The organism is Nocardioides psychrotolerans (genome assembly GCF_943371775.1).
GTDB lineage: Bacteria > Actinomycetota > Actinomycetes > Propionibacteriales > Nocardioidaceae > Nocardioides > Nocardioides psychrotolerans_A.
Genome location: NZ_CALRWD010000004.1, coordinates 1 through 92,663 on the forward strand (window position 1 = coordinate 1; position 92,663 = coordinate 92,663).

A 92,663-nucleotide genomic window follows, 5' to 3' on the forward strand; every position below is an offset into this window, starting at 1 on the left:
CAACAAGGTCGACCGGCCCGACGCGCGCATCGAGGAGGTCGTGGACGAGACCTACGAGCTCTTCATGGACCTGCTCGACGAGTCGCACAGCCAGGACGCGCTCGACTTCCCGGTCGTCTACGCCTCCGGCAAGGCCGGCATCGCCGCCATCGAGCAGCCTGCCAACGGCACGCTGCCCGACGCCAAGGACCTCGAGCCGCTCTTCAAGACGATCATCGACACGATCCCTGCCCCGAAGTACACCGAGGGCGCGCCGCTCCAGGCCCACGTCACCAACCTCGACGCCTCGCCGTTCCTCGGTCGCCTCGCGCTGGTCCGCATCCACGAGGGTCACCTCAAGAAGGGCCAGAACGTCGCCTGGATGCGCCGCAACGGTGACGTCAAGACCGTCAAGATCACCGAGCTCCTCGTCACCGAGGGCCTCGAGCGCAAGCCCGGCCCCGAGGCCGGCCCCGGCGACATCGTCGCCATCGCCGGCATCCCGGAGATCACCATCGGCGAGACGCTGGCCGACCCGGAGAACCCGATCGCGCTGCCGCTCATCCACGTCGACGAGCCGGCCATCTCCATGACCATCGGCACCAACACCTCGCCGCTGGTGGGTCGCACCAAGGGCGGCAAGGTCACGGCCCGTCTGGTCAAGGACCGCCTCGACCAGGAGCTCATCGGCAACGTCTCGCTCAAGATCCTCCCGACCGAGCGTCCCGACGCCTGGGAGGTCCAGGGCCGTGGCGAGCTGGCGCTGGCGATCCTCGTCGAGCAGATGCGTCGCGAGGGCTACGAGCTCACCGTCGGCAAGCCGCAGGTGGTCACCAAGGACGTCGACGGCAAGGTCCACGAGCCCGTCGAGCGCCTGACGATCGACGCCCCCGAGGAATACCTAGGCACGATCACCGAGCTCCTCGCCACCCGCAAGGGCCGCATGGAGTCGATGACCAACCACGGCACCGGCTGGGTGCGCATGGAGTTCCTCGTGCCCGCGCGCGGCCTGATCGGCTTCCGCACCGAGTTCCTCACCGACACCCGCGGCACCGGCATCGCGCACCACATCTTCGAGAAGTACGAGCCGTGGGCCGGCGAGATCCGCTCGCGCAACAACGGCTCGCTCGTCGCCGACCGCAAGGGTGCCGCCACCGCCTACGCCATGACCTCGCTCCAGGAGCGCGGCGTGATGTTCCTCGAGCCCACCACCGAGGTCTACGAGGGCATGATCGTCGGCGAGAACTCCCGCTCCGACGACATGGACGTCAACATCACCAAGGAGAAGCAGCAGACCAACATCCGGTCCGCCACCTCCGACAACTTCGAGAAGCTGATCCCGGCCAAGAAGCTGTCCCTCGAGCAGAGCCTGGAGTTCTGCCGCGAGGACGAGTGCGTCGAGGTCACGCCCGACTCGGTCCGCATCCGCAAGGTGATCCTCGACGCCAACGAGCGCGCCAAGATCGCCTCGCGCGCCCGCAAGGGCAGCAAGTAGTCCTCACGCAGGGGCGTCTCCAGCTCCTCACGTTGGTCCTGCTGACCACCGTCACGGCGGTGGTCAGCAGTCTCGGCGCACCCATCGTCCCGGCGATCGCGCGGCACTACGACCTCGCGGTCACCGACGCCCAGTGGGCGCTCAGCGCCACGATGCTCGCCGGCGCGGTCACCACGCCGATCCTGGGTCGTCTGGGCAGCGGCCGGCTGCGGCGTCCGGTCATCCTGGCCGGGCTGTCCCTGGTCCTCGCCGGCTCCGTCCTCGCGGCCGTGCCGTGGGGTTTCGCCGCCCTTGTCACCGGGCGGTCCCTGCAGGGCGTCGGGCTCGCGCTCGTGCCGCTCGCGCTGGCCGTCGCGCGCGACGTCGTACGACGGGAGCGACGGTCGTCGGCCATCGCGCTGCTGTCGGTGAGCACCGTCGCAGGCGCGGGGCTGGGCTATCCCGTGACGGCGCTGGTCGCCGAGGTCGGCGGCCTGCCGGCGGCGTACGGCCTGGGTGCCGTGCTCACCGCGGCCACCCTCGCGATGGCCTGGCGCTTCGTGCCGGCCAGCGACGGCCAGCCGCCCGCCCGCGTCGACTGGCTCGGAGCACTCCTGCTCTCGGCCGGGATGGTCGGCGTCCTGCTCGCCGTCACCCGCGGCGCCACGTGGGGCTGGCTGTCGCTGCTCACCGGGGGTCTCGGCACCGCCGGCTTCCTGCTGCTGGCCACCTGGGTGGCGTGGACGCTGCGCAGCCCGCACCCGCTCGTCGACCTGCGCCTGGCCGTGCGGCCCGGACTGTTCGTGCCCAACCTGACCGCGCTGATGGCCGGGATCGGGATGTACGGCCTGCTGACCCTCGTCGTCGTCCTCGTCCAGAGCGACGGCGGCTGGGGGCTCGACCAGCCCGTCACCGTGGCCGGGCTGATGCTGGTGCCCTACTCCCTCGCGAGCATCCTCGGCAGCCGGCTCGCCCGCGTCGTCGCCGCGCGCCTCGGGACGGCGGCGCTGCTCCCGGTCGGGTGCCTGCTGTTCTTCGGCGCCTCCGCGACCCTGGCCTTCGAGCACGACCACCTCTGGCAGGCGGCGGCCTGCATGGGCATCGGCGGTCTCGGCAGCGGGCTGACCTTCTCCTCGCTCGCGGTGCTGATGGTCCCCCACGTCCCTCGCTCCGAGACCGGCAGCGCACTCGCCTTCAACCAGGTGCTGCGCTACCTCGGCTTCGCGGCCGGCGCGTCACTGAGCGTGACGCTGATGGGCGTCTTCGGCGGCGGTGCTGCCGGCTTCCGGGCCAGCCTGCTGATCCTGTCGTCGACGTCGGTCGTCGCCGCTGCGGTCGCCTACGGGGTCGGTCGGCGCGAGGCCGCAGCGGGCGGCCACGCCGCGGAGTGACGAACATCCCACGCTAGAAACAGTTGCCATCGGCAACTATCCGCCTAGGATCACCCGGTGACCACGCTTTCCACGTCCGCGCAGACCTCGCCACCCGACGAGCCGGACCGCTCGCACCGCGCGGGCGTGTCGATCGTCGTGCTCTGCTTCGGCGGCCTGATCGCGTCCCTGACGCAGACGCTGGTCATCCCGCTCCAGGGCAGCCTGCCCGTGCTGCTCGACACGACCTCGGCCAACGCCTCGTGGGTCGTGACCTCGACACTGCTCGGTGGCGCGGTGGCGATGCCGATCGCCGGCAGCCTGGGTGACCTCTTCGGCAAGCAGCGGGTGCTGCTGGTCAGCTCGATGGTCCTGGTGCTCGGCTCCGTGATCTGCGCGCTCTCCGACACGCTCCTGCCGATGCTCGCCGGGCGCACCCTCCAGGGCCTGTCGATGGGGTTCATCCCGGTCGGCATCAGCCTGCTGCGCGAGATCACCAGGCCCGCCCAGACCGGCACCGCGATCGCGGCGATGAGCGGCACCCTCGGGGTCGGCGGCGCCATCGGCCTGCCGCTGGCGGCGTACGTCGCCGACGCCTTCGACTGGCACGTCCTCTTCTGGCTCTCCGGCGTGCTCGCCGCCCTCGTGGCGATCGCGGTCGCCGTGGTCGTGCCCCACGTGCCGTCCGTCAAGGGCGGTCGTCTCGACGTCGTCGGCGCGCTCGGCCTCGCCGCCGGTCTCGTGATCACGCTCGTCGGCATCACCAAGGGCGGCGACTGGGGCTGGGGCACCGCCCGCCCGTGGCTGTGCCTGGTGACCGGCGCGGTCGTGCTCGTCGCGTGGGGGCTCTACGAGCTGCGCCACCCCGCACCGCTGGCCGACCTGCGCGTCACGGCCCGCCGCCCGGTGCTGCTGACCAACCTCGCCGCCATCGCCATCGGCTTCGGGATGTTGGCCCAGGCCATCGTCGTGCCGCAGCTGCTGCAGCTGCCCGAGGAGACCGGCTACGGCCTCGGCCAGACGCTCCTCGCCGCCGGGCTCTGGATGGCACCCGGCGGCCTGGTGATGATGGCCTTCGCCCCGGTCTCGAGCCGCCTGATGACCGCCTTCGGGGCGCGCATCACCCTGGCCATCGGCGCGACGGTGCTCGGCCTGGGCTACCTCGTCGGCGTGTTCTTCATGGATGCCTCCTGGCAGCTGCTGGTCGTCACCTGCATCAGCTCGGCCGGCGTCGGCATCGGCTATGCCGCGATGCCCGCGCTGATCATGAGCTCGGTCCCGCTCTCCGAGGCCGGCGCTGCCGTGGGCTTCAACGCGCTGATGCGCTCGATCGGCACGACGACGTCCGCGGCCGTCATGGCCGGCGTGCTCGCCGCCTCGACCACCGACTTCGCCGGCTTCCCGCTGCCCTCCGAGGGTGCGTTCCGCGCCTGCTTCCTGATCGGCACCGGCGCCGCGCTCGTCGGGGTCGTCCTCACGCTGCTGATCCCGAAGCAGGTGCGCAAGGAGGCCTAGTCGCGCCGCAGCAGCGTGACGACCTCGTAGTGCCGCGTGTGGGGGAACATGTCGAGCAGCCGCGCCTCCACCGGCCGCCACGACGGCATCGCGGCCAGGTCGACGGCCAGGGACGCGGCGTTGCAGCTGGAGTAGACGACCGCCCGCGCCGACGAGGCCTCGAGGCGCCCGGCCAGCTCGGGACCGAGCCCGCGCCGCGGCGGGTTGACCACGACCAGGTCGGCGTCGACCGGCCAGGCGGTCGCGTCGCCGGCGACGAAGTCGGCAGCCAGCCTCGCCTCCCGCGCCGTCGACGCGGCACCGGCCACGGCCTCGGCGCTCGCCTCGACACCGACCACGTGCCGCCCGGGCGCCGCGAGGTGGAGCGCGAAGCCGCCGACGCCGCAGTAGAGGTCGAGCACCGACGCAGGCCCCAGGTCGGACGCCCAGGCAGCGGCCTGGCGGTAGAGCGCGGCCGCCAGCGCCGTGTTGGTCTGGAAGAAGCTGCGCGGCGGCAGGTGGAGGACGAGGTCGTTGACCCGCATCGGCAGCGTCGACCGCTCGGTCAGCACCTCCTCGTGCTCCCCCTCGAGCACCGCCTTGTGCTCGGGCTGCAGGTTGACCGACACCACCGCGACCTCCGGCGCCGCCGCCAGCAGACCGGGCAGGTGCTTGCGGATCCGCAGCACCGACTCCGAGGTCCGCAGCACGAAGCGCACCAGGAACTCCCCGTCCGGCGACTCCGTGACCAGCAGGTGCTTGAGCTCGCCGCGTCGCGTCGCCACGTCGTACGGCGTCAGGCCGGCCGTGCCCACGAAGTCGGCGAGCAGCGGCAGCAACCTGTGCACCGCCGGCGAGTAGAGCGGGCACGCGCGCAGGTCGACGCCCGAGCCGAGCGGGTCGAGGATCCCCAGCGTGGGCTGGGCTGTCGTGCCGGCGACGACCATCTTGGCCTTGTTGCGGAAGCCCGCCTCGGGGCTCGTGACGGTCGGCAGCCAGGTCAGCCCGTCGGCCTGCTCGCCCAGGGACGACAGCCGCGCGCGGCACTCGTCCTCCTTGGCGCGCACCTGCACGTCGTACGCCGTGTCGAGCTGGCTGCACGAGCGGCACCGGCCGGCGTCGAAGTAGGAGCACTGCACGGGGGCAAGGCTACGGTCGGGCGACTACGTTGGCCGCATGGACGTCACGTTCCCCGGCGCCTCCGGCGACACCCTCCACGGCACCATCGACCTGCCCGCGGGCGAGGTGCGGGCGACCGCGCTCTTCGCCCACTGCTTCACCTGCAGCCGGGAGTCGCACGCGGCGGCCCGGATCTCCAGCGCGCTGGCCGAGCGCGGCATCGCGGTGCTGCGCTTCGACTTCACCGGCCTCGGTGCTTCCGAGGGTGACTTCGCGGAGACCAGCTTCACCAGCAACCTCGCCGACCTCGAGGCCGCGGCCGCCTGCCTCGGCGAGCACCACGGCGGGCCGGACCTGCTCGTCGGGCACTCGCTGGGCGGCGCGGCGGTCCTCGCCGCCGCCGAGCGCCTGCCAGGCGTGAAGGCGGTGGCGGTCGTCGGCGCACCGTCGAGCCCGAGCCACGTCGAGCACCTCCTGGAGCCTGCGACCGACGCCGACGACGGGCACCTCGAGGTGGCGATCGGGGGCCGCACGCTCCACGTCGGTCGCGACCTGGCCGACGACCTGGCCGACCAGCCGCAGCAGGAGCGGATCGCCTCGCTCCGGCGTCCGCTGCTGATCCTGCACGCCCCCCTCGACGAGGTCGTCGGGGTCGACGAGGCGCGCCGGATCTTCGACGCCGCGCGGCACCCCAAGTCCTTCGTCGCGCTCGACGGCGCCGACCACCTGCTGAGCCGTCGCGCCGACTCCGACTATGCGGCGACCGTGATCGCCGCCTGGGCGTCGCGCTACCTCCCCGAGGCCGAGGCTGAGGTCGAGCCCGAGGCCGAGGCCGAGGCGGGGTCTCCGAGCAGCCCCGAGGTCGGCGTCCGCGTCAGCGAGGTCTCCCCCGACGGCTTCGCCCACGACGTGCACGCCGGGCGGCACCACTGGCGCCTCGACGAGCCGGCCTCGGTGGGCGGGGAGGACTCGGGCCCCAACCCCTACGACACGCTGCTCTCGGCCCTGGGCGCCTGCACGTCGATGACGATGCGGATGTATGCCCGGCGCAAGGGCTGGGACTACGGCGCCACCACGGTCACGCTGACCCACGAGCGCATCCACGCCCGCGACTGCGAGGAGTGCGAGACCGAGACCGGCCAGCTCGACCACCTGCACCGCGAGATCGAGCTCGACCCGGCCCTGACCGAGGAGCAGCGCACGGCACTGCTCGCCATCGCCGACAAGTGCCCGGTCCACCGCACCCTGACCCACGAGGTCCGCATCACCACCGCGCTCGCAGACGCGGGAGCGCCGGCCTCGTGATCGCCGCCCTCCTCACCGGCGCCCTGGCGGGCGTCGCCATCGGCTTCGTGCTCCAGCGCGGGCAGCTGTGCTTCCACTCGGCGATCCGCGACTCGCTGGACCGTCGCTTCCTGCTCGCGCGCGGCTGGGCGCTGGGTGTGGCGATCGGGGCGGTCGGGCTGGCCGTGCTCCTCCTGGTGCCGGGGACCGACGACCTCAACCGGGGCCTGGCGTTCCGACCGGTCGCCAACATCGGCGGCGGCCTGCTGATCGGGATCGGCATGGTGGTGGCACGGTCGTGCGTCTCCGGCCTGTTCTACAAGCTCGGGTCCGGGATGCTCGGCGCGCTCGTGGGCCTCGGCGGCTGGGCGGTGGGAGAGCTGGCCGCACGCGACCTGACGATCCCCGGCCCCACGCTGCTGTCCGGCGGCGAGGAGGCGACCCTGCCCGGGATCCTCGGGCTGCCGCGCCTGCTGGTGGCCGCCGCCGTGCTGCTGGTCGTCGCGTTCGTGCTGCTGCGCCGACCGCACCGCGACGACCGGCCGGCCGGGGCGTGGGGCTGGCAGCGGATCGGCCTGGGCCTGGGCGCGGCCCTGACGCTGGCCTGGGCGCTCGCGACGCTCGGCGGCTCGTCGTACGGCCCGAGCTCGGTCGGTGCCGTGGCCAGCCTGGCCGACGGGAGCCCGCGCTGGTGGCTCGTCGCGTTCCTGCTCGGCATCGTCGCCGGCGGCACCCTGGGATCGACCACGGGCGACCCCCGCTCCGGCGGTCGCTTCCACGTGCGCGGGGAGCAGCGGGTGCGCTACTTCCAGCTCGCGGCCGGCGGCGTGCTCCTCGGAGCGGGTGGGTGGATCGCCGGGGGCTGCAACCTGGGGCACGGCCTGTCGGGGGTAGCCCAGCTCAACGTGTCGTCCTACGTCGTGGTGGCGGCCATGGTCGTCGGCGTCGCCGTGGCCGCGGCGGTCTCCCGTCGACTGGAGCTCACGCCAGCGCCAGGAACAGCTTCTCCATCTTCTTGACGTCGACGGAGTCGATGCCGTCGCCCTCCTCCAGGCAGGTCTGCAGGCCGGTGGCGACGATCGCGTAACCGGCGCGCGAGAGTGCCTTGTTGACGGCGGCCAGCTGGGTCAGGACGTCCTCGCAGGAGGAGCCCTCCTCCATCATCCGGATCACGCTGGCCAGGTGACCGTTGGCGCGCTTCATCCGGGTGATGATCGGCTTGATGTCGGTGGGCTCGAGCTCCATCAGGCACCCACCGCTGCCAGGGCCACGAGGAGGCGGGTCCGGGCGTCCTCGGAGACGGCACGCAGCGCGTCGCTGGGCGCCTCGACGAAGGACGTCATCATGGCCGGGTCGAAGGCCTCGACGACGGTCGTCGTCTCCCCCACCGAGCGGACCACGACGTTGCAGGGCAGCAGGGCCGCGATCGACGGCTCCGCCTGGAGCGCCTGGTGCGCCAGCTGCGGCCGGCAGGCACCCAGGATGACCTGGGGCGGGACGTCGACGTCCAGCTTGGCCTTGAGCGTGGCGCGCAGGTCGATCTCGGTCAGCACGCCGAAGCCTGCCTCCGCGAGCTGCTCGCGCACGGCAGTCACCGTCTCCTCATAGGGGCGCTCCGTGGTGATCGAGAGCGTGTAGTCCGCCATCTCCGTGCCTTTCGTCGGGGTTTCGTGTCCTCAACTGTACAACCCCCCAGGGGGTTCTGCTAACGTCAACGACATAACCCCCCTAGGGGTTCCCCGAACACCCGGCCCGCAGCGGCCAGGAAGGACACCGACAGATGCGTGAGATGGACATCGACCAGGTCGCCTCGGCCCTGGAGACAGGTGCGTGCGTCGTCGACGTGCGCGAGACCGGCGAGTACGCCGCAGGCCACGTCCCGGGCGCCGTCAACATCCCCATGGGACACCTCACCCGCCGGGCGACCGAGCTCGACCGCAACGCCCCCGTGCTCCTCATCTGCGCGTCGGGCAACCGCAGCGCCGCGATGGTCGACCTCCTGGTCGCCCAGGGCTTCGACGCCGTCAACGTGCTCGGCGGCACCGGCGCCTGGATCCGATCGGGTCGTCCGGTCGAGACCGGCGTCTCGACGGGAGCCGGCCGATGAGCGCGCTGAGCATCGTCCCGATCGAGACCCCGACCCTCGGCGACCGCAGCTACCTCGTGCACGACGGCGAGGTCGCCTTCGTCGTCGATCCCCAGCGCGACATCGACCGGGTGCTGGCGCTCCTGGACGAGCATGGTGTCCGCCTCACCCACGTCCTCGAGACCCACATCCACAACGACTACGTGACCGGCGGCTTCGCCCTGGCCGCCGCCACCAGCGCGGCGTACGTCGTCAACGGTGCCGACGAGGTCTCCTTCGACCGCACTCCCGTCGACGACGGCGACGTGCTCGAAGTCGGCACGCGGATGCGGGTCACGGCCCTCGCGACGCCCGGCCACACGTTCACCCACCTGTCCTACGCCCTGCGCGACACGGCGAACGGCACCGACGTGGGTGTCTTCTCCGGCGGCTCCCTGCTCTTCGGCGCCACCGGGCGTCCCGACCTGCTCGGCCCCGACCACACCGACGCCCTGGTGCGCCACCAGCACGCCTCGGCGCACCGGTTGGCCGACCTCCTGCCCGACTCGGCCGAGGTGTTCCCGACGCACGGCTTCGGCTCGTTCTGCTCGGCGACCCAGTCCGACGCGACCTCCTCGACGATCGGTCAGGAGCGGGACACCAACCCGGTGCTGACCCAGGACGAGGAGGCCTACGTCCGTGAGCTGCTCGCCGGGCTCGGCGCCTGGCCGGCCTACTACGCGCACATGGCTCCCGCCAACGCCGCCGGGCCCTCCGCGCCCGACCTGAGCACGCCGGCCCTGGCCGACGCCGTGGAGCTGCGCCGTCGCATCGAGGCCGGGGAGTGGGTCGTCGACCTGCGCAACCGCACGGCCTTCGCGGCCGGCCACGCCCCCGGCACGCTCAACTTCGGGCTCGACGGCGGCTTCGCGACGTACGTCGGCTGGCTGATCCCCTGGGGCACCCCCCTGACCCTGCTCGGCGAGACGGCCGAGCACGTCGCCGAGGCGCAGCGCGAGCTCGTCCGCATCGGCATCGACCGACCTGCCGCCCACGCGACCGGCACGCCGGCCGACTGGACGGCCCCGGGGCACGACGTGGCGAGCTTCGCCACCGCCACCTTCGCCGACCTCGCCCAGGTCCGCCACCACCGGCCGGTCGTGGTCCTCGACGTCCGCCGCACCGAGGAGCACGAGGAGGCCGCCATCCAGGGCGCCGTCAACATCCCGCTCCACGAGCTGTGGAGCCGGGTCGACGAGGTGCCGTCGGGCGAGGTCTGGGTCCACTGCGCCGGTGGCTACCGTGCGTCGGTCGCCGCGTCCATGCTCGACGCGCACGGCCGCTCGCTGGTCGCGATCGACGACACCTTCGACAACGCCGAGACCGTCGGCCTGCACCTCGTGAGGCCGGCGGCGTGACCCTCGTCCTCGCGGTCGTCGCCGGCGCGCTCATCGGGCTCAGCCTGGGCGCGCTCGGTGGCGGCGGCTCGATCCTGGCGGTCCCGGTGCTGGTCTACCTGCTGGACCAGTCCCCCGCCCAGGCGACGACCGGCTCCTTGGTCGTCGTCGGCACGACCGCGCTGATCGGCGCGATCGCCGCCCGGCGGTCGGGCAACGTGCTGCTCGCGCGGGGCGTCGCCTTCGGGATCGTCGCGATCGGCGGTGCCGTCCTGGGCGCCAAGGCGTCCGCCCACGTCGACGAGGACGTCCTGCTCGCCGCGTTCGCCGCCCTCATGCTGCTGGTCGGCGCCCTCATGGCCTGGCGACTGCTGCGTCACGGCAACGCCGCCGCCGGGCCGACGCATGTCGCGCGCCCGACGCTGGACGACCCGATCATCTCCTTCAGCCCGACCTTCGCCTGCGCCTGCCCGCGGGCCCTCAAGGTCCTGGTCACCGCCACGGCGGTCGGCCTGCTCACCGGCTTCCTGGGCGTCGGCGGCGGGTTCCTCGTCGTGCCCGCGCTCCTCGTCGCCATCGCCCTCCCCCTGCCGTACGCCGCCGGCACGTCGCTCGTGGTCATCACGATCACCAGCGCCGCCGCTCTCGCGACCCGCGCCGGCGTCGGCTCGGCGCCCGACTGGGGCGTCGTGCTGGTCCTGACGCTCGCCTCGGCGCTGGCCGCGGTGGCCGGCGCCCGCATCGCCGACCGCGCCGACACCCGACGCCTGTCCGGCGCGTTCACCGTCCTGGTCCTCACCGTCGCCGGCTACACCGCCAGCCAGGCCCTGCCCGCCCTCTCCTGACCCCGCTCACCCCTCACCCTCACCGAACGGACATCCAGATGAGCACCACCACAGCCAGCCGCTCCAGCGGACCGACCGGCTCGACGCCGGACTTCACCCCGGGCTTCGTGCCCGGCCCCCTCGGACGCCTCGGCGTCTGGGTGACCAACCACGCCAAGCTCGTCACCGGCGTGTGGGTGCTGCTGATCGTCGGCCTGGGCGCCTTCGCGCCGCAGGTCGAGCACAACCTGTCCGGCGCGGGCTGGCAGGCCGACGGCTCGGAGTCCGTCGCCGCGCGCGAGCTGGCCCAGGAGAGCTTCGGCGGCAACGCCTCCTCGGCCATCCAGGTCGTCGTGCACTCCACCGACGGCCCCGTGACCGAGGGACCCGGCGCCGAGGTCCTCGCCCAGGTGACCCGGATGCTCGAGGCCGAGCCCCGCATCGCGGACGTCATCCAGCCGATGCCCGGCGCGACCATCAGCCAGGACGGCAGCACCGCGATCATCCTGGCGGGCGCCGGGGCCGACACCAACGAGATGGTGCGCGTCGCCACCGACCTCAAGGGTGAGCTTCAGGACCTGTCCGTGGAGGGCATCCAGGTCAACCCGACCGGCTCCTCGCTGCTCTGGTCGGACTTCAACGAGGCCAACCTCGAGGCGATGCTGAAGTCCGAGATGGTCTCCTGGCCCGTCACCATGGCGATCCTGGTGCTCGCCTTCGGCGCCCTCGTCGCCGCCGGCCTCCCCCTGATCCTGACCCTCGCGGGACTGGTCGCCTCGGCCGGCTCGCTGGTGCTCATCAACGAGCTCGTCCCCGTCTCCATCTGGGCGATGAACTTCGCGATGATGTTCGCCCTCGCGCTCGGCATCGACTACGCGCTGTTCCTCGTCGTCCGCTACCGCGCCTCCCGGATGGGCTCGGGCAACTCAGCCCGCCAGGCCGTGGCCGAGACCATGGACACCGCCGGCAAGGCCGTGCTGCTCTCCGGTGCCACCGTGCTGATCTCGCTGTCGGCCGTGATGCTGGTGCCGTCGCCGTCCTTCCGCTCGATGGCCGGCGGGATCATGCTGTCGGTCGTCTTCGTCCTGGCTGCCACGCTCACCCTGCTGCCGCTCGTGCTCTTCAAGCTCGACCACAAGATCAACAAGCTGTCGCTGCCCTGGGTCAAGACCGGGGAGCACCGCTCCCCGAAATTCGCCGCGTGGGGCGAGCGGCTCTGGAAGCGCCCCGTCGTCTGGGGCCTGGGCTCGCTCATCGTCCTGCTCGCCCTGGCTGCGCCGATCATCGGCCTCAAGACCGCCATGCCCTCGATCAAGGTCCTGCCCGAGGACGCCAGCGCCCGGATCGGCTACGACCTGGTCCAGGAGTCCTTCGGTGAGGGTGCGCCCGGCACGCTCCAGATCGTGATGAAGGCGTCCGACGCCGACGCCGCGAGCGCCGTGCTCTCCTCCGACTCCGGCATCGCCGGCGCCATGCCCGGGATGCCGGCGGCTGACGACAGCGGGCTGGTCCTCATCCAGGCCGTCCCGACCGTCGACCCGTCCGACCCGGCCCTCGGCGACACCGTCGACCGGCTGCGCGCCGACCTGCCCTCGAGCGCGCTCGTCGGTGGGGCCGCGGTGGAGAACCTCGACCTCAAGACCCAGCTCGACGACTCCACACCGTTGGTGATCGGGGTCGTGCTGGTGCTCGGCTTCCTGCTGCTGCTCGTCGCACTGCAGGCTCCGCTGATCTCGCTGCTCGGCACGCTTGCCAGCCTGCTCTCGACCGCCGCCGCCTTCGGGGTCGCCCGCCTGGTCTTCCAGGAGGGCTACGGCTCCGACTTCTTCGGCTTCGAGAGCCAGGGCTTCCTCGACGCGTGGGCACCGGTGTTCTTCTTCGCGATGATCTTCGCGATCGCCATGGACTACACGGTGTTCCTGCTGGCCTCGGCCAAGGAGCACTACGAGCACTCCGGCGACCCCAAGGACGCGATGGTCGGCTCACTGGCCCACTCCGGACGCGTCATCTTCGCGGCCGGCGCCGTCATGGTCGCGGTGTTCTTCACCTTTGCGCTCTCCGGCCCGCTGCCGCCCAAGGAGATGGGCATCGTGCTCGGCGTCGCCGTCCTGCTCGACGCCTTCCTGGTCCGGCTGGTGCTGCTGCCCGTCATGCTGCGCCTCACCGGCAGGGCCGCCTGGTGGTCCCCCGCCTGGCTGCGCAAGGTGCTGCCCACCATCACCTTCTCCCACGGCTGACCTCACCCACCTACTGTCACCTCACCCGAACAGATCGGAGCACCACCATGTGTCGAGCAGTCACCTGCAAGAAGTGCGGCAAGACCACCTGGTCCGGCTGCGGCCAGCACGTCGACCAGGTCCTGGCCCGGGTCCCGCGCGCCGACCGCTGCGCCGGCCACCCGCGCGAGGAAGGCTCCGGCTTCCTCAGCCGCTTCTTCGGAGGCAGGGCATGAATCTCGACCGCGCCGTCCTCCTCCTCGCCGGCACCATGACCCTGCTCAGCGCCGTGCTGGCCAGCCTGGTCTCACCCTGGTGGTTGCTGCTGACCGCCTTCGTCGGGCTCAACCTGCTGCAGTCGAGCATCACCGGCTTCTGCCCCGCCGCGGTCGTCTTCCGACGCCTCGGCCTCAGCAGCGGCTGCGCGTTCCGGTGACGGACCGCGGTGGCGGCGACGCCCGGCACTGGGACACCGTCTTCGCCACCCGGTCCGCCGACGAGGTCTCGTGGTTCGAGGCCAACCACGCGCACTCGGTCTCGCTGCTGCGCGAGCAGCCGGGCTCGGTGATCGACGTCGGCGCCGGTGCGGGCACGCTCGTCGACGAGCTCCTCGCCGACGGCCGGACCGACGTCACCCTGCTCGACATCTCCCACGAGGCCCTGGCCCTCACCCGGGAGCGACTCGGGACCGGCGAGCAGCGGGTGGGCTACGTCGTCAGCGACCTGCTCGCCTGGGAGCCGTCGCGCACCTTCGACGCCTGGCACGACCGGGCCGTGTTCCACTTCCTCACCGACCCGGCCGACCAGGCGTCGTACGTCGACCTGGCCGCCAGCGCTGTCTCCCCCGGCGGCCTGATGGTCCTGGCCGCCTTCGGCCCCGACGGCCCCACGGCCTGCTCGGGCCTGCCGACGGCCCGCCACTCCGCGGCCGGGCTCGGCGCGCTCTTCGCGCCGGCCTTCACCGTCACCGGTGCGCAGACGCGGGTGCACCGCACTCCCGGTGGCGCCGACCAGCAGTTCACGTGGGTCGTCATGCGGCTCGGCGCCTGACCCCTCCCGCCGCCACCAGACTTTGCCTTGGCGGACGTGACCGCGAGTCGTCCGAGGCGTTGAGGTAACAGAGGCACCGGTCCCTGGACCCCTGCCACAAGCGTCGACACCACTGCGGCTCGGGGGACCGCGGAGGTGTCGACGCCGGCGCGTCGGGCTCCTAGCGTCGCGGGAGCACCAGCACGAGACCCCTCGGGGCGGCGAGGTCGCCGCTCATCCGGCCGCCGACGGCGTCGACGACAGTCCCGGCCCGCTCGAGCGGACCTGTCTCGTGCGTGCGGGCCACCGCGTTCTCGACCGTGACCGTGACCCGCACGTGGCGGTCGGAGCCGTCGACGACCAGACCGACCCGGCTGCCCTGGCGCGAGAGGACCTCGAGCAGCATCTCCTCGAGGATCTGCTCCAGCGGGCCGGGCGTGACCTCGACACCGGCGTCGCCGAGCAGCTCCACCTGGAGGGCGACGTCAGCCAGCGACAGCGTGTTGGCCCAGCGCTGGGCCAGCGCCGGCACGACCAGGGACAACGGAAGCTGCGCCGCCGCCACGACCGGGTGGCGCCGGGTCTCCTCGAGCACGGCACCGACGGCACGGTCGAGGCTCTCGACCTGCCGCGAGGCCAGCTCGGCGGCAGCGACCAGGTCCGCGGGGGCGTCGTCGCGGTCGGTCAGGTCGTGCAGGGCGAGGCTCAGGCTGGTCAGCGGAGTGCGCAGCTCGTGCGAGGCGCGCAGGACCAGGTCGCGCTCGCGGCGCAACGAGTCGCGCAGCTGCTCGGCACCACCCTCCAACGCGACGGCGATGGCCCGGGCCTCGGCGATCCGACTGCGCGGCAACCGGAGGTCGAACCGGCCGCGGGCCAGGGCGTTGGCTGCACCTGCGAGCTCGACGAAGGGCTGGGCCAGGCGGAGGGCCACCAAGGCCCCTGCCAGCACCGCGAAGGTGATCAACGCCAGGCCCAGTGCCAGCAGTGAGGGCAAGGCGGCGGAGACGGCCTCGTCGACCTCGGTCCTGGGGGCACTGACGACGACGGTCACCTCGCCCATCGTGGCGGATGCGGAGACCGCGTCGTCCGCAGCCGCGGTCTCCCACTGGTGCCCTTCGGCCCGTGAGGTGTCACGGTCCCCCACGGTGACCACGACCTGCCGGTCGGGCTGCGCGAAGGGGGCGAGCCCCTCCGGCGACGGGGCGTCGGCGCCGGGCTCGAGCCCCTGCCCCAGCAGCGTGGCGAGCACCAGGGCCTCGCGCTGCACCTCGCGCCCGACCTGGTCCTCGGAGAGGTCGGTGATGCTGACGACGCGGAAGGCCACGAACGCGGCGACCAGCAGCGTGGCGAGGAGACCGAAGGCGAGAGTCAGCCGCAGGCGCACGGCGACCCACCTGGGGGCGGGACGCTAGGCACCGGCGGTGCCGTCCTCGAGCCGGAAGCCGACGCCGCGGACGGTGACGACTTCGACGGTGGAGCCGGCCTCGTCGAGCTTGGCGCGGAGCCGGCCCATGGTCACGTCGAGGGTCTTGGTCGAGCCGAACCAGTTCTCGTCCCACACCTCCGACATCAGCCGCTCGCGCGTGACCACGGCGCCGCGGTCGGCGTCGAGGAGTGCGACCACGTCGAACTCCTTCGTCGTCAGCGTCAGCTCCTGGGGGCCGACGAAGACACGTCGGGCGGCGGTGTTGACCCGCAGCGAGCCGGAGACGTCCGGGGCCTCGACCGGTGCGGCCGGCTGGGCCTCGGCCGGCTCGGAGACCGGGGCGAGGGTGTCGTCGGCAACACCGCGCATCCGCTCGGCACGCCGGGCCAGCGCGCGGACCCGCGCCTGCATCTCCGCGATCGGGAAGGGCTTGGGGAGGTAGTCGTCGGCCCCGTAGTCCAGCCCGACCACCCGGTCGAGCTCGTCGGAGCGGGCGGTGAGGATCATGATGCCGCCGTCGTACCCGTCGTCGCGGGCCTGCTGGCACACGTCGAGACCGTCCATGTCGGGCAGACCCAGGTCCAGCAGCACCACGTGGGGGTTGTCGCGGATCGCGTCGAGGCCCTTCTGCCCCGTGTCGGCCCAGGTGACGTCGTAGCCCTGTCGCTCGAGCATCCGCTGGAGCGTGAGAGCGATGTCGACGTCGTCTTCCACGATCAGCACGGTGGTCACCTCGGGAAGCCTAGGGCCGACCTGGCGCACGGGATGTTCACAGGTCCCTGTCGGTGGCACCGGTCTCGGTGACCGTCGCGGTCGAGCAGGCGAAGCCGGCGGCGTTCTTGACGGTGGCAGAAGGCGTCCACCGCATCGCGCCCGTGGTCGACGAGTTCCGCAGGTCCACGGAGGAGACCGTCCCGAGGACCACCGTGATGATCGTCGTGGTCTGGCCGCCCGAGGTGCCGTTGGTGGCGGTCATGGTGGCCGGGATCGCCACGGACCTGTTGGCCCTGACGTAGTTCTGGGCGAAGAGCACGGTGCCGAGCGGGACGGTGAAGGTGGCCCGGTCCGTGGCGGTGGCGGCGGCCACGGCCTTGTCCGTGACGTTCATGGTGAGGGGGGTGCTGGCCCCGGTCCACCCGGCCTTGAGGGTGGACAGGTCGACGGCGCCCAGGTAGGTGAAGGTCAGCACGTCGCCGGCACCGGCCGTGCCCGACGTGCCGCCGTTGGAGGCCTGGATGTCGAGGGCACGCAGCGGGTTGTTGTCGATGGTCACGGTCACGACGGGCGAGGTCGCGGTGAGACCCCCGGTGTAGGTCAGGATCCCGCGCAGCTCCCAGGTCCCGGAGGTGAGCGCGGACGTCGCCCAGTCGCAGGTGTACGGCGCGGAGGCGTCGGTGCAGATGGTGGCGAAGGCGCCACCGGCCAGCCGGCCCTCGATCCGCACCGAGGTGGCGCTGGTGCCCAGCGGCGTGGCGACGTCGGTGGTGATCGTCTTGGTGCCGGTCACCCGGTCCCCGGTCACGGGCGAGGTGATGGTGATCGAGGCAACGCCGTTGTTGACCGTGCGGGTGATGATCGCGTCGGCCGACAGGTTGCCCGCGACGTCCGTGGCGATGGCGCGCAGCTCGTAGCTGCCCAGGTTGACCAGGGTGGTGGTGTTGAGCGCGCAGCGGTAGGGGTCGGCGCTGACGGTGCAGAGGGCGGTCCAGCTCGCGGTCCCCTGCAGGCGGTAGGACAGGTCGACCTTGGCGATGCCGGAGTCGTCGTCGAGCGGCGTGGCGACGACCTGGACGGTGCCGCTCATCGGCGCCGGCGCGGTCAGGGTGACGGTGGGGGCGAGGTTGTCGACGGTGACGTCGGCCTGCTCGTCGGTGACGGTGGTCGCGGAGGCGCCCGAGCCCACCGTGCTCAGCACCCGGACGTCGTAGAGGTCGGCCAAGGTGCCGGTGGCCCACGAGCAGGTCGGGGTGGTGCCGCTGACGGCCGAGCACCCGGAGACGGTGGTCCAGCCGGCGGCGCCCGACAGGCGGATCTGGAAGGCGCTGGACACGGTGCGCCCGGCTGCTCCGGTGACCGTGGCGCTCAGCGGGACGGTGCCGCGCACGACGTCGGCGATGGTCGTCAGGGCCACGGCAGCCGGGTTGGCGACCTTGGTCGCGACCACGACGGAGGTGGTGCTCGAGCCGACCTTGTCGGTGGCGATCGCGCGCAGCTGGTAGTCGCCGTCGGCGACGGTCGCGGTGTCCCAGCTGCAGGAGTACGGCGACGTGGTGTCCGTGCACAGGGTCGTCCAGGTGGTCGAGCCGGTGGCGGCGTACTGGAGGACGACCTGGGCGACGCCGCTGCCGGTGTCGCTGGCGGTGGCGCTGATCGCGACGACGCCGTTGATCGTGGCGGCCGGGGTGGAGACGGCGACCCTCGGCGGGTAGTAGTCGTCGGCGGCGCGGACGGTGGAGGCGGTGTCCGACGCCGCGGTGAAGCTCGCCCCGGAGAACCAGGTGGTCCCGGCGGTCACCAGCAGCGCGATCAGCACGACCAGCAGTCGGCGCGAGGGGCGGCCGATCATGCTGAGCCGCTGAGGGGCGCGGTGCTGGGACATCGGAAGCTCGTTTCCTGGGGGAGGGAGTGCTCAAAGTCTGTCGGACGGGGGGTCTCGCGGACCCCACACGCAGGTCACCGCCGCACCAAGAATCGGCAACGGCGGTGGACGCGAGGTGGGTGGGACCTGTCAGACGAGGGCGAGCGAGCGGGGTGCGCCGGGCGCCGGCGCGGCGATCTCGTCCTGCTCGTCGTCGCGGCGGGACGGTCGCACTGCCCGGGCCAGCTCGGCGAGGCTCCACAGCGCGATCAGGGCGGCCGGGATGCCGATGACGGCCATCCGGGTCCCGCGGTCGGCCAGGGCCATGAAGGCGAAGCCGACGTAGGGGACGTGGGCGACGGCGCGGGGCTGGGTCTCGGCGGTGAGCTGGAAGGTCCAGGGGTCGACACCGGGGTTGGCGTCGCCCTGGGTGCGGTAGAAGTCGCCGTCGATGTCGACGATGCGGTGCGTGACCAGGGTGGTGATGCCGGACTCGGCGGGCGGGACGTAGGTGATGACGTCGCCGACCTTCAGCTCCGAGGTCGGGACGACCTCCTCGAACACGACGGACCCGAGGTCGTAGGTGCCCTCCATCGAGCCGCCCATGATCACGTAGCGCTGGAAGCCCATGAGGCTGGGCAGCAGGAAGGCGATGGCGGCCAGGAAGGCGAGGCCCAGGCCGAGGTTGACCACGAGGCCGCGGAGGCGTGAGCCCCGGGTGCGCGACTTGTGGGACGCGGTGGGAGTGGTGCTGATGATCGTCATCTCGCCTGGCCTCTCGAGCTGGTGCTGTGCGGATCTGGTGGTGCTGCGGTGGAGGGTGTCGGCCCGCCCGGTGCCGGGGCGGGCCGACCCTCCTCAGGGATCGTGCGGTGCTGCGGTCGTGCTGGAGATCAGTTGCCGACGAGCGGCAGCGAGCTCACGAAGGAGAACGGGCCGCCGTCCTCCTGGGTCGAGACCCACTGGAAGCTCGCGGAGGCGGCCTTGCCCTCGTTGGTGTTGTCGGTGGCCTCGTTGAGGGTCACGGTGAAGACGACGGTGGCGGTGCCGCCGACCGGGAGGGCGCCGAGGTTGAGCTTCGCCCCGTCGACGAGGCCACCGAAGGTGCCGTTGTAGAGCTCGGTGGCGCCCTGGGTGAGCTTCAGCTTCAGGTCGCTGCCGATGAAGTTGTTCGTGGCGCCGGTCTCAGCGAGGGTCAGCGTCGAGGGCAGGGTGCCGGTGTTGGTGATGGTCACCGAGCCGGTGATGACGTCGTCGTCCTTGATGTTGGCGATCGTCAGGTTGCTGACGTCGTTGGCGTGGGTGACCGAGCCGGAGGTCACGGCGGTGGTCGAGGCGGTCGTCGAGGTGAAGCTCGCGCCGGAGCCGACGGCGACGGAGCCGGCGACGACCAGGGTGGCGAGCGGGACGAGGACCTTGCGGCGGATGGCAGCCATGTTGTTGCTCCTGGGGAGGTGGTGGACCCGCTCGGTGCGGATCCGGTTGATGAGTTGAACTCTGGTCGACCGGGGGCCACGCCCAGGTCTCGTCAACCCCACCCCCACACCACGTCTTGGCAACATCCGCCGCCGGGTGCCGCTCTCCCCCACAGAAATGCAACATCGCGCCGACTCGACGATGCCGAGTCGGCGCGATGTTGCAGAGCGGTGTCCTAGCGAGCGAGCAGCTGGCGCGCCATCACGACGCGCTGCACCTGGTTGGTGCCTTCGTAGATCTGGGTGATCTTGGCGTCGCGCATCATCCGCTCGACGGGGAAGTCGGTGGTGTAGCCGGCACCACCGAGCAGCTGCACGGCGTCGGTGGTCACCTGCATCGCGACGTCGGAGGCATAGCACTTGGCCGCGGCGCCGAAGAAGGGCAGATCGGCGTCACCCCGCTCCGACTTGGCCGCCGCGACGTAGACCATCTGGCGCGCGGCCTCGAGGGTCATCGCCATGTCGGCGAGCATGAACTGGATGCCCTGGAAGTCGGCGATCCGCTTGCCGAACTGCTGGCGCTCCTTGACGTAGCCGAGCGCGAAGTCGAGCGCGCCCTGGGCGATGCCGACGGCCTGCGCACCGATGGTGACGCGGGTGTGGTCGAGCGTCCTCAGCGCCAACGCCAGGCCCGTGCCCGGCTCGCCGATCATCCGGTCGCCCGGGATGCGCACGTTGTCGAAGAGCAGCTCACGCGTCGGCGAGCCCTTGATGCCGAGCTTGCGCTCCTTCTCACCGAAGGTGAAGCCCTCGTCGGACTTCTCGACGATGAAGGCGCTGATGCCCTTGCCGCGGCCGGCCTCGGGGTCCGTGACCGCGAGGACGGTGTAGAACTCCGAGAAGCCGGCATTGGTGATCCACGACTTCTGTCCCGAGAGGATGAAGTCGTCGCCGTCGGCCTTGGCGCGCGTCTTCATCGCCGCGGTGTCACTGCCGGCGTCGCGCTCGGACAGGCCGTAGGAGAACCCGGCCGCACCACTGGCCAGCGCGGGCAGGTAGCGGCGCTTGAGGTCGTCGGAGCCACCGAGGATCAGCGGCAGCGAGCCGAGCTTGTTGACGGCCGGAATCAGCGAGGACGACGCGCACGCGCGGGCGACCTCCTCGATCACGATGCAGGTGGCGAGCGCGTCGGCGCCGACGCCGTCGTAGTCCTCCGGCACGTGCGGGGCGTGGAAGTCCGAGGCCACGAGAGCGTCGTACGCCGCCTGCGGGAACTCGCTGGTGGCGTCGACCTCCGCGGCGTAGGGCGCGATCTTGTTGTCGGCCACGGCGCGCACGGCGTCGCGCAGGGCCTCGTGGTCCTCGCTGGTGCGGAACAGGTCGAAGTCGGCGTTGCTCATCGGGCTCATCTCTCCTGGGAAGGGGTGGTTACTTGTCGTAGGTGTAGAAGCCGCGGCCGGCCTTGCGGCCCAGCAGGCCGGCGTCGACCATGCGGTTGAGCAGCGGCGGGGCGGCGTAGAGCGGCTCCTTGAACTCCTCGTAGAGCGACTCGGCCACGGCCTTGGTCGTGTCGAGGCCGATCAGGTCGGCGAGCGCCAGCGGCCCTTGCGGGTGGGCGGCGCCGAGGACCAGGCCGCGGTCGATGTCGGCGGCGGTGGCGAAGCCCGACTCGAGCATCCGGATGGCGGAGAGCACGAAGGGGATCAGCAGCGCGTTGACGACGAAGCCGGCGCGGTCCTGGCAGTCGATGGCCTGCTTGCCGAGCGCGCCCTCGACGAACTCACGCGCGCGGTCGGTGGTCTCCTCCGCGGTCAGCAGGCTGGGCACGAGCTCCACGAGCTGGAGCACGGGCACGGGGTTGAAGAAGTGGATGCCGATGACGTGCTGCGGACGGTTGGTCACCACGCCGAGCTTCATGATCGGGATCGAGGAGGTGTTGGAGGCCAGGATCGCCTCGGGCGAGGTGACGATCTCGTCGAGACGGCGGAAGAGCGCGACCTTGGCGTCCTCGTCCTCGACGATCGCCTCGATCACGAGGTCGCGGTCGGCGAGCTCCTCGAGCGCGGTGACGACGCGGATCCGCGCGAGCACGTCGGCGGCGGAGTCGATCTTGCCCTTGGCCTCCGCGCGCTGCAGCGAGGTCGTGAGGCGCTTGCGCCCGGCCTCGGCCGCGGCGTCGCTCGACTCGGCGACGACGACGTCCAGCCCGGCCCGGGCGCACACCTCGGCGATGCCGGCACCCATCAGGCCGCAGCCCACCACTCCCACGTTGCGCATGTCCTGCTCCCTCACGATGCTCGCTCCCCGATACTGGATACCTACCTTATGGTACTCAGTACCATTGTGGTTGTCTTCCCCCGGGAGGTGGACATGGAGACCAGGGCGACACCAGGAGCCGAGAGGGGCTCGAGCCGCGAGCGGATGATCCGCGCGGCCTACGAGCTCTTCGAGCAGCGCGGCTTCGAGAGGACGACCGTCGACGACATCGCGGCCCGTGCGGGCGTGGGGCGCACGACGTTCTTCCGCGCCTTCGCGACCAAGGAGGACGTGATCTTCCCCGACCACGACTCGCTGGTCGCCTCCGTGCGCGAGCGCCTCGCCGCCGCCACCCCCTCGGCCGCGCTGGTCGCGGTGACCGAGGCGGCCCGGCTCGTGCTGGCGCACTACCTCGCGGAGGGCGACCTGGCCCGCGCGCGCTACCGGCTGACCAGCAACGTCCCGGCGCTGCGGGCGCGCGAGATCAGCGGCCAGCGGCAGTACCAACGCACGTTCCTCACCTTCATCCGCACCTGGATGGGCGACGAGCCGGGCACTCCCCTGCGCGCCGAGCTGATGGCCGACGCGGTCGTCACGGCCCACAACCACGTGCTGCGCCAGTGGCTCCGAGGCCGTACGACGACCCCCGAGGCCGACTTCGACGCCGCCATGGCCGCGGTGGTCGAGCTCTTCGCGCCCCGATCCCCCGCCGCCACGTCGGGCACCGAGGGGGCCGGTGGCACCCAGGTCGTGCTCCTGCGCACGCAGCGCGACCTGGACGACGTACTCCCTGAACTGAAACGTGTTCTAGAACAGGGCTGACGCGAGGCTCCCCAAGCAATACGGTCGGATGCGTGCTCCTCGACCTCCAGCTCGACGCCCGTCCCGACCGTGCCGCCGACCGTGCCCGGGAGCTGACCGGCACCGGGATCGCCGGCCTCTTCACCTTTGAGGGTCCGCACGATGTCTTCCTGCCGCTGGCCACCGCTGCCGGCGCGGTCGAGACCGACCTGATGACCAACGTAGCGATCGCGATGCCGCGCAGCCCGATGCACCTGGCCAACGCCGCCTACGACCTGCAGCTGCTCAGCAAGGGTCGCTTCCGCCTCGGGCTCGGGAGCCAGATCAAGCCGCACATCGAGAAGAGGTACGGCGCCACGTGGAGCCCGCCCGCGGCCCGGATGCGCGAGATCGTGCTGGCGGTCAAGGCGATCCTGACCTCGTGGCAGGACGGGACACGGCTCGACTTCCGCGGCGAGCACACCCAGCACACGCTGATGCCGCCGACGTTCGTGCCCGGCCCCAACCCCTACGGCCTGCCCCCGGTGCTGCTCGGCGCGCTCGGCCCGGTGATGACCCGCACGGCCGCCGAGGTCGCCGACGGTCTGCTGGTCATGCCGTTCCACTCCCACCGGCACTTCCTCGAGCGCACGCTCCCCGCTGTCGACGAGGGCCTCACCCGCGCCGGCCGCTCCCGCGACGACTTCTCGATCTTCCCGCAGGCGATCCTCGCCATGGGCCGCACTCCGGAGGAGAAGGCCACCGCCGACGCCGCGGCCCGCGGGCTGCTGGCGTTCTACGGCTCCACGCCGGCCTACGTCCCCGTCCTGGAGGTCGAGGGCTGGGCCGAGGTGCAGCCCGAGCTCAACGCGCTGTCCAAGGTCGGCGACATCGCCGCGATGATGGCGCTGGTGACGGACGAGATGCTCTCCACGCTCGCTGTGCGCGGCACGCCGGAGGAGTGCGCCGCCGAGATCCAGCGACGCTTCGGCGACCACGCCGAGCGGGTGTGCGCCTACTTCCCCGGCTACGAGCCCGCGCTCGCCCAGATCGCGGACCTCGCGACCACCCTGGCGTGAGCGCGGCCCGCATCGGTTAGGTTCCTCCCGTGACCACCTCCCAGCCGTCCTACGAGCAGGTCGCCGCACTCCCGGCGTACTGCCAGCAGTCCATCCCCGTCGCCTTCGAGGACTTCAACGGGCACCTCAACGTCCGTCACTACCTCGGCATCGCCAGCGAGGGCCTCGACGAGTCGCTGATCGAGGTCGGCATCCCGATGAACTGGCCCGCCGCGGGCGGCCAGGCGGTCTTCTCCGCCGAGCACCACCTGACCTACCTCTCCGAGCTGCGCACCGGCGACAAGATCTCCGTGCGCGTGCGCTTCGTCGGCCGCAGCGCCCGCGCCGCGCACGTGGTCGTCTACCTGCTCGACGACTCCCACGAGTCGGTCAGCTATGTGATGGAGGAGATCTTCCTCCACATGGACATGGACACCCGCAAGACCTCCGACTGGCCCGACGACGTCGCCGGCGCCATGGACAAGCGCATCGCCGAGGAGAAGGAGCTCGGCTGGGCTCCCGAGCTCTCCGGCTCCGTCGCCCTGCGCTGACGCAGCACGTCGGTCGAGCAGCGACGAGCGCCAGCGAGGAGCGCCCGTCGAGACCACGTCCCCTCGCCGGTCGAGCCCGACGAGCCGCTAGGCGAGGAGGCGTCGAGACCCGGCGACCCGCGCTACGGCCTCCGCCGCAGCGCATAGGCGGCGACCCCACCGCCGAGCGCGCCGAACAGGTGCCCCTGCCACGAGATCCCGGGCTGTCCGGGCAGGACCCCGACGAGCACCCCGCCGTAGACCACGACCAGCACCAGCCCGAGCACGATCTCGCGCGCACGGCCGGTGAAGAACCCGCGCACCATCAGGTAGACCAGCCACCCGAAGACCAGCACGGACGCCCCGAGGTGCACCGTGTCGGCCGGCGCCACCAGCCACACCCCGACACCGCCGACCATCCAGATGATCGCGGTCGCGACCAGGCCGCGCCGGATCCCGGACGCCAGCACGAGGAAGAGCAGCACCAGCGTCGGCACGGTGTTGGCCGACAGGTGCGCCCAGCCGCCGTGCAGCACCGGCGCGAACACGATGCCGAGGAGCCCCTCGCTCTCGCGCGGCTGCACGCCGTACTGGTCCAGGCGGTTGCCCACCACCGTGTCCACGACCTCGATCGCCCAGAGCAGCGCCACGAAGGCCGCAGCCTGCGCGGCGGCCTGGGTCCAGGTCGAGCGGCGGTCGTCGCGCAGTGTGCTCATGCGATCAACGATGCCACCCGCTCCACCTGGGCCACGTCGGAGCCGGTCGGGATCAGGTGCACCTCGTCGGCGCCGGCGTCCTCGAAGCGCTTCAGCACCTCGGCGAGCTCATCGGGCGTCCCAGCGAATCCCGTCGTGGGCGCCATCGCGTCGACGAACTCGGCGGGGATCCAGTTCATGTAGTGACGCAGGTGCCGGTGGATCTGCGCCCGCGCCGACCCGTCGCCGTCGTCGAGGGCGAACCAGAAGGACGTGGTCAGCCGCGGCGCGCCCCGCCCGGCCTCCTCCCAAGAAGAACGCGCCAGCGAGAACAACCCCGCGGTAGCGTCGACATCCAGGTCCAACGTGACCCCGGCCAGCCCGTCCGCCCAGGCAGCGGCACTGCGGATCGTCTTGGGACCCATCGTGCCGACCAGCAACGACGGCCCACCGGGCTGCGCCGGCGGCGGCCCGACGGGCAGCGTCGCGCCGGTGACGTCCTCGCCGGCCCAGACCCGCTTCATCACCGCCACCCGCGACGCCATCCCCGCCATCGTCTGCTCCGACAGAGGAGCACCCGCCGCGCGGTAGTCCTCCTCGCGCCCACCCACCCCGAAGCCGACCGTCAGCCGCCCACTGCTGAGCTGGTCACCGGTCGCGAGCGCCTTGGCCAGCATCACCGGGTCGTGCAGCTGCGGCACGATCACCGTGGTCACGATCCGCACCTGCTGCGTCCAGGCGGCGACGGCCCCGAGCAGCGTCAGCGTCTCGGGGTTGTCGAAGGCCATCCGCTCGCCGAAGCACAGCGACGCGAACGGCCCCTCGTCGATCGCCCTGGCCCAGGCCTCGAGCGTGGCCGCACCGTCCGTCCAGAGGTCCGGCTCCATGACCGGCAGCGTCATCCCCACGTGCATGGCGACACTGTGGCAGACGCCACGGACAGGACTGCGGAGTCTCAGACCTCGTCACCCAGGACCTCCCGAGCCCACAACACGTTCTGGCTGTCGGGACCATAGTGAGCGCTCATCCGGTTGACCGTCTCGGCTCGGAACCGCTCCGCCTGCCTGGTGAAGTCGGGCGTCGCGATCGCGAAAGCAGCATGCGAGAGGGAGAACGGCAACATGCCAGGAAAGGTTGCCTCAACATCGTTGAAGACCAGTGGGCGCCGCAACTCCCAGAAGCTCCGACTCGGGTCCCCCGCGAATGTCCTGGCCTGGGCTTGAAGCATCTGGGCCCCCACGGTCTTGACGTGGGTCGAGCCAATCAGAGCCGCGCGGGCCTCAGCGAGACGGGTCGCCATCTCTAGCACCTCGTCGGGCTGCTTGATGGGCTTCCCGCGGTAGAGCGCCGTCAGGCACGCGCGAACCCTGATGGCCATTGCCACCCAGGTGTGCGCGCTGCTCTCGGTCACGGCCTCCACCCGGTGGTCCCACTCCACGGTGGCCCGGTCGTACGACTCCAGCATGTGAGCGTCGCGCACAGCCTCAGACAACCGGGGGTTCTCCGCCGCGGCCCGGTAGGCCACCGCGAGGTTTGCCCTCGCCATCGCCGCTCCGTAGGGATCTCCGTCGGCCTCACGGACATCGATGAGGGCCTGGTAGCGATCCACCCAGTCGTCGTCTCCCGCCTGACGGGCGTAGCGCGTGGCCTGCGTGCTGATGTCGCGGGCTGTGCGGGTGCCAGGGACCTGTTCCAGGCTCTCGGCTGCCAGGGCAGCGAGCGATCGGGCGGTCTCAGCCACAGGTGTGGAGCGCGCCTGAGCGATGATGCGGCTCTTGGCGGCCTCGAGGCGAAGCCTGCGCAGCTGGCGTAGAAGCTCGTCGTCGTAGGCGTCGGGCGTGCGGTTCTTCTCGAGCGCCCTGATGTCTCGTGCGGCGGCTCGCTCCAGCGCTTGGAAGGAGACTGGATTCGGTTCGTGGTTCTCGACCAGGCGCTGGACCTCGAGTCGAGCGAACGACTCTGCGGAGCGCTGAGCGGCCAACAGCTGCGCCCGCCGCGTGACCTTCTGGTCCTCAGTGGTCACGTCGCACGTCCCGAGGTGCCGTCGAGCTCCAAGGCTGCGAGCTTCAAGGTGTCCAGAAGCGCAGGGTCGATGCCCTCGGACGTGCCACGAAGCAGCATGTACTCACAAATGGCCTGCGCAAGCTCATCGGAGCGACGCTTGCCGTCCCGGTCCTGCTGGAACTGATCGATCAGCGGCACCCGCACCTGATCAAGTCCGAGGGTTGGAGTGGCAGCCTTGCCCCTGTCCACCACGACCCCCACAGCCTGACGAGCCAGCGTGGCCACCGACTCGGGGTCTCCACCCAGAGTGCGAGCCGCTCTGTAGAAGACCGGAGGCATCGCCACCTCACCCATCACAGCCAGGGCGGGAACGCGGATGGCCCATGCGGATGTCACTCGGATCAGCGACTCGGCCCGGCGAACCGGGTCGAACCGGCTTCCCGTCGTCGCGACGTTCCAACCTCGCAACCAGGGCGTGATGGTGAACTCCTTGGCCTCCAGAACACACCGGCCGACGCCCTGGAAGTCCGCGGGCGGCGTCTCGCCATCGCGGTACATCAGCGACACCAGGGCAGGTCGCTTGCCTTGCCCGAACGTGTCACTGAACGTGCCGCTGCCGATCCCGGCCCGCTCCACCAGCTCCCGCCGGCTCGGGAGCGACCGGGATGGAGCGGCTCCTTCGGGCACCTCCCACGTCGTCAGCGCCCAGTAACAGTCGAGGCGGGTGCCTTGCGCACGGACATCGAGGGGATCGGACGAGGGCTGCGCCTCGCGCTCCTCGCCCGTGATCGCCTCGGCGAAGGTCAGGTTGGCCATGGTCACAGAATCGCATATGCGGTAATCGCGGACACCCGCGTTCGCGTTCTACCCAACATCTCGAACGAGGCTTGATAAACGCGCCAGAATCTGGGACAAACCCCCGCGGAATAGAAGAAGACAATGAGTCAAAAGGGGCGAAGTTCGCGAATTCATCAACTTTACGAACAGCCTTTCTGAATCACCGAGCTCCGGTCCACGATAACGCCGTGGCTGAGAAGAAATCTCATAGCTACCACGTTGATCGCGAAGATCCGAGGCACCGCCTCCGATCCCCTGCCAGGCTCGGGCCGGGTTCCTTTGTCGCACTGCTCAGAAGGAAACGCCAATGAACGCATTCACTCAGGACCGCACCCGCGGACTGTCACTCCTCAAGCGCCTCCCGATCCTCATGACGGGCTTGGTCCTCTCCGGTCTCTTGGTCGGGACCACCTCCGGGCTCATCGTCGACGGGCTCGAGCCCCAGGCGGGGCACTCCAGCGGGACCGGGAGCGTCAAGGTCGCTGAGGTCGAGCCGGAGCTCGAGGTCACGGAGCAGGGCACGTTGCGTGACCTCGTGACCCCCGAGTTCCGCGACGACTACGACGCTTACATGGCCGACCAGAGCAACCGCAAGCGCTTCGTGATGGCCCTCCAACAGGGTCTCGACGTGGTTTCCGGCAGCTCCACCGAGTCAGGAGTCCAGGACGTCCTCGCCTACGGGTTTGACAGGGATCACGTCTGGATCACCGCGTCCTACGCCGATCTCAGCCGAGGTCTCGTCTGGGGTGCGGTGGCGTGGTGCAAGCGCTATGTGCCCGCATGGGCCTGCAACGCGGCAGGGAACTGGATGAACAGCATGGCCCGGGGCTATGCCCCGCTGTCCAACCACGGCGTCTGGGGCGCCATCTACTGGAACCGCTACACCGGCGGGCGCTGGTAGCCGCGAGAGAACGCCCCGTCTATAACGGCGACCTTTCCAGCAACAACAGCTGAGGACCTTTCCACTCACAGGAGGAAGAAAGATCCCCGCCGGTCGCGATGACCGGCGGGGATTTTCCCTTCTCACACCAGAGTGCCGCGTCCGTCGATCACGCGTCGTCAGCCACGAGCGCGGGCGCGACGCGTCGCAGCTCAGGGATCAGCGCGACCAGCCCGAGCACCGGCAGCAGCGCCAGCACCCCGAGGGCTGCGGGGATCCCGATGACGTCACCGAGCCCGCCGACCACGGCGGAGCCGACGGAGCCACCGACGAGGAAGAGCAGGGTGGCGACACCGAGGGCGACCCCTCGTACGTCGGCCTCGACCGACTGGCCCACCGACGCCATCAGCGCCGGCTGGCCGAGCCCGAAGGCGACCGTGCAGAGCGCCACGGCGATCACGACGGCGACCGGCGATATCTGCGACGTCGCGACCGCGGCCAGGACGAGGGCACCGGAGGCGATCACGCCCGACACGGCCAGCGACGCGGCCGGCCCGATCCGGGCGAGCAGCGCCCCGGCGGTCTTCGGCATCGCGATGGCCAGCCCGGCGCTGGGCAGCAGGAGCAGCCCCACCTGCCAGGGCTCCCACCCGTCACCGACCAGCACCGCCGGCACGGCGATCAGCAGGGCAAACCAGGCCGCCGGCACGGCCGCGGCAGCGACTGCGCTGCGCACGACGGTGCCGTTGCGGATGACCGAGAGCGGCAGGAAGCCGTGCGGCTTGCGGCGCACGCGCATCGTCACGGCCGGCACGCCGAGCACGATCAGCAGCACGCCGATGCCGGCGATCAGCACACCGGTGGCCGGCGACTGCACCAGCAGCACCAGCCCGGCAGCAGTCGCCGCGACGAGCACCGCCCCGAGGATGTCGAGGTGCGCCCCGCTGCCCTCACCGGTCAGCGCGCGCCACAGGAAGGGGATCACGAGCACGCCGAGGATCGGCAGCGCCATCACGGCCCGCCACCCGAAGGCGTGCTCCACGAGGCCACCGACGAGCGGGCCCAGGCAGCTGACCGCCGCAGCCATCCCCGCGAGGCGACCGAGCGCGATGCCCCGCACCTCGCCGTCGTAGCGCGCACTGACGATGGCCACCCCGAGCGTCGGCACCGCCGCCGCCCCGGCCCCCTGGAAGAGTCGTGCGACCAGCAGCACGCCGAACGACGGCGCGAACGCCGCCATCAGTGCCCCGGCCGTCATCAGCCCGATGCCCACCAGGAGCGGGATCTTCACGCCCACCAGGTCCGACACCCGGCCGTAGACGGCCGTCGTGACCGCGAGCATCAGCGTGTAGAGGCTGATCGTCCACGTCGCGTCCCCGACCCCGACGCCGAGGTCCTGCCCCAGCAAGGGCAACGCGATCGCCGCCGACGACGACCCCATCCCCGCCAACCCGAAGAGCGCTCCGAGCAGCAGGGACACACGGCGCGAGTCGTCAGTGGTCACGAAGAGGCTGAACACCCAGAGCCGCGCCACCATTCCCTGCACGGTGGTTGAGGTGCGAGCGAAGCGAGCCTCGAAACCACTACCTCCCCTTGAACGCCGGCTTCTCCTTCGCCAGGAACGCCCGGACCCCCTCAGCGAAGTCCTCGCCCGTGTAGACCTCCCGCAGCACCTCGGCATCACCGGCAGGACTCACCTCGAGCCGCCGAGCCCGGTCCAGCAGCTGGTGCTTGGTGGCGCGGATCGTGACGGGCGACAGCGCCAGCACCCCGTCCACCAACGCCGAGACCTCGGCCGACAGCGCCTCCACGTCCGGCACGACCGACATCACCGCGCCGACCGCATAGGCCCGCTCGGCGTCCACGAGCCGCGACGCCAGCAGCATCTCCCGCGTCAACGACTCCCCGAAGACCGACGAGCAGCGATAGACCAGCGACCCCGCGAGGGCGTTGCCCAGCGTCCGCGCGATCGGGTAGCCGAACCGGCTTCCCGCCGTCGCCACCCGCAGGTCGCAGTGCGTCGCGACCGCCAGTCCCCCACCGACGCACACCCCCGACACCGCGGCGATCGTCACCTGCGGCAGCGCGAAGAGCATCTCGAGCAGCTCACGGATCCAGTCCTCGTAGGCCACCGCGTCCTGCGACAGGAAGTCCGAGATCTCGTTGCCGGCGGCAAACGCCCGACCGCCCTCCCCGCGCAGCACCAGCACCCGCACGGACGAGTCGTCACGCAGCTCCTCGCACAGCGCCCGCATCCCGGCATACATGTCGCGCGTGAACGCGTTGTGCCGCTGCGGCCGGTTGAAGGTGACCTCGACGACGCCGTCCCGGCGCTGGACCTGCAGCTCTTCGCTCACGACCCGGGAGCGTACGACGTCGGCGGGGCGACGCAGGTCCGAGCCCGCGGGACGGGATTCGGCGAACTCACCACCGTGAGCCCGATGTGCCCCTAATGTGCGGCGGATGCTCCCTCAGAACCGTTTCGGATATCTCGACGGCATCCGCGGACTCGCGATCGCGGCCGTCATCTGCGTGCACTGGGGCTACCAGTACACGCCCCTCGGCGGCGGCGGCTACCTCGGCGTCGACGTCTTCTTCGTACTCAGTGGATTCGTCATCACCATGGTGCTCTGGCGGTCACGGGACACCGGAGCCCTGCCGTCGCGGTGGTGGTCCTTCATCGTGCGCCGGGTGCGTCGCCTCTACCCGGCGCTGGTCGGTCTCGCCGTCCTCGGCCCGCTCCTGTGGGCCGTCACCCCCGGCACCCCCCTGCCGCTCTCGACGGTCGTCGAGCGCGCCGCGCTCGTGCTCGCCCAGGTCACGTGGGTCTCGGAGATGGACGGGGTCGTGATGGATCCCTTCCGGCAGACGTGGAGCCTGGGCGTCGAGTGGTTGTTCTACCTCATCTGGCCGATCGTGCTGATGGCTGCCAAGGACCGCGGGATTCGCGCCGGTGGCCTCGCCTGGGCCGCGGCGGTCGCCGCTCTCGCTCTGTACCTCGGCTCGGCGTTGCTCCTGGACACCCGGGTGTTCTACTTCCTGCCGCCTGCCCGGTTCGGCCAGATCCTCGTGGGCGCCGCGCTGGCGCTGTGGTTCGTCGAGCGTCCCCCTCACGTGCGACCGAGACCGCTGGGGCTGGCCGTGTTGCTGGTGTCGATGGCGGCGTTCGCCGTCTACGTGGTGGTCGGCCCCGACCCCTTCGGCAACGGACCGCGCACCGTGGGGGTGCCACTCGCCACGACGGTCGCCGTGCTGCTGATCCATCACGGCTACGCCACCGCGGACGGTCCACTCCACCGGCTCCTGGGCAGCGGGCCGGTCACCGGCCTGGGGAGGATCAGCTACAGCCTCTACCTGTGGCACTGGTTGCCACTCTTCCTGCTTGACAAGGACGAGCTCGGACTGCCGCTGCCCGTGGTGGGCCTGATGGGCCTCACGCTCGTGGTCGTGATGACCACGCTGAGCTACCGCTTCCTGGAGCTGCCGTTCATGCGCTCCCGCAGCGATGCACTGGCGCCGACGAGGCGCGCAACGGGCAGCGAGACGTCGTCCGTGACCTGAGCCCAGCAGCACCGTTGTAGCGGTGGCACACCACCTCGGAGGTGCGCAACGTCCGCGTCACGTCGAGGAAAGGCAACCGCTCGATGGCTGGTCCCGCCCCGCAGAGGTCACGTCGTACGCCGCGCGGTGTCGCCCAGCGTCCCCCTCGTTCGCCGCGCGAGGTCGCGCGGCTGGTCGGCTTCCTCGTGCTGCTGACGACGATCATGATCGGGCTGCTCGTGGTCACGACCATCTACCTGAGCCGCTCGCTGGGTAGCGACGCACTCCTGGCCGACGAGCCATCCCGGCAGGAGCGCCAGGTCTCCAGGGTCGACCAGCCGCTGGACGAAGTGCCGACGAGCGGGGTCGTGGACTACGTGGCCCTCGGGGACTCCTTCAGCGCCGGTCCGGGGATCCCCACGCGCCGGACCGACCCGGTGGCCTGCGACCGCTCCACCAACAACTTCCCTGCCTATCTGGCCGACTGGCTCGGCGTGGCGAGCTACACGGACGTCTCGTGCACCGGTGCGCGCACGGCACACCTCGAGGAATCCCAGCAGCGACCGGACGGGACCGAGGTCCCGGCTCAGGCCGACGCGCTCACCCCCGGCACCGACCTGGTGACCATCACGCTGGGCGGCAACGACTTCAGCCTGGTCCAGCAGCTCATCGACACCTGCTACGGACTCGCCGCCAGCTCACCCGAGGGCACTCCCTGCACCGACGCCTTCAGCAACGGCACCAGCAACCTGCTGCTCGACAGTGCCTCGGCAGTGCAGGACAACCTCGTCGCGGCCATCCGGACGGTCCGCAGCCGCTCTCCCCGCGCGGCCGTCGTCGTCGTCGGCTACCCCCACCTGTTCCCGAGCTCCGGCACCTGCACCGAGCTCGGCTTCGCCGCTGGCGACAGCCCCTTCGCCGCATCGGTCGTGGAGGCGGTGGCGACCAGCGTCCGACGCGCGGCGGCCGAGGAGGGGGTGCGCTACGTGGACCTGCTCGACGTCACCACCGGGCATGACATCTGCGCTGACGACCCCTGGTTCGCCGGGGCCACACCGCCGCCAGGCGGCCCCGCCCCCTGGCACGCGACCCAGGAGGGGATGCGTCAGGTCGCGCGCACGGTCTACGCCCAGCTCCTCGAGGTCGAGGCACCGGAGGAGGGCGTCGATGCCGCACCGCCCGCCGAGTCCATCGTCATCAACGCGTCCTGAGCGAGGCGTGCGACGGCGTAGAGGCACGCGGGTTGCCGCGCGCACGCCGTCAAGCATCTCCCGCCAGGGTGAAGAACTGGCCTAGACCTCCCCGATCCGCGAGTAACCCCGCGTCGGAGCGTTCGTTTCCCAGACACTCTGCATCCAACCCCCATTCACGGGTGCAGTGGTGAAAGGACGCCCATGCTGCAGCCCGAGCGGTTCCTCGTCGACTCACTGCTCCTGGAGCCAGACGAGGCCAGCGACGCCGCTCTCGTGGCCGCGATCCGTCGCGGAGACGCCGAAGCCGCCGGGGTGCTCCGCTCCCGCCACCAGGACGCGGTCCAGGTCCTCTCCGACATCGCCACCCCGGCCGCGCTCTCCCAGGCGTGGGACACCCTCGTGGCGGACCTGCAGGCCGGGAAGTCGCTCGAGCATCCGGTCCGGATCGCCTGGATCCTCGGCACCCTCGAGTCCGGCCGCGACCACGCGACGGGCCACACGCCGTCGCGCGCACCCATCTGGTCCGCGTTCTCGTCCCTGTCGGTCGCCTGGCAGACCGCGCTCTGGCACCACGTCGTCGAGGGCGACGACGACCAGGCCATCGCCCTGCTGACGGGCATCGACCCCGTCGGTGCCACCCGAGGCGTCCACGCGGGCTGGGCCACCCTGCGCCGGGCCACGGCCCGTGGGCACGCGAGCGGTGACAGCGCCGACTGCCTGCGCATCGCCGCCCACGTGCGCTCGGAGGTCACCACCACCCTCGAGCCGACCTTCATCCGCACGGTGCGCGAGCACGCGCGCTCCTGCGACGACTGCCTGCCGATGACCCGCGACATGTTCCAGGTCGAGTTCACCCTCGCCGACGTGCTGGCGACCTGCGTGCTCGGCTCCCACGCGTCGGAGTACCTCCGCACGCGTCGCCCCGGAGCCCGGCTGAGCTCCAGCAGGCTCCCGCGCACGGCGCTGCACGTCGCGCGCCGCACGCGCGGACCGCTGCTCGGGGTCGCCAGCACCGGCCTCGCCGCCGCGGCCGTGGCCGCGGCGTTCGTGGTGCAGACGCCCGGCCTCGGCGGCAGCCAGGCCGACCCTCTGGGCGACGCCCCCCGCGCCGCGATCCTCCAGGCGCCGACCTTCGTCCTGCAGGACCTCGACGGCTCCGGCGCCACCAGCATCAGCCTGGCCTCGTCCACCACGACCGGCACGACGACCGGACAGGCCCAGGCCGGTGCCGGCCGCGGCCCCGACGGCCAGGGCGCGACGACCCCGACCGGTGAGGTCCCGGTGACCGACCCGGAGGGTCTCCCGGAGAGCCCCACCGGGGTCCCGGTCGAGGGCGGGTCCGGCGACGACGGGAGCGACGGCGGCACCGACCCCGTGGACCCGCGGGACCCCGTCGACACCGACGACGGCAGCGACCCCGACGGTGGCACCGGCACCCCGCCGCCCCTGCTGCCCACCACCCCACCGGTCGTGGTCGAGGTCGAGGAGGACCGGGCCGAGGTGGTCGTCGACCTCCCCGTGCCGGGCGTCGACCCCATCGAGGTCACGCTCCCGGCGCCCTCCCTGCCAGACCTCCCGGTGCCCGGCCCCGTCGGCGGGATCCTCCAGGGCGGCCTGGGCGGCCTGGGCGGTGGCAACGGTGGCGCGGGTCAGGGCTGAGATGTCGGCGCCAGCCCCGACGGCGTCGCGGCGCCCGCTGGCGGTGCGACACCCCTGGATCGGCGCCATCTTCGTCGTCCTCGAGCGGACCGCCTGCGTGCTGGCGCTCCTGGCCCTGTCACCCCTGCTCCTCGCGATCGCCGTCGCGGTGCGGGTCGACAGCTCGGGGCCCGTGCTGTTCCGCCAGCTGCGGGTGGGACAGTACGGGCGCACCTTCTCGATCCTGAAGTTCCGCACCATGCGCGTGGGCGCCGACGCCGAGCTGCAGCAGCTGCTCGAGGAGCGCGCCAGCGAGATGACCGCCTACGTCAAGATCACCGACGACCCGCGGATCACCCGCCTGGGTCGCTTCCTGCGCGCGACGTCGCTGGACGAGCTGCCCCAGCTCGCCAACGTCGTCGCCGGCCACATGAGCCTCGTCGGGCCGCGGCCGCAGACCCCCCACGAGTCCGAGCTCTACGGCGTGACCGACTGGCGCCGCCTGCTCGTCCGACCCGGGATCACCGGGCTCTGGCAGGTCTCGGGCCGCTCCGACCTCTCCCCCACCGAGTCGCTCGAGCTCGACGCGACCTACGTCCGCGACTGGACGCCGATGATGGACCTGCGCCTGCTCCTGCGCACGGTCAAGGTCGTGCTCACGCGTCGCGGCGCCGTGTGACGCTGCGTCCCGGCTGGTCCGCGACCGAGCGGAGGACCCGCTCCCACTCGGGGACGATCGTCTCGTAGGAGAAGCACCGCACGGCGACCAACGCGTTCCTCGCGAGGGTGCTGCCCAGCGATGGCTCGTCCACGAGCCGCTCGAGCGCCGAGCCGAGGGCGGCTGCGTCACCGGTGCGGTAGAGCAGCCCGGTGACGCCGTCCTCCACGATCTCCGCCGGCCCGCCCGTGTCGGCCGCGACGACCGGCACGCCGGCGGCCATCGCCTCGACGACGACCTGGCCGAAGGGCTCGGGCTTGGTGCTCGTGTGGACGACGACGTCGTGGGAGCGCATGGTCGTGTGCACGTCCGCCACGTGACCGTGGAGGTGCACCAGGTCCTGCAGGCCGTGCCGGCCGACGAGGTCGAGGAGCTCCCGCTCGTAGGCACGGTCCTTCTCGAAGGCGACACCGCCGTAGAGGTGCAGCTCGGCTGCCCCGGCCCCGCGGGCGGCCAGCACCGCTCGCAACGCCTCGACCGCGACGCGCTGCCCCTTCCACTCGGCGATGCGCCCGACGCAGGCGATCGACAGCCGATCACCGATCGGCGTCACGGGTGCCACGTCGCGCACCTCGGTCGGGCAGTAGACGACCGTCGAGCGGTCGCGCACCCGCTGGGGCAGCGTGGCCCGGGTCGCCTCGGAGTTGGCGATCACGTGCGTGGCCAGGCCGGAGGCCACGTTGACCAGGCGGAGGTTGACCGCGTTGAAGCTGTCGCGGTCGGCGCGCACGTGGGCGTGCAGCACCGACGGCAACCCCCATGCCCGGGCCACGGGGATCGCGAGCACGTGGGCCTTCGCGGAGTTGGTGTAGACGACCTCGGGTCTCACGTCGCGCATCACCGCGGCGACGTCGCGCACCACCCGGGGGAAGCCTGTGACACCACGACGCAGCCCACCCCCGTCGGCGGTCACGTCGGCAAGCTCCTCGGGCAGCGCACGGACGCGCACGTCGGCGCCGGCCCCGCGGAGCCGGTCGGCCAGTGGACCGTCCTCGAGGAGCAGGACGGTCGCCTCCACCCGGGAGTGCTCCAGCATCCCCGCCAGGAAGAGCTCGGCACCGGACAGCGCCGCGCTGTGACCCACCACGAGGACCCGGGTCGTCACCGTGCGGTGTCCTCACCCCGGGCAAGGACCGAGCGGACATGACCCCAGGTGGCGGCGGCCGGGTCAGCGTCCGCGACCGTGTGCAGCAGCGAGCGGACCGACGTACGTCGTGAGGCGTGCGGGTCGGCGCCGCCCAGCAGGTCCTCCAGGGCTGCGAGGAGGTCGGCCCGGGTGCCGACGACCGGCCCGGGGAACCACTGCTCGTGGGGCTCGAGGGCCAGTCCGCGGTTGCGCCGGTAGTCGTCGAGGTCGGGGCAGAACGCGACCATCGGCCCGTCGCACAGCAGGTAGTCGACCCACAGCGAGGAGTAGTCGGTGACGAAGCCGTCGGCGACGGCGAGCAGCTCGTAGAAGGTGAGACCCCACTGCTCGAGGTCGGCGTTGGTGGCGCGCCGGATCGCCGGGTCCGAGGCCGGGACCTCCTGGCTGGCCGCAGGGTGCGGACGGAACCACAGGGTCGCCCCGTGCCGGTGCAGGCAGTCGAGCAGCTCGGGGTCGTCCAGCGCGAGCTCCCGCTCGAGGCTCTCGGGGTCGCCGTCGGTGCGGATCTGCCCGGCCGACGTGGACCGATAGGTCGGCGCCCAGACCAGGTGCGGCCCGTCGCCGGGCAGCCCCTGCAGCCGGACCTCCGACCGCGAGAGCAACAGCTGCCGCGGGCTGCCGACCACGTGGATGTGACGGGGATGGAGCACGAACTCCGCGCTGCGCAGCGAGCGCGACAGCTCGCTCGAGACAGGCACCCAGTCGAAGTGCCGCGGGAGCTCGTCGATGAAGGGGCCGATCAGCTTGCCGAACTCGCCGTGCCACAGCCCGACGACCTGCTTGCCGCGACCGCGGCGGTGGGAGCCGAAGAGCCCGTGCGTGCAGGCCACGACGGCCGCGCGCCAGAAGCGCCACAGCCCTCGGACCGACCGTCGCGCCACGACCTCGACCTGGAGGTCCAGCGCGCGGGCGCGGCGGCGGGCGGCCGGGGCATCCTCGGCGAGGAGGACCACGTCGAGGTCGGCCGGGACGGCGCGCAGCAGGGCGACCACGTTGTCGTCGAGGTCGGGCGAGGAGTGCAGCACCACCGACGGCGTGGAGGGCACGACGCGGTCGGCCCACCGGATGGCTCGTTCGGCAAGGGCATGGCCTGAACGGGCACTCGTCACGTCACGATCCAGGTTTCTCGTTCGGCCCCGGCAGGGGATCGCCGAACGCTACCATCGCGAGGTGCCCACAGGGACTGACGAAACTCCGCCTTCCGACACATCTGGACCATCCGGCGACCCGTCTACCGAAGCCCCGACCGGCACCGTGAAGCGCTCGGTCGGCGTGATCATGATCCAGGCCCTCAACTCGCTCACGACCGTGATCCAGATGGCGCTCTTCGCCATCGTGCTGCCCCGCAGCGACTTCGACGAGTACGCCGTGTGGGTGACCAGCGGCATGTTCCTGGTCGGCCTCGCGCAGGCCGTCGGCACGGACCGGGTGCTCATCGGCAACCGCACGTTCTCCGACGGCGCCAGCTCGGGGCGGGTCCTGGCCCTGACGGTCACGATCGGCCAGCTGGGTGTCGCCGCCGCGCTCGGAAACGTTGACCTGGTCCTGTGCTCGGTGGCGATGTTCGCCTACGTCACCTACGACTACCAGCGCTACGTGCGCTGCTTCACCGAGGCCCAGCGGTTCCTGCGTCGCGACCTCGTCGTCGTGGGCAGCCAGGTCGTCGTCACGCTCGTCGCGTGGGCCGTGTGGGGTGATCGCGGCTGGCTGGTGCTGACCTGGTGGCTGCTCGCCCTGCCGTTCTGGTGGGCTTTCGGCGGTCCCGACCGGGGCCGCCTGCGCGAGGGCCTCACGGTCCTGCGCCTCGACGTGCGCGAGTGCCTGCCCCTGCTCGCCGACGCCGTCCTGGCCGGCGTCCCCCTGGTCGTCGCCCTCGCGCTGGTGCAGGCGCAGGGAGCGGAGGGCGAGGCCTCCGCCGCCCGCATGGCGTTCACGATCCTCGGGCCCATCACGGTGCTCGGTGTGTCAGCCCGACGGCTCGTCTACCACCAGGTGGCGCAGGGCCCCTTGAGTCGCGCCTTCGCCGTCAAGTGGACCGGCGTGGTCGCCCTGACGTTCGCCCTCTGCGCCGGGCTCCTGGCCCTGACCCGCACCCCGCTCTACCCCTGGGCGTTCCCGGGCTTCGTCGGGCTCACCTGGCTCGCCATCCTGGGCTTCGCCACCAACCACTCCGCGATGCTCGCCACCTTCCTCCCGGCCGCGAGCCTGCGCGCCGAGCGACGCTCGTCCGCCGTCGGCCTGTCGCGGGTCGTCGCCAGCCTCGCGTCGGCCGGGGCCGGCGTCCTGCTCTTCCCCTTCACCAGCCCCGCCGACGTCGCCTGGTGCGTGGCCGCGGGATCGATCGCCTACGCCGCGTCCCTCTTCGTCGCGCGCGCCGTCATCCCCACCGAGGAGCCCGTGCCCGTTGAGCCCTGACCGCACCTTCATTACCGCCGAGTGGTTGTCCGAGACCGGTGGGTCGGAGCGGGTCGTGGAGCAGCTGGCCGCCGCCCTGCCCCGCGCCCGCGTCTTCACCCCGGTCGCGTTCGCCCACGGGGCCCCGTCGATCGACCGCTCCCGCATCCACGCGGCCTTCCGGCACCCCGAGCCCGTGATGCGGCGCCGCGAGGCGGCTGCGGCGATGAACGCCGTCACCTGGCCCACCTGGGGACGGACCCTCGCACGCAGGGCCGACCTGGTGCTGGCCAGCCACCACATGTCGAGCCACTGGACCGCGATCTACTCCGACGTGCCGCACCTGTCCTACGTCCACACGCCCGCGCGCTACGCGTGGTTCCCCGAGCTGGACGACCGGGCCTCCAGCAGCGTCCCCGCGCGGGCCCTCAGCGCCCACATCCGCCGCATGGACCTCAAGGCGGCCCCCCGCGTCGTCGCCTACGCCGCCAACTCCCACGCCACCCGCGAGCGGATCCAGCAGGTGTGGGACCGCGACGCGGTGGTGATCCATCCCCCCATCGACCTGGAGCGCTTCGCCGGCCTCGAGCCCAGCCCCGACGTCGCACCGTTCCTCCTCGGGCTGAGTCGCTTCATCACCTACAAGCGGCTGGACTTCGTCATCGACGTCGGCGAGGCCGCAGGTCTCCCGGTGAAGATCGCGGGAGGCGGCGCCCTGGAGGGCGAGCTGCGCGAGCGCGCGGCGAGAGCCTCCGTCCCGGTCGAGGTGCTGACGGGCCTCAGCGACGTGCAGGTCGCCCAGCTGCTGGCCGACTGCACCGCCCTGGTCTATCCGGCGGTCGAGGACTTCGGCCTGGTGCCGGTCGAGGCGATGGCCGCCGGACGGCCGGTGCTGGCCCTCGACGTCGCCGGGACCCGCGAGACCGTGCAGCACGGGGTCACGGGCTTCCGCTTCCCCGAGCTCGACGCTCGCGCCTGGGGTGACCGCGTCGCCGACGCGGCCGCCCTCTCGGCGCAGGACTGCCGCACCCGCGCCGCGTCGTTCGGCGCCCCCGCCTTCCGGCAGACCATCGTCGACTGGGTCGCCGGGTCGGTCTGAGGGCCGGGGTCAGCCCTCGGCCGGGACGCCCCAGCGCAGCCGGGGCTGGTGATAGCCCTCCGGCCAGGCCAGGACGGGCGCCTCGTGGGCGGCCAGCAGGTGCAGCAGGAGCTGGTGAGGATCGGCGAAGTCGCCCGGCTCGATGGGCTCGCTCAGCTCGATCGAGAGCGTGCCGTCGGCAGCGCACCGCGCGAAGAGCATGACCACCAGGGCCCCGGTGTCGAGGGCCATCCGTGCCGCACCGGAGGAGCCGAGCCGCTGGGCACCGAGGAAGGTGAGCGGAGAGCGCCCGGGGACGTCCGTCGCGACCGCGAGCACCTCACCTCGCTCCAGCACGGCCTTGCTGCCGGCCATGCCCGAGGAGGCCGGCATCGTCCAGTTGCCGTCGCGGCGGCCGACCCGGATGTGCTGGCGCAGGAAGGTCGGCGCTTCAGGGGCGAGCATGTCGTCGGAGACCAGCATCCCCAGGGGCGACCCGGCCCAGGCCAACGAGGCCATGGCGCCCTCGTAGTGGCCGTGGTGCAGGAACGAGAGCACGACCCCGCGGCCGGTTGCCCGAGCCCGCTCCAGCGCCTCGAGATTGGTGACGGGCTGCCGCCCGATCAGCCTCGGGTGGTAGCGCAGCTCCGAGCGCATCACGTCGCGCTCGACGTAGGCCCGCGTGGCGCGTTCGACGTCGCCCGGACGGATCGCGCCGATCAGGAACTCCATCTCGGCGCGTGCCTTGGACACCGCGGTCTCGCTGGTGAGCTTGCGCCGGGTCCGGGCCCGGGTGATGGCCGGCACCAGGGCATCGGGGACCGCCGCGCGGGCCAGCATCGCGGCACTGGCCCGAGGAGGCTTCTCGGAGACGCGCGGGCCGGTCGTGGTGGAGCGTGCGTGGTCAGCCATGCCGGAGTCCTATCGTGCCTTGGCGCCGGGCGCCCGGTAGTCGTACTGGTAGTAGGAGCCCGAGCTGAGGGCCACCTGGTTGAGCACCGCGCCCACGATGTTGGCGTCGACGGCCCGCAGGCCGAAGAGCGCCCGCCGGAGCTCGTTGCGCTTGGTCCGCTTGGCGCGGCAGACCAGGATGACCGCGTCGGCCACCACGGCCACCACCGCGGCGTCTGTCACGGCGATCAGCGGGGGTGTGTCGATCACGACGCTGTCGTAGGCACCGCGCAGGTCCTCGATCATGGCCTGGAAGGCATGCGAGCCCAGGAGCTCGCTCGGGTTGGGCGGGACCGGACCGCTGGTGATCACGTCGAACTCGTCGCAGGACTGCGTGACCTCGGAGATCGCCGCCTTGCCGGCCACCACGGTGGTGACACCGACGTCGGGGACGAGGCCGAGCAGCCGCCCCACGCTCGGCCGGCGCAGGTCGGCCTCCACCAGGACGGTGCGCTTGCCGCTCTGGGCGAGGGAGGCGGCCAGGTTGGCGGCCGTGAGGGACTTGCCGTCGCCGGGCAGGGCGCTCCCGACCAGGATGACCTTGGGCGGGTTGTCCGGGTCGACGTAGCTGAGGTTGGTCCGCAGCTTGCGGTAGGACTCCGCCCAGACCGCGTGGGCCGGGGAGTGCCCCAGGATGGGTTGGCTCGACACGTCCGGGTTGGTCGGCACGCTCGCAAGGGTGGGCAGGCCGATGGTCTCCATCACGTCCGCCTCGTTCTTGATCGAGGTGTCCAGCGCCTCGCGCAGTGCCGCAAAGGCCAGGCCCAGGACTAGACCAGCGAGCAGGCCGATCGACAGGTTCAGCAACGGGATCGGGGTCCGCGGGCTGCTCGGCGCGATGGCCTCGCGGGTCACGCTGACGCGCACGGGAGAGGCCCGGTCCTCCCGGGTCTTGTCGAGCTCCTCGACCACGGCAGCCAGGTTGGCCGAGACCGAGTTGGCGATGTCGGCGGCCAGGACCGGCGAGGCGTTGTCGACGGAGACCTCGATGAGCACGGTGTTCGGCGACACCTCGGCCGACACGTCGGCAGCGAGCTCCTGCGCGGTGATGCCGAGCCCGAGCTCCTCGATCGTGGGGTCCAGGACCAGCGGGCTGTCAACCAGGTCCGGGTAGGACTTGACCCGCTGGGAGGAGAAGTTGGCCGCCGAGTTGAGCTCGATGGCACTGTCGGCGGAGTCGAGCGCGACGAAGAGCTGCGTGCTGGCGCGATAGCTGGGGGTCAGCTGCTGCGTCAGGCCCGCGGAGGCGAGCAGACCTACGACGACGAGACCGATCACGATGCGCCAGCGGCGGGCGAGCATGGCCAGTAAGTCGAGCATCAAGACCTTTCGAGGGGGAGTCAGGGCACAGCCGCGTCCGGTGGAGCCGGTCGCAGGCGGGGCCAGGCGTCGCTGAAGTATTCCGCGACCGACAGCGCCTCGTCGCGTGTTCACGAACACTGGGAAAGGGCCGTAACTCCAGGGCGGCTCAGGGGTTGTAGCACCTAAGGTGCGTCCACGGCCGACCCGCGAGGACCCCGGCTCTGCTCTCTCGAAAGGTGGTCGCAGCGTGATCGTCGGCGCCCTCTTCGCCCTCGGCCTGGTCGTCGCGGCCTTCAGCTGGGAGCGCCGCCTCCCATGGCTGCTCGGCGCCACCCTCGCCGTCCCCGCGACGTCGGTGCTCAACGCAGGCGGGCAGTCGATCGGCGCCTTCCAGCTGGCTTCGCTGCTGGTCTGCGCGACCGGCGCGATGGTGTGGTTGCGCGTCGACTCCGACGGACCGCTCGCGTGGCCCGGCGCTCTGGTGCTGCTCACGTTCGTCGCCTGGGCCTCGTTGACGACGCTCACCGGGCCCACCCTCTTCGACGGCGCGCTCGTCCTCACGGGCGACGGCGGCATCGACCAGCAGGTGGCGGCCCCGAGCATGCTGACCTACACGCTGTCCAACCTCGCCCAGTGGGGCTACCTCGCGATGTCGGCCATCGTGGTCTGCTACCTCGCGACCCGGGTCCGGCTGTCCCCGCACCTCGCCACTCCCGGCCTTGCGGGAGCGATGCTGCTCAGCAACTGGCGCCTGGCCTTCGACAAGCTCGGGGTGCCCTACCCGGTGGCGCAGATCGACAACAACGTCTCGATCCGCTACATCAACGCGACCGCCGACGGCGGCTACCGCCTGCGCGGTGTCTTCTCCGAGCCGGCCGGCATGGCCCTCTACGGTCTGGCGGCGCTGGCGATCGGCTTGGCGATGATCCCCCGCACCCGTGGCCTGGTCCGCCTCTTCTACGTCGCCCTGTGTGCCTCGGCCATGCTCAACCTCGCCTTCGCCGGGTCCGGGACCGCCTTCGTCGCCGGCAGCATCATGGTCGTCGTTGTCGCCGGTGTCTCGCTGTGGCGGGCGGTCGCCTCCGACGTCGCCCCGCTGCCGGTGCTGATCTCGCTGCTGCTCGGCCTGATCGTGCTGGTGATCCTCTCCCAGCAGATCGTCGACTACGTCTCGACCGAGATCAACGACAAGGTGGGCAGCAACTCCTACGCGGCGCGCACGGCGGCCGACATCTTCTCGCTGCGACTCGGGCTGGAGTCCTACGGGCTCGGCGTGGGCCTCGGCAGCAACCGCCCCTCGAGCCTGCTCCCGATGCTGCTCAGCTGCACCGGTCTCGTCGGCCTGACGCTCTTCCTCGCCTTCGTCGGTCGGATGCTCGTCGGCTCCGCCCGCGTGGAGCGGTGGCGCCCGGCCTTCTGGCTCCTGCTGACCGTCGTGATCACCAAGTCCATCGCCGGGTCCAACCTGTCCGACCCCGTGCTCGTGCTGGCGCTCGGCCTGGCCGCGCACGCCGGCACCCTGGCCTGGCGCACCGGTCCCGACGCCGACGACTCCGATCAGCCGAGCGACCCGATGCGGGACTCGACACCGGCCCGGACGTCCGCGGTGAGCGCGGCGACGTCACCCTTCTCGCTGTCGGAGAGGGTGCGGCTCCAGTAGGAGTTGGCCTCGTTGACGTTGCGCTTGCTGTCGTGGGCCCGGGTCGCGGACGGCTCGCTGGTCCCCGTGTCGGCGTAGAGGCCGACGATCTCCCGCCGGGTGGGCTCGCCGAAGGGCAGGCCGACCTTCTGGAACATGTGCGCGTAGGTCTCCTGCGGAGAGGCGATCAGGGCCCGCGAGTTGGCCCAAAAGACCGGCCCTCCCCCGTCGTGGGTCCCGGGTGCGGGCAGGGTCGCGTCGAGGTAGCCGTAGACGAGGCGCCACAGCAGCGCCCCGTTCAGCGCCGACCCCTCGGTGGAGCGCTCCCACGGGATCGCGTCGTCGAGGTAGGCGGCCCCTGGCGTCAGCTCGTCCAGGTGCCGGCGTACGCGGTCGAGGTCGAAGCCCCAGCCCAGCCTCTTGAAGCTGGCGGCGGCCGCCTCGGGGGAACGCACCGTGATCACGGCCGGGATGCCCAGCCGCTCGCGCAGCAGCGGCACGAGGAACGAGGCGAAGGGGTCCTTCCACACGACCGTGCGCAGGGTGGGGTCGAGACGGCAGCGGACCCCGGAGACCCGGCTCCTGCTGCCCGTGACGGTCTTGACCGCCCGACGCCAGGCCGGGTCGCTGCGCCAGATGCCGCTGCGCAGGCGCAGGTCCAGCCCGAAGACCTGGTTGAGCTGCCGGGTGAGCGTCGCGTCCGGCCCGCTCGGGCCGGCGAAGAGGAAGTAGTCGTCGACCGAGCGCAGGCCCGAGAGCGGGTTGAGCGGCTCGTAGAAGTACGCCGCGCGCGGCGCACTGGCGAGCACCGAGCCGACGCCCGTCGTGCCCGACCTCGGCATGCCGGTCACGAGGACGAAATCCCTATGCCTACGGGGGTATCGGAGCTCTGCGACGGTCATCCGGCGGCTCGCCCTGGCTGCATGACAGCGGAGGTTACCGCAGGCCAGACGCCCCTTCCGGCGATGTTCGGGAGCGGCTGTCCGGATGCTGTGTTGTCGGGACGGCACCCTCCTCGCGCCCCTACGATCGGGCCGTGATCGGCCTCATGTCCCGGAGATCCGCGCCGCGACACCAGGGCGCCGCCAATGCCCCCGTCGTCGCCCGCGACACGGGCCGCAAGCGCGACGACATCCAGGGACTGCGCGCGGTAGCCGTCCTCCTGGTGATCGGCGACCACGTCTTCGGACAGCCGGTGGGCGGCTTCGTCGGCGTGGACGTCTTCTTCGTGCTGTCCGGCTTCCTCATCACCGGCCTGCTGGTGCGCGAGCACCAGCGGCACGGACGGATCAGCTACCTGGACTTCTACCGGCGCCGCGTGCGTCGCATCGTCCCGGTCGCCACCCTGGTGCTCGTCGTGACGATCGCCGCGGCCTACGTGATCTTCAACCAGGCCAGGGGCGAGGGTGTCGCGCGCGACAGTGCGTGGGCCTTCGCCTTCCTCGCCAACTGGCACTTCGCGGACATCGGCACCGACTACTTCCTCGGCGGAGGGCCGGTCTCGCCGGTCCAGCACTACTGGTCCCTCTCGGTCGAGGAGCAGTTCTACGTCGTGTGGCCGACGGCCGTGGTCGCGCTGCTGTGGCTGGGCAAACGGCGTACGACGCGCACGTCGCCCCTCGCGGTCGTCACCGTCCTGGCGCTGGCCGCGTCGTTCGGCTACTCGCTGTGGCACTCGACGTCCGACCCGACCGCCGCCTACTTCTCCACCCTCGACCGGGCGTGGGAGCTCCTGGTCGGCGCACTGCTGGCCGTCGGCGTCCCGCTGCTGCGCCGCATCCCCGACCTGGCCCGCCCCCTGCTCGCGTGGTCCGGCCTGGGCCTGATCACGGTCGCGGTGCTGGTCGTGTCGGAGGACCGTCCCTTCCCCGCGCCCTGGGCGGCGCTGCCCGTGCTCGGGACCGCGCTGGTCGTCGCCGCCGGGACCGGCGGGACCCAGCGCCTGCTGGCACCCCTGGTCAACCCGGTCATGCGCTACGTCGGCGACATCTCCTACTCGCTCTACCTGTGGCACTTCCCCGTCGTGGTGCTGGGGATCGCCTACGCCCCCGACGGCGGGATCGTCTACCAGGCCAGCGTCCTGGCGATCACGGGCGTCCTCTCGGTCATCTCCTACCACCTGGTCGAGGACCCGATCCGCCGCTCCAGCTGGCTCGAGCCGCGCTGGCGCCGGAGCCTCTCGAGCGGTCCCGCCGACCACTCGCGTCGCCTTGCCAACGGCTGGCTGGCGGTCGGGCTCCTCGTCGCCCTCCCGATGACCTTCCTGGCCCTCAACCCCTCGCCGCCGGCGGCCGGGGAGCGCATCCTCGCCGAGGCCCCGAGCAGCACCGGGACGGGCACTCCGGGCGAGGGCAGCCCGGGAGGCGTCGCCGTGAGCGAGGCGGGCAGCGAGAGCAACGTGGCCTACCTGCAGGAGCGTCTCGCACAGTCGCTGCGCCTGAAGGACTTCCCCGTCCTCTCGCCGGCCGTCGACGACCTCGGCATCGAGAGCTGGTATGAGGAGATGCGCGCGACCGGCTGCCTCAGCGTGCCGCCCGGCTCGCTCGACCAGTGCCTCTTCGGCAACGCCGACGCGGAGCCGCTCGCGGTCGTGGTCGGGGACTCCTTCGCGATCTCCTACATGCCGGCCATCCGCGCCGCCCTCGGCGAGACCTTCCGCATCCAGCAGCTCACGCTGCAGGAGTGCCCTGTCTGGGACGCCCCCACCACCCACCTCAGCGGCGCGCCCTACCCCGAGTGCCCGGCCTACCGCAGCTGGTCCTGGGACGAGGTCGACCGGCTCGACCCCGACCTGGTCATCATGGCGAGCTCGCACCGCGACGTCGCGGCCCTCACGTCCCGGGCCACGGGGGACGACGCCGTCCGCGAGGTCGAGCAGGGGCTGACCACGTCCGTGCGCCGGCTCGCCGGGCCGGGCCGGCTGCTGGTCATGCTGGCCCCGCCGCCGGGCGCCCGCGACCTCCAGTCCTGCGTGACCTCCGTGGGCTCCCCCGACGACTGCGAGACGGAGATCGACGCCGGGTGGTACGACGTCACGGACCTGGAGCGGATCGTGGCCGAGCAGCAGGGCGTGGCCTACGTGGACACGAAGGACTGGTTCTGCGTCGAGCAGTACTGCCCCGGCTTCGTGGGCACCACGCCGGCGTACGCCGACGGCAGCCACCTCACCCTCGACTACTCCCGCCAGCTCGGCCCCGTGATGTACGACGCCCTCGCGGCCGCTGCGGCCGCGCGCCCGACGGGCGACTGACGACCCTCAACCGTGCAGCAGCGCCCTGGTGCGAGCGGTGAGGTCGACGAGCGCCGCCTCCACCGCGGGGCTGACCGCGGCCATGTCGAGGAAGCCGTGGACGAGCCCGTCGTAGCGGTGCCGATCGACCCGGACTCCCGCCGCGGCCAGCGCGTCGGCGTAGGCCTCCCCCTCGTCGCGCAGGGGGTCGAACTCGGCGGTCACGACCAGCGCGGGCGCGAGCCCGGCGAGGTCGCCCAGCAGGGGTGAGACCCGCGGGGTGTCGACCTCCTCCAGCGAGGGGCCGTAGTGGGCGAAGAACCACTCCATCGTGGCCACCTCGAGCAGGTAGCCCGCGCCGTTCTCCGTGCGCGAGGGATAGTCGCCCAGCACGTGGGTCGCGGGATAGATCAGGACCTGGGCGCCCACGAGGTCGCGGTGCTGCTGCGCGACGACGGCCGCCAGGTTGCCGCCGGCGCTATCGCCACCGACGGCCAGCAGGTCGGTCCCGCCGAGCTCGTGGAGGTGCTCGGCGGTCCACAGGACGGCGGCCGAGGCGTCCTCGACCGCGGCCGGGTAGGGCGACTCGGGAGCCAGCTGGTAGTCGAAGGAGATCACCACCGTCTCCGCCCCCGAGCACAGTCGGCGACACACCTGGTCGTGGGTGTCGAGGTCGCCGATGACGAAGCCTCCGCCGTGGAGGTAGACCAGCGTGGGCCACGGGCCCTCGCCCTCGGGCCGGTAGACGCGGGCCGCCATCCCGGCCGCCTCGCGGTCCTCCACGCTCCCGACCGCGATCACGTCGGCGGGCTGGACGAGGTCGACCGACATCGCCCGCAACGCCCTGCGGGCGGCCTCCGGACTCCCCTCATGCATGGGGGGGTATCCCGCGCCGGCGATGAAATCGAGGAGGGACTTGGTCCCGGGGTCCAGAGGCATGCCGCCGAGGATAGCCAGACCGCTGGTCACGCTCCTGAAATGCTCAAGACCTCCGCAAGGAGGGCCGATCCGGGGACAAGTGCTGGGACCGTCGAGACGCTCCCTTCGACAGTCACCGAGGTCACCATGCCAGTCCCCACCCCCGTCCTCCCCACCGCCGACCGTCACGTCGTCAACCGCTTCTCCGGCGGCGTGACCCCCCAGCTGACGGCCGACGTCCTGCGCGTCGGAGGCGCGCTCGCCTGGTTCGACGCCCAGGTCGACGCAGGCGCACGCGCCGGGGGCGACGACACCGTCGCCGACTGGTGGCCCGACCTCCACCTGAGCCCGTCGGCGGTCTGGCAGCGTCACACCACCGACGTCCGCGGCGGGCACCAGGTGAGCGAGGACTACCGCAAGCAGCTGATGCTGCGCCGGATCGTGTCGCCCCTCCAGGTCCTCGAGGTGATGACGGACTTCTGGGAGAACCACCTGCACGTCACGACCGCCGCCGTGGGCACGATGTTTCCCTGGCGGGCCGACTACGGCCGGGTGATCCGCCGGCACGCCCTCGGACGCTTCGACGACATGTTGGCCGAGGCGGTGCCGCACCCCGCGATGCTGACCTACCTCAACGGCTCCGGCTCGACCGCGAGCCACCCCAACGAGAATCTCGGTCGCGAGCTGCTGGAGCTGCACACGGTGGGCATCGGCCGCTTCACCGAGGACGACGTGAAGAGCGCGGCCCGGATCCTCACCGGGTGGAAGGTCGAGTGGAACCCCACCTGGTCCAGCGTCTTCGTCCCGCGCGACCACTGGCTCGGCCAGGTCCTGGTCAAGGGCTTCCTCGATCTCAACCTGCTCTCGAGCGCCGGCACCCTGACCGCGCGCTTCCTGCGCCACCTCGCGCACCACCCGGACACCGCGTCCCACCTGGCGCACAAGCTCGCGGTGAAGTTCGTCCGCGACGACCCCTCGCCCGCGCTCGTCGCGCGCCTCGCGAAGGTCTACCTCGACTCGGACACCCGGATCGCCCCGGTCCTCAAGGCGCTCGTGCGCGACCCGGAGTTCCGGCAGTCCGTCGGCGCCAAGCTCCGCGACCCCGTCGAGGACGTCGTGGCCACCCACCGCGTGCTGCGCACGTCCTTCGCCGTCCCGTCGGGCCCGGACGACAGCTCGGCGGCCAACACGATCCTCGAGGCCACCGAGCCGCTCGGCCTCACCCCCCACGCCTGGACCCGGCCCGACGGAGCCCCCCAGGACAACGCGGCCTGGGCCTCGGCCGCCCGCGCGATGGGCTCCTTCCAGGTGCACTGGAGCATGGCCAACGCCGCGTGGCCGACCCAGGGCATCACCTACCGACCGATCCGCTCCTGGGTCCCCCGCTATCCCATCGTCTTCTCGGAGCTCGTCGACCACCTGGCCCGCAACCTCCTGGGCCGTCCGTCCGACGCCTCCCTCCTCGACGCCTGCGCCGTCGTGACCGGCCTACGCCCCGGCACGCGCGTCACCAGGACGCACAGCCTGGTCACCCGCGGCCTCCCCTCCCTCCTGACCACGGTGCTCGACAGCCCCGGCCACTACTACCGATGACGACGACAAGGACCACGGCCATGACCGACTCCTCGTGCTCCTGCCCGGACCTCACGGCGACCTCGCTGTCGCGCCGGGCGATACTCCGCTCGACCTTCGCGGCCGGGTGCGTGACCACCATGGGCTCGGCGGTCGTCTCGGTCGCCGCCTCCAGTGCGGCGGCCGCCGCCGACCCGGCCTCCTCGGTGATCGTCGTGCTGTCGCTGCGGGGAGCGGCCGACGGCCTCTCGCTCGTCGTGCCGCACGCCGACCCGACCTACTACAGCGCCCGACCCACCATCGCGGTCCCGAGCTCGACTCTCCTCGCCAAGGACGGCTTCTTCGGCCTGCACCCGTCGCTGGCCCCCCTCCTGCCGCTGTGGCAGCAGGGCAAGGTCGCCGCGGTCCACGCCACCGGCCTGGCGGTCGCCAACCGCTCGCACTTCGCGGCGATGGAGGAGCTCGAGGACGCCGCCCCCGGCTCCGACACCCGCAGCGGGTGGCTCAACCGGCTGCTCTCCCTCGACAGCGACACCTCCTCGGCCCAGGGCCTCAGCGTCGGCACCACGACGCTCCCTGAGTCCCTGGTCGGGCCGGAGGAGACCATGGCGGTGCGCAACCTGTCGCGCCTGCGGATCCCGGGCAGCGACCCCAGCATCGACCCCGCCGCCCGCCGGCTGCGCGCGCTGCGCGCCATGTGGGGCGCCTCCGGCCAGGAGTTCGGCGGCGCCGTGCGCTCCGCGATCGCCAGCAGCGAGCGCCTGCTCCCGGCGCTCTCCCAGGCCGACCGCACCACGTCCTACCCCGCGACCGACCTCGGCCGTGCGCTGTCCGCGGTCTCCCGCATCGTGCGCGCCGACCGCGGCGTCAGCGTGGTGACCGTCGACCAGGGCGACTGGGACATGCACACCAACCTCGGCACCGTCACGCGCGGACCGATGGCCAACAACGCGGCCTCGCTGGCCGGCTCGATCGCGGCGTTCTTCGCCGACCTCGGTCCGATGGCCGACCGGGTCACCCTGGTGACGATCAGCGAGTTCGGCCGCCGGGTCCAGGAGAATGCCAACCGCGGCCTCGACCACGGCTGGGGCAACGTGATGTTCCTCGTCGGCGCCGGCGTCAAGGGCGGCTACCACGGCAGCTTCCCCACGCTCTCCGCCGACGTCGACAGCGACCTGACCGTCACCACCGACTACCGCAGCGTCCTCGCCGAGGTCGTGGCATCGCGCACCTCGGCCTCGGTCGCCCAGGTCTTCCCGGGCTTCCAGCCCGAGGTCGTCGGCGCGATGGGCCGCGTCTAGCGCTGCAGTGAGCGGCGGATCCCGTCCGCGAGGGCCGCTGCGTAGGCCCGCTGCCCGGCGTCGCTCGTCATCCGACGGGCGTCGCGACGGTCGCGCATGTTGCCGAGCTCGACCATCACGGTCGGCACGTCGGAGAGGTTGAGCGTGGCGAGGTCGGCGCGGAGGTCGAGCCCGTCACCACCCGCGACGTAGTTGGCCACCGGGAAGCCGTCACCGGCCAGCGCCCGGCGTACGTCGACGGCCAGGGCCCGCGAGGGCCGGTAGATGTCGTGGGTCCAGCGCCGCCGGTCCGTCGGCGCGATGACGTGGAAGCCACGGGCCCCACGGGCGTAGGAGCCGTCGCCGTGGATGCTGATCTTGAGGTCGGCTCCGATCCGGTTGCCCGCCCGACCCCGCTCGTCGACGCACGGCCCCCACCGGTCCTGCCGGTTGCTGTGCCGCGTCATCACGACCTTCGCCCCCAGCGCCACCAGCCGCGCCCGCAGCCTGCCGGCCACGCGCCAGGCGAACGTCGCCTCCGGATAGCCACCGTTCGTCGCGGTCCCGGTCGTGTTGCACGGCTTGGTGAACCCGCCCGCCGGCACCTGGCGATTGATCCTGCGCGGGAAGTGGTGGTTGCCCAGCTGGTGCCCTGGGTCGATCACCACCACCCGCCCCGCCAGCGGTGGTTGAGGTGCGACGGCCACGGCGCCCTCCGCCGGTCGAGCAGCGACGAGCGCCAGCGAGGAGCGCCCGTCGAGACCCAGCAAGAGCCCAGCGGCCAGCACCACCGCGACGACCCCCCGGAGCAGCAGCATCACTCGTAGCCCAGGATCTCCTGGCGCTTCTCGCCCCACGCGAGCGCCGACGCGATGGCGTCGTCGAGCGACAGCTCCGTGCGCCAGCCGAGCAGCTCAGCCGATTTGTCCACCTTCGCGAACGCACCGACCGCGTCGCCGGGCCGCGGCGGCGCCTCCGCCAGGGGCACTTCGCTGCCGAAGACCCGCTGGAACGACTCGACCAGCTCCCGCACCGTCACGCCCGATCCGGTGCCGATGTTGATGATCGTGCTCGGCGCGTCGACGGCCGCGAGCACCTCGTCGAACGTCTCGATCGCCCGCACGTGCGCCCGCGCCAGGTCCCAGACGTGGATGTAGTCGCGGATGCCCGTGCCGTCACGCGTCGGGTGCTCGACCCCCGTGATCGTGAAGTTGTCCTTGAGCCCACGAGCCGCCATGACGAGCTGCCCGATGACGTGCGACGGCTCCTTGGCATAGATGCCCGACTGGAGGTCCGGGTCGGAGCCCATCGGGTTGAAGTAGCGCAGGATGATCGCGCGCAGGTCGGTGGCCACGGCCATGTCCTGGAGGACCTGCTCCATCATCCGCTTCGTCCGGGCGTAGGGCGACTGCGGGTCGAGCGCGTCCTCCTCGGTGACCTCGAAGTCGTCCTTCGTGGCATAGAGCGAGGCCGAGGAGGAGAACACGATGCGCGGCTTGCCCAGTGCCACGAGCTCATCGAAGAGCTCGAGGGACTTCGAGACGTTGTCGCGGTAGTACTCGTAGGGCTTCTCCACCGACTCCGGCACCACGATCCGCGCCGCCATGTGGATGGTCGCGTCGAGGTCGGGGTGCTCGGCCACGATCCGGCGCAGCAGCTCCCGATCGGCGATGTCGCCCTCATAGAACGCACGGTCGCGCACGAAGACCAGCGGCCCGTTGAGGAGCGAGTCGAGGATGACCGGGGTGTGCCCGGCTTCCTCGAGGGCCTTGGCCGTGATCGACCCGAGATAGCCGGCGCCGCCGGTGACGAGAACCTTCATGCACGGCACCCTAACGGGCGCCCAGAGCCTTCAGACGACGAGCGTGCAGCTGGTCGCGCCCTCTGGCGAGTCCCCGTCGTCGAGCCCTCCACCACGCAGCGTCCGCCCGACAACGACGGCGAGCGGGAGCGACATCAGACTCCACATTAAGAGGCCGACCATGACCCACAGGATGAACACTCCTCGAGTATGACGTGCACCACCTTGGAGAAACCTCCTACGACGACACGCACTCCATGGCTCTATGTGACTACTCCCGACCGATGATCGGTGGTCTGGAGGTCCCACACAATTCCTGCATCTCGTGATGCGAGCATTGGCGCTGTCTCGTTGCCCTATCGGACGACAGACAGCACCGCGCGAAAGTGGCAATGTTTACGGACCAGAAACATCAGCAACGTGCAGGAGACGATTAATACGCCTAGATTGACGCCTCGGACCGGAGCCCGCGTCGGCTCGTTCGGCGGTCCGACCAATGTGTGGCACTGTGGCCACCTCGGACCCACCAGATGTTTGGACCAAGCATGACGATCCTCTCCGACCGCCGCCCCCGGGTGCTGTTGGACGCCCCGTCTCGAGCACTTCATTACCTACCGGCCACTGCTTTCGCCATGGATGCGGCGATCATCATCGGATCGGCATCTCTCGCGACCCTGGGTCGTGAAGGACTCCCATTCTTCACCAGCACCGCAGACGTGTCCGAGAGCCTGACCCTGGTCGGCCCACTTCTGGTCCTCGGCTGGATCGCAAGCATCGTCCTGGCCGGCGGCTATGCCCGAAGCGTCTTCGACGCCGGCCCGGATGAATACAAGCGGGTAGTCCGAGCGAGCTTCATCGCGGCCGGACTCATCGGCGTCGGCTGCTTCATGGCGAAGTACTCCTTGTCCCGGGGCTTCTTCCTGCTCATCTTTGCGATCGGCATCCCCGCCCTCGTCCTCGGCAGGGTGGTCCTGCGTCGCGCGGTCTATGCCGCACGCCGTCGCGGCGCCCTGTTGCACCGCGTGGTGATCGCCGGATCGCCGAGCCACGTGGACGAGATCGCGCACGTCTTCCGCCGGGAGTCCTGGCTCGGCTATCAAGTCATCGGCGCCCTCACACCCGCCCACGACGTGGAGACGGAGACCGGCACCGGCATTCCCGTTCTCGGCAACTGCGACGAGGCCACCTCCGTGGTGCTGACGGCCGAGGCCGACATCGTGTTCTTCGCCAACGGAGCTCTCACCTCCTCGACGCAACTGCGCAGGATCGCGTGGGAGCTCGAAGGCAAGGACGTCCAGGTGGTCGTGGCCCCTTCAGTCTCCGACGTCTCCGGTGAGCGGCTGCGGATGCGTCCCGTCGGGGGGCTCCCCCTCGTGCACATCGACCCACCCCGGGCCACCGACGCGGCCCGGTGGGGCAAGCGTCTCTTCGACCTGATCGGCTCAACCGTGCTCATCGCGGCGTTGAGCCCGGTGTTCTTCATCGCCGCATTGTCGGTCAAGCTGCACGACCGCGGCCCGGTGCTGTTCCGCCAGAGCCGGGTGGGCAAGGGCGGCGACTGCTTCTCCTGCCTTAAGTTCCGCAGCATGGTCACCGACGCTGAGGCACAGCTCGCCCGACTCGCAACTGAGGGCAGCGCCGACTCGGTTCTCTTTAAGATGCGCGAGGACCCCCGCGTCACCGCCCCTGGTCGTTGGCTGCGCCGCTTCTCGATCGACGAGCTCCCCCAACTCGTCAATGTCTTCCGCGGTGAGATGAGCCTGGTCGGCCCCCGTCCACCTCTCCCCAGCGAGGTCGAGCGCTACGTCGGCGATACCGGGCGACGCCTCCATGTGCGCCCCGGGCTGACCGGCCTCTGGCAGGTCTCCGGCCGCTCCGATCTGTCGTGGGACGAGACGGTCCGGCTCGACCTCTACTACGTCGACAACTGGTCGATGCTCCAGGACCTGGTGATCCTGAGCAGGACGGTCCGTGCCGTCTTTGGGTCTCGCGGCGCCTACTGACGGCCGTCGCGCAACAGGTTCAGCAGATAGCCGCCGTAGCCGCTCTTCATCAGTCCTTCCGCGAGCGCTGCGAGTCCGGCGTCGTCGATGAACCCCATCCGCCACGCGACCTCCTCGGGCGCGCCGACCTTCACGTCCTGCCGCTTCTCGATGGCGCGCACGAAGTTGCTGGCATCGTTGAGGTCGTCGAACGTGCCGGTGTCCAGCCACGCAGACCCTCGCGGCAGCACCTCGACCTGGAGCCGTCCCTGCTCGAGGTAGAGCCGGTTGAGGTCGGTGATCTCGAGCTCGCCGCGAGGCGACGGCGACAGTTCGCGCGCCATCGCGACGACCTCGTTGTCGTAGAAGTAGAGCCCCGGCACGGCGTAGCTGCTGCGGGGGCGCTCGGGCTTCTCCTCGAGCGACAGCGCCTTGCCCTCGGCGTCGAACTCCACGACGCCGTACGCCGTCGGGTCGGCCACCCGATAGCCGAAGACGGCCGCGCCGTCGACCTCGGCGAAGCGTCGCAGCCGGGTGCCGAGCCCGGCGCCGTGGAAGATGTTGTCGCCGAGCACCAGCGCGACCTTCTCGCCCCCGATGTGCTCCTCCCCGATGAGGAAAGCCTGGGCCAGCCCGTCGGGCGACGGCTGCACGGCGTAGCTGATCTCAATGCCCAGCTGCGACCCGTCGCCCAGCAACCGGCGGAACTGGTCAGCCTCGTGCGGCGTCGTGATGACAAGGACGTCCCGGATCCCTGCCAGCATCAAGGTCGACAGCGGGTAGTGGATCATCGGTTTGTCGTATATCGGCATCAGCTGCTTGCTGATGGCATGGGTGATGGGGTGAAGCCGTGAGCCTGTGCCACCGGCCAGGATGATTCCGCGCATGATCAGACCCTAGGGTGTGGGAGTGCAGAAGATCCTCGTGACCGGCGGCGCCGGCTTCATCGGCTCCAACTTCGTCCACCACGTCGTCCGGACCACCGACGCCAAGATCACGGTCCTCGACAAGCTGACCTACGCCGCCTCCAGGGAGTCCCTCGCTGAGCTGCCGACCGACCGCGTCGAGCTGGTGGTCGGAGACATCGTGGACGGTGCGCTCGTCGACAAGCTCGTCAGCGAGCACGACGCCGTCGTCCACTTCGCCGCCGAGTCCCACAACGACAACTCGCTGACCGAGCCGGGCCCGTTCATCCAGACCAACATCGTCGGCACCTTCCAGATCCTCGAGGCCTGCCGTCGCCACGACACCCGGCTGCACCACATCTCCACCGACGAGGTCTACGGCGACCTCGAGCTCGACGACCCGCAGCGCTTCACCGAGGACACGCCCTACAACCCGAGCAGCCCCTACTCCGCCGCCAAGGCCGGCTCCGACCACCTGGTCCGCGCCTGGGTCCGCAGCTTCGGGGTGCGCGCGACGATCAGCAACTGCTCCAACAACTACGGCCCGTGGCAGCACGTCGAGAAGTTCATCCCCCGCCAGATCACCAACGTCATCGACGGTGGCCGCCCCAAGGTCTACGGCGCCGGCACCAACGTCCGCGACTGGATCCACGCCGAGGACCACTCGTCGGCGGTGTGGAAGATCCTCGAGCGGGGTCGCATCGGCGAGACCTACCTGATCGGCGCCGACGGCGAGCGCAACAACCTCGAGGTCGTGGGTCGCATCCTGGAGCACTTCGGCCGTGCCGCCGATGACCTCGACCTTGTCACCGACCGGGCCGGTCACGACCTGCGCTACGCCATCGACTCGACCAAGCTGCGCACCGAGCTCGGCTGGGCGCCGACCTACGACCACTTCGAGGATGGCCTCGCCACGACCATCGCGTGGTATCAAGCCCACGAGGACTGGTGGCGCCCCCACAAGGAGGCCACCGAGGCCTTCTACGCCGCCAAGGGCCAGTGATGGGCGACCTCACGGTCGAGACCACCCCGATCCCGGGTCTGCTCGTGGTCCGCCTCGCCGTCCACGAGGACGCCCGCGGCTGGTTCAAGGAGAACTGGCAGCGCGAGAAGATGCTCGCCCTCGCCCTGCCCGACTTCGGGCCCGTCCAGAACAACGTCTCCTTCAACGCCCATCGCGGCGCCACGCGCGGCATCCACACCGAGCCCTGGGACAAGTTCGTCTCCGTCGCCACCGGACGCATCTTCGGGGCCTGGGTCGACATGCGCGAGGGCGAGACCTTCGGGACGTCGTTCCACCTCGAGCTGGACCCGAGCGTGGCCGTCTTCGTGCCCCGCGGTGTCGGCAACAGCTACCAGACCCTCGAGGACGGCGTCGCCTACACCTACCTCGTCAACGACCACTGGCGACCGGGCACCTCCTACCCCGCGCTGGCCCTGGCCGACCCGACCGTGGCCGTCCCCTGGCCGATCCCGCTCGACGAGTGCGAGATCTCCGAGAAGGACCTCGCCAACCCGACCCTCGACCAGGTCACCGCGATGGCCCCGAAGAAGACCCTGATCATCGGCGCCCAGGGCCAGCTCGGCCGCGCCCTCCAGGTCGACTGGCCCGACGCCGACTGCGTCGACCTCGCCGAGCTCGACGTCACCGACCCGGCCGCCGTCGCGGCTTGGCCGTGGCACGACTACGCCCTGGTCCTCAACGCTGCCGCCTACACGGCGGTGGACGCGGCAGAGACCCCCGAGGGACGCCGCGTGGCGTGGGCGGCCAACGCCGCCGCCCCCGCGACCCTGGCACGGCTCAGCGACGAGCACGGCTTCACGCTCGTGCACTACTCGTCCGAATACGTCTTCGACGGCACTCAGCCGGAGCACGTCGAGGACGAGCCCCTCTCACCCCTGGGCGTCTACGCGCAGACCAAGGCGGCCGGTGACCTCGCGGTGGGCACGGCGCGACGGCACTACCTGGTCCGCACCTCGTGGGTGATCGGCGACGGCAACAACTTCGTGCGCACCATGCAGCGCCTGGCCACCCAGGGCGTCTCCCCCGACGTCGTCTCCGACCAGGTCGGTCGGCTCACCTTCACCAGTGAGCTCGCCCGCGCGACCCGCCATCTCGTCGAGACCCGCGCCAAGCACGGGACCTACCACGTCAGCAACGCCGGCCCCGCGATGTCGTGGGCCGACATCGCCAGCGCGGTCTTCGAGCTGTGCGGACGCTCGGCCGACGACGTCCGCCCGATCACGACCGAGCAGTACGCCGCCGGGAAGGACCTCGCCCCTCGTCCAGCCCGGAGCACCATGAACCTCGGCAAGCTCAGCGCTGCAGGCTATTCTCCGTTGCCAGCGCTGGAAGCGCTTCGTGCCTACCTCGATCGCTGACTAGGACTGTCCACGTCTGCGCGATCTACCCACGCCCGACTCCAGCGTCGAGTCCATGGCGTGCGTCTTGCTGGCAACCTTCGGGGCATAGTCGTAGGTGTAGCCATAGCCATATCCGTACGCACTTCCCGACTTCTTCGTCGGCGCCAGATTGATAACAACTCCGACACATTTCGCACCCACCGATTCGACGCGCTCCAATGCGTGCCGCAGTTGGTCTCGCGTGGTTTTGCCATGCCTCACGACGGCGAGCAGTCCATCCGCCTGCGCGGCCAGCAACGCTGCGTCGGTGACAGGGAGCAGCGGCGGAGCGTCTAGCAGGACGATGTCGTAGCGATCACGCAGCTCCTTGATCATAAGCTCCATCGAGTGTGACTGAAGCAGCTCAGAAGGGTTGGGCGGTCGGGGCCCACACGGGAGCACCGTCAACGTCGTGTCACCGTAGGTCTGAACAGCATCATCGAGTGTCACCTTGCCGATCAGCACGCTGGTGGTCCCCACCGCACCGTCCAGACCTAGGCGATCCGCCATCGTGGGCCGCCGCAGGTCGCATTCGACAAGTGCCACCCTCTCGCCTGCCATCGCCAGAGTGATCGCGAGGTTCACTGAGGTGGTGGACTTACCCTCGGCGGGGAGCGAGCTTGAGATCACGAACACTCGGCGATCGTGATCAACCTCGACGTACTGCATGTTGGTACGCAGCACTCGGAAGGACTCAGCCCATGGAGTCGGTTCGCCCAACGCCAAGGAGGGCACCTTCTTGACGGCTGCTGGATCGGCGTTGATGTGCCCAAGGATCGGGGCTGTCGTGACCTGCCCAACATCCTCGGAAGTCGCGACCGTGGTGTCCAGCAAGTCACGAAGAACGGCCCCCGCCACTCCGATCAGCAAGCCGAGCACAACGCCAAGGCCATAGTTGCGCACCTTGTTCGGGCTCACGGGGGCGGTGGCCACCTCGGCGTTGTCCACAACAGAGGCACGGATCGGTGCCTCGGTGCGGCCGTCCGGTGTCTCGATATCAGCGACAAGCGCACTCAAGGCTTCGGCGTACGCCTGGGCGACGTCTCGGGCAACAACGGCGTCACTGTTCTGGGCCGTGATGACCAAGTTGACGGACTCTGGCACTGCCTCCGCGGTCACTGCTTCACGTAAGGCACGCGGATCCAATTCGCCGCCGAGATTGCTGGACACCTGCTCGGACAACTTCCTCGTGCCGACCAAGTTGACGTAGGACGTCACACGCTGAGTCGCAAACAGCCCTCCCGTGTAGGCCTCGTTGGCATCCGAAGGCGCCGTTTGCACGAAGAGTTGCGCAGACGATGCGTACATGGGCGTCGCTTGCCACGTGAGCAGCCCGGCGGCACCGGTGGCTAACAGAACCGACAGCACGATGAGCTTCCACCGACGTCGCACAGTCAGCCAGTAGTCCTTGAGTTCCACAGTACCGTCCGATGCAGTCATGTCGCGGGTCGCGTAAGCCTACCCATCCCCCGCGTGAACTCGCGCCGCGGATCTCGACTACAGCCGGCTGCCCTTAGGCCGAAATGCGGCCGTAATCGTCCTCGAGGCGACAGATGTCGTCTTCACCGGTGTAGGCGCCCATCTGCACCTCGATGAGGACGAGCGTCTCGTCCTCCATGTTGGTGATCCGATGCGGCTGGCCGATCTCGACGTCGATCGACTGGCCAGGACCGGCCAGGATCAGCTCACCGTCGACGACACAGGTCGCCTTGCCGCTCACGATGGCCCAGTGCTCGGCCCGGTGCTCGTGCGTCTGATAGCTCAGGCGCTGGTGCGGAGCGACGACGAGGCGCTTGACCTTGAAGCCGTCGCCCTCGTCGAGGACCTGCCAGGAGCCCCACGGACGTGTGTCGGAATCGCCGATCATTGAAATACCCCCCAGTATTCGATCGCCGAGCAACGCTCGGTCCCTTCGAGGGTACGCACATCGAGGACGTCTGCGGGTGCAAAGCGCCAAAAGTTAGCGTCGGCGCAACCCGGAGAGCGCCGGCCGGACATCCACGATGAAGACCAGGGCCGCCACGGTGAAGGCCAGGTTGAGGATGGTGCTGACCAGCAGCAGCTGCAGGACGGCCCCGAGACCGAGGATGATCGTCCACGCCGGCTTGGTGAGCTTGCCGGCCGCCTCGTAGGCGTCACCGGAGAACGTCAGCGAGCTGACGAACGCGAAGATCTTCACCGCCAGCATCGCGAGCGCGATCAGCAGCGAGACTTGTCCTTCGAGCGATCCCATGGGGTCAGATCCTATCCAGTGACATGGCAAGACCCCCGGAGCTCATACCTCCGGGGGCCTCGCGTGACGTCAGAACAGCGCGAGCTGTCCGTCGTCAGGTTCTCTTCAGTCGCCGACCTTGGCCGCGGCCTCGGTGGTCGCCTCGGCGGCCTTGGTGGCGGTCTTCTTGGCGGCGGTGGTGGTCGCCTTGGCGCTGCTCGTGGCCGGAGCGGCCGACTTCTTGGCGGCGGTGGCGGTCTTCTTCGCGGCCGTCGTCGTCTTCTTGGCGGTGGTGCTGGTCGCCTTCTTGGCCTGCGTGGTGGTCGTCTTGGCCTTGGCCGTGGTGGTCTTCGCCGCGGTCTTGGTGGCCTTGGTCGACTCCTGCTTGCGCACGCGGGTCACGAGCGCCTCGCCGCGCTTGGCCAGGTCGGCGTAGGTGTCGGTGACGGTCGCGACGTTCTCGGTGACCGTGGCCTGGACCTTGGTCGGGATCGCGAGGGCCTCGGCCTGGAGCTCGGCGACGCGGGCCTCGACGGCGGCGCGACGGGCCTTGGCGTCCTTGGAGAGCGCCTCGACGCGGGCGTTGACGACGGTCACGGCCTGGTTGCGCAGCGCCTTGGGCTGGAACTCGAAGTCGGTGACGGTCTTCTGGGCACCGGCGAGCTTCAGCTGGACGTCGGCGACGTAGTCACGGACGACCTCGACCGCGAGGTCGGTGACGCCGACACCGGCGTAGAGCGGCTTGGCCGCGACGGGGGGAAGCTCAATGGACTTGATGTCGAACTTGGCCTTGGCCATGTCGATGTCTCCTTGTGTTGGTGGTGCTGGGTGGGTGAGGCGGGTCGTGCCGGTCAGTCGTCGTCCGCTGGCTGCGCACCGTTGAGCGCGAGGAACGACGAGTAGACGTCGAGCAGCGACTGCTTCTGCCGCTCGGTGAGGCCCGGGTCGTTGAGGATGGCGAGCTCGACGGAGCCGCCGACGCCGTCCTCGGGGCTGAGGATGCCGGCGCGGATGTAGAGCTGCTCCGCGGAGATCCGCAGGGCCTTCGCGATCTGCTGGAGCACCTCGGCGGAGGGCTTGCGCAGGCCACGCTCGATCTGGCTCAGGTAGGGGTTGGAGACCCCGGCCTGCTCCGCGAGCTGACGCAGCGACAGTCGCGATGCGACCCGCTGCTCCTTGAGGTAGTCGCCGAGGGACTCGACCGCACTACCGACCTTGCTCTTCGCCATGCCTCCATAGTGCTAACTCCAGTTAGCAAAATGCAAACTCAGGCAGCGTGACCTCGCCCACGGTGGTTGAGGTGCGAGCGGAGCGAGCCTCGAAACCAGACCCTCCGTCGGTCGAGCAGCGAGGAGCACCAGCGACGAGCGCCCGTCGAGACCACGACCTAGAACGTCGCCCGGATCTCCCCGACCGGCACGCCCCCACCGAACAGCGTCAGCACCCCGGTCGCACGCACAGCATCCCCGTCGACCCAGTCCTCGAGGTCGACACCGCTCTTGCGCAGAGCAGCCGCCATCAGCACCGGCCGCACGCGGGGGGCACCGTCGTCGGTCTTGAGGGCGAACGCCCGCCCATCGGGCAGCGCCACGACGTAGCAGGACTCCGCGCCGGCCTTGCCGATCGAGCTGGGCATTGCGGTCAGCAGCGCGCGCTCGTCGCGTCGGGTCCCGGAGACGAACTCGGGATGCCGACGGATCGCGTTCGCGATGCGGGCCTCCGGCCCGTCCGTGGCGACCGCCAGGGACCGGAAGGCCCGAGCCAGCCCCACCAGGGACGTCGACAGCAGCGGCGCGCCACACCCGTCGACGGCGATCGTCGTCACCGGCTCACCGGTCAGCTCGGCAAACGTCTCGACCGTGGCCCGCTGCAGCGGGTGGTCGGGGTCTAGGTAGGTCGCGAGGTCCCACCCGTTGATCGCACAGGTCACGAGCATCCCGCTGTGCTTGCCCGAGCAGTTCATCGCGATCGGCGTCTTGTCCCCACCCGCCCGGATCAGCTTCACCCGAGCGTCGTCGTCCAGCGGATAGTCCGCGGGCGTCTGGAGCAACGACTCGTCGAGCCCGGCCGTCGCGAGGATCCGCAGGGCACCGTCGATGTGGAAGTGCTCCCCGGAATGCGAGGCGCACACCAGCGCGAGCAGGTCGTCGGGCAGGTCCAGGCCGAGCCTGACCATGGCCAGGGCCTGGAGAGGCTTGTTGCATGAGCGCGGGAGCATCGGCTCCTCGACGGCACCGAGGCTCCACTCGACATTACCTTCAGCATCCAGGGCGACCACGGAGCCGTAATGATGTCCCTCAACGAAGCCCGACCGGATGATCTCTGCGATGACTCCAGGTGCTGACATGCAGGCGAGGCTAGCCAACCGCCCGGTGAGAGGATGACACCCGTGCCGCACCCTCCCGCCCCTCAGCACTGCCCCTCGCCCCGCGAGCTCGACGACTTGGAGCTGCTCGTCAGCGGCGCCCTGACGCCGATCTCAGGCTTCAACGAGCCGGGCAGCCCGATCACCCTCTCGTTGCCCGTCGACGTGCATGCCGCCGCCAGTGAAGCGGGCGCTCTCGAACTGGTGGACCCCGAGGGGCTGCCCCTGGCTCGGGTCACGATGGCTGCGGGCTCATGGACCGTCTCGCCCCTCACGGACGCCCAGTACGGTCCCTTCCGGCGCTATTACCTCTCCCCCACCGACGTCCGCGATCGTTACGCCGGCCGCACGTTCGTCCCCGTCGCAGGACCACTGAGTCAGACCCAGGTCGAGTGGCTGCGCACACTCGGCCCGGCCGTCCTCGTGGTCCTGGTCGGCCACGGCACCCCCGACCTCTCCCCGGTGGCGCTGATCCGTGCGACGCTCGCAGCTGTCGAGGACGTCGATGCCGCGGTCGTCGCGGTCCCGCTGGCATCACACGACGACGTGTTAGTGGACCACGAGCTGGGGGCCCAGGTCGTCGCAAACTACGCAGGACCCGACGCCGTCCGAGGCCTCACCGAGGACGACGGCGAGCTCTCCCCTACCGTCGCTGCCATCGTGTCGACAGACCTTCCCGACCCGGCGGATCAGGGGCTCGTCGTGTTCTTCACCGGCCTCTCGGGCAGCGGCAAGTCGACGTTGGCCCGCGCCCTGATGGACAAGGTCCTCGAGCAGGGGCGCCGGTCGCTCACCAGCCTCGACGGCGACGTCGTACGACGGAACCTGTCGGCCGGCCTCTCCTTTTCGAAGGCCGATCGCGAGACCAACATCCGCCGCATCGGCTGGGTCGCCGCCGAGATCTCCCGCCACGGCGGGCTCGCCGTCTGCAGCCCGATCGCCCCCTTCGACGAGACCCGCCAGCAGGTGCGCCAGATGGTCGACGAGGCCGGCGGCGCGTTCTTCCTGATCCACGTCGCCACTCCGCTCGAGGAGTGCGAGCGCCGCGACCGCAAGGGCCTCTACGCCAAGGCCCGCGCCGGCGAGATCCCCGAGTTCACCGGCATCTCCTCCCCCTACGAGGAGCCCCAGGACGCCGACGTCCGCGTCGACACCACCGGCCGCACCATCGACGACGCCCTCGACGACGTCATCCTCGCCCTCCGCGACGCCGGCTACCTCGACCTCACGGACCCGGTGGTTGAGGTGCGAGCGCAGCGAGCCTCTAACCCACCAGAGATGGACGAGCCCATCAAGGTCCTCTTCGTCTGCACCGCCAACATCTGCCGCTCCCCCTACATGGAACTCACCGCCCGCACGCTCGCCGGCCACGACAGCGGCGTCGAGTTCGCCAGCGCCGGAACCCACGGCTTCCGCGACCACGCCATGGACGCCGCGATGGCGACGACGCTCGGCGCGCGCGAGATCAGCAGCGAGGGCTTCTTGAGCCGTCGGCTGACGCAGGAGCTCATCGACGACGCGGACCTGGTCCTGACCGCCGAGACCTCGCACCGCACCTTCATCCTCGACGACCACCCCCGCGCCTTCCGCAAGGTCTTCACCCTCGGCCAGTTCGCCGAGGCGGTCGGCAACCTCGACCTCACCGGTCGTGAGCTCCTCGCCGCCGTCGCCGAGCGTCGCGGCACCGCCGAGCAACGCCACGACGTCGGCGACCCCTACGGCCGCGGCCGCGAGGCTGCCGAGGCCTGCGGGCAGCACATCGAGTCCCTGCTGCGCGTCGTCGTGCCGGCGTTGGCCGCATCCGAGAGGATCACCCCATGGAAGACCTGATCACCACCGCCTTCTTCTCGATCCTCGCCGCCGGCTTCATCGTCGGCGTCGTCGTCGGGCTGACCGGCATGGGCGGCGGCGCCCTGATGACCCCGGCGCTGATCTTCCTCGGCGTCGGTGATGCAGCCACGGTCGTGACCGCCGACCTCACGGCCGCGGCCGTCTACAAGACCGGTGGCGCGATCGTCCACTCCCGTGAGGGGTCTCCCAACTTCGACCTGGCCAAGTGGCTGGTGATCGGGTCTGTCCCCATGGCGCTCCTCGGCCCGCACCTCGTCGCCGGCTTCACCACCGACGAGGACCAGCTCGACTACGTCCTCAAGATGGCGATCGGCTTCGCCCTGCTGCTCGCGGCGACCACCTACGCCCTGCGGCTCTACATCAACCTCCGGCGCGTCCGCTCCGGCGCCCAAGCCGAGGACCCCAACCCTCGCATCCGTCCGCTCCCCACGCTCCTGGTGGGCGCCCTGGGCGGCCTGCTCGTCGGCATCACCAGCGTCGGCTCCGGCTCGGTCATCATGGTGGCGCTGCTGATGCTCTACCCCGGGCTCTCCGCGGTGAAGCTGGTCGGCACCGACCTGGTCCAGGCCGTCCCGCTCGTGCTGGCTGCGGCGATCTCCAACATCGTCCTCAACGGCCTCGACTGGGGCATCCTGATCCCGCTCGTCCTCGGGTCCGTCCCCGGCACCCTCCTGGGCAGCAAGCTGGCCCCGCGCGTGCCGCAGTCCTTCATCCGGCGCGGCATCGTCGTAGTCCTCACCATGTCCGGCGTCGCGCTGCTCGACAAGGCCGGCTGGGCGCCGCTCGGCGTCGAGGAGACCCACCCCATCTTGATCGCCGGCATCGGACTCGCCATGATCGTCCTGGTGCCGCTCGTGTGGGGTGTGCTCCGTAAGGAGCAAGGACTCCCCATGTTCGGTGCACCGACAGTCGCACAGCTCGAAGGTAGTCGATTTATGCCGCCCCGCCCTCCCACGCAAGCACTCGAGAAGGGCGAGGCAGACGACCCAAGTCGCCCATAGGCGGATCGCCGCAGCGCCCTGGGATCACGAAGCGGAATTCGACCGCGATTGCAGCTCCCACTACGCTGAAAGAGCGATTGCGGCGGCCATCGCAGTTCGGAGACTAGATGCAGCGCCTTGTAGTTGTTCAGCCGTACCTCCCGAGGTATCGCGTTGCACTCTTTGACTTGCTATCGGCGGGCCTGCAGAAGCACAACGTGACCTTGCGTGTAGTCGCCCCGCCCGCCAGCGGCATGCAGGCGCTTCGCGGAGATGACGAGGTGGATCACCCCTGGCTCGACACAAGTCGCAGGTGGGCACCCGGCATCGATCTCAAGGTGTCCTACTTGGGGTCGCGACCTTGGCTATCTGCCGCCGACGCCATCATCGTTCCTGCAAGCGCGACCGTGCTCGACACGCATCTGGCATTCACGCATCAACGGCGCCGCAGCGCGCGAATTGGCCTGTGGGGGCACATCGACAACTTCGTCAAGCCTGCCAACAAGGTGGACGTCGCCCTCGAGCGTCGTCACCTCAAGCGCGCGGACCACGTTTTTGCCTACTCACAACGTGGCGCGACATTCGCGCTTCGGCAAGGCGTCTCACCAGCGCGTATCTCGGTCTTGAATAACACCATCGACACCGAAGTCCTCACCAGGACCGCGGAGGAGACCGAGACCCTAGCCATCCAGGCGTTCCGGTCGATGCACAATCTCGAGAATGCAAAGGTCTTTTCAGTCCTAGGGGGTCTCGACGCCGACAAGGAGGTGCCTCGCCTGGCCAAAGTCCTTGACCTGCTGTCACACCGCCGTGACATCAAGTTCCTGGTGGCGGGAAACGGCGCACAAGCACATCTCCTCGCGGACGCCGAGCAGCGTGGGCAGGTAATCCGCTTGGGTTACGTGGGGGATGCTGAGAAAGCCCTGATGGCGAGGACCAGTCTCGCGTTCCTAAACCTCGGTCGAGTTGGATTGGTGGCTGTTGACGCACTGGCGCTTCAGACTCCGCTCATCACGGTCATCGGATACAGCCTCCACGCGCCGGAGTACGAGTACCTCGTCTTCGGAAGAGATGTCTTCGAGGCCCCAGACGACGACCGTGCAATCGCGGATTTCCTCTCCTCATTCGCCCCGCCTGAAGGACCAATGAGCACTCCCCCATCGATCGCGGCGTTCGTAGGCAACTTCGAAACAGGCATTCTGAGGATGCTCGCCTAGTTCCTCGGTGAGATGTAGTGCGTGCCACCTGGAGAAGCGGGTACCGCGTGATTGACTCATGGTCGAGAGTCAACTGAAGGTGGAGCCGTGGGCGAACGTGGGAGGAGCGCTGTGGCAGCATCGAGACGCTTGCTCTGGATCACCAACCTGGCCGCGCCATATCGCAAGCCCGTGTGGGAAGCCCTGGCGACGGACCACGACCTCGACGTTCGCCTGACATCACATCGCGATGCGCCGGATGCGCTGGGAAGGGGCGAGGACTGGTTCGATCTGGGGAGCACAGTCTACCGAACGACCCCTCTGCGGGTGCGGGCGCCGGCTTGGTCCGGCAACCACCACTTGCCGCTCGCGGCAGGAGTGTCGGAACTAGTAGATGGGGCCGACATAGTCGTGCTCGGGGGCTGGGAAGCCCCGGTCTACTGGCAGTTCCTCTGGGCAGCGCGTCGGGCTCACAAGCCGACGGTTGGTTTCTATGAATCGACGTTGGCGACCCAGAACTTTACTAGAGGACCCATTGCGAGGATGCGGGAACTGTTCTTCCGCGCTCTCGACTCGGTCGTCACTCCAGGACTTGATGCCTCCACCGCGTTGACGGCGATGGGTGTGCCGTCACCGAACATCTACACCGGGTTCAACGCTGTCGACGTGACTACGATCCATGACAATGCCGCAGCCATGCGGTCGGGTCTCGACACTCGAAAGCCCGCGCCGCATCGATTCCTGTTCCTCGGCCAGCTTGTAGCGAGGAAGAATGTCGCATCGCTTCTGCGTGCGTTCAGCGAGCTACCCGACTCCGAAGCCACTTTGACTATCGTAGGAAGTGGACCGGATCGGTTGGGTCTCGAACTCTTGGCCGCGGGCCTCCCAGGCAACCAGAAAGTGACCTTTCTCGGGCCTGTCGACAGCGCGACGGTCCCCTCCCTCCTGGCTCGGCACGACACGCTGGTGCTTCCATCGACCGAGGAGGTGTGGGGGCTCGTCGTCAATGAAGCACTGGCGGCGGGACTGCACGTTGTGGTCTCACGCCATTGCGGTGTCGCGCACTCGGTGCAGGAGATGCGCGGCGTGTTCGTCTGCGAGAGCGGCGCTTCGTCGATCCTGGAGCGCATGCAGGCCAGCACGGAGAACTGGCAAGGGCACGTCCCCGAACCCGAGATTCTCGAGCACACGCCGGCGGCCATGGCGGCAGTGTTCCGGAAAGCATTCGATGCCATTAGTCCGTCTGTCGACATTGTGGACTGAACCGGTCACAGTTCGGCGTACACGCCTTGAAGGGCCACACCCAGAGCTTCTGGGCTGAAGTAAGCCGCAGCATCGCTACGCGCCGCAGCGGCGGCGATGGACCACGCTTCCCGGTGGGAGATCAGTTCCCCGACCGCTGACGCCATCTCCGCGACTGAGCCGTCCGTGACTACCGCTGACCCTCGTCGCGACAGCTCCTCCGAGAGGCCTGTCTTGTCCGTGATCACCGAAGGTAGGCCAGCAGCCAAGGCCTCCAGCAGCGACATGGGGAACGGCTCCGCAACACTGGGCAAGACATATACATGTGCTGCCAGCAGCATCGTGGAGACCTCCCCCGGCTGCAAGGCTCTTACATAGGAGACATGTTCGCCTACGCCGAGCCTGTCGATCTCGGCCTTCACAGCCGTCAGCTCGCCCGCATCCGGGCCGAAAAGTCTGAACTGTGCGCGCCTCCCCTCCTTGAGTAACACGGCCGCCATCTGAACGAACTCAACGGGACGCTTGCGCGCGTGCAGTCGCGCTGAGAAGACAACGACCGGCAGCGTCTCGCCGTCCCAAGCTGCGAAGCCCTCCGGCATCGGCACGGCATTGCGGACACGGACCACATCAACGGACTGCCGGGCCAAACGGTGCGCATCCATGACCTCTTCCTCAGTCAGAGCGAGATGACAGAGCGCGTTTCGATAGATTCGACGGACGACTAGGCAGTCGAGAGCCCTGGCAAGAAGACGAGAGTCGGGCCGCACCATGCCGTGGGCCTGCAGAACTGAGTGCCGCCCTGACCGCATCAGCGCAGCCCCCACCACCTGAACCAGATCGCGCGCGAAGTGGAAGTGGACCACGTCGGCGCCACGCGCCTCTCTCAGCAAGGTCCGCCACAACCCGAGGGAAAGCATTCCGGCGAACCCGAGCCTCGGCAGCGCAGTGACGCGATGGAGGTGCACGCGCACCCCCGGGATCTCCAAGACCGCGCGGCCGTCCCAGCCTGCGAGCAGATGGACCTCATGTCCCATCTGAGCTAGCACGCGGCACTGAACCTTGGCAACGGCGACCGGTCCCCCATATGCGTTGTCAACACTCACGTAGGTGAGCACCTGCACGATCTTCACGGCTCCATCATCGCAGGGCGCGCTCCAGACATATGCCATCCGAGCAGACTCTGTTACTCGACATAGTCGGACGGGTTCGGTCGAAACCGGCCACGATGGCTACGATGTGGGCTGCTGTCCACCGAGAGGTCCCTGTAACCCCATGACGCAAACGCATGCCGACTACCAGCTGAGCCAGCTCGACCAGCTGGAGGCGGAGTCGATCCACATCATCCGTGAGGTCGCCGCCGAGTTCGAGAAGCCCGTCCTGATGTTCTCCGGCGGCAAGGACTCCATCGTGATGCTCCGCCTTGCGGAGAAGGCGTTCTATCCCGCCAAGATCCCGTTCCCCGTCCTCCAGGTCGACACCGGTTACGACTTCCCCGAGGTCCTCTCCTGCCGCGACAACTGGGTCGACCGCACCGGCGTGCGCCTGATCATCGCCAGCGTCGAGGAGGCGATCGCCAACGGCGTCGTCATCGACGACGGCAAGACCAGCCGCAACCGCATGCAGACCGGCACCCTGCTCAACGCCCTCGAGGAGGGCGGCTTCACCGCCGCCTTCGGTGGCGGTCGCCGCGACGAGGAGAAGGCCCGCGCCAAGGAGCGCGTCTACTCCCACCGCGACGAGTTCGGTCAGTGGGACCCCAAGATGCAGCGCCCCGAGCTGTGGAGCCTCTACAACGGGCGCCTCCACGCCGGCGAGCACATGCGCATCTTCCCGATCTCCAACTGGACCGAGCTGGACATCTGGGACTACCTCGGCCGCGAGGGCATCGAGATCCCCTCCATCTACTTCTCCCACCAGCGCCGCGTCTTCGAGCGTGACGGCATGCTGCTGAGCGAGAGCGACTTCAACCCGACCAAGGCCGGCGAGACCGTCGAGGAGCGCACCGTCCGCTTCCGCACGGTCGGCGACCTGACGCTCACCGGGTGCGTCGAGAGCACCGCCAGCACCATCCCCGAGATCATCGACGAGGTCGCCATCGCCCGCGTCACCGAACGAGGCGCCACCCGTGGCGACGACCGATTCTCCGAAGCAGCCATGGAGGACCGCAAGAAGGAAGGCTACTTCTGATGGATCTTCTCCGTTTCGCCACCGCCGGCTCCGTCGACGACGGCAAGTCCACGCTCATCGGGCGACTGCTGCTCGACTCCAAGTCGATCTTCGAGGACCAGCTCGAGGCCGTCGAGGCCACCAGCGCCTCCAAGGGCTACGACTACACCGACCTCGCGCTGCTGACCGACGGTCTGCGCTCCGAGCGTGAGCAGGGCATCACCATCGATGTCGCCTACCGCTACTTCGCGACCCCGGCCCGCAAATTCATCATCGCCGACACCCCCGGTCACGTGCAGTACACGCGCAACATGGTCACCGGCGCCTCCACCGCCGACCTCGGCCTCGTCCTCGTCGACGCCCGCCAGGGACTCACCGAGCAGTCGCGTCGCCACGCGGTCATCCTGTCGCTGCTGCGGGTGCCCCACCTCGTGCTCGCGGTCAACAAGATGGACCTCGTCGACTTCTCCCAGGAGGTCTACGACAGGATCCACGCCGAGTTCCGCGCGTTCGCCACCAAGCTCAACATCCCCGACCTCGAGGTCATCCCGATCTCGGCGCTCGCGGGCGACAACGTGGTCAACCGCTCGGAGAACATGGACTGGTATTCCGGTCCCACGCTCATGCACCACCTCGAGCACATCCACGTCGCCTCCGACCGCGACCTGGTCGACGTCCGCTTCCCCGTGCAGTACGTCGTGAGGCCGAAGTCCGACGAGCACCACGACTACCGCGGCTACGGCGGCATGGTCGCCGGTGGCGTCCTCAAGCCCGGAGACGAGGTCGTCGTCCTGCCCAGCGGCATGACGTCCAAGATCGCCGGCATCGACCTCTTCGACCAGGAGATCTCCGAGGCCTTCCCGCCGATGTCGGTGACCGTGCGCCTCGAGGACGACGTCGACGTCTCCCGAGGCGACATGATCGCCCGCCCTGCCAACGCTCCCAAGCCGAGCCAGGACATCGACGCGATGATCTGCTGGATGACCAACGAGCCACTCAAGCCGCGCCAGAAGCTTGCCATCAAGCACACCACCCGCACGGCCCGCGCCCTGGTCAAGGACATTCAGTACCGCCTGGACATCAACACCCTGCACCGTGACCAGGAGACCAAGGAGATCGGCCTCAACGAGATCGGTCGCGTGCAGCTCCGCACCACAGTGCCACTGCTGTGCGACCCCTACTCCAAGAACCGCACCACCGGTTCCTTCATCCTGATCGACGAGGCCACCGGCATCACCGTCGGCGCGGGGATGATCAACAGCTCGAGCTGATAGAGACCAATGGACGAGGGTGAGGTGGCGACGGCCGTCTCACCCTCGCTGTCTTCCTGCGGGCAGTCCCTGCCGGCTTTCGAGGAGCCTCTGTGTATCTGCTGACGAACCCCATCCGCGAATATGCGTGGGGCTCACCCGCACACATCCCCAAGTTCCTCGGTCTGGAGCCCACGGGTCAGCCAGCCGCGGAGCTCTGGATGGGAGCCCATGACGGCGATCCGTCGCACCTGCCTGATGGCACCGCCCTCAACGAGGCCATCACAGCTGATCCCGATGGCATGCTGGGCGCCAGAGTTCGTGAGATGTTCGGCGACCGGCTCCCCTTCCTGATGAAGGTCCTGGCTGCCGCCGAGCCGCTCTCACTTCAGGTGCATCCGAGCAGCGCGCGCGCCGAGATTGGCTTCGCCCAGGAGGAAGCAGCTGGCGTGGCGCACGACGATGGTTCACGCAACTACCGAGACCGCTGGCACAAACCCGAGATGGTCTACGCACTGACCCGCTTCGAGGGCATGGCCGGCTTCCGGGACGTGGCCATGACGTCGCACCTCCTCCGGCAGCTTCAGCTTCCCTGGAGCGATGAGGTCGCTGCTCGACTGCAAGGCGGTAGCCCGTTCCAGACGCTGCGCACCCTGGTTTCCGACATCCTCGCCATGCGGGGAGAATCGTTGGTGTCACTACTTCAAAGCGTGGCCGTCGCCGCGGTCGCGGCTGAGGCGCGAGGTCATCACTCAGAAGCCGTGGCAGCGCACCCGCGCAACGCAACACGAGCCGGCAGCATTGAGCGTGAGGCTATTCGTGTCTTCTCCCTGATCCCTGGTCTAGTGGAGCGCTATCCGTCAGACCCTGGGGTGCTGGTCACTCTTCTCCTCAACCATGTAGTGCTCGCACCAGGGGAGGCGATGTATCTCAACGCGGGGGTGATCCACGCCTACACGTCCGGGCTCGGGCTCGAGATCATGGCGTCGTCCGACAACGTCCTGAGAGCTGGACTGACCACCAAGCACACAGACGTCGCCGAGCTGCTGCACGTCTCCAGCTTCAATCCGATCCCTGGCCCTCGCTGGGACCCCACCGCATCCGTCGGCGGCTCCGTCCTCCTCGAGCCACCGGTGGACGAGTTCAACCTGCGGGTCGGTCTGCCCGCTTACCTCGATCTGCCGCATGCAGGCCCCCGCCTGATCCTCGCGCTGGAGGGACAGACAACCATCGCCACGTCGGAACAGCGAGCAACTCTGCTTCGCGGGCAGGCGCTGTTCGTGCCGCACAGTGACGGAGAGCTGACGGCTGCGGGGGCCGGGAAGATCGCCGTCGGAAGTGTCCCCCTCTGAGTCAGCCCGCCTCGCGCAGGTCGCCCACGTGCTCGCGATACCAGTCCACGGTGCTCGCGATGCCTTCACGCAGTCCGATCTGGGCCTCCCATCCGAGGCCGCGCAGCTTGGAGACGTCGAGCAACTTCTGCGGAGTGCCATCAGGCTTCGTGGTGTCCCACTCTGTCTCGCCGTCGTAGCCGACTACGTCAGCGATGACGTCTGCAATCTCCTTGATCGTGGCGTCACGACCTGTGCCGACGTTGACATGCTCGGCCCCGTCATAGTGCATCAGGAGGTGGAGGCATGCGGCAGCCATGTCCTCCACGTGGAGGAACTCGCGTTTCGGTGATCCAGTCCCCCAGTTGGTCACCGAACCGGCTCCCGCCTGGCGAGCCTCGTCGTAGCGGCGAATGAGCGCAGGAAGCACGTGACTTCCTGTGGGCGAGAAGTTGTCACCCGGACCGTAGAGATTTGTCGGCATGGCGGATATCCATCGTCGGCCATACTCCCGGCGTGCGGCCTGCACCCCGAGAATTCCGGCTATCTTGGCGATCGCGTAGGCATCGTTGGTCGGCTCAAGATGGCCGGTCAGCAGGGAGTCCTCGCGGATCGGCTGCTCGGCCAGCTTGGGATAGATGCACGAGGAGCCCAGGAACAGGAGGCGCTCGGTGCCGTGCTCGAGCGCCGCGTCCATGACATTGGTCTGAATGCGCAGGTTTTCCGACAGGAACTCGACAGGGTACGTGTTGTTGGCGAGGATCCCACCCACCTTGGCTGCCGCGAGCACAACATAGCGCGGCTTGATGTCGGAGAAGAAGTCGAAGACGTCGCTTCTCTCACGCAGATCAAGCTCGCCAGATGTCCGGCCGATCAAGTTGTGATGGCCCGCCTCACCTAACCGACGCCAGATCGCCCCGCCGACCAAACCCCGGTGACCAGCGACGTAGAAGGGCGCAGTGACGTCCATGACGCCGGCCCTCTGGGTCACGATGGCCCTCCGATGACAGGCCATCCGGGAAGGTTCACGCTGTCGATCCAGTGCGCACCCTCGTGCTTGAGTGCCTCGATGTCGGCGTCCACCATGATGCGGGCAAGCTCATCGGTCTGGACTTGCGGCTTCCAACCGAGGATTCGCTCGGCTTTGCCGGCATCGCCGACCAAGGCGTCGACCTCGGTCGGCCGAAGATAGCGCTCGTCGAATTTCACGTGCTTCTCCCAGTCGAGCCCGGCGTGCTCGAAGGCTGTCACGACGAAGTCGCGGACGGTAAAGTTGCCACCGGTCGCCAGCACGAAGTCGTCAGGCTCATCGGCTTGGAGCATCCGCCACATGCCCTCGACATATTCAGGCGCATACCCCCAGTCGCGGACAGAATCGAGATTGCCCATGTAGACGTAGTCATCCATGCCGGCCTGGATGCGAGCGACTGCTCTTGTGACCTTGCGTGTCACGAACGTCTCTCCGCGTCGAGGAGACTCATGGTTGAAGAGGATGCCGTTGACCGCGAACATCCCGTAGCCCTCGCGGTAGTTGCGGGTCACCCAATAGGCATAGACCTTCGCGGCGCCGTAGGGAGAGCGCGGGTAGAAGGGTGTCTCCTCATGCTGTGGCGGCGGCGTAGCACCGAACATCTCAGAACTAGAAGCCTGGTAGTAGCGGCACTGGATACCTGCCATGCGAACGGCCTCGAGCAAGCGCATCGCACCCACGCCCGTGGTGTCTCCGGTGTGTTCGGGCTCGTCAAAGCTGACGCGCACGTGAGACTGTGCGGCCAGGTTGTAGACCTCATCGGGCTCAATCTCGTGCATGAGCGTAACGAGTCGCGCCCCGTCTGAGAGATCGCCATAGTGCAAGAACAACCGCGCTGCCGGATCATGTGGATCCTGGTACAGGTGATCGATCCGCGCCGTATTGAAGGTCGACGCGCGCCGGATCAGGCCATGCACCTCGTAGCCTTTGCCCAGCAGGAGCTCTGCCAGGTAAGACCCGTCCTGTCCAGTGATGCCAGTGATCAGGGCCTTCTTGGTCATTTGACTCCCACCATCGTTCTTCGACCGACACTCAGGCGACGCACCCAGGCTTCGAATGAGTCGAGGGACGCCTTTCCAGAGAGCATGCTTTCACAGTATTCCGGCCCCTTTACTCCCAGGAGGGCGGCATACGCCTGATCTTCGCCGAGGCGCAATGCTTCCGTAACAAGCGCCCGCGGATCTCCTGGACCGATCCGCACCCCGGCGCCCGATGCTGCCAACTCGTCGGCGGTCGTGCTGTTCGGCTCCGTGGCGGCCAGTACCGGCACTCCGGAGCTGAAGTAGGACGTCAGCTTGCTCGGCACCGCCATTTCGACGAGGCCCGGACGTTCGTTGACGAGCAAGATGTCAGCCGACCTCATGGCCATCCCGTACGCATCCCCTGGGAGGGGCTCCAGGAACTCAATGTTCGCGCAGTCTCCCGCCTGGGCTTCGAGGGCGACCCTTTGGCCGCCGTCTCCCACCAGCACGAAACGAAGCGGAAACCCTTCATGCTCGGCGAGCCGTGCCGCAGCCACCACGTTGGAGAGGCCTTGCTTCTCCCCCATGGCTCCGGTGTGCAGCACCACCGTCTCCTCTGGAGACCACCCCATGCCTGTGCGGAAGCACGTGCGGTCGAAGGGTTGCACCTCGGGCAGATGCGTCCAGTTCCTGATGACAGTCACCTTGTCACCGGGCACACTAAACTCTCGCTCGATGCGACTCTTGAATCGATCGTGAATGACCACGACCCCATCCGCCTGATGGACAGCCCATGCCTCCAACCGGGCCAGGATGCGAGCCGCGCCACCGCCGGCCATGTCGGACTCTGATGCCCCTGCCGAGTACAGGTCCTGCATAATCAACCCCAGGGCCGGGCGTGATGCGCGTCCCCATCGAGCGCTGGCGAACGCCATTGCAGAACTGAGGAGCGCTGGACTGACGCAAACTAGGACGTCGGGCTGACCCCATCTCCTCGGCGGCACAGCAGAGCCGAAGCTGACTTCGCTCAGCGCGCGCCTCATCCCGGTTGGCTTTTCCGGGACGTAGTGGCGCGCTCGCACCACCTCGACGCCCGACATTGTCTCCATTGACCGACGGGGCGGCGTCCCTTCCTGGAAGCGCCACTGCGGATAGTGAGGGAAGGTTGTTAGGACGCGCACATGGTGACCGCGATCTGCCATGCCTGTGGCCAAGCCTGAAGTGTAGGGGGCGATCCCACTCACCTCAGGGGTGAAGTTGATCCCTACAATCGCGATCTTCAGCGCACGTTCTTGATTCATCGTAGGACCTCTAGGCTCGAAAACTCTTCAGCGCCTATCATCCTAGACGTGACTGAGAATTTGAGAGATCTGGGGTCCTTCACCGGACAGGGCTACAACATCGGTCGCGGCAAGCTCATTCAAGTCCTGTGGTTGCTTGTCTCGGGCACTGTGTTCGTACGATGGTGGTGCCCGGCAAGGCTTCGGCTTGTCATCTTGCGCAGTTTCGGCGCACAGATCGGTGATGGCGTTCTCATTCGCCATCGAGTTCGTGTTCATTGGCCGTGGAAGTTGACTATCGGGGATAGTACTTGGATAGGCGAAGGAGCTTGGCTACTCAATCTCGAACCCATTTTCATTGGCGACAACGTCTGCATATCACAAGAGGTCCTAATATGCACCGGAAGCCACGACCGAAAGTCACCGACCTTTGAGTTCGACAACGGACCTATCATCATCGAAGACTCCGTGTGGATCGCTGCTCGGGCGATCCTGTTAAGGGGCGTCACAATCGGCATGGGTTCGACCATCGGCGCCTCAGCCCTCGTGTCACGAGACGTCCCTGCGGGCGCATTGGTCCTGGCGGGTCAGACGTGAATGGACAGCCGAACAAGTTCCACTCATCCAAGAACTAGGCAATTTCATGGAGGAGATCAAGGTAGCGTCGCGCACACAACTCCATGGAGAATTGCTGGCGCACCTCTTCGGACATCTGGCGAGCAAGCAAACTTAACTCGTGAAAATTTTCCAGGACGTGTTCGACTGCACGGGCGGCATCGGCCGGGTTATTAGTCTCGAAGGCTGTAGCGACTATTTCTTTTGGGAGGTCGTCCGCCACGGACTTCGAGCAGACAATCGGTATTCCGGCACCAGCGGCTTCGATCAAGGATATGGACAGGGCCTCTCGCTCCGCTGAAGAAAAGTAAACGTCTACTTCGCTCAATCGTGCAGTAACATCGTCAGCAGGGCCCTGAAATACGCTTTCTACCATATCTGCATTAAGGCACTTCGCATCTCTCCCCTGCGGAGGATCAATAAATAGTTGCTGGGCAATCGATTCGTCAGCAAGAGGACCCCACCAGCGAAACTCTATTTCTGGGAACCTCAATGAAACAGAACATGCCGCTTGGAGCCACAAAAAGGGGCGCTTCTGGTGAGCAACCCGAGCCAAGACTCCGACAACTTTCGGATCCTTTGGGGGTGGGCCCAATCCAATGTCTCCACGAATGCCATTCGGAATCACGACGACCTTTCCGTAAACCCTCCTAAAGTGACTTGAATAGACCCGCGCCTGCTCGTCACTCACAGCGACGATTTGCGCAGTGCGTGACAGAAGTATGCGCTCCAAAATCCGCAGTTTCCGATCGAGCATATCGTCAGTGGCGCTGTGCAGCACAGGGCAGACTGGGACTCGCCTCACCATCGCGAGCCGCGAGTAGACGTTAGGCAAAGCGCTATGCGAGAGCACGACGTCCGGGCCCAGAGCCGCCAGTCGTCGACGGAGGCTGATCAGTCGCTGCCAAGGTGACTGCGACGCGGCATCAGGGTCAGGATCAAGAAAAATGACTCGGGAAAAGTGACCGCATTTGGTCCACTCAACGTCAAGTTGGTGTGCGAGCGATTCAGCACCGCCAATTCTCGGGCTCAACAGCACCTGAACTATACGCATGGAACTCTCCTAAACCTCAACCGAATCACCAAGACCACAAGCGCCAGGAGAATTAAACACTGTGTCACGGCAAATCCCACAGCCGCTCCTACACCCCCCCAGGGAGGCGCGAGCAGGGCGACCATCACTAGTTGGGCGCAAGTCCCGGCCATAAGCACTCCCCCGACAATGCCTTGCCGCCCACGAAATTGGAGAAATATCGCAAGGGGCTGATTGCAGCAAGCAGGAATGGTCCCGACCGCGAGGACAGTCAACACTAGCGCTGAGTCTGCGTAGTCCTCCCCTAGTAGTGTGGCTACGATCCACGGACTAATTAGGGCCACCAATATACATCCGAAAATCGCGAGACCGGGCAACCAGAGGGAGGGCCGAATACGACGCCATGCCGCTTCCCACGAGTTGGCAGCGGCTATCACCGGCGCTGCCGACTGCGCGAAGGCACTGACCGCCAGGCCCATGGGCTGTGTCCATCGACTCACCGCCCCGAAGGCGCCCGCCGCGGCAGGACCGCCCGCAGCCGAGAGCACGGCCACATCCGCAGACTGAAGACTCGTGGCCAGACCTCCGAAGCCGAAGCCCATTGAGCCCGACCACGGCCTCGCACTCGGCACCGTCCCAGGACCAATCCGTTGAGGAGCGAGTGCCCAAGCAACCATGCCTGACGAAAGAGCACCCGAAGCCAGAGCGATCCACAGGGCCGTGAGCGAAGACATACCCAGGCAGACCATCGCGGCCATCGCAGCTGCTCCGAGACCACGTTCCGTCAAAATGACGAGGGCCACTAGGTCCGCACGTGCAGCGGCCCGAAGCCCCACTGTCAGCGCCTGCCCGATCAAAACCGAGATGCCTATCGCTACGGCAATCGACGCCTGCGCCGCATACCCCGCCGACGCAGCCACAGCGAGAGCACCGACCAACGCCGCGGTCGAGTATAGGAACTTGCCGGCGATGGCCGATTGCACTGCTCGAACGGACGTACGACCCGAGGCGAGGTCGCGTGTCCAGAGTGAGTTCGTCCCGAAGTCCAGGACCCCGGCAGCGGTTACTCCGATCGCGATCATCGTGAACGTCGCGCCAAAATCGCTCGGCCCAGCGTCGCGGGCTGCAAACAAGTACATGACCGCTGCGCCCGCCTGGGCTAGCGCCGTTCCAACAGTTAGAGCCGACGCTTGCCTACCGAGCGGCACCACTCGCGGTTGTCGAGTCGCCTGTTTGCTCACGATAGTAGAGACCTCGCAAAGGTCGTGCCATCCGGTAGCTTCTTCGCGTCCGGTCGGCACGAGTCCAGCGCTTGCCCGAGGGCACCTGCGAGATCGGACTCACTCAGTGAGCACCACACTGCGTGTCCCCCGCCCACCACTAAAGTGTCTGCCTTCAAGGCGGATGATCCTGCGGCAACGACTCGCGTTCCGGCTCCAAGCGCTTTGCCAAAGAGCCCGCTCGGCCCATCATTGGAATGCGCCAGCACCAAGCAATCGATTGCGACGACGGCCGCGTCCATCTCGACATCCGTCAGCAGGCGATCAACGAGACGGAGCATGACTTCGCCCCCCGTGTGCCGGCGCAGCGACTCAAGGACACTTGGCGAGCATTGGCCAGCTATTAAGAGACCGATCGGCCTGCCATCCGCGTCACTCAGTTGGGTCAGGGCATCGAGCACCAATGGCGCATTCTTCCGTTCGGAAATTGCGCCAAGGAGTCCGAACCAGTAACGATCCGAGTCTAGATTCCAAGTCCGGCGAAGGCTATCAACCTCAGCGGGCGTACAACTCAAGTCCACGGGATCACGGACGATCTGGTAGCGCGACCTACCGCACCACAGCGCGCTCCTGAGCACTCGTAGTCTTATTCGGGGGTGTAGCGAAGTAACCAGCATGAGGACGGCCTTTGCCAGACGACGCATCCAGGGCCGGCGGCCACCTCGCCTTTCGACTGTCGCTCTCATAATGAGGAGATTGAGGCGACCCGGCCCCTGCCAACCAAGCCTTCTCAGTAGAGTCACCAGGTATCGATCCGCATCGGGAACGATTGTCATGGACACCCTAAGGTTGGTCGCGAGCCGCTCCACGTCGCGCCAGGCGCTGGCGGAGTGGATACTTATTCGAGGCAAGATCGCTGCCAAATGCAACTCCAGCCCAGCGCGCATCTCCACGCCATCCCCGAGCACGAGGTGCACATCGAAGCCATCAGATAGCGCTTCCTGTGCAAGCAGCCGAACGTAGTAGAGCCGGTGGCCAGTCCCGTCGAGCTCGACGATAAGTAGTCTGCCCTTTGCTGCGGCGGGCTGCATCGCCTCACTCATATGGGCCGCGAGGCTGTGAGCGGGCGACTGCCAAACTGAACAGTCAGCACGAGGACGCAATTCGTCGGTTGAGAGTTCCGGGAACGACGCTTGGGGTCAACCGAATCTCCGTGGCCCCCGTCTGACCAGGACCACTACGCATGCTCCACGTAATGAGCGTGTCCTTAACATTTGCAAGGCTGATCGGCAGCGTAGCGACTGGTCGTCCTCCTAGGCTGTCAATGTCATCGAAGGCTGGGCGCGAGCCATTTATCCGTAGCTCTGAGAGTTCACCCCCATACGGACCATATATACGTACGAATACGAGTTGCGTCCCGGGCTCAGTGCCATAGACGCCCCCTCCGGTGATGTAGTCGGGAAGTTTCTGCGCCTCGGCCGGGCTGATGGTTTGATTCAGCGTCAGGCTTCCATTCATGTGCTGCGTGCCGTCGACGCAGTCGCGAGAGCTCACGTCCGCCCAATAGCGGAGGTAGTACGACATCTTGGAGCCAGTCGCGTCATTGAGACCGATGTCAACGTGCACCGTTTTGCCATCATCTTCAGCCAACGCACCCTCGACCGAAGTGCCGTCAATCGCGGCCCTTTCGTCCTCTCGGAACGGCGCAACGAGGAATCGACCTTCCTCACTCGCTCTACTGAGGCCTTTGACCAAGTTGAGTGGGGATTCAACGTCGGTCGTGACCGCGTCGAAGATCGCCCTTGCGACGGCCTGGAAGACTAGATCCTGAACACGCGGGTTCTCGTTATCCAGATATATCTGGTTGAGGAGCAATTGCGAAGCATTGTCAGGGGTCACCGTCAGTCCTGCTGCATCAACTGGCCCTGTTGCTTGTAGCAAGTAACCTAAAGCCACTGGATCCAAAGTCAGGATCCCGTCGAGTGGACGGCCAGGATTGTCGATCATCCAGAAGGCGTTGAACAACTCCGCAGCCCGTGGGAAATCGGGGGTGAAGCCTGGATCCTGCCAGAATCGTCCAAGTTCCTGACCGTAAACAGCGACCTCTTCAGTGGTGAGAGGGGCAACGGGCCTATCGAGGATGGGAAAGTCGCCCGATGACCCCTGTTCCCGAATCGACACCTTGCCGTTCTCGGCATGCACCAATGCCCACGACCCCGGCAGTCCACCCGTGCCTCGAATTTCAGCATTGTTCTGGAAGATCAGCAGGTAGTCGCGGGACCCGTCCTCGCCCAGCATCGCCGGCGCCAAGGAGGTGGCGAGCCTGGCCGAAGCTAGAGCATCCTGAAGGTCATTGACCTGCTGCACGTAGTCATCGAACGGCAATCGAAGCGGACCGATGAAGCCACTGCTCTCCAACTCGGCAACCATGTCAGCGGACCGGCTAACCCCCTGGAAAGCCCGGTCGACTGGCTGCTCCAGCGACCGGACGAGCTGCACATCGATCCGCCCCTGGATCGTCACTGAGTCAAGATCCCCAACAACCTCAACCAAGGGGTCGATGGCATCAGAGGACAGGGACGAAAGCGAGGCGCTGAGGACCTGGACGCCCTCAGCGTCGTCGCCGATCCATGGAAAATGGGTAAGAGCACCCCACCAGATCCCATCCGTACGTTGCATGGCGGATTCGGTCGACCTCTTGAGTCGTTCTACTGACCGTGCGCGGGAGTCGATGTCACCGCGCTCAACAGCCACGCGCAGTTCCTCGATGCTCATGCGCGCGGCAGCCAAGTCACGCTGGGTCGCCCATGCCAACCAGGCAGTCCATGTCAGCGCGGCAATCACCAAGGCGGTGACACTCACAGCGGCAAGTTTGCGCGGATTCACTGTCGATCCCATCGTTTCGAGCGGCTGGCCATGCGGTGCGACGCGAGCCGCGTATCCAACCCTCGCACGGCTGATGCTTTCACGTATCGCAGCCCCGTCCCACAGCCGCCGTTGCACGACAAAAAGGGCCCCACCAGACGCTGGTGGGGCCCTTCCGCGCTTGTCTTCAGCCCCGACGAATTACCACGGTGAAGGAGGTGCTGGAGCTCGAGTAAACCGAGTTACCGGTGGGGACGTAGGTCACGGTGATCTCCCAGGTGCCGGCACGCTGCAACTTCAACTTGACTCCATCCGCGGCCGCCTGCACGCTCGCCCCACGAGACTTGAAGCCCTTGCCGCCGATGCGGTCTGCTGTGATCTTGACGGTGCCTCGAGGCTGGTCATTACCAGCAGTCGTCACGTTGGCGGTGACGGTGAGGAACTTGCCGTCGACGGAACCCGAGGCAGACGTTGAGGTCGGGATGCAGCCGGTGTACGGGCAAGCAGCCGTGGCGGAGCCGGTGGAGAAGCCCACCAGACCCAGGGACATGAGCACAGCAGCAAACAGGGCCGCGATCAGTTTCTTCATTGTGGAGCCTCCAATGACGGAACGGGTGACGTGGCTTCTGCGCCTCGATGAGCCCATCAGATCACACATCCAGGAGTTGTTGAACATCCCGCCAGAAAGAGGTGCCCACAATTAACGCGATGGACACGCGAGGACGCTCGGCAGCGCGTGGTACTAGTACCTAAGTCCCTCGCCAGTCGACTTCGCGCACTCCGAGGCCTGCGCCGTGTCTTGCGTATCTCACGAGAGTCCGAGCTGCCTCCGGGCCTCGTCTGACGTCATCGGCCGCCTCTGCGCCATCTCCCCCAGGCTTGCTGCCCGCTCGACAAGTTGAGCATTGCTCTGCACGGGGATCCCGCGACTGATGGTCAGGACGTCTTCCATTCCCACGCGCAGGTGGCCGCCCTTGGAGAGCGCGGCCAGCGCCACGGGGAGTGTCGTGCGACCGACGCCGGTGGCGGACCACGAGGTCACCTCGGGAGGAAGGGACGACAGCCCAGCGACGAGCGCGTCGGCGGTGCCCGGCATTCCGCCTGGGACGCCCATGACGAAGTCACAGTGGACGCGACCGCCGAAGGGGAGACCAAATTGTTCAATGAGGCGGACCAACGCGTGCGCCTGGCCGAGGTCGAAGAGCTCGAACTCGGGGACAATGCGGCGCTCCTGGCTGAGCTGGTAGAGCTCGCAGACAAACGGCCACGGATTGAGGAAGACGTCGTCACCAAAGTTGGTGGTGCCCATCGTCAGGCTGCAGGAGTCGGGCTGGGCGTCGAGCACCTTCAGCCGCTGGTCGAGCGGGTCGTGGACCGAGCCGCCGGTCGAGAGCTGCACGACGAGGTCGGTCGACTCCTTGAGCGCCTGAACGGTGTCCGTAAGCAACGCCAGGTCGAGCGTTGGCTGGTGCTCGGCGTCGCGGACGTGCACGTGGATCATCGCCGCACCAGCCGCCTCGCACTCCTGGGCCGTCGTGACGAGCTCCTCGAGAGTGGTCGGGAGCTGCGGGCAGTCCGCCTTGGAGGTCTCGGCGCCCGTGGGCGCCACCGTGATCAGCAGGGCGTCAGGAGGGACAGCAGGCATGCGTCACAGGATGCCAGATGCTCGGACGATCTTCGACGCTAGTGCGGTCTGGCCGAAAGATCTTCGATCGCGACCGCTGCTCTCAGCAGATTGACTCGATGGAGCGCTCATAGGCCCTTGGGGTCATCCCAGGGGTCTGGATCAGGATCCCTCCCGCCGACTGACCACTCCCCGTCCTCATGCCCCACTCGACCAGGACCGGCGTCCGCGAGTCGACGTAGGCGCTCACGGTGGCCGCCGGCCGCCCGTCGAGGTCGACGACCTCGACCACGTCGTCGACGGCCTGCCCGTCGACCGTCAGCCCGGAAAGCTCGCCGCCGTATGGCCCGTAGAGCCGGACCAGGACGAGCTGCGCGCCCGGGTCCGTGCCGTAGCGCCCGCCGCCGGTGACGTAGTCCGGCAGGCGGCTGGCCTCGGCGCGGTCGACCGTCTGACGCAGCCGCAGCTCGCCCTCGAGGGTCTGGACTCCTCCGTCGCAGGCGGTGGCAACGACGGAGGACTCGGCGCGCAGGTAGTAGGACATCTTGGAGCCGGTCGCGTCGTTGAGGTCGATGTCGACGTGCGGCACCGACCCGTCGTCGCCGGACAGGTCGCCGACGACACGGGACCCGGCGAGCTGGTCGCGCTCCTGCGGCAGGAACGACGCCACTCGGAAGCGCCCCTCCCCCGCGGCGCGGTCGAAGGCCCGGACCAGGCGCAGCTCGGAGGCCCGGTCGCCCTTGACCGCCTCGAAGACGGCCTCCGCGACGTCCTCGAAGTAGGCATCCTGTTCGGAAGGCGGGAGCAGGCGGTAGGCCGTGCTGAGGACGGTCTCGACGAGGTTGTCGGCCGTGAGGGTCAGGCCAGGGGCTGCGACGGGGCCGATGCCCTCCAGCAGATAGCTCAGGGCCACGACGTCGATCGAGATGACACCGTCGAGCTCGACGGTGCCGACCTCCTCCTCCCAGCGGGCGGCCATGAGCTCGGCGGCGCGCGGGAAGTCGGGGGTGAACGTGGCGTCGCGGAAGTCGGTGCCGAGCAGGTCGCCGTAGAGCGCGGTCTCGGCGGGCGTGAGCGGCAGCACCGGCGTAGGACGCGCACCGAAGCGGCTCGCGGAGCCCTGCTCGACCAGGGTCAGCTCACCCGCCTCGGCATGGACGCGCGCCCAGGAGCCGGGCAGGCCGCCGGTGGCGCGGATCTCCGCGTTGTTCTGGAAGACGAGGAGGTAGTCACGCGGACCCTCGGCGCCCACCAGCCCGGGCAGCACCTGCGTCGCGGTCCTCGCGGAGCGCAGGCCGCGGTCGGTGGAGCCCAGCAGCTCGACGTAGCTCTCGAAGCGGGGGCGGAGCGCGCCCAGGAAGCCGGACGCGTCGATGTCGTCCACCATCGCGGTCGCGTCACTGAAGGCGGCGCTCGCCTGGGCGACCGGCGCCTCGAACGCGCGGACCCGGGCGATGTCGACCCGCCCGCCCTCGCTGACGCCCTCGAAGCCGGCGAGCGCCTCGACCACGCTCGGCACCCCGTCGGTCGCCACCAGGTCGAGCGAGCCGCTCAAGGCACGCACGCCGCGCACGTCGTCGCCGACGACCGGCAGGTGGCCCAGGGCGGCCCACAACGGACCGTCCGTGCGGTTCGCAGCACGCGAGGCGGCCAGGCCCAGGTCGTAGGACGCGGCGCGCATCGCCGGGTCGTCCTGCGCATCGATGGCCGTCCGCAGGGCACGCGCCGCGGCGTCGGCGTCGACAAGGGCCCGCTGGACGCGCCAGGCGTCAAAGGCGGCGTAGGCGCCGATGACCACCAGGACGCCCAGGACCGCCGCCGGGAGCACCCAGCGACGTCTGCGCTCGTCGAGGCGCCCCTCCCAGCGCGCGATCTCCTTCGTCCGAGCCGACCGGCGTCGGACCAGACCCACGCGCTAGCCGCGCTTGACCGTGAGGGTGTAGCTGTCCTTACACCCCTGGTAGACGGACTTGCTGGGGGTGTCGAAGGTCAGGCGGATGAGCCAACGTCCGGGCTTGTTCAGCTTCGGCCCGCGGAAGTTCACGCGCTTGCCGGAGTAGGTGACGGACTTGGCGCCGCGCACCTTGCCGGTCGGCTGGTAGATGTACTGAACCGCCACAGAGCCCTTGGGGCGACCGCTCCCGGCCGGCTTGACGTAGAGGCTGGAGCGAGGCGACCGACCGCTCCGGAGGGTGTGCGGGCCGCCGGTGTCGCAGAGCGTCGGGACTGTGCCGGGGTAGGGATCCGCGCCCTGGGCGGTCGTCGTGAACGACGAGACACCTGCCAGGCCGGCGCTTATCAGGGCGGTCGTCAGCAGGGTCACGAGGGTCTTCTTCAGCACGAGGCGCTCCCGGGGGTGAGTGGCACTTGACGGCGTAACGAGCGGGGGTGCGTGACGGCACGTCGGACTAGACCGCTGGGTGGGGGTCTCGACGGGCGCTCGGCGCTGGCGCGCCTCCCTGCTCGACCAACGGTTGATGTGGTCTCGACGGGCGCTCGGCGCTGGCGCGCCTCCCTGCTCGACCAGCGAGGGGGCGCTCCACACTGTGGGGATGAGAGCGGTGGTGCAGCGGGTCCTGTCGGCGTCGGTGACGGTGGACGGGGTCGTCGTCGGGGAGATCGAGGGGCCGGGGTTGTTGGTCTACCTGGGGATCACGCACGACGACGGGGCGGAGGAGGTCGCGTGGATGGCGCGCAAGATCTGGGACGTGCGGATCCTGCGCGATGAGCAGTCGGCCTCGGACGTGGGCGCGCCGATCCTGGTCGTCAGCCAGTTCACCCTCTACGGCGACGCTCGGAAGGGGAGACGGCCCACGTGGCAGGCGGCGGCTCCGGGGCCGGTGAGCGAGCCGGCGTACGAAGCCGTGTGCGCCGCGCTCGAGGGGCTCGGTGCGCGCGTGGCGCGCGGGGTCTTCGGTGCCGACATGCGGGTGGCCTCGGCCAACGACGGGCCGATCACCCTGCTGCTGGAGCGCCCGGAGGTCAGCTCGGCTGGAACGACATGACGACCACCCAGAGGACCAGCGCGGCCAACAGGACCAGCCCGATGGTCTGCATGACGGCCATCCGCTGACGGTGGTCCGCCGGGTTCTTCGTTGCGCTCGATCGTCGACCCATCATCAACCCCCCGGAAAAGCAATGTTAGGGACCCCAGATTACACAGAAGGGCCCCGGCCGTCGACCGACAGAGGTCGATGACGGCCGGGGCCCTCGGGTGGATCAGATGGTGACGGTGACCTCGGCGACGGAGCCGATGGCGGCGACCACCTTGTTGTCGACCGGCTCGGCCTTGGGGGCGAGGGTGCGGAGCGTCCACTCCCCCTCGCCGGCGAAGAACCGGAAGTGGCCGGTGGCGGAGGTCGGGACCTCGGCGGTGAACTCACCGGTGCGGTCGAGCAGGCGCACGTAGGCATTGCCGACGGGGTCGGTGCCGCCGCGCAGGACCTGGCCCTGGATCACGGCCTCCTTGGCAACGTTGACACCGTCGAGGGACAGACCGCCCTCAGTCGCGCCGCACATCAGGAGGTCTGCCCGTCAGCGGAGCCGGGCTCGTCGCCCAGGGCGATCGGGACGCCGACGAGGGAGCCGTATTCAGTCCAGGAGCCGTCGTAGTTCTTCACGTTGGCGTGGCCGAGGAGCTCCTTGAGGACGAACCAGGTGAGCGAGGAGCGCTCGCCGATGCGGCACAGGGCGATGGTGTCCTTGGAGTCGTCGATGCCGACCTCGGCGTAGAGCGCCTTGAGGTCCGCGCCGGACTTGAAGGTGCCATCGTCGTTGCAGTTCTTGCTCCACGGCACGTTGAGCGACGTGGGGACGTGGCCGGCGCGCTGGGACTGCTCCTGCGGGAGGTGCGCGGGGGCGAGCAGGCGCCCGGCGTACTCATCGGGGCTGCGGACGTCGATGAGGTTCTGCACGCCGATGGCGGCGACGGCGTCGTCGCGGAAGGCGCGGATCGAGCGGTCCTGCTCGGTGGCGACGTAGGACGTCTTCTCGCGGGTGGGGACCTCGTCGGTGAGCTCGCGGGAGTCGAGCTCCCACTTCTTGCGGCCGCCATCCATGAGCTTGACGTCCTGGTGGCCGTAGAGCTTGAAGTACCAGTAGGCGTAGGCGGCGAACCAGTTGTTGTTGCCGCCGTAGAGCACCACGGTGTGGTCGTTGCCGACGCCGCGGTCGCTCAGCAGCGCCTCGAACTGCGCCTTGCTGACGAAGTCGCGACGGACCTGGTCCTGGAGGTCGGTGGTCCAGTCGAGCTTGATCGCGTTCTTGATGTGGCCCTTGTCGTAGGCCGTGGTGTCCTCGTCGACCTCGATGATGACGATGTCGGCGTTGTCGATGTTGTCCTCCACCCACTGGGCGGTGACGAGCGAGCTCTCGCGAGTCATTGGTTTCTCTTTCTGTTGGGTGAAGCGGAAGTCAGTGGTGTCAGTTGAACTGCGGGGTCTCGAGACGCTCGCTTCGCTCGCTCCTCGACCAACGAACGGCGCGGAGGGAGAGGAGGTAGAGCTCGCAGCCGAGGCAGAACTTGAAGACGGCGTTGAGCAGGGCGGCCGCCAGGGCGAAGCCGGTGGCGACCAGGCCGACGACGCTCGCGCCGCTGGCGAAGCCGATGACGCCGACGAGGGCGAAGCCGAGGCCCACCGCCTGGGCGAAGCGCGGAGGGGCGGCGTCCTCCCACTCGGGGGTGCCGGTGAGGCGCGGGCGGACGACGGTGCGGAAGACCCAGGCCAGCGGGGTGCGCTGGATGCCCAGGCCGGCGCCGACGGCGAAGAGCGCCGCCTGCGCAGCGAGGAGCACCGTGGCGAAGGTGCTGGGTGCGGTGAGCAGCACCGCGGCGAGCACGACGCTGGTCACGGCGGCGGTGAACTGCGGTCCGCGGGAATCGATCTGGGTGGTCATGCGTGTCTCCTGGATGTCCTGATGACGGGCAGGGGCACGGAACCCTGGGGCGCTCCTGCAGAGCGCGACGACTCACGCTTTACTGGAGTGATCCAGTCGACTTAGCGGAGTCGGAGACGGGGTCCCGTCAGGACATTCGACACAGGGACGAGCGCACGCGGCAGTGGTCCACTGCGCGTCGCTTGGTCAACCAGGTCGAGGACATGCGTCCAGAGTAGGGCGGCCGCAGCCCCGACCACGAACTAGATCTCACCATTTGGTCCTCTAGTCCACCATTCAAGATGGCCGGGCTGTGGCTACGATTCCCCCACCATGACCACTGTCACAGGGCCGACCGCCCTCATCACGGGAGTCGGCGGCCAGGACGGCGTCTATCTCGCACGACACCTGCTCTCGCTCGGCTACACCGTGGTGGGCACAACCAAGCCCGGCAGCACATCCGCGCCCGGTCGTGGCGCCTACCTGGATGGGGTCGACGTACGACCGCTCGACCAACGGGACAAGGCTGGCTTCGAGACGACGCTCGAAGAGCTGCACCCCGACGAGATCTACAACCTCGCGGGCTTCACCTCCGTCGGCGCCAGCTGGGGCCAGGCTGAGGTGGTCGCCGAGACCAACGGTCTCGCAGTGCTCAAGATGCTGGAGGTGCTGATCGGCTTCCGCGAGCGTCACGGTCACGCCCCGAGGTTCTTCCAGCCGTCGAGCTCGGAGATGTTCGGCATCTCCGACCAGCAGCCGCAGACGGAGGGGACGCCCCACCACCCCCGCAGCCCCTACGCTGCGACGAAGAGCTTTGCGCACCACCTCACCGTCAACTACCGCGAGTCGTATGGTCTCTTCGCCAGCACGGGAACGCTCTACAACCACGAGAGCCCCCTGCGTCCGGCGCAGTTCGTCACCCGCAAGATCTCGCGCGGCGTGGCCGAGATCGCGTTGGGCCGTCGCGAGACGCTCACGCTCGGAAACCTCGATATTCGTCGCGACTGGGGCTTCGCGGCCGACTACGCGCGGGCGATGCACTTGATGCTGCAGCTCGACGATCCGCACGACTTCATCGTGGCGACAGGCCGCTCACGGTCACTGTCGGACCTGCTCTACGTCGCGTTCGCGACAATCGGACTCGACGACCCGTCCGTCTACGTGCGCCAGGACCCGGCACTGATGCGACCTGCGGATGTCGTAGACCTCTACGGCGACCCGGCCAAGGCGCGTGAGGAGCTCGACTGGGAGCCGACGCTGTCCTTCGAGAGGATCATCGAGCACATGGTGCTGACCGACATCGAGCGGCTGCGCTCGGGGGTCGAGGAGTCACCCGAGTATCTCTTCCCTACCTAGGTCATCATTGCCTCAGGACAACTGCGCCAAGGCGCTGAGCACCTGCTCCTTGCGAGGAGCGCCGGCGGCGCGGGTGACCTCGGTGCCGTGGGCATCGAGGATCAGCGTGGTGGGGGTGCGCAGGACCCCGACACGGCGAACCAGCTCGAGGTGCTGCTCGGCGTCGACCTCGAGGTGGGTGACGCCCGGGACGACCTCGGCCACCTCGGTGAGGATGCGTCGGGTGGCGCGGCACGGGGCGCAGAAGGCGCTCGAGAACTGCAGCAGCGTCGCCTTTTCGCCGAGCTGACTGGACCAGTCGGTGTCGGCGAGGACCGAGGCCGGGGTCTCCGGGGCTGCTGCCGGCGCGTCGGGGCTGGGTGACGTCTCGGCATCGCGGACCCGGTGGGTGCCGCGGAAGCGGCCATCGGTGAGGGCGCGGTAGCCGCCGAAGGCCAGGGCGGCGATCACGGCGATGAGGAGCACGAGCTGTCCGGGTGTCACGGAGTGGTCAACGATCCTTGGCTCTTAGGCATTCCGCGGTCTCGACGCCTCGTCGCTAGCGCTCCTCGGGCTCGACCAACGAACACGGGCTCAGCCGCCGGCGAAGGGCGGGAGGAACTGGAGCTCGGAGCCGGGCGGGACCATGAGCTCGTCGGGGTCCTCGGTGGCGACCGGGCGGTCGCCGAGGAGCACCGAGCAGGTGTCGAGGACGGCCATCAGGCGGGTGTCGGGGTGGAGCTGGGCGACCTGGCGCAGGACATCGGTGAGAGATGTCGGGCCGGTAACAGGCACGTCGTCCCCGTCACATCCAGCCGCAGATCGGGCCGCAGCCCAGTAGCTGACGCGTATGGGCTGGGTCTCATTTAACGTGGATCGATCCGATGTGACGCTCACGTTTCGCTATTATTCCTCTTAGATTCGCCTGACCGGAGCCCAGTGTTGCGTTTCGGTCCCCGCCCCCACCGGGAGGAGACCATTGTGAGCACCCTGCTGCTGTTGACCAGCGCGCTCCAGCCGTCAGCCGAGGTCCTACCCGGACTGTCGCTGCTGGGCCACACCGTCAAGATCCTCCCAGCCGAGGGAAGCGCCCTGCTGGAGGCGCCCGAGGCCGACCTGTTGCTCGTCGACGGTCGCCAGGACCTCGCCGGCGCGCGTGACCTCAGCCGGCTGATCCGCACCACCGGCACCGACGTGCCGGTCCTGCTGATCGTGACCGAGGGCGGCCTGTCCGTCGTCTCCCACGACTGGGGCATGGACGACGTCGTGCTGCACACCTGCGGCCCCGCAGAGCTCGAGGCGCGCATCAAGCTCGCCATCGGCCGTCTCAACGCGCGCCGCGAGGCCGCCGACCCCGAGGCGCACGTCATCCGCTCCGGCGAGGTCGTCGTCGACGACGCGACCTACACCGCCAAGGTGGGGGGCCGCTCGCTGGACCTGACCTTTAAGGAGTTCGAGCTCCTGAAGTTCCTCGCGCAGCACCCCGGTCGTGTCTTCAGCCGCCAGCAGCTGCTGCAGGAGGTGTGGGGCTACGACTACTTCGGCGGCACCCGCACCGTCGACGTGCACGTGCGTCGACTGCGCGCCAAGCTCGGCGTCGAGAACGAGACGCTGATCGGCACCGTGCGCAACGTGGGCTACCGCTTCGTGCTGCCGGCCAAGGAGAAGGAAGGCGCTGCCGACGCGGCGACCCTCTCCGCGCGGGAGAACGCCGACGTCTGATCTTTAAGGTGGCTCCGTGAGCTCCCTGGAACAGATTGCTGCTGCCGCCGAGATCGTCGACGGGGCCTCGGCTGTCGACGAGGCGACGTGGCGCGCCTTGCGGCATCACCCGGAGCGGGTGCGGTCGTGGGTGGAGGAGTCGGGCTTCGCGCTGCTGATCGCCGACGAGGTGACCCTGGTGGTCTCGCCGGAGGATCGGGGGCGCGGGGTCGGGCGCCGGCTGCTGACACAGGTGCTCCACACCCACGGCGAGGGACGCCTGCTGGCGTGGTCGCACGGCGACCATCCAGCGGCAGCCGCCCTCGCCGCGGCGCACGGGTTCGAGAAGGTGCGCGAGCTGTGGGTGATGCGACGCGCGTCGTCCATCGTGCTGCCCGCGCTGTCGGTGCCGGCCGGGGTGGTGGTGCGCGGCTACGAGGAGCGCGACGTCGCGGAGGTGCTGAGGGTCAACGCCGCTGCCTTCGCCCACCACCCGGAGCAGGGCTCAATGGACGCTGCAGAGTTGGCGGAGCGGATGGCGGAGCCGTGGTTCGACACCGCGGGGCTGCTGGTGGCGGAGGGCGAGGACGGCTCGCTGCTCGGCTTCCATTGGACCAAGCGGCACTCACCCTCGCTCGGTGAGGTCTACGTCGTCGGGATCGATCCTGCCGAGCAGGGGCGAGGTCTCGGCAAGCACCTGACGCTAGCCGGACTGCACCACTTGGTGGGTATTGGAGTCGACCAGGTACTGCTCTACGTCGAGTCGGACAACGCGCCAGCGGTCGCGATCTATGGCGGACTCGGCTTCGAGCACGTCGGTGTGGACACGCACGCGCAGTACGCGCGCCCGCCTGTTGCCGGCATCCGACGTGGCTGACATTGATTTGGGTGTCGTGCCGGGTGAATGGCCTCGTCTTCGCGCGCCATCGACAGCCGCAGAAGAACGTGCTCAACCGTCGCCGCTGGGAGACACGCGCTGAACTCCGCATCGCGATCGTGTCCTGGATCGAGAGGACCTATCACCGCCGCCGACGCCAGGACCGCCTCGGCCGATTGACCCCGATCGAGTTCGAACTCATCATGAGCACAGTTGCCGACCAGGCAGCCTAGATAGAAATCCCCAGCACGTT

The 92,663-nt window shown here is 69.2% G+C and carries 88 protein-coding genes and 1 pseudogene; 42 read left to right on the plus strand and 47 right to left on the minus strand.

What is annotated here, in order from left to right; genetic code table 11:
• From AAG827_RS02185 to AAG827_RS02195, 3 genes are all read left to right on the plus strand, one after another.
• Positions 1 to 1,474 (plus strand): EF-Tu/IF-2/RF-3 family GTPase (locus AAG827_RS02185; protein WP_341924148.1); only part of this gene is annotated, 1,474 nt, incomplete at its 5' end.
• The gene (locus AAG827_RS02190; protein ID WP_341924149.1) at positions 1,372 to 2,844 is read left to right on the plus strand and encodes an MFS transporter; all 1,473 of its coding nucleotides are present in this window, start codon (positions 1,372 to 1,374) and stop codon (positions 2,842 to 2,844) included. The genes AAG827_RS02185 and AAG827_RS02190, both read left to right, overlap by 103 nt.
• Before the next feature lie 57 nt (positions 2,845 to 2,901).
• Entirely contained in the window at positions 2,902 to 4,338 is a 1,437-nt protein-coding gene (locus AAG827_RS02195) for an MFS transporter (RefSeq protein WP_341924150.1), read from the plus strand.
• On the opposite strand, the gene rlmC is transcribed toward AAG827_RS02195, so the two are convergent.
• Positions 4,335 to 5,456, minus strand: coding sequence for a 23S rRNA (uracil(747)-C(5))-methyltransferase RlmC (rlmC, locus tag AAG827_RS02200; protein WP_341924151.1), 1,122 nt, complete (start codon positions 5,454 to 5,456; stop codon positions 4,335 to 4,337). The genes AAG827_RS02195 and rlmC overlap by 4 nt on opposite strands.
• Before the next feature lie 37 nt (positions 5,457 to 5,493).
• Between rlmC and AAG827_RS02205 the strand changes: the two genes are divergently transcribed.
• Together AAG827_RS02205 and AAG827_RS02210 are read left to right on the plus strand one after the other, a co-directional pair.
• On the plus strand, positions 5,494 to 6,741 hold the full coding sequence (locus tag AAG827_RS02205; protein WP_341924152.1) for an alpha/beta fold hydrolase: 1,248 nt from the start codon (positions 5,494 to 5,496) through the stop codon (positions 6,739 to 6,741).
• Positions 6,738 to 7,739: a YeeE/YedE thiosulfate transporter family protein gene (locus tag AAG827_RS02210; protein WP_341924153.1), complete on the plus strand. Its 1,002-nt coding sequence runs from the start codon at positions 6,738 to 6,740 to the stop codon at positions 7,737 to 7,739. The genes AAG827_RS02205 and AAG827_RS02210 overlap by 4 nt, the downstream gene beginning before the upstream one ends.
• On the opposite strand, the gene AAG827_RS02215 is transcribed toward AAG827_RS02210, so the two are convergent.
• The gene (locus AAG827_RS02215) at positions 7,702 to 7,965 is read right to left on the minus strand and encodes a metal-sensitive transcriptional regulator (RefSeq protein WP_341924154.1); all 264 of its coding nucleotides are present in this window, start codon (positions 7,963 to 7,965) and stop codon (positions 7,702 to 7,704) included. The two genes, AAG827_RS02210 and AAG827_RS02215, sit on opposite strands and share 38 nt — an antisense overlap.
• Positions 7,965 to 8,366 carry a DUF302 domain-containing protein gene (locus AAG827_RS02220; RefSeq protein ID WP_341924155.1) on the minus strand — a complete coding sequence of 134 codons (402 nt, stop codon included), beginning with the start codon at positions 8,364 to 8,366 and terminating at the stop codon, positions 7,965 to 7,967. The genes AAG827_RS02215 and AAG827_RS02220 overlap by 1 nt, the downstream gene beginning before the upstream one ends.
• A gap of 134 nt (positions 8,367 to 8,500) precedes the next feature.
• On the opposite strand from AAG827_RS02220, the gene AAG827_RS02225 reads away from it, so the two are divergent.
• The 7 genes from AAG827_RS02225 to AAG827_RS02255 are packed head-to-tail and all read left to right on the plus strand — an operon-like array spanning position 8,501 to position 14,272.
• Complete coding sequence (locus tag AAG827_RS02225; RefSeq protein WP_341924156.1) at positions 8,501 to 8,827, plus strand: rhodanese-like domain-containing protein; 327 nt, start codon at positions 8,501 to 8,503, stop codon at positions 8,825 to 8,827.
• Positions 8,824 to 10,203, plus strand: coding sequence for an MBL fold metallo-hydrolase (locus tag AAG827_RS02230; RefSeq protein WP_341924157.1), 1,380 nt, complete (start codon positions 8,824 to 8,826; stop codon positions 10,201 to 10,203). The genes AAG827_RS02225 and AAG827_RS02230 overlap by 4 nt, the downstream gene beginning before the upstream one ends.
• Entirely contained in the window at positions 10,200 to 11,027 is an 828-nt protein-coding gene (locus tag AAG827_RS02235; protein ID WP_341924158.1) for a sulfite exporter TauE/SafE family protein, read from the plus strand. The genes AAG827_RS02230 and AAG827_RS02235 overlap by 4 nt, the downstream gene beginning before the upstream one ends.
• Positions 11,028 to 11,065: 38 nt before the next feature.
• Positions 11,066 to 13,243 (plus strand): MMPL family transporter, encoded by a 2,178-nt coding sequence (locus AAG827_RS02240; protein ID WP_341924159.1) that lies wholly within the window; start codon positions 11,066 to 11,068, stop codon positions 13,241 to 13,243.
• 47 nt (positions 13,244 to 13,290) lie between these two features.
• Positions 13,291 to 13,458, plus strand: a complete 168-nt coding sequence (locus AAG827_RS02245; RefSeq protein ID WP_341924160.1) for a hypothetical protein — start codon at positions 13,291 to 13,293, stop codon at positions 13,456 to 13,458.
• Entirely contained in the window at positions 13,455 to 13,658 is a 204-nt protein-coding gene (locus AAG827_RS02250; protein WP_341924161.1) for a DUF2892 domain-containing protein, read from the plus strand. Before AAG827_RS02245 ends, AAG827_RS02250 begins: the two co-directional genes overlap by 4 nt.
• Positions 13,655 to 14,272, plus strand: coding sequence for a class I SAM-dependent methyltransferase (locus AAG827_RS02255; RefSeq protein ID WP_341924162.1), 618 nt, complete (start codon positions 13,655 to 13,657; stop codon positions 14,270 to 14,272). Before AAG827_RS02250 ends, AAG827_RS02255 begins: the two co-directional genes overlap by 4 nt.
• A gap of 160 nt (positions 14,273 to 14,432) precedes the next feature.
• On the opposite strand, the gene AAG827_RS02260 is transcribed toward AAG827_RS02255, so the two are convergent.
• The 7 genes from AAG827_RS02260 to AAG827_RS02290 form a co-directional block, all read right to left on the minus strand.
• A complete protein-coding gene (locus AAG827_RS02260) occupies positions 14,433 to 15,635 on the minus strand; it encodes a histidine kinase dimerization/phospho-acceptor domain-containing protein (RefSeq protein WP_341924163.1) in 1,203 nt (400 codons plus the stop codon).
• A 24-nt stretch (positions 15,636 to 15,659) separates the two neighbouring features.
• Positions 15,660 to 16,409 (minus strand): response regulator transcription factor, encoded by a 750-nt coding sequence (locus tag AAG827_RS02265; protein ID WP_341924164.1) that lies wholly within the window; start codon positions 16,407 to 16,409, stop codon positions 15,660 to 15,662.
• A gap of 37 nt (positions 16,410 to 16,446) precedes the next feature.
• On the minus strand, positions 16,447 to 18,276 hold the full coding sequence (locus AAG827_RS02270; RefSeq protein ID WP_341924165.1) for an Ig-like domain-containing protein: 1,830 nt from the start codon (positions 18,274 to 18,276) through the stop codon (positions 16,447 to 16,449).
• A gap of 129 nt (positions 18,277 to 18,405) precedes the next feature.
• Positions 18,406 to 19,020 (minus strand): signal peptidase I, encoded by a 615-nt coding sequence (locus AAG827_RS02275; protein WP_341924166.1) that lies wholly within the window; start codon positions 19,018 to 19,020, stop codon positions 18,406 to 18,408.
• 128 nt (positions 19,021 to 19,148) lie between these two features.
• The gene (locus AAG827_RS02280) at positions 19,149 to 19,691 is read right to left on the minus strand and encodes a hypothetical protein (RefSeq protein ID WP_341924167.1); all 543 of its coding nucleotides are present in this window, start codon (positions 19,689 to 19,691) and stop codon (positions 19,149 to 19,151) included.
• Between the two features lie 215 nt (positions 19,692 to 19,906).
• Positions 19,907 to 21,070 (minus strand): acyl-CoA dehydrogenase family protein, encoded by a 1,164-nt coding sequence (locus tag AAG827_RS02285; RefSeq protein WP_341924168.1) that lies wholly within the window; start codon positions 21,068 to 21,070, stop codon positions 19,907 to 19,909.
• 28 nt (positions 21,071 to 21,098) lie between these two features.
• The gene (locus tag AAG827_RS02290; RefSeq protein ID WP_341924169.1) at positions 21,099 to 21,947 is read right to left on the minus strand and encodes a 3-hydroxybutyryl-CoA dehydrogenase; all 849 of its coding nucleotides are present in this window, start codon (positions 21,945 to 21,947) and stop codon (positions 21,099 to 21,101) included.
• 93 nt (positions 21,948 to 22,040) lie between these two features.
• On the opposite strand from AAG827_RS02290, the gene AAG827_RS02295 reads away from it, so the two are divergent.
• Genes AAG827_RS02295 through AAG827_RS02305 form a run of 3 tightly spaced genes read left to right on the plus strand, consistent with a single transcriptional unit; the run spans position 22,041 to position 24,315 of the window.
• Entirely contained in the window at positions 22,041 to 22,748 is a 708-nt protein-coding gene (locus AAG827_RS02295; protein ID WP_341924170.1) for a TetR family transcriptional regulator, read from the plus strand.
• A 32-nt stretch (positions 22,749 to 22,780) separates the two neighbouring features.
• Entirely contained in the window at positions 22,781 to 23,785 is a 1,005-nt protein-coding gene (locus AAG827_RS02300; protein ID WP_341924171.1) for a TIGR03617 family F420-dependent LLM class oxidoreductase, read from the plus strand.
• A gap of 29 nt (positions 23,786 to 23,814) precedes the next feature.
• On the plus strand, positions 23,815 to 24,315 hold the full coding sequence (locus AAG827_RS02305; RefSeq protein WP_341924172.1) for a thioesterase family protein: 501 nt from the start codon (positions 23,815 to 23,817) through the stop codon (positions 24,313 to 24,315).
• Positions 24,316 to 24,437: 122 nt separating this feature from the next.
• On the opposite strand, the gene AAG827_RS02310 is transcribed toward AAG827_RS02305, so the two are convergent.
• From AAG827_RS02310 to AAG827_RS02325, 4 genes are read right to left on the minus strand one after another with little or no spacing between them, the layout of a single operon-like run.
• Positions 24,438 to 25,010 (minus strand): rhomboid family intramembrane serine protease, encoded by a 573-nt coding sequence (locus tag AAG827_RS02310; RefSeq protein ID WP_341924173.1) that lies wholly within the window; start codon positions 25,008 to 25,010, stop codon positions 24,438 to 24,440.
• Positions 25,007 to 25,903 carry an LLM class flavin-dependent oxidoreductase gene (locus tag AAG827_RS02315; RefSeq protein ID WP_341924174.1) on the minus strand — a complete coding sequence of 299 codons (897 nt, stop codon included), beginning with the start codon at positions 25,901 to 25,903 and terminating at the stop codon, positions 25,007 to 25,009. Before AAG827_RS02315 ends, AAG827_RS02310 begins: the two co-directional genes overlap by 4 nt.
• A gap of 41 nt (positions 25,904 to 25,944) precedes the next feature.
• Positions 25,945 to 27,012, minus strand: coding sequence for a hypothetical protein (locus AAG827_RS02320; protein ID WP_341924175.1), 1,068 nt, complete (start codon positions 27,010 to 27,012; stop codon positions 25,945 to 25,947).
• Complete coding sequence (locus tag AAG827_RS02325) at positions 27,009 to 27,809, minus strand: hypothetical protein (RefSeq protein ID WP_341924176.1); 801 nt, start codon at positions 27,807 to 27,809, stop codon at positions 27,009 to 27,011. The genes AAG827_RS02320 and AAG827_RS02325 overlap by 4 nt, the downstream gene beginning before the upstream one ends.
• 328 nt (positions 27,810 to 28,137) lie before the next feature.
• Between AAG827_RS02325 and AAG827_RS02330 the strand changes: the two genes are divergently transcribed.
• Positions 28,138 to 28,731, plus strand: a complete 594-nt coding sequence (locus tag AAG827_RS02330; RefSeq protein ID WP_341924177.1) for a hypothetical protein — start codon at positions 28,138 to 28,140, stop codon at positions 28,729 to 28,731.
• A gap of 148 nt (positions 28,732 to 28,879) precedes the next feature.
• On the opposite strand, the gene AAG827_RS02335 is transcribed toward AAG827_RS02330, so the two are convergent.
• On the minus strand, positions 28,880 to 30,214 hold the full coding sequence (locus AAG827_RS02335) for an MFS transporter (protein ID WP_341924178.1): 1,335 nt from the start codon (positions 30,212 to 30,214) through the stop codon (positions 28,880 to 28,882).
• Positions 30,215 to 30,293: 79 nt separating this feature from the next.
• Positions 30,294 to 31,067: an enoyl-CoA hydratase-related protein gene (locus AAG827_RS02340; protein WP_341924179.1), complete on the minus strand. Its 774-nt coding sequence runs from the start codon at positions 31,065 to 31,067 to the stop codon at positions 30,294 to 30,296.
• A gap of 106 nt (positions 31,068 to 31,173) precedes the next feature.
• Between AAG827_RS02340 and AAG827_RS02345 the strand changes: the two genes are divergently transcribed.
• The 4 genes from AAG827_RS02345 to AAG827_RS02360 all read left to right on the plus strand — a co-directional run bounded on the left by AAG827_RS02345 (position 31,174) and on the right by AAG827_RS02360 (position 35,760).
• Positions 31,174 to 32,271 (plus strand): acyltransferase, encoded by a 1,098-nt coding sequence (locus AAG827_RS02345; RefSeq protein ID WP_341924180.1) that lies wholly within the window; start codon positions 31,174 to 31,176, stop codon positions 32,269 to 32,271.
• A gap of 83 nt (positions 32,272 to 32,354) precedes the next feature.
• Complete coding sequence (locus AAG827_RS02350; RefSeq protein ID WP_341924181.1) at positions 32,355 to 33,461, plus strand: SGNH/GDSL hydrolase family protein; 1,107 nt, start codon at positions 32,355 to 32,357, stop codon at positions 33,459 to 33,461.
• A gap of 183 nt (positions 33,462 to 33,644) precedes the next feature.
• The gene (locus AAG827_RS02355; RefSeq protein WP_341924183.1) at positions 33,645 to 35,102 is read left to right on the plus strand and encodes a hypothetical protein; all 1,458 of its coding nucleotides are present in this window, start codon (positions 33,645 to 33,647) and stop codon (positions 35,100 to 35,102) included.
• 1 nt (position 35,103) lies between these two features.
• On the plus strand, positions 35,104 to 35,760 hold the full coding sequence (locus AAG827_RS02360) for a sugar transferase (RefSeq protein ID WP_341924184.1): 657 nt from the start codon (positions 35,104 to 35,106) through the stop codon (positions 35,758 to 35,760).
• Here the strand turns inward: AAG827_RS02360 and AAG827_RS02365 are convergent.
• Both AAG827_RS02365 and AAG827_RS02370 read right to left on the minus strand, forming a co-directional pair.
• Complete coding sequence (locus AAG827_RS02365; protein WP_341924185.1) at positions 35,738 to 36,904, minus strand: glycosyltransferase; 1,167 nt, start codon at positions 36,902 to 36,904, stop codon at positions 35,738 to 35,740. The genes AAG827_RS02360 and AAG827_RS02365 overlap by 23 nt on opposite strands.
• Complete coding sequence (locus AAG827_RS02370; RefSeq protein ID WP_341924186.1) at positions 36,901 to 38,055, minus strand: CDP-glycerol glycerophosphotransferase family protein; 1,155 nt, start codon at positions 38,053 to 38,055, stop codon at positions 36,901 to 36,903. The genes AAG827_RS02365 and AAG827_RS02370 overlap by 4 nt, the downstream gene beginning before the upstream one ends.
• 145 nt (positions 38,056 to 38,200) lie before the next feature.
• On the opposite strand from AAG827_RS02370, the gene AAG827_RS02375 reads away from it, so the two are divergent.
• Both AAG827_RS02375 and AAG827_RS02380 read left to right on the plus strand, forming a co-directional pair.
• Entirely contained in the window at positions 38,201 to 39,361 is a 1,161-nt protein-coding gene (locus AAG827_RS02375; RefSeq protein ID WP_341924187.1) for a hypothetical protein, read from the plus strand.
• Positions 39,351 to 40,439: a glycosyltransferase gene (locus AAG827_RS02380; RefSeq protein WP_341924188.1), complete on the plus strand. Its 1,089-nt coding sequence runs from the start codon at positions 39,351 to 39,353 to the stop codon at positions 40,437 to 40,439. Before AAG827_RS02375 ends, AAG827_RS02380 begins: the two co-directional genes overlap by 11 nt.
• 9 nt (positions 40,440 to 40,448) lie before the next feature.
• Here AAG827_RS02380 and AAG827_RS02385 read toward each other — a convergent pair whose 3' ends face one another.
• The gene (locus AAG827_RS02385) at positions 40,449 to 41,330 is read right to left on the minus strand and encodes a hypothetical protein (RefSeq protein ID WP_341924189.1); all 882 of its coding nucleotides are present in this window, start codon (positions 41,328 to 41,330) and stop codon (positions 40,449 to 40,451) included.
• A 9-nt stretch (positions 41,331 to 41,339) separates the two neighbouring features.
• On the minus strand, positions 41,340 to 42,689 hold the full coding sequence (locus AAG827_RS02390; RefSeq protein WP_341924190.1) for a polysaccharide biosynthesis tyrosine autokinase: 1,350 nt from the start codon (positions 42,687 to 42,689) through the stop codon (positions 41,340 to 41,342).
• A gap of 229 nt (positions 42,690 to 42,918) precedes the next feature.
• Between AAG827_RS02390 and AAG827_RS02395 the strand changes: the two genes are divergently transcribed.
• Complete coding sequence (locus AAG827_RS02395; RefSeq protein ID WP_341924191.1) at positions 42,919 to 44,331, plus strand: hypothetical protein; 1,413 nt, start codon at positions 42,919 to 42,921, stop codon at positions 44,329 to 44,331.
• On the opposite strand, the gene AAG827_RS02400 is transcribed toward AAG827_RS02395, so the two are convergent.
• Positions 44,229 to 45,161, minus strand: a complete 933-nt coding sequence (locus AAG827_RS02400) for a hypothetical protein (RefSeq protein WP_341924192.1) — start codon at positions 45,159 to 45,161, stop codon at positions 44,229 to 44,231. The genes AAG827_RS02395 and AAG827_RS02400 overlap by 103 nt on opposite strands.
• A gap of 185 nt (positions 45,162 to 45,346) precedes the next feature.
• On the opposite strand from AAG827_RS02400, the gene AAG827_RS02405 reads away from it, so the two are divergent.
• Positions 45,347 to 47,560 carry an acyltransferase family protein gene (locus AAG827_RS02405; RefSeq protein ID WP_341924193.1) on the plus strand — a complete coding sequence of 738 codons (2,214 nt, stop codon included), beginning with the start codon at positions 45,347 to 45,349 and terminating at the stop codon, positions 47,558 to 47,560.
• Positions 47,561 to 47,566: 6 nt separating this feature from the next.
• On the opposite strand, the gene AAG827_RS02410 is transcribed toward AAG827_RS02405, so the two are convergent.
• Complete coding sequence (locus AAG827_RS02410; protein ID WP_341924194.1) at positions 47,567 to 48,415, minus strand: alpha/beta hydrolase; 849 nt, start codon at positions 48,413 to 48,415, stop codon at positions 47,567 to 47,569.
• A gap of 189 nt (positions 48,416 to 48,604) precedes the next feature.
• Here AAG827_RS02410 and AAG827_RS02415 point away from each other — a divergent pair, with 189 nt between their 5' ends.
• Complete coding sequence (locus tag AAG827_RS02415; protein WP_341924195.1) at positions 48,605 to 50,050, plus strand: DUF1800 domain-containing protein; 1,446 nt, start codon at positions 48,605 to 48,607, stop codon at positions 50,048 to 50,050.
• A gap of 20 nt (positions 50,051 to 50,070) precedes the next feature.
• Positions 50,071 to 51,330 carry a DUF1501 domain-containing protein gene (locus AAG827_RS02420; RefSeq protein ID WP_341924196.1) on the plus strand — a complete coding sequence of 420 codons (1,260 nt, stop codon included), beginning with the start codon at positions 50,071 to 50,073 and terminating at the stop codon, positions 51,328 to 51,330.
• Here AAG827_RS02420 and AAG827_RS02425 read toward each other — a convergent pair.
• Together AAG827_RS02425 and galE are read right to left on the minus strand one after the other, a co-directional pair.
• Positions 51,327 to 52,127 carry an N-acetylmuramoyl-L-alanine amidase gene (locus tag AAG827_RS02425; protein WP_341924197.1) on the minus strand — a complete coding sequence of 267 codons (801 nt, stop codon included), beginning with the start codon at positions 52,125 to 52,127 and terminating at the stop codon, positions 51,327 to 51,329. The genes AAG827_RS02420 and AAG827_RS02425 overlap by 4 nt on opposite strands.
• Positions 52,127 to 53,131 (minus strand): UDP-glucose 4-epimerase GalE, encoded by a 1,005-nt coding sequence (gene galE, locus AAG827_RS02430; protein ID WP_341924198.1) that lies wholly within the window; start codon positions 53,129 to 53,131, stop codon positions 52,127 to 52,129. Before galE ends, AAG827_RS02425 begins: the two co-directional genes overlap by 1 nt.
• Before the next feature lie 611 nt (positions 53,132 to 53,742).
• On the opposite strand from galE, the gene AAG827_RS02435 reads away from it, so the two are divergent.
• Positions 53,743 to 55,113: a sugar transferase gene (locus tag AAG827_RS02435; protein WP_341924199.1), complete on the plus strand. Its 1,371-nt coding sequence runs from the start codon at positions 53,743 to 53,745 to the stop codon at positions 55,111 to 55,113.
• Here AAG827_RS02435 and rfbA read toward each other — a convergent pair.
• Positions 55,107 to 55,979, minus strand: a complete 873-nt coding sequence (rfbA, locus tag AAG827_RS02440; protein WP_341924200.1) for a glucose-1-phosphate thymidylyltransferase RfbA — start codon at positions 55,977 to 55,979, stop codon at positions 55,107 to 55,109. The genes AAG827_RS02435 and rfbA overlap by 7 nt on opposite strands.
• A 22-nt stretch (positions 55,980 to 56,001) precedes the next feature.
• Between rfbA and rfbB the strand changes: the two genes are divergently transcribed.
• The gene (gene rfbB / locus AAG827_RS02445; RefSeq protein WP_341924201.1) at positions 56,002 to 57,000 is read left to right on the plus strand and encodes a dTDP-glucose 4,6-dehydratase; all 999 of its coding nucleotides are present in this window, start codon (positions 56,002 to 56,004) and stop codon (positions 56,998 to 57,000) included.
• Entirely contained in the window at positions 57,000 to 58,379 is a 1,380-nt protein-coding gene (locus AAG827_RS02450) for a bifunctional dTDP-4-dehydrorhamnose 3,5-epimerase family protein/NAD(P)-dependent oxidoreductase (protein ID WP_341924202.1), read from the plus strand. The genes rfbB and AAG827_RS02450 overlap by 1 nt, the downstream gene beginning before the upstream one ends.
• On the opposite strand, the gene AAG827_RS02455 is transcribed toward AAG827_RS02450, so the two are convergent.
• From AAG827_RS02455 to AAG827_RS02480, 6 genes are all read right to left on the minus strand, one after another.
• On the minus strand, positions 58,380 to 59,840 hold the full coding sequence (locus tag AAG827_RS02455) for a polysaccharide biosynthesis tyrosine autokinase (RefSeq protein ID WP_341924203.1): 1,461 nt from the start codon (positions 59,838 to 59,840) through the stop codon (positions 58,380 to 58,382).
• A gap of 73 nt (positions 59,841 to 59,913) precedes the next feature.
• Positions 59,914 to 60,267, minus strand: coding sequence for a phosphomannose isomerase type II C-terminal cupin domain (locus AAG827_RS02460; protein WP_341924204.1), 354 nt, complete (start codon positions 60,265 to 60,267; stop codon positions 59,914 to 59,916).
• 93 nt (positions 60,268 to 60,360) lie between these two features.
• Complete coding sequence (locus AAG827_RS02465; RefSeq protein WP_309649449.1) at positions 60,361 to 60,633, minus strand: DUF2516 family protein; 273 nt, start codon at positions 60,631 to 60,633, stop codon at positions 60,361 to 60,363.
• A 105-nt stretch (positions 60,634 to 60,738) separates the two neighbouring features.
• The gene (locus AAG827_RS02470; protein WP_341924205.1) at positions 60,739 to 61,410 is read right to left on the minus strand and encodes a hypothetical protein; all 672 of its coding nucleotides are present in this window, start codon (positions 61,408 to 61,410) and stop codon (positions 60,739 to 60,741) included.
• A 53-nt stretch (positions 61,411 to 61,463) separates the two neighbouring features.
• Positions 61,464 to 61,841, minus strand: a complete 378-nt coding sequence (locus AAG827_RS02475; RefSeq protein ID WP_341924206.1) for a helix-turn-helix transcriptional regulator — start codon at positions 61,839 to 61,841, stop codon at positions 61,464 to 61,466.
• A 158-nt stretch (positions 61,842 to 61,999) separates the two neighbouring features.
• Positions 62,000 to 62,959 carry an asparaginase gene (locus tag AAG827_RS02480; protein WP_341924207.1) on the minus strand — a complete coding sequence of 320 codons (960 nt, stop codon included), beginning with the start codon at positions 62,957 to 62,959 and terminating at the stop codon, positions 62,000 to 62,002.
• A 42-nt stretch (positions 62,960 to 63,001) separates the two neighbouring features.
• On the opposite strand from AAG827_RS02480, the gene cysC reads away from it, so the two are divergent.
• The 4 genes from cysC to AAG827_RS02500 all read left to right on the plus strand — a co-directional run bounded on the left by cysC (position 63,002) and on the right by AAG827_RS02500 (position 68,267).
• A complete protein-coding gene (gene cysC / locus AAG827_RS02485; RefSeq protein ID WP_341924208.1) occupies positions 63,002 to 64,807 on the plus strand; it encodes an adenylyl-sulfate kinase in 1,806 nt (601 codons plus the stop codon).
• Positions 64,795 to 65,829 (plus strand): sulfite exporter TauE/SafE family protein, encoded by a 1,035-nt coding sequence (locus tag AAG827_RS02490; RefSeq protein WP_341924209.1) that lies wholly within the window; start codon positions 64,795 to 64,797, stop codon positions 65,827 to 65,829. The genes cysC and AAG827_RS02490 overlap by 13 nt, the downstream gene beginning before the upstream one ends.
• A 107-nt stretch (positions 65,830 to 65,936) precedes the next feature.
• The gene (locus tag AAG827_RS02495) at positions 65,937 to 67,025 is read left to right on the plus strand and encodes a glycosyltransferase (RefSeq protein WP_341924210.1); all 1,089 of its coding nucleotides are present in this window, start codon (positions 65,937 to 65,939) and stop codon (positions 67,023 to 67,025) included.
• 129 nt (positions 67,026 to 67,154) lie between these two features.
• Positions 67,155 to 68,267 (plus strand): glycosyltransferase family 4 protein, encoded by a 1,113-nt coding sequence (locus AAG827_RS02500; RefSeq protein WP_341924211.1) that lies wholly within the window; start codon positions 67,155 to 67,157, stop codon positions 68,265 to 68,267.
• A 5-nt stretch (positions 68,268 to 68,272) separates the two neighbouring features.
• Here AAG827_RS02500 and AAG827_RS02505 read toward each other — a convergent pair whose 3' ends face one another.
• On the minus strand, positions 68,273 to 69,376 hold the full coding sequence (locus tag AAG827_RS02505; RefSeq protein WP_341924212.1) for a glycosyltransferase: 1,104 nt from the start codon (positions 69,374 to 69,376) through the stop codon (positions 68,273 to 68,275).
• Between the two features lie 142 nt (positions 69,377 to 69,518).
• On the opposite strand from AAG827_RS02505, the gene cysD reads away from it, so the two are divergent.
• From cysD to manA, 3 genes are all read left to right on the plus strand, one after another.
• A complete protein-coding gene (cysD, locus tag AAG827_RS02510; RefSeq protein WP_341924214.1) occupies positions 69,519 to 70,433 on the plus strand; it encodes a sulfate adenylyltransferase subunit CysD in 915 nt (304 codons plus the stop codon).
• A complete protein-coding gene (locus AAG827_RS02515; RefSeq protein ID WP_341924216.1) occupies positions 70,433 to 71,683 on the plus strand; it encodes a GTP-binding protein in 1,251 nt (416 codons plus the stop codon). Before cysD ends, AAG827_RS02515 begins: the two co-directional genes overlap by 1 nt.
• A 92-nt stretch (positions 71,684 to 71,775) precedes the next feature.
• Positions 71,776 to 73,014, plus strand: coding sequence for a mannose-6-phosphate isomerase, class I (manA, locus tag AAG827_RS02520; protein WP_341924217.1), 1,239 nt, complete (start codon positions 71,776 to 71,778; stop codon positions 73,012 to 73,014).
• A gap of 1 nt (position 73,015) precedes the next feature.
• Here manA and AAG827_RS02525 read toward each other — a convergent pair whose 3' ends face one another.
• Genes AAG827_RS02525 through AAG827_RS02535 form a run of 3 tightly spaced genes read right to left on the minus strand, consistent with a single transcriptional unit; the run spans position 73,016 to position 76,286 of the window.
• On the minus strand, positions 73,016 to 73,963 hold the full coding sequence (locus AAG827_RS02525; protein ID WP_341924218.1) for a GDP-L-fucose synthase: 948 nt from the start codon (positions 73,961 to 73,963) through the stop codon (positions 73,016 to 73,018).
• 17 nt (positions 73,964 to 73,980) lie between these two features.
• Positions 73,981 to 75,024 (minus strand): GDP-mannose 4,6-dehydratase, encoded by a 1,044-nt coding sequence (gene gmd / locus AAG827_RS02530; RefSeq protein WP_341924220.1) that lies wholly within the window; start codon positions 75,022 to 75,024, stop codon positions 73,981 to 73,983.
• Complete coding sequence (locus AAG827_RS02535; protein WP_341924221.1) at positions 75,021 to 76,286, minus strand: glycosyltransferase; 1,266 nt, start codon at positions 76,284 to 76,286, stop codon at positions 75,021 to 75,023. Before AAG827_RS02535 ends, gmd begins: the two co-directional genes overlap by 4 nt.
• A 48-nt stretch (positions 76,287 to 76,334) precedes the next feature.
• Between AAG827_RS02535 and AAG827_RS02540 the strand changes: the two genes are divergently transcribed.
• Positions 76,335 to 76,862 carry a hypothetical protein gene (locus AAG827_RS02540; RefSeq protein WP_341924223.1) on the plus strand — a complete coding sequence of 176 codons (528 nt, stop codon included), beginning with the start codon at positions 76,335 to 76,337 and terminating at the stop codon, positions 76,860 to 76,862.
• A 34-nt stretch (positions 76,863 to 76,896) separates the two neighbouring features.
• Here the strand turns inward: AAG827_RS02540 and AAG827_RS02545 are convergent, their stop codons facing one another.
• The 6 genes from AAG827_RS02545 to AAG827_RS02570 all read right to left on the minus strand — a co-directional run bounded on the left by AAG827_RS02545 (position 76,897) and on the right by AAG827_RS02570 (position 85,963).
• Positions 76,897 to 77,934, minus strand: a complete 1,038-nt coding sequence (locus tag AAG827_RS02545; protein ID WP_341924224.1) for a glycosyltransferase family 4 protein — start codon at positions 77,932 to 77,934, stop codon at positions 76,897 to 76,899.
• 2,345 nt (positions 77,935 to 80,279) lie between these two features.
• Positions 80,280 to 81,995, minus strand: coding sequence for a DUF4012 domain-containing protein (locus AAG827_RS02550; protein ID WP_341924226.1), 1,716 nt, complete (start codon positions 81,993 to 81,995; stop codon positions 80,280 to 80,282).
• Positions 81,996 to 82,185: 190 nt separating this feature from the next.
• On the minus strand, positions 82,186 to 82,587 hold the full coding sequence (locus AAG827_RS02555; RefSeq protein WP_341924227.1) for a hypothetical protein: 402 nt from the start codon (positions 82,585 to 82,587) through the stop codon (positions 82,186 to 82,188).
• Positions 82,588 to 82,806: 219 nt separating this feature from the next.
• The gene (locus AAG827_RS02560; RefSeq protein ID WP_341924228.1) at positions 82,807 to 83,643 is read right to left on the minus strand and encodes a 3-keto-5-aminohexanoate cleavage protein; all 837 of its coding nucleotides are present in this window, start codon (positions 83,641 to 83,643) and stop codon (positions 82,807 to 82,809) included.
• A gap of 82 nt (positions 83,644 to 83,725) precedes the next feature.
• Positions 83,726 to 85,534 carry a DUF4012 domain-containing protein gene (locus tag AAG827_RS02565; protein ID WP_341924229.1) on the minus strand — a complete coding sequence of 603 codons (1,809 nt, stop codon included), beginning with the start codon at positions 85,532 to 85,534 and terminating at the stop codon, positions 83,726 to 83,728.
• Between the two features lie 3 nt (positions 85,535 to 85,537).
• A complete protein-coding gene (locus AAG827_RS02570; RefSeq protein ID WP_341924230.1) occupies positions 85,538 to 85,963 on the minus strand; it encodes a hypothetical protein in 426 nt (141 codons plus the stop codon).
• 211 nt (positions 85,964 to 86,174) lie between these two features.
• On the opposite strand from AAG827_RS02570, the gene dtd reads away from it, so the two are divergent.
• Positions 86,175 to 86,627, plus strand: coding sequence for a D-aminoacyl-tRNA deacylase (gene dtd / locus AAG827_RS02575; protein ID WP_341924231.1), 453 nt, complete (start codon positions 86,175 to 86,177; stop codon positions 86,625 to 86,627).
• Here the strand turns inward: dtd and AAG827_RS02580 are convergent.
• The 4 genes from AAG827_RS02580 to AAG827_RS02595 all read right to left on the minus strand — a co-directional run bounded on the left by AAG827_RS02580 (position 86,605) and on the right by AAG827_RS02595 (position 88,518).
• On the minus strand, positions 86,605 to 86,739 hold the full coding sequence (locus AAG827_RS02580) for a hypothetical protein (protein ID WP_341924233.1): 135 nt from the start codon (positions 86,737 to 86,739) through the stop codon (positions 86,605 to 86,607). The genes dtd and AAG827_RS02580 overlap by 23 nt on opposite strands.
• Before the next feature lie 102 nt (positions 86,740 to 86,841).
• On the minus strand, positions 86,842 to 87,141 hold the full coding sequence (locus AAG827_RS02585) for a DUF1416 domain-containing protein (protein ID WP_341924234.1): 300 nt from the start codon (positions 87,139 to 87,141) through the stop codon (positions 86,842 to 86,844).
• Complete coding sequence (locus AAG827_RS02590; protein WP_341924235.1) at positions 87,141 to 88,004, minus strand: sulfurtransferase; 864 nt, start codon at positions 88,002 to 88,004, stop codon at positions 87,141 to 87,143. Before AAG827_RS02590 ends, AAG827_RS02585 begins: the two co-directional genes overlap by 1 nt.
• Before the next feature lie 40 nt (positions 88,005 to 88,044).
• Entirely contained in the window at positions 88,045 to 88,518 is a 474-nt protein-coding gene (locus AAG827_RS02595) for a DUF4395 domain-containing protein (protein ID WP_341924236.1), read from the minus strand.
• Positions 88,519 to 88,830: 312 nt separating this feature from the next.
• Here AAG827_RS02595 and AAG827_RS02600 point away from each other — a divergent pair, with 312 nt between their 5' ends.
• Complete coding sequence (locus tag AAG827_RS02600) at positions 88,831 to 89,853, plus strand: GDP-mannose 4,6-dehydratase (protein ID WP_341924237.1); 1,023 nt, start codon at positions 88,831 to 88,833, stop codon at positions 89,851 to 89,853.
• Positions 89,854 to 89,865: 12 nt separating this feature from the next.
• On the opposite strand, the gene AAG827_RS02605 is transcribed toward AAG827_RS02600, so the two are convergent.
• Entirely contained in the window at positions 89,866 to 90,336 is a 471-nt protein-coding gene (locus AAG827_RS02605) for a thioredoxin family protein (protein ID WP_341924238.1), read from the minus strand.
• 90 nt (positions 90,337 to 90,426) lie between these two features.
• Positions 90,427 to 90,627 carry a MoaD/ThiS family protein gene (locus AAG827_RS02610; RefSeq protein WP_341924239.1) on the minus strand — a complete coding sequence of 67 codons (201 nt, stop codon included), beginning with the start codon at positions 90,625 to 90,627 and terminating at the stop codon, positions 90,427 to 90,429.
• 186 nt (positions 90,628 to 90,813) lie between these two features.
• Here AAG827_RS02610 and AAG827_RS02615 point away from each other — a divergent pair, with 186 nt between their 5' ends.
• The 3 genes and pseudogenes from AAG827_RS02615 to AAG827_RS02625 form a co-directional block, all read left to right on the plus strand.
• Complete coding sequence (locus AAG827_RS02615; protein ID WP_341924240.1) at positions 90,814 to 91,554, plus strand: response regulator transcription factor; 741 nt, start codon at positions 90,814 to 90,816, stop codon at positions 91,552 to 91,554.
• Positions 91,555 to 91,570: 16 nt separating this feature from the next.
• The gene (gene mshD / locus AAG827_RS02620; protein WP_341924241.1) at positions 91,571 to 92,410 is read left to right on the plus strand and encodes a mycothiol synthase; all 840 of its coding nucleotides are present in this window, start codon (positions 91,571 to 91,573) and stop codon (positions 92,408 to 92,410) included.
• A 59-nt stretch (positions 92,411 to 92,469) separates the two neighbouring features.
• Positions 92,470 to 92,643 (plus strand): annotated as a pseudogene (locus tag AAG827_RS02625) (IS3 family transposase); the annotation flags it as partial.
• Between the last annotated feature and the right edge of the window lie 20 nt (positions 92,644 to 92,663).

Bases quoted from the DNA above. Each gene is read 5' to 3' on its own strand.
- AAG827_RS02205 (WP_341924152.1), top strand. From the start codon at position 5,494: ATGGACGTCACGTTCCCCGGCGCCTCCGGCGACACCCTCCACGGCACC.
- AAG827_RS02215 (WP_341924154.1), bottom strand. From the start codon at position 7,965: ATGGAGCTCGAGCCCACCGACATCAAGCCGATCATCACCCGGATGAAG.
- AAG827_RS02220 (WP_341924155.1), bottom strand. From the start codon at position 8,366: ATGGCGGACTACACGCTCTCGATCACCACGGAGCGCCCCTATGAGGAG.
- AAG827_RS02225 (WP_341924156.1), top strand. From the start codon at position 8,501: ATGCGTGAGATGGACATCGACCAGGTCGCCTCGGCCCTGGAGACAGGT.
- AAG827_RS02230 (WP_341924157.1), top strand. From the start codon at position 8,824: ATGAGCGCGCTGAGCATCGTCCCGATCGAGACCCCGACCCTCGGCGAC.
- AAG827_RS02240 (WP_341924159.1), top strand. From the start codon at position 11,066: ATGAGCACCACCACAGCCAGCCGCTCCAGCGGACCGACCGGCTCGACG.
- AAG827_RS02245 (WP_341924160.1), top strand. From the start codon at position 13,291: ATGTGTCGAGCAGTCACCTGCAAGAAGTGCGGCAAGACCACCTGGTCC.
- AAG827_RS02250 (WP_341924161.1), top strand. From the start codon at position 13,455: ATGAATCTCGACCGCGCCGTCCTCCTCCTCGCCGGCACCATGACCCTG.
- AAG827_RS02270 (WP_341924165.1), bottom strand. From the start codon at position 18,276: ATGTCCCAGCACCGCGCCCCTCAGCGGCTCAGCATGATCGGCCGCCCC.
- AAG827_RS02275 (WP_341924166.1), bottom strand. From the start codon at position 19,020: ATGACGATCATCAGCACCACTCCCACCGCGTCCCACAAGTCGCGCACC.
- AAG827_RS02280 (WP_341924167.1), bottom strand. From the start codon at position 19,691: ATGGCTGCCATCCGCCGCAAGGTCCTCGTCCCGCTCGCCACCCTGGTC.
- AAG827_RS02285 (WP_341924168.1), bottom strand. From the start codon at position 21,070: ATGAGCAACGCCGACTTCGACCTGTTCCGCACCAGCGAGGACCACGAG.
- AAG827_RS02290 (WP_341924169.1), bottom strand. From the start codon at position 21,947: ATGCGCAACGTGGGAGTGGTGGGCTGCGGCCTGATGGGTGCCGGCATC.
- AAG827_RS02295 (WP_341924170.1), top strand. From the start codon at position 22,041: ATGGAGACCAGGGCGACACCAGGAGCCGAGAGGGGCTCGAGCCGCGAG.
- AAG827_RS02310 (WP_341924173.1), bottom strand. From the start codon at position 25,010: ATGAGCACACTGCGCGACGACCGCCGCTCGACCTGGACCCAGGCCGCC.
- AAG827_RS02315 (WP_341924174.1), bottom strand. From the start codon at position 25,903: ATGCACGTGGGGATGACGCTGCCGGTCATGGAGCCGGACCTCTGGACG.
- AAG827_RS02325 (WP_341924176.1), bottom strand. From the start codon at position 27,809: ATGGCCAACCTGACCTTCGCCGAGGCGATCACGGGCGAGGAGCGCGAG.
- AAG827_RS02330 (WP_341924177.1), top strand. From the start codon at position 28,138: ATGAACGCATTCACTCAGGACCGCACCCGCGGACTGTCACTCCTCAAG.
- AAG827_RS02345 (WP_341924180.1), top strand. From the start codon at position 31,174: ATGCTCCCTCAGAACCGTTTCGGATATCTCGACGGCATCCGCGGACTC.
- AAG827_RS02350 (WP_341924181.1), top strand. From the start codon at position 32,355: ATGGCTGGTCCCGCCCCGCAGAGGTCACGTCGTACGCCGCGCGGTGTC.
- AAG827_RS02355 (WP_341924183.1), top strand. From the start codon at position 33,645: ATGCTGCAGCCCGAGCGGTTCCTCGTCGACTCACTGCTCCTGGAGCCA.
- AAG827_RS02360 (WP_341924184.1), top strand. From the start codon at position 35,104: ATGTCGGCGCCAGCCCCGACGGCGTCGCGGCGCCCGCTGGCGGTGCGA.
- AAG827_RS02385 (WP_341924189.1), bottom strand. From the start codon at position 41,330: ATGGCTGACCACGCACGCTCCACCACGACCGGCCCGCGCGTCTCCGAG.
- AAG827_RS02390 (WP_341924190.1), bottom strand. From the start codon at position 42,689: ATGCTCGACTTACTGGCCATGCTCGCCCGCCGCTGGCGCATCGTGATC.
- AAG827_RS02410 (WP_341924194.1), bottom strand. From the start codon at position 48,415: ATGCATGAGGGGAGTCCGGAGGCCGCCCGCAGGGCGTTGCGGGCGATG.
- AAG827_RS02415 (WP_341924195.1), top strand. From the start codon at position 48,605: ATGCCAGTCCCCACCCCCGTCCTCCCCACCGCCGACCGTCACGTCGTC.
- AAG827_RS02420 (WP_341924196.1), top strand. From the start codon at position 50,071: ATGACCGACTCCTCGTGCTCCTGCCCGGACCTCACGGCGACCTCGCTG.
- AAG827_RS02425 (WP_341924197.1), bottom strand. From the start codon at position 52,127: ATGCTGCTGCTCCGGGGGGTCGTCGCGGTGGTGCTGGCCGCTGGGCTC.
- galE (WP_341924198.1), bottom strand. From the start codon at position 53,131: ATGAAGGTTCTCGTCACCGGCGGCGCCGGCTATCTCGGGTCGATCACG.
- AAG827_RS02435 (WP_341924199.1), top strand. From the start codon at position 53,743: ATGGATGCGGCGATCATCATCGGATCGGCATCTCTCGCGACCCTGGGT.
- rfbA (WP_341924200.1), bottom strand. From the start codon at position 55,979: ATGCGCGGAATCATCCTGGCCGGTGGCACAGGCTCACGGCTTCACCCC.
- AAG827_RS02450 (WP_341924202.1), top strand. From the start codon at position 57,000: ATGGGCGACCTCACGGTCGAGACCACCCCGATCCCGGGTCTGCTCGTG.
- AAG827_RS02455 (WP_341924203.1), bottom strand. From the start codon at position 59,840: ATGACTGCATCGGACGGTACTGTGGAACTCAAGGACTACTGGCTGACT.
- AAG827_RS02460 (WP_341924204.1), bottom strand. From the start codon at position 60,267: ATGATCGGCGATTCCGACACACGTCCGTGGGGCTCCTGGCAGGTCCTC.
- AAG827_RS02465 (WP_309649449.1), bottom strand. From the start codon at position 60,633: ATGGGATCGCTCGAAGGACAAGTCTCGCTGCTGATCGCGCTCGCGATG.
- AAG827_RS02470 (WP_341924205.1), bottom strand. From the start codon at position 61,410: ATGGCCAAGGCCAAGTTCGACATCAAGTCCATTGAGCTTCCCCCCGTC.
- AAG827_RS02475 (WP_341924206.1), bottom strand. From the start codon at position 61,841: ATGGCGAAGAGCAAGGTCGGTAGTGCGGTCGAGTCCCTCGGCGACTAC.
- AAG827_RS02480 (WP_341924207.1), bottom strand. From the start codon at position 62,959: ATGTCAGCACCTGGAGTCATCGCAGAGATCATCCGGTCGGGCTTCGTT.
- AAG827_RS02490 (WP_341924209.1), top strand. From the start codon at position 64,795: ATGGAAGACCTGATCACCACCGCCTTCTTCTCGATCCTCGCCGCCGGC.
- AAG827_RS02495 (WP_341924210.1), top strand. From the start codon at position 65,937: ATGCAGCGCCTTGTAGTTGTTCAGCCGTACCTCCCGAGGTATCGCGTT.
- cysD (WP_341924214.1), top strand. From the start codon at position 69,519: ATGACGCAAACGCATGCCGACTACCAGCTGAGCCAGCTCGACCAGCTG.
- AAG827_RS02515 (WP_341924216.1), top strand. From the start codon at position 70,433: ATGGATCTTCTCCGTTTCGCCACCGCCGGCTCCGTCGACGACGGCAAG.
- AAG827_RS02525 (WP_341924218.1), bottom strand. From the start codon at position 73,963: ATGGACGTCACTGCGCCCTTCTACGTCGCTGGTCACCGGGGTTTGGTC.
- gmd (WP_341924220.1), bottom strand. From the start codon at position 75,024: ATGACCAAGAAGGCCCTGATCACTGGCATCACTGGACAGGACGGGTCT.
- AAG827_RS02535 (WP_341924221.1), bottom strand. From the start codon at position 76,286: ATGAATCAAGAACGTGCGCTGAAGATCGCGATTGTAGGGATCAACTTC.
- AAG827_RS02545 (WP_341924224.1), bottom strand. From the start codon at position 77,934: ATGCGTATAGTTCAGGTGCTGTTGAGCCCGAGAATTGGCGGTGCTGAA.
- AAG827_RS02555 (WP_341924227.1), bottom strand. From the start codon at position 82,587: ATGAAGAAACTGATCGCGGCCCTGTTTGCTGCTGTGCTCATGTCCCTG.
- AAG827_RS02560 (WP_341924228.1), bottom strand. From the start codon at position 83,643: ATGCCTGCTGTCCCTCCTGACGCCCTGCTGATCACGGTGGCGCCCACG.
- dtd (WP_341924231.1), top strand. From the start codon at position 86,175: ATGAGAGCGGTGGTGCAGCGGGTCCTGTCGGCGTCGGTGACGGTGGAC.
- AAG827_RS02580 (WP_341924233.1), bottom strand. From the start codon at position 86,739: ATGGGTCGACGATCGAGCGCAACGAAGAACCCGGCGGACCACCGTCAG.
- AAG827_RS02585 (WP_341924234.1), bottom strand. From the start codon at position 87,141: ATGTGCGGCGCGACTGAGGGCGGTCTGTCCCTCGACGGTGTCAACGTT.
- AAG827_RS02590 (WP_341924235.1), bottom strand. From the start codon at position 88,004: ATGACTCGCGAGAGCTCGCTCGTCACCGCCCAGTGGGTGGAGGACAAC.
- AAG827_RS02595 (WP_341924236.1), bottom strand. From the start codon at position 88,518: ATGACCACCCAGATCGATTCCCGCGGACCGCAGTTCACCGCCGCCGTG.
- AAG827_RS02600 (WP_341924237.1), top strand. From the start codon at position 88,831: ATGACCACTGTCACAGGGCCGACCGCCCTCATCACGGGAGTCGGCGGC.